This is a genomic window from Methylothermus subterraneus (assembly GCF_054656915.1).
The window spans coordinates 53,902-167,041 of sequence record NZ_BAAHXK010000001.1; the positions used below are offsets into that span (position 1 = coordinate 53,902).

Below are 113,140 nucleotides of genomic sequence, written 5' to 3' on the forward strand. Positions count from 1 at the left end.
GGTCTTGAGGTTGCGCAGAAAACTGCGGATGGCGCTGCGGGCCTTGGCGGTGACCACGTAGTTGAGCCAGGAAGGATCGGGTCTGGCCCAACTTTCAGTGATCGCCTCCACGGTTTGGCCGTTGTCGAGCACGGTATGCAGCGGCACCAATTGCCCATTGATGCGGCCTCCGACGCAATGATCGCCGATTTCGGTGTGCACCGCATAAGCGAAATCCAAAGCCGTGGCGCCTTGGGGAAGCTTGACGATGTCGCCCTGCGGCGTGAATACGTAAATCTCGGAAGGAAAAAGATCCACTTTGAGGTTATCGAGGAATTCCAGCGATCCGCCCGCGTTGCGCTGATGCTCGAGGAATTCGTTGATCCAGGCGTAGGCTCTGGCTCGGGCGGCATCGCCTTGGCCGATCTCTTTCTTGTACAGCCAGTGGGAAGCGATCCCATGCTCGGCGATCCGATGCATATCGTGGGTGCGAATCTGGACCTCCACCGGTACCCCGTAAGGCCCTACGACCACCGTGTGAAGGGATTGATAGCCGTTGTCCTTAGGCAAGGCGATGTAATCTTTGAAGCGCCCTGGGACCGGCTTGTATAAGCCGTGCACTAGGCCCAACACCCGGTAGCACTCATCCACGTTTTGGGTCAGGATACGCACCGCGTGGACGTCATAGACCTGGTGGAAAGCCAACCCCTTGGCGCGCATCTTCTTGTAGATGCTGTAGATGTGCTTCTCGCGGCTAGATACGGTGCAATGCAGGCCCGCTTGCTGCAAGCGTTGGGAAATCGCCTGTTCGACGGCGGTGACGACCTCCTTGCGGTTGCCCCGAGCGCGCTTGATCGCTTTCTTGAGCACCCGGTAACGGAGAGGATACATGGCCCGCATGGCCAGTTCTTCCAGCTCCAGGCGCATCCGGTGCATCCCTAATCGCTCGGCCAGCGGCACGTAGATTTCTAGGGTTTCGCGGGCGAAGCGGCGGCGCCGCTCGGGCGCCATCGGCCCCAAGGTGCGCATGTTGTGGAGGCGGTCGGCCAGCTTGACCAGAACCACGCGCAGATCTTTGGCCATCGCCAGGATCATCTTACGCAGCGATTCGGCCTGAACCTCCTGTTTGGACTTGCAGTCCAGCTGGGTGAGCTTGGTGACCCCATCGACCAAATCGCTCACCTCCTGGCCAAAAGCCTCGGCAAGCTGCGCTTTAGTGACCTGCGTGTCCTCGATCACGTCATGGAGGATGGCGGCGGCGATTCCGGCTGCGTCCATGCGCATTTCCTGAGCTAGGATCAACGCCACTTCCAGGGGATGGCAAACAAACGGCTCGCCGCTCAAACGGAATTGCTCGGCGTGCGCGGTGTCGGCAAATCGATACGCCCGTTCGACCGTCTCTATCTGGGCCGGATCGAGATAACCCGACACCGCCTCGATCAAGGTCCTCGCCAGGACGTCCTGAGGCCGCTCGGATTTCCAAGCAGGCGCCGCCGTCATCGTTTTCACCTAAAACGTCGATGCTTCCGGCACGACCTCTTTGAGCTTAGCAACGCCACCGTCCATGTCCAGCTCCCGCAGCTTGTCGAGATTCAGCTTTCCCGAAGCGATCTCGCGCAATGCCACCACCGTGGCCTTATCGTTGCCCCAGTCTACCAGAGGCTCGGCGCCGGCCAGCAGTTGGCGTGCGCGTTTGGCTGCAAGGAGCACCAGCTCGAAGCGATTGTCGACGTGCTTTAAACAATCTTCCACGGTAATGCGTGCCATTTCACCTCCTGCCAAGCTGTTCTTAAGCGGTCAAACCAGTTAACCATCGCGCTGCTCCAAAATCTCCAGCGCCGGCAGCTTCTTGCCCTCAAGGAATTCGAGAAAAGCGCCTCCCGCCGTAGATTGATAATCGATCCCCGCGCCCACCCCAAACTTTTCGATCGCCGCCAGCGTATCTCCTCCGCCGGCGATGGTGAAGGCAGAACTTTGGGCGATCGCTTCGGCGATCTTGCGGGTGCCTTCGCCAAACGGATCAACCTCGAATACCCCCACCGGCCCATTCCAGACGATCGTCGCGGCGCTTTGAATCCGCTTTAGGTAAAGCTCTGCCGTCTGCGGGCCGATGTCGAAAATTCGATCGTCATCGGCGAGGCGATCGACCGGCTTGACCTGCGCTTCCGCCTGCGGCGCCAGTTCCTTGGCGACGACCACGTCCACAGGCAAGGGAATCTCCGCGCCGCGCGCTTTGGCCTGCTCCAAGATGCGCTTGGCCGCAAGCATTAGCTCCGGTTCATAGAGGGAGTTGCCCACGTTGAAGCCTTGCGCAGCGAGGAAGGTATTGGCGATGCCGCCGCCCACGATCAATTGATCCACCTTTTGCACTAAAGTTTCCAACACCGTCAGCTTGGTGGAGACTTTGGACCCGCCGATGATCGCCAGCAGCGGGCGCTTGGGCTGCTCTAGCGCCTGAGTCAAAGCGTTGAGCTCTTGCAGCAACAACACCCCCGCGCACACTTCCGGCGCAAACTTGGCCACCGCGTGGGTGGAAGCCTCGGCGCGGTGGGCGGTGGCGAACGCGTCCATGACGAACACATCGCACAAGGCCGCCATCTTCTTGCCCAGTTCCGGATCGTCGGCCTTTTCCCCGGGCAAGAAACGGACGTTTTCGAGCAGCACGACTTCGCCCGGGGCCTGCGAAAAATCGCCATCGATCCAGTCGCGGACCAGCCTCACCGGCTGCCCCAAGAGTTCTCCCAGACGCTTGGCCACCGGCGCCAGCGAAAACTGCTCGTCAAAGACGCCCTCCTTGGGACGGCCCAAGTGGGACATAACCATCACCCTCGCCGCGCCTTGGGCAAGTGCCTGGCGGATGGTCGGGAGACTGGCGCGAATGCGGGCATCGGAAGTGATCTTGCCCTGTTCGATCGGGACGTTCAAATCGGCCCGGATCAGCACGCGCTTGCCGCGCAAATCCAAATCGCTCAACGACTTGATGGTCATGCACCCTCCTTAATAAAAATTTAGCTTGTCGGCGTCGATTCCGCTTGCGTGGTTTCCTCAGGTTCAGGTCGCCACTTGATCGAACAACCCACGCTGGGGATCTGCTCTCTTGGGCCGTTGCCGGTAATGGCGATCCTTTTCATCGCCTCGAACAGCTCGCGGCGCGCGTTTGGCGCCGGCTCCTTTTTGCTCTCGTCCAGTCGCCCCCGATACTGCAGCTCGAGATGGGCGTTGTAGCCGAAGAAGTCGGGGGTGCACACCGCCCCAAACGCCTTGGCCACTTCTTGGGTCTCATCGAACAGATACGGAAAAGGAAACTTCTTCTCTTGCGCGAGTTTTTTCATGTTCTCAAACGAGTCTTCGGGGTATTGATTCGGATCGTTGGCATTGATCGCCACGCATCCGATCCCGTATTTTTTAAGCTCGGTCGCATCGCGAATGATGCGGTCCAAAACCGCCCTGACGTAGGGGCAATGGTTGCAGATGAACATCACCAAAAGGCCGTTGGGTCCCCGGCATTGGTCGCGCGTCCACACTTTGCCGTCCACACCCGGCAGGGCAAAATCGGGGCAGGGTTGGCCAAATTCGCACACTGGGGTTTGGGTTGCTGCCATCGCGGATCCTCCTCTTGCTAAAGGCCGTAAGTTAGGTTTTTACTTCGCAATCGCTTTTTTAAGGTATCTGGGCGAGCGCGTCTTGCTTTGAGTCAGAACCTAAAAAAATCATACCAAATCGCACCCGCGCCTGTCTTTTTTCCCGCGTTTTTATGCGCGCGCCGGTTTTAATCAGCGCGATTTTAGGGATGGCTTGCGTTGCCGGGCTCGCGTGGCTGGTCGGCTCCTCGCTCCCCCAATACCGCGGGGAAATCCGGCTGCCTGCGCTTGAGGCGCCGGTAACCGTCGCCTTCGACCGCCTCGCCCTCCCGACCATTGACGCGCAAAACCGCCAGGATGCCTTGCGCGCGCTGGGATTTTTGCACGCTCAAGAACGCCTCCTGCAGATGGAGCTGACCCGGCGCAAGATGGCCGGCACGCTCGCCGAAGTGTTCGGCGAGGCGGCGTTCGCATCGGACCTTAGCCAACGCACCTTGGGCTTTTCCCGCCTCGCTCAAGACATAGCGGCGCGCCTGCCCGAGGCGCAGCGGTCCGCGTGCGAGGCGTATGCGCAAGGGGTCAACGCCTATCTCGACTTTAACTTACCGCTTTTCGCTCGGCTGCTCGGGATGAACTTTGAACCGTGGCGCTGCCGCGACACGATGTTGGTCGTGCTGTCCATGTTTCAGGAACTGGACGAAGCAGGCGATCGGGAACGGATGCTGACGGTGATGGCCCAGGCCTTGCCGGAGGAAGTGGTGGCTTTTCTCACCCCCGATCAAGACCCCCTCGATCTGCCTTTGCTCGGTCAAAAGTGCAGCCGCCGTCCAATCCGGCCGGTGCCGGTCGCCGCCATCGCCGAACTCCTAAGCCGGTCTTCTGCCGCCGCCGCGGTCGAGGTGACTCCTGCCTGGGGTTCCAACCAGTGGGCCATCGCCTCTCCCCAAGGGGCGCTTGTGGCCAACGACATGCACCTTGCGCTGACCGTCCCCAACCTCTGGTACCGCGCCCGGCTCCGCTACCCGGGGGTCACCCTGGACGGCATCACCCTGCCGGGCGTACCCGGGATCGTGGCCGGCAGCAACGGCCACATCGCCTGGGGCTTCACCAACGCCATGGCCGACGTGCGCGACTTTGTGGTGCTCGAAACCGACCCCGCCGATCCCAAACGTTACCGCACCCCAGAAGGCTGGGAGAACTTAACCCTCCGCATCGAAACCGTCGCCGTCAAGGGCCAGGGCGCACGGCAAATTTCCGTGTCGCTGAGCCGCTGGGGGCCGGTCGTCGCTTACGACGAGCAGCGGCGCCCGCTGGCGCTGCACTGGAGCGCGCTCGATCCGAGCGCGGTCGATCTCGCCTTGTTGGAACTGGATCGAGCCCGCACGGTTCAAGAGGCCCTTGCCATCTTCAACCGCGCCGGAATGCCAGTGCAGAACGCTCTGGTCGGCGACGCCCAAGGCCACATCGGCTGGACCTTGAGCGGTCGGTTGCCGCGCCGCGATGGCTTGGACGGCACCCTCAGCCTCAGCTGGGCCGACGGCAAAGGCTGGCGCGGGTATTACACCCCTTATGAGCTGCCGCGCCGGATCGATCCGCCGACCGGCGTTCTCGCCACCGCCAACCACCGCACCCTAGGCTGCGATCGGATCCCTATCGGCCACCACTTCGCCCTAAGCTTTAGAATCCACCGGATTGATCAACAGCTTGCGGCCAACCCCAACCCGGACCCCTACGCAAGCTTGGCCCTACAACTGGACACCGACGCGCGTTTTTACCGCTTCTATCAGAAACTGGCGGCCCGCGTGCTGCAGAACGAAACCTCGCCGCTGGCCGGCCGGATTCGCGCCGCCCTTACCGCCTGGAACGGGCGCGCCGATCCGCAAAGCCAAGGGATCGCCTTGCTCGACCGCTGGCGCTTGGAGCTTGCTCAGAAAGTGTTCGGGCCATTATTGGCCAAATGCCTGGAACTCGACCCGAACTTCCGCTACCTGTGGCTGAAAAGCGAGGTTCCCTTGCGCCAGCTTCTGCGCTTGCGCCATCCCGCCACCTTGCCCGATCGGCGTTTTCCCGACTGGCAAAGCTTTTTGCGCGCCAGCTTGCTGGAAACCGCCAAAGCGCTGGAAGAGACCTATCGCAAGCCGATCGACCGGCTCACCTGGGGCGAGGTCAATCGAGCGCAGATTCGCCACCCCTTGGCCCACGGGCGAGCCTGGCTCGGCCGCTGGCTGAACCTTCCCGAGGATCCTCTGGCCGGCTGTGCGGAATGCGTGCGCGTCGCCCGCCCAAGCCATGGGGCCAGCATGCGCCTCACCGCGGTGGCCGGGCGTCCCGGCGCCGGACTCCTGCAGATGCCAGGCGGGCAGTCGGGCCATCCCTTGTCGCCGCATTACGCCGATCAACACGCCTTTTGGCTCACGGGCAAACCGCTGCCCTTAGCCCCTGGCCGCGCGCTTTCGACCCTGCGCCTGCGGCCTGGTCGAAGTTGACTTAAGGTCCGGCGCCGCCAGGCATTTGTCCGGGTATTCGCACAAATCCACGATGGGGCACTTATAGCATTTAGGGCGGCGCGCGGTGCAGATATAGCGGCCGAGCAAGATCAACAGATGATGCGCGACCTGCTTGAATTCGTCGGGAGTGAGGCGGTTGAGCTTTTCCTCCACCTCGCGCACGGTTCTCCCCGGCGCAAGCCCTGTGCGGTTGCAGACGCGGAAAACGTGGGTGTCGACGGCGATGGTCGGCTCGCCGAACAGGGTGTTCAAAATTACGTTGGCGGTCTTGCGTCCCACCCCAGGCAAGGCTTCCAGCTCCTTGCGCGTGCGCGGCACCTGCCCGCCGTGGCGTTCTAAAAGCTGTTCGGCCAGAGCGATGAGGTTTTTGGCCTTGGTGCGGTACAGGCCGATGCGGTGGATGGAGCGCCTCAATCCCTCTTCACCCAAGGCCAAGAGTTTTTCTGGGGTGTTTGCCACTTGAAACAGCTCGCGCGTGGCCTGATTGACGCTTTTGTCGGTGGCTTGCGCCGACAGCACCACCGCGACCAAGAGTTCAAACGGGGTGCGATAGTGGAGCTCGGTGGTGGGGTTGGGAATGGCCTGCGCGAGGCGCTCGAAAATCTGCCGGCGTTGATTCCGATTCATCGGCAAATGGCCTTTTTAGCCTCGAGTCTCGCCCGCCGCGCTTGTGCCTCTTGCGCCAGCCGCCGGCGTTTGGCCTGGACCCAGCGCCGGATTTGCGCAATGCGCGCGCTTTTTGCCTCCGGGGTTTGGGGCTGGAGTTCTTCCGGCGCCGGCCGCATCGCTATGCAATCGACCGGGCACGGGTCCAGGCATAGCCTGCAGCCTATGCACCGGGCAGCGATCACCGTGTGGGTGAAGTTGCGCGCGCCCACGATCGCATCCGTCGGGCAGGCCGCCAGACAGCGGGCGCAACCCACGCAGCGGCTCTCGTCGATGAAGGCGATGGCTAACCCCTTCATTTGACCGGCATCCCCGGCCGGGCTCCGGGATCGGGCGCGATCAAAAACAGCTCTTCCCCCCCCGAACCTGCGGCCAGCACCATGCCCTCGGAGACGCCAAAGCGCATCTTGCGCGGCTTGAGGTTGGCGACCACGACCACCAGCCGGCCAAGCAGCGCTTCAGGCGCATAGGCCGGTTTGATTCCGGCAAACACCGTGCGCCTCTCCCCGCCTAAATCCAAAGTCAGCTTGAGCAGCTTGTCTGAACCTTCCACTCCCTCGGCCTGTTCGATTCTCGCCACGCGCAGATCGAGCTTGGCAAAATCGGCATAATCGACTTCCGCCGCCCGAGAAGCTTCTGTCTTCAAGCTCTCCTGGGAAGCTTTTAGCATCGCCGCGATCTGCTCGGGCGCCGCGCGCTGGATGAGCGGCCGGAACGCGCCGATTCGGTGCCCGAGCAAGGGTCGGGTGGCCGAGTCCGGCCAGCGCTGGTCGGGCAGGCGCAAAAACGCCTCCGAGTCTTTCGCCAGGCGCGGTAACACCGGCTTGAGATAGGCGATGAGTAGCCGGTAGAGGTTCAGGCCTTGGGTGCACACGGCTTGCAGTTCGGCCTCCTTGCCCGGCTGTTTGGCCAACACCCAGGGCTTTTGCGCATCGACGTATTGATTGGCCAGGTCGGCCAAGCTCATGATCTCGCGCATCGCCTTGCCGAACTCGCGCGCCTCATACAGCTTGGCGATCGCCTCGCCCGCCGCCAGAAAGCGTTGGAACAAAGCCAAGTCCGGCAAAGCTTCGGCCAGACTGCCGGCAAAGCGCTTCAGGATGAAGGGGGCTAGGCGGCTGGCGAGGTTGACCACTTTGCCGACCAGATCGGCGTTGACGCGCAGGATAAAATCGTCGAGGTTCAGATCGATGTCTTCTACTCCCGGCCCCAATTTGGCGGCAAAGTAATAGCGCAGGTACTGAGCATCGAGATGGTCCAAATAGGTACGCGCCTTGATAAACGTCCCGCGCGATTTGGACATCTTCTCGCCGTTTATGGTCAAAAACCCGTGGGCGAACACCGCCGTCGGGGTGCGAAGCCCGGCCCCGTGCAGCATCGCCGGCCAGAATAAAACGTGGAAGTAGACGATGTCCTTGCCGATGAAGTGGTAAAGCTCAGCCTCCGCCTGCGGCCCGAAATAATCCTCAAAATTTAAGCCGCGCTCTTGACACAGGCGCTTGAAGCTGGCCATGTACCCTATGGGGGCGTCGAGCCAGACGTAAAAATACTTGCCCGGAGCGTCTGGGATCTCAAACCCAAAATACGGCGCATCGCGGGTGATGTCCCAGTCTTTGAGCCCGGCCTGCAGCCATTCGTCCACCTTGTGCGCTACCTCCGGCTGCAGCCGACCGCCGTGGACCCATTCTTTGAGAAACCCTTGAAACTTGGAAAGGGTAAAGAAATAGTGTTCGGTCTCCTTTTCTATGGGCCGCGCCCCAGAGAGCGCCGAGACGGGATTGATAAGCTCGCTCGGGGAATAGGTCGCCCCGCACGCCTCGCAGTTGTCGCCGTATTGGTCCTTTGCCCCGCAGCGCGGGCACTGGCCGCGGATGAAGCGGTCGGGAAGAAACATTGCCTTGACCGGATCGTAGAGCTGGGTGATGGTGCGCTTTTCGATATAGCCCGCTTGCTTAAGCTTATGGTATATCCACGCGGAGAGCTCCCGGTTTTCCGGCGAATGCGTGGAATAATAGCAATCAAAGCCAATGTCGAAGGCGGCAAAATCGGCCCGGTGTTCCTTCCCTACCCGCTCGATCAACTCCTCCGGGGTGATTTCTTCCTGCTGGGCGCGGAGCATGATCGGGGTGCCGTGGGTGTCGTCGGCGCACACGTACCAGCACTCGTGACCCTTGAGCTTGTGGAAGCGCACCCAGATGTCGGTCTGGATATACTCCACCAGATGCCCTAGGTGAATGGGGCCGTTGGCGTAGGGAAGGGCGCTGGTGACCAACAGTTTGCGATGTGGGGCTTGCATGAACGCTCCGATCCTGTAACTTTAACAGTTTATTTTACGGCCTAGAGCGAGCAAGATGGAAACGGCCTTGACGATCAGCCGCGGCTATCCTTTGCCTTTGGGCGTGCGTACCGAAGGCAGCTACGTCAACTTTGCGGTGTTTAGCCGCCATGCCTGCCGCGTCTGGTTGTTGCTGTTCGACGATGCGGAAGCGCTGGATCCTAAATGGTGCATCGAGCTGGATCCCGTTCATCACCGCACCGGCGACATCTGGCACGTGGGCGTGCAGGGAGCCCCGCCGGGGCTTTGTTACGTCTATCAGGCCGACGGGCCGTTCGCGCCGGAGTTGGGCTTGCGCTTCAATCCCCATCGCGCTCTGCTCGATCCTTACGCGGTCGCCTTGGTGGGCGTAGAGCGCTGGGATTTTTCTATCCGCTGCGATCGCTGGCTGAGTCAGCACCCAAGACAACCCATCCCCAAAGACCAATACCGCGTCAAGTGCTTGGTTCCCAGCGAGGAGGAATTCGACTGGGGCGACGATCGGCCGCCCCAAATCCCCTGGTCCGAAACCGTGATCTACGAGACTCACGTGCGCGGCCTGACCATTCATCCCTCCTCGGGTGTTTTAAGGCCCGGCACGTTCTTGGGCGTGATCGAGAAAATCCCTTACTTCAAGCAATTGGGCATTACTGCCTTAGAACTGATGCCGGTGCACCAGTTTAATCCCCACGAGTTGGACCGCAAAAATCCACTGACCAATGAACCTTTGGTCAATTACTGGGGCTACAGCACCGTGGCGTTTTTTGCTCCCCACGCCCAATACAGCGCTTGCCGCCAACCGGGCACGCAGTTGAGCGAGTTCAAGGCCATGGTCAAAGCCTTGCACGAGGCAAGGATAGAGGTGTTGCTGGATGTGGTGTTCAACCACACCGCCGAAGGCAACGAATTGGGCCCGACCTTGAACTTCAAAGGGCTGGACAACTGCGTCTATTACCTTTTGGACGAAAAAGACCCAAGCCGCTACCTCAATTACTCCGGCTGCGGCAACACCCTAAACTGCAACCATCCGGTAGTCAGGAATTACATTTTAGAGTGCCTGCGCTACTGGGTGACCGAGATGCACGTCGACGGCTTCCGCTTCGACCTGGCCTCGATCTTGGGGCGTGACCGCCAAGGCAAGCTCATCCCCAACCCACCGCTGTTGGAAGCCATCGCCGAGGACCCAATCCTACGCGGAGTCAAGCTCATCGCCGAGGCCTGGGACGCCGGGGGGGCGTATCAGGTCGGCCTGTTTCCCGGCGCGCGCTGGTCGGAATGGAACGGCCGCTACCGCGATGAGGTGCGCAGGTTCTGGCGCGGCGACCGCGGCCTGCTGGGGCTGTTCGCCACCCGCTTGTGCGGCAGCTCCGATCTTTACCAGCACAGCGGCAAGCTGCCGATCAACAGCATCAACTTCATCACCTGCCACGACGGCTTTACTTTAAACGATCTGGTCAGTTACAAACACAAGCACAACGAGGCCAACGGCGAGAACAACCAAGACGGCAGCAATGAAAATTACAGCTGCAACTACGGCGTCGAAGGCCCGACCGACGACCCACGCATCGAAGCGGTAAGGCTGCGCCAGATCAAAAACTTCTTGACCACCTTGTTCGTCTCCCGCGGCATCCCCATGCTTTTAGGCGGGGACGAATTCCGTCGCACTCAGCGCGGCAACAACAACGCCTACTGCCAGGACAACGAAATCTCTTGGTACGATTGGCGGCTGGCGGAAAAAAACGCGCATCTGGTCCGCTTCGTCCGCGAGCTGATCCGCTTTCGCCGCGCCCATCCGGTGCTCAGCCGCGAGGCTTTTTACCAGCCGCACGAGATCGAATGGTTCGGCCCGCAGCGTTCGCCGCCAGACTGGCACGAGGGACATGCCTTGGGCGCCCGCATCCACCCTGACTCCCCGCAAGGGCGCGAACTCTGCCTGTTATTCAACGCGGCGTGCGAGCCGGTCGAGTTCGACCTACCCCCTCTGCCGGCCAGACAACGCTGGCACCTGGCCATAGACACCGCCGCCGCCTCGCCCTTCGACATCTACGAAACAGGCGCCGAAGTCTTGCTCGACCGCAGCCGGTTGCGGCTGATCGAACGCAGCTTGGTCGTCTTGGTGGGGAAAGAGGCATGAACGAACCGTCTGACCTTCGCCGCTGCCCCGATCGGCGCCGCCTGAGTTGGCGGACTTTTTGGTACCTGCTCGGCGGAGGCCGGCGCCGCGGCCCTCGCCGGGCCGCAGAACGCCAAGCGCCTTATTACCTGGACGTCTACGAAGACCCAAAGCTTCTGCTCTGGTCGGTGGGAATCGCCGGCGGCTGCGCGCTCGATGCCTTCTTGACCTTAATGATCCTAGATCGCGGCGGCGTTGAACTCAATCCTCTGATGGCGCGCTTGTTAGAAACCGACGCTTGGGTTTTTTTCTGGATAAAATACGCGCTCACCGCGATCGCCGTCGTGGCTATTCTCCTGCACGCTCATTTCAAGCTTTGGAAAATTCCGCTGCGTGCCGTCCTCTTTGGGCTGTTTGGCCTGTATGCAGGACTGATCGGCTACGAATGCTGGCTGCTATCGGGTTGAACCGAAGTCGGGAACGCCTTCTCTACCAGCGCCGCCCCAACGCAATCTCCCCAGACGTTGACGGCGGTACGGAAACGATCCAGCAGCCAGTCCACCGGCAGCAAAATACCGAGATAGTCCACCGGCAGGCCGACCGCGCCTAGCACCATCACCAAGGTCACCAATCCGGCCTCCGGAATTCCCGCCGCGCCGATAGCCGCCAAGGTGGCCGTGAGCGCAACGGTCATCTGCTGCAAAAAGCTCAATTCGAGCTCAAGCTGGGCGATGAAAATTGCTGCCACCGCCTCGTACAGAGCCGTCCCGTCCATATTGACGGTCGCTCCTAAAGGAATCACCAATTCCGCCGACTGCCGCGCTACTCGAGCGCGATCCACCGCCGACTCCAGCGTTACCGGCAAAGTGGCTGCCGAGCTGGCGGTAGAAAACGCGGTCAACAAGGCCGGCGCCATCTGCCCCATGAAATGGTACGGGTGACGGCCGGTGAACCCCCACAGGAGCGCCGCCAATACCCCAAACGCGTGCGCCGCCAGCCCCACCAAAACGGTCAGCACGTACCAGCCGGTCTGCGCGAGGACTTGACCGAAGTTACCCTGGAGTTGCGCCTCGCCGAAGCGGGCTGCGACCAGGCAGAACACCCCTAAAGGCGCCACCTTCATGATCATCAGCACGAAGGCCAGCATCGCTTCGTTGAGCTGCACGATCCCTATTTTGAGCCCGTGGACCTTATCGCCAAGGACCGTCAACACGCAGGCAAACAGGATCGAAAACGCGATCAGGGGGAGCAGATCGGCTTTAGCCATGGCGGCGACCAGGTTGTCGGTAACCAGCATCAACGCCAACTGCTTAAAGACCGTGCCGAGGTCTGTTGCCGCCGGGGCGGCGAACTCCTTGGCTTGGAGAGCGTCCTGCGGCATCCCACCGCGCCCCGGGGCGATCCAGTCGACGCAAAGGATTCCCATGCCGACTGCGAGCAAGGTCGTGGCAAGGTAATACCCTACCGCCAGCGTGCCGGGACGGCGCAGCTTGCGCACGTCCTGAAGGCTTAAGATGCCGCTCATGACGCTGCTCATCACCAGAGGGACGACCAGCAGCTTCAACAGCCGGAGGAAGATTTCCCCACCTACATCCAACGTTTGAGCCAAGCGTGGCGCTCCAAGACCTAACCCCACCGCTCCGGCGATCGCGGCACCCATCACCCAAGGCAAACGCTTAGCCTGCAACATACCTCGTCTTCTGCGAATTCAAGTACAATAACGAACCGATTTCCGCTTCACCGAATCGCCGAGCGTTTGGCTTGCTCGCGTCTATAGCGCTAAAACGATGCCCACTTTTCTAGATCGTGTGGCCTTACCTCCTGCTTGGCAGCGGTTCTGGCATTGGTGGCAGGACCAGCTGTCCCAAGCGATCCCTCAACAGCTGCGCAGCTGGTTCAGCCATCGCCAGCCCATCTTAATCGCCTTGCCGAGCGAGGAAGAGCTGCAAGCCTGGCAATGGGAAGGACGCGGGCAAGCCGTGCCTTTGCGCCCTCTAGCCCAGCCCAGCGGGCTGGAGGCGATGCTTTCCTCGCTGCGCGCGCGCGAGTCCGCCGAGGAAGTTTCTTTCACCCTCGTGCTCCTGCCTGGCCAATATCTGCGCAAGACGATCCTCTTGCCCTCCGCGGTGGAGGAAAACTTGCGCCAGGTCATCGCGTTTGAATTGGATCGCCAAACCCCTTTTAGCGCTGACCAGGTGTATTTTACCAGCCGCATTGTGGAACGCCTGCCTGCAAGCCGCCAGCTTAAAGTCGAGATCGTCCTGACGCCGCGCGCGTTTCTCGACGCTCAGCTTACCCGCCTGCATCAAGCCAACTTAAAACCCCATCGCGTAGACGCGGCCCTTCTTGAGGGACAAACCCCGGTTCCGTTGGGTCTTGACCTGCTTCCTTCGCGCTGGCGCCCGCGCGAAACCCGGTGGCAAAAGCGCTTGGATTGGAGCTTGGCCGGGGTTTTGGCGGCGCTTTTGGGCCTGGCCCTGGCCCTGCCGCTCGTGATGCAGCACCGCATTTTAAGCGCCCTCGAAGCGCAAGTTGCGCAACTCCGAAAAGCGGCGCAGGCAAGCTCGGCCCTGCAACAACAGGTTACCGCCCTCGAGCAGGCGGCCCGCTTCGGCATCACGCGCAAGCAAGCCACCCCTCCCATGATCGTGGCGATAGAGGAGCTTGCCCAGAGGTTGCCGCAGGACACGTGGCTGACCGGGTTCAGCTACCGCAACGGGGAGCTGCGCATCGACGGTTCTTCCCCAAACGCGTCAAAATTGATCGAGATCCTGGAAAGCTCGCCGATTTTCCAAAACACCCATTTTGTCTCGCCCGTCACCCAGGACCGCAACACCGGTCTAGAACGCTTCCAAATCAGCATGACCTTAGGTTACGAGCGCGATGCCCCTAAGTGACGGTACGCAGCGCTTGCTGGCGCTGGCTTTATTGCTTCTGCCTGCCCTGCTCGTGTATTTGGCGGTGGTCGCGCCTTATCTTAGCTGGCTGCGCTCTAACCAAGAGCGCATCGCCGATCTCAAGTTTCAACTGGGGCGCTTGTCCCGCATCGCCGCCGAAGAACCCAGCTTGCGGGCTCGACTCGAAGCGGCGCGGTCGCACCAAAGCGCTGACCGGTATTATCTGAGCGGGGAAACGCCGGCGCTGGCTTCGGCCGAGTTGCAAAAGCACTTGTCGGCCATCATCCGCACCGCCGGCGGCGAGCTGACCAGCACTCAGGTCCTCCCTCACCGCCAGGAGGAACGTTTCACGCGGATCGCGGTGCTGGTGCGCTTTACCGCGGGCACCCCAAGCCTACGCGAGGTCTTATATCAGATCGAATCCAGCCGCCCTTTGCTTAAGATCGAAAGCCTGACCATCCGCGCCCTCCCTGGCCGCCTCGATCCCAAGACCCGCTCTCTTGTGCCGACCGATCGCCTGAACGTGGACATGGAAGTGGAAGGCTACCTGGTCCCGCCGGCATGAATTGGCTCAAGCGCCGCCCCTTTACCGTCTTATTGGGTATCGCCTGCCTGGTGGCCGCCTTTGGCCTTGGCCTGGAGTATCGCCTGCTGCAGCGCTTTCTTGCCGACGCATTAAAGCCACCGCCTGCGGCCCAGGACGCTCCCCGAACTCCTCAACCTCCCCCAGCGCCGGCAGAACTCCCCCCTATGGAGACGTTTTCGGCCTTCGTTGACCGCCCTTTATTCGTCGAAGGCCGAAAACCCTTGCCCGAGGAGGCCGAAACCGCCGCCGACGCCAGAGCGGAGCAAGAACCGCCCAAGTTCCGTCTGACCGGCATTATCGTCACCCCGGAGACAGGACAAATCCTTTTGCTCCAGGACCCAAGCAACAACAAAACCTTGCGTTTTAAACCGGAAGAGCTCATCGACGGCTGGCGTGTGGCCGAGCTCAAAGACGACCAAGTGGTTCTGCAGCGGGGCGGTCAAACCCAGATCCTAAAACTCATCAAGCCCCGCCCCTTACCGCCTCCTGCAGCGCGTCCGCACCCGCCCCAGGGTCAGGCGATAAATCCGTTTGCCCAGGCCGCCAACCAAAAACCGCAACAATAAGGAGTTTGAAGTTGAAGCGGACAATCTTAGGAATTTCGCTCACCTTGTTGACCGCCTGCGAATACTTAGGACCCAACCTGCGGGAAAAACTTCCGCTCACCAGCGTCGTGGCGCCCACCCCCCCACCGCCCGAAGAACCCGCCGCGGCCTTGCCCGAGGAAAAGCCTAAATCGGCCCTAGAAAAACCGGAGATCTACCGGGGCAGCCGTGCTTTTATCCGCCCGACCGCCGCAAGGCGAGCTTCGGATCAGCCCGGAAAATACACCCTAAATTTCGACGACGCCGATTTGGGCGAAGTGACCAAGGTCATCTTGGGCGACATCCTCAAAGTCAACTATACCTTAAGCCCCAAGGCCGCAGGCAAAATCACCCTCAAGACCACCCGCCCCCTGCGCCAGGACGAGGTCTTGCCGGCGCTGGAAATGGTGCTCAAGATGAACGGCCTCGCGTTGACGCGCAAGGGCGGCTTTTACTGGGTCGGGCCGGTGGAGGAAGCCGCCACCTCCGCTCCCCTCGGGCTCTCTAGCCAAATCCTGCCCGAGGGGTTTCAGATCCGCATCTTCCCCTTGCGCTACGTAGGCGTAGAATCCATGCAAAAGGTCTTAGAACCTCTGCTTCCTCCCAAGGCGATCCTCTACACCGACCCGACGCGGAACCTGTTGGTGGTAGCCGGCACCGCCGCCGAACTTACCCCCGTCGAAGAGGCCGTGCGGGCTTTCGACGTGAATTTTCTGCAAGGCATGTCGGTGGGACTGTTTCCGCTCCACAACGTGGATCCGGAAACCTTGGTACAGGAACTGGAGAGCTTGCTGGACGAGAAAGCTTCAGGCAAAGCCGTGGCCCCGGTCAAGGTCTTGCCGATCCAGCGCCTCAATGCGCTGATGGTGATTAGCGCTCAGCCGGACTATCTGGAGATGGCCCAAACCTGGATCGCCCGGCTGGACCGTTCGGCTCCCGAGGCCGGGGCCGGCAACTTCCACGTCTATCGGGCCCAGAACGTGGATGCGGCGAAACTGGCCGACACCTTAAACCAAATCTTCACCGGCGCCGCCCCTACCCCGCGCGCCGCGATCGCCCCGGGGCTCAAGTCCACATCCCTCACCGGCGCGGCCTTGAGCGCGAGCACGAGCCTAGGTCAAAGCGCTCCAACCGGCCAAAACAACCCAACCCCTTCCCCGACCACGCCAAGGCGTTCGCCTTCGGCCTCCGGCAGCGACCAGATCCGGATCATCGCCGACGACACCAACAACGCCCTGATCATCTACGCCGATCAGGAAAACTACCGCGCCATCGAGCGGGTGATCAAGCAGCTCGACGTCTTGCCGCTGCAGGTGCTGATCGAGGCCTCGATCCTCGAGGTTAGCCTAGAAGACAAGCTCGAATACGGCCTAGAGTGGTTCATCCGTAACAAGCTTCCCCAGGAGAATAGCCAGTTAGGATTGAAATCCCAAGGTATTGATTTGGCAGGGTTGGCCAAAAATCTATTCTTGAACAACCTGCCGGCCGGATTTACTTACTCTTTTTTGAGCCACAGTCAAAACATCCAAATTCTGCTCAAAGCCCTAGCGACGGATAAAAAAATCAACGTTCTATCTTCCCCCTCGCTCATGGTGCTCAACAATCATGAGGCGACCATCTTGGTGGGCGATCAGATTTCCCTACGTACCGGCTCGTTTGTCAACACGGCAACCCAGTCCAGCGTGCAAGAGACTTTCCAGCAGCGCGATACCGGCGTGCAGTTGGTTTTAAAACCCAGGGTCAACACCGGCGGTCTGGTGATCATGGAATTGGAGCAGCGCGTTGACGATGTGGACCAGACCACGGTGATCAATCAGAACCCTGTCATCCGTCAACGGCAGATTAAAAGCACGGTGGCGGTCAAAGACGGAGACACCCTGGTGTTGGGCGGACTGATTAAGGACAACCGGGACCGCTCGCGATCAGGCCTGCCTTTGCTCTCCCGTATCCCGATTCTTGGAGCCTTGTTCACCAGCAGCGCGCAGAAAGCCCTAACCCGCACCGAACTTGTGGTCCTGATCACCCCGCGGGTGGTCGCAAACCGCCAAGACGCTTACCAAATCACCCACGAATACAAACAGAGGCTTAGAGAAATTTACGAGCTGCCAAAAGTCGACGGCCAACCCAAAGCAGAAATCCGCCGGCAAGAGCCAGCAAGATCCGCTTTTAACCGCTGACACCCCGAAGCGAACGGCCGTTCGCCCCTACTTGGGTCAAAACCTCAAGATAATCCACCTTGCCGCTCCCTAACAGCGGCAAGGCGGCCACCGCGACTACGCGCTCTGGCAGCCACAATTCCGGCACTCCCGCGCTGCGCGCGGCGTAGCGCAAATCCTCAAGCTCAGCCCCAGGGCATTCGGAGACCAACACCACCGCCTCCCCCTTGCGCGCGTCGGGCAAGGCGACGGCGGCGTGGCGGTAACCCGGCCAGACCTGCGCGGCCAGCTTCTCGATCCCATCGAGCGGCACCATCTCGCCGGCGACTTTGGCAAAGCGCTTCACGCGGCCTACGATGGTCACGAATCCTTCCGCGTCCACGGCGACCACGTCGCCGGTGTCGTACCAGCCTTCGCCAAAACAGGAGGCAGGCGGCACCAACTCGCCCGGACGCTCCGGCAAATAATAGCCGAGCATGACGTTGGGCCCTTTGACGTGCAGACGACCGCCGGCGGCAAGGCCCGGAACCGGCTCCAGCCGCCACTCAATCCCGGGCAGAAACCTGCCCACGGTGCCGACCCGGCAATGCATGGGGGTGTTGACCGCCAGCACCGGGCTGGTCTCGGTGGCGCCGTAACCTTCCAGGATCCGGATCCCAAACCGCTCCATCCACAGCCGGCGCACGTCGTCTTGCAGCTTTTCCGCCCCGGCGAAGACGTAGCGCACGCTGTAAAAATCGTACGGATGCGCGGCTCGACCGTAGCCGGCCAGAAAGGTGTTGGTGCCGAACAGCACCGTGGCGTTGAGTTCGTAAGCCAGCTCCGGCACGACCTTGTAATGCAAGGGATTGGGGTAAAGGAAGGTGTACATGCCGGAGATCAAAGGCAAGATCAGACCGGCGCTCAAGCCGAACACGTGAAACAGCGGCAAGACGTTGAGGATCACGTCGCGCGCGCAAAAATCCACCACCGCCCCGAGCTGGGCGCAGTTGCTTAAGAGGTTGCGGTGGGACAAAAGCACCGCCTTGGGTGACCCTTCCGAGCCGGAGGTAAACAGCATCAGCGCCGGCGCCTGGCTGGCGCCAGGATCGGGCCGATACCACCAGGAAGCGGTCAGCGCGCCCAGCCAGGCTTTAAGCTTGGCAAAACCGCCGAGCCGTGCGGCCCAGTCTTCCAGATAATGCACGCGGACCCCTTGCTCGGCCAACGCGGCAAGAGCCGCCTCCAGCTTGGCCGCGGCGATGAATTTGCGCGAGGTGATTAAGGTTTGAACTCTTCCGCTCGCGCACGCTCCCAAAAGCCCCTTGACCCCGCTGGTGTAATTGAGCATCGCCGGCAGTCTCCCGGCTATTTGCGCGCCAAGCAGCAAGGCGACGGTGCTCGCCGCGCTGGGTAGAAGCAGCCCCACCGCCGCCCCCGGGGCGGTATAGGCGTTTATTTTTTCCGCCAAGAGCAGGGCGCGCGTGAGCAACCCAAGATAAGTCCAAGGCCGCCGCTCAAGATCCTCCAAAATCCGCTTGTTCCGTCCGTGGAGGCGGCTGGCGTCGAGCACGGCGGCAAACAAAGTCTTGTCGACCGAGGTTGTGGCAAGCAGCATCTCGGCCATCAAATCCGCCAGCTTCGCGCCGGCCTGTTTGCGCCGCTCGGCCCCTGTCACCTCGGGCGGTGGGCAAATATCGCGAGGCGGCAGCACATACAGGGAAATTTTTGGGAACAGGCGCCTGCGGACGCGCCCTTTCAGGCGCGAGAACGGCGTAAATTGCGCCCCGTCGATGCGCACCGGCAGCACTTTCGCCCCGGCCCGGTCGGCGACCATGCCGGTGCCATCGTAGATCTTCATCAACGTCCCGGTGACGGTGATCCGGCCTTCGGGGAAGATAACGGTAGGATGACCTGCGCGCAGATGCTGCACGATCTCCTTCAAGGCTCCCGATTGCTGAGGGTCCAGTGGGAAAACCCGCGCGCATTTGAGGAACGGACGCACCCACGCGCGCCTGGCGATGTGGGTATTGATGGCGAAGGTCAAAGGACCGGGCAGGAACGCCCACAACAGCACCGGATCGAGGAAGGATAAGTGATTGGCGACGATCAACAGACGGCCCGTGGCCGGATAATGCTCCAGACCATGGACCTTAACCCGATACAACAGGCGCAACAGCCCGCGCACAAGGCGTTTGAGCATGGCGATCAGGCAAGCCATATCGTCAGTCGATTCTGGCCGTTGTGGAGATTGGCCTTAAGCTTCGCGCCCTCCACCGCCGCCCCCCCGAGCCGGTAAGGGTTAGGGCAGCGATTAAAGGGCAGATCGCTCCCATTGAGGCAAATCGCACGCGGGCCAAACCCAAGCTTGTCCCTATGATAGACGACTTCCACCGGATACCCAAAAAGCTCTAGCTCGATGCGCATTCCGTCTAAGACCTTAGGCAAAACCGGATCGATTACAAGCTGCGATCGTTCTATCTTGAGTCCCAAAAGGTGCCAGATCACCAAGCGCAAAAACACCCCCGGGCCGCTCGAGTAGACGCGCCAGCCGCCCTCTAAGGGCACCTTTCCGGCTTTGAGGCAGGCGTATTCGGCTTCGGCCTGATAGCGGTCGGCAAAGGCGGCGTCGGAGCTGGTGAAATAACAGTTGGCCTGGCGCGGGGCGGCCTGCGGCACGCGCGCACGAAGCCCTATGGGATTGGCCTGAGCTAGCGCCTGCCAGAACTCTTCGGCCTCGCCCAGCAAGGCGAGCGCCTCGGCGTAGCGCAAGTGGGCGTGGGTGTACATCAGGCCGATCTCGCGCCCGAAGAAGGCGCAGGTCTCAGCGCGCTCGAACAGCCGCTTTGTCCCGCCGCGGTAGGAAAGCGGCTTGTCGGCCAGGCGCGCCCCGTCCGGTCCCAAAAGGTGGCGGCGGATGAGGGCTAAGTGATGACTGGCCTGGGCGGGGGTAAAAAGCCCTGCCAGGATCGCCTGGACCATAGACACCAAGCGGAACGCGACGCCGGTGGCGCGGTCGCGCGGGTGCATCAGGTACTCAAGGTCTTGCCCTCGAAACCGCACCAGACCCGCCAACACCCCGTCGGCGATCAGGTACTTTTGAAAATCGGCCCCTACCTGGGCCGCCTGGGCTTGGAGCGGCTCGGCCCGATCGCTCTGGCCCAGACGATGCAGCCCTTCCGCCAGAACGGTCAGGCTTTGATAATGCAAGGCCGCGGTGAAGCTGCTGACCAGTTCGTCGGCCAGATCAGGATGGGCCGGCTCCAGCGAATCGTCCCAGTCGCCCAGACCGTAACGAGTCAGGTGCGTGCCCGCAACGGTCTGGGACTGGATCCACGCCAAGGCGCGTTCGACGTGGCGCCAAAGCGGGGCAGATTCAGCCTGGGCTGGATCTGGATGGTAAAACGGCACAGGCTCTTCCAAGAAAGCGGCGTCCTCGGCGGCTAAGAAATAGCGCCCCAGCGCCAACAGCGGCCAGAATACGATGTCGCCGTGGGCATCGAGGGCGCGGAGGTTGCGGTCGCGAGGGAAAAAGGAAAACCACTGCGGCCAGCTGCCGTCCGGGTTCTGGTTAGCAAACACCACGCGCAAAATTTCCCGCACCGGCGCCAAGCACCCCAGAGCGAGCAGCCATTCCACCGGTCCTTGGGTCACGTCGCGTGTTCCCCAACCGCCGCCGGTGTATTGCTCCAGCCCCCGCGGGCTCAAGTAATGGATGCGGGCGTTGTGCGCAAACCAAGGCAGGATCTCCAGCAGCGCCGCCAGGGGTTCGGGTTTAGGCCAAGCCGGCCGCAGGCAAAGCCAAGCTTTTTCAACGCGTGGGGGCGCAGGCGGCACCAGCCGACCGGAAATCTTCAGTTCCAGCGAGGCGCTGCGGGCGAGCAGGCACAGATACGGCAAACCGCGCGAGCGGCCGTCGGCAAACAACAACTCATCGCCGCCGATGCGTTCAAACTGCGTGCCCGGCGCAAAGTCGAGCGCAAAGCCGCCGTGCGGAAACCGCTGCGCGAGTTCGGACCCGGGCGGCGGTTTGAGCCAGAGCCCAGTCGGCGTTCGGGCAAAACAAACCGGGCTTGGAGTATCCCCGTCGTCGCCGCCCAGGGCCAGGTGCAATACGATCAAAACTCGGCAGGGTGGGCCTGCAAGAAATTTGAGCGCAAACGTCAACGCCTCTTCGCGCGCCGCGCTTACGATTTCGATCAGACCGAAGGCGTGGCGGTAAAGCCAGACGGCCCGCTGCGGGCGCACCGCCCAAGCCGAAGGCACCTCGAGCAACCGCCACCCCCGGCTTTGCTCGACGAACACCCGCATCCCGCGGGCGCGGAGAAAACCCAAAAGCCCGCGCGCGGTGGAAAGGAGCAGGTTGCGCGCCACGTACCCTTGGCTGAGCTGGGAATGGAAAATCCCTGCCATCCACACCGTGGAAGTCAGCGCCGCCTCGTCCGGCAGCCAAGCGCTGCCGCTGCGCAAAAGATGGCCGTGAGGGCGAAGCACGTCAAGCTCCTTGGCCTTGAGGACCACGTGGCTGTCCTGCCCGGTAAAAAAGGACCAAAGCCGCCCTTGCTTCTCGCGTTCGAGCTGGCGCCAGGGAGGCGCAAACTTGGCTGCCAGCTCGGCCTCGCCAAGGTTTAAGCTTGCTAGCGCCGGCGCGACGGCAAACAAGCTGCAAGCCAGCTCTTCCTCGCCTGCCGCCTCGATCGGCGAGGGCCTCAAGGCCAGGGTGCGGTCGGCAAACTCCAGATCGGCCAAGGAGGAGGCTTGCGGATGATCGGGCTGAAACCCGCCGAAAAATCCCAGTACCCCCTTCTCTCCCGGCGCCAGGGTGAGCGGCGCGCTTTGCAGCGCCACCACGCTGTGCTCGTGTTGCCGGCGCGTGCCGGAGAGCCCGCGCGCTATCCCGACCGGCGGCTGGCCCGCCCGTAGCGATAAACCGAAAACCTCCAGCGCATCGGTGGCAAAGCTTACCGCTTGGGTGAGCGAGCCGATCAGACACCAAGGATGACGCCCGTCCTGAAGAAGATTCTGGCGCGTGGCGATCGCCCAACCCAGGCGCGGATGCCATAAGGGGGTATGATCCAGATAATGGCTTAGGAAATACTCGTTAATACGTACCAACTCGTAGCGCGCCAGCCCCAGATCCTGAACGTAGATGAGATCCAGAGTGCACGGGGCCGCTTCCTGGTTTTCCAGCACGAGCTGCCAGAACCACACCGGATCCGACTCTGCCAGAACCAAACTCAAGCAGAAACGGACCCTAAGCCCCTCGCCCGCCCACCACACCGCGCGCCCGTCGCCGCCTAGCCGAACCGTGCGGTGGTTCGGGGCCAAAAGCGGCAGCCAGCGGATCTTTTCCCCGTGGCGGCGCAGATAAAGATTCGTCGTCCCTGCCTCGACCGCGCTTCCCAGCCACAGGTTGACGAGCAGATCGCCAAATTTCAAACAGCGCAAAGCGCCCGAAGGGCACACTTCCACGCTCAAGCCGCTTGGACTGTGCAGCCGTTTCATATCCTTAGCCGAATCGTTTGCGGCACGCGCTTTAAGCGAACGGTGCGACCGGCGGCGGTCCAGCCCTCTCCGGCCGCCTCCTGCACCCGCCGCGGCAGCTCGACCACCACTCCCGCCGGCGGGAGGTCGATCTCTCCTCCCACGCGCAGACGCAACGTCTTACCCTCCCGCTCCAAGGCAAAACAGAGTTTGCCGTAGCGGGTAGGCAAGCCCTTCACGCCCACTTCCCCCTGGCGCAGCCACTCCCAGGGAATGCCGGCCGCCAGGACCAGGGTATCTTCCCGCTCGTAGGCAAACAAGCTCAAGACCGCCAAGATATATTCGGCGCCCACCCAAGAATGCGGCAAATCGCCCAGGAAGCACGGCGCTTCCCGGTCGCGCCAGGCGATCTCCGGCCACTGGTTCCAAGCCCAAGGGCGGCGGTCGGCCAAAAGCGCTTTTAGCCTGGCCTGCGCCTCCTCGCGCCGGCCTAAACGCACCAAGGCCTGCACGATGCGGACTTCGTACGGGCTGTAATTGAGGCGCTGACCGTTCAATCCTTGAAGATAGCGCGCGAAAGTGCGCTTTAGCCTTAAACGGGGCAGGCAATCCTCCACCCCTAAGGCGCAGGCGATAGCGATGGCGCTCGGGTCGAAATCGCCCAATTCCACCGAGCCTGGGACGTACTCCAGCCCCAAGCGGGAACAGACCGCCTCGACCGCGTCCCGGATGTTCTGCTTAAATTCCACGGCCTGCGCCTCTAGGCGGGCGGCCTGCGCCGGATCGCCCAAAGCTTGGGCCAGCCAGGCCGCATCGCGCAAGCCCCTAAGCGCCCATAAGTCATCCCAAAAGGCGTGTACCGGCTGGGCCATGTAGCCCTCGTGGCTCATCGATTCAGGCAAAAGGCCAAAATAGGCGCGCAGGTCGGGCCTTCGGTATTCCGCGGTCAGCCGTTGGGCGCGCAAATTTTCAAGACACGCCAGGGTCTTTTCCACCCTGGGCCACTGCCCCCGCACCCAATCGGCATCGCCCGTCAAGCGCCAATATTCGGCCACCCCGTGGAGGAACTGGCCGTAAGCGTCAAACTCGGGCAGCCATTCGGGGCCGTCCTCGTCCACGCAGTCGGGAAGGGAGCCGTCTTCGGCCTGAAAGCCGCCGTACCAAGTCAGAAAATCGCGCAGTGGCTGCGGCATCCCAAGCCGGGCCAAGGCGATCCCCATGCCTACCCCATCGCGGATCCAGGCGCGTCGATAGCGGCGCGGACCGGGGCGAAGGGCGACTCCTGCGCGGTTGACGAAAATATGGGCGGCGCAGGTCTTAAGGCAAGAGAGCATCTCTTGCGCTGCCTGAGGGAGTTCAAATTCCGGCAGCGCAAGGGCGGTTTGCCAGGCTTGAACCGCCGCCGGATAATCCGGCGCAGGAAACGTCGCCATCCTTCCCGCCGCCAGCCAAATCTCCTTAGGGCTTGCCGGATCCAGATTGAGATCGAAGCGCAAGGCGCCCGAGGCCAAGCCGGACGGATCGTCCACGCTCTCGGCCAAAGGCAGCTCCCCCGCGCTTAAGTACTGCGCGATCGGTCCTTGGGAAAAAGCCGCCGCGCCAAATCCAGAAGCCGGCGTCAGCGCAAGCACCCGACGCGTGCCGTTGATCAAGACCTGCCCCAAGCTCCATTTCAGGCTGTAAATCGCAAAGACCCCGGAACCCGCCACCTTCTGCCAGTAAGGAACGACCTGAAACGGCAAGATGGCGACGAACAAGCGGGCCAAAAGCGGTTTGGCGCTGCTTAGGACAAAGCGAAGATACACGCCCGCCCCGGCAGGGTCTAAAAACGCCGTGATGGTCAGAACCAAGCCCGCAAGCTCCCACTTCACCCACGGCAAAGGTAGGCCGCCTTGTTCCAGGCCCTGGGTCAGGACCGCCTCGCGCCAGGTGCACAAGCGCCCGTCGAGGTACAAAAACGGCTGCAGGGAAAAACCTCCCTCCCCGACCTCGACCAGGCCCTCCTCGTTGAGCAACGCGACCGGACCGCTGTGCGGTGTGCCGGTCGGCGTCCAATAGCTCTGCCGGCCCAGCCAGTACTTGGGGTACCAGCCAACCGGAGACTCCTTGGCGACGGCGGCGACAAAGCTCTCGAGCGAGCGGGAAAACTCGGGCGGTTTGACCTCCATCCAACGGATGCCAAACCCTTGGCCTGTGCCGGCAAGCAAGCGCAGCTTAAGATAGCGGGCGCGGGCTTGAAGAGAGACGTAACTGCGCCGAGCGCCTCCTTGGCGCGTGGCATAGGCGCATTCCCACGCCTTGCCATCCAAAGAGAGCTGCACTTCAAAAGCCAGGGCCTCCCTCCCCGGCTCCCAGGCAATCGCCAGCCCCCCTAAGGTGCGGCTTTGGCCAAAATCGATTAGCAGCCACTGCGGTTCGCCAAGGCCGCTGCGCCAGCCTGGCGTGTTGGCCGCCAAAACCTGAGAAGCTTCGTATCCAGCCAAGGCGCTGGAGGCCGAAACTTTAGGAACGCCGCGATAGGTCTCATCGCGCAGGCGCAAACCCAAAATTTCCATCCAGCCCTTGCCGGGAGCCGTGGGAGTCAAGGCGAACTCCAAGGCGCTTATCCGCTGCGGGGTGCCTTCGCCTTGCGGGCCCCAGGCAAATTCGAGCTGCCTGCTTTCGACCTTAAGCTCCTGAAAATCCTCAGGAAAAGCGAACTCCTCAAGGCAATAGCGCCAGACGTTCTGATCGCTTGCATCGACCAGTTTAAATTCCAAGCCGCAAGGCTTTCCCCAACCGCGAACTAGGAAGCTGAACGCATAGCTCGGCGGAAGCGCAAGCGCCGTCCTTTGGCGGGCGACGACAAAGCCGTAGCGGCGGTGAAATTCAAATTCGAGGCGCAACGCGCGGCCGCGCGGGGTATCTTGAGCCTTTAAGGCGACGTGAGCGCGGACCGAAGAGTGCGCGCTCCAGGCGTAAAGGTCTTTAAAGTCGTCTAAAAGTTCAGCTTCCACTTCGACCGACCTCGTGTCTTGAGCGTTCGCCCGCAGTCACCTGCCACGTGCCGTCGGCTTTGAGCACGAGTACCCGATCATAATCCTTGAGATCCATGGCCGTCTTCTCCTCGAACACGACGTAGGAAACCGCACGCTCGCAAAAGAGCGCAAGGAGGCATTTCACCTTGTTGGGGTCCAAGGCGCTGCTCGGGCGGTCGAGAAAAATAAACCGCGGCGCGCCAAGCAGCGCCCGAGCCACGGCCAACAATTGCTGCTCGGCCAATCCAAGAACACTCCAGTCCTGCTCGGCGTCCAGACCAAAGCGTTGGAGCACGTGCTCAATCTCAAGGCGTTTGGCCAGATCCAAGATTTGCACGTCAGAAAGCTGCGTTCCGGGGCAGCCGCACAGCAACGCCTGGCGCAGCGTTCCTGGCGGCAGATACGGACGCTCGGGGAGAAACGCTAAGTGCTTGAGATTTGGCCTGAGAATGCGCCCTTCTCCTGCCTCCCACACCCCGGCGGTCGCTCTCAGCAAAGCCGCGCGCGCGCTCGGATCCCCGGTCACCAGCAAGGTCTGGCCGTAAGGCAGATTAAGGTCCAAAGCCGCAATCAGCGTGCGCCCGCTGCGCGGCGAACGCAGGGTCAGACGCTCGTAAGCGAGCCGGGTTGGATCTTCCACCCCCTGGATTGACGGCGCTTTGGCTCGTTCTTCGGCAGCCACCAAAGCGTCGGCCAGGGCGTCGAGGCGCGCGATCACCGCCGCGAACGAGGAGATCGACTGAAACTGGGTGACGATCAGCGAGAACGCGCCCATTAAGGTCATAAACGCCATCGCCGCCTGAGTGACCACGCCAAACTCCGCTTCGCCGCGAAAGTACAAAGGCGCCACGACCAGGATCGGCAGAATCTGGATCAGCCAGTTATAGCCGGTGGTGAAGAAGTTCAGCCTAAGGTTGACCTGGATGATCTTGTGGAAATTCTTGACCACTTCGGCGAGGCGCTCGAACAGCCTGTCTCTGAGCGGGCATTCCTGCCCGAGCAGCGCGATCGGCTCGGCATTTTCTCTAAGGTGGATGAGGGTAGCGCGGAAATCGGCTTCCTTGTCGAGCTGGTCGTAGTTCAATCGAATCAGCGGCCGTCCAAGGTAAATCGTCAGATACGAGCCTAAAGCGGCATAGAGCACAGCCACCCCGAACAACCAAGGGCTGATCTCCAACAGCACCCCTGAGAAAGCCAGGACGGTAAAGCCGCTGTTGATGAGGATGAGCACAAACGACAGCGTGGTGACGGTAAAAGTCTTGATGTCGTCGGCGATCCGCTGATCGGGATTAGGCACCTCACCGCTCATCGCCAGGCGGTAAAAACTCCGGTGGGCGAGATAGCGATCCAGGCTCAGCTGCGTAAGCCACTGCCGCCACAACAGCCCCAGGGTTTCCTCCAGGTAACGCGCGACCACCGCGACCACGGTGAGCGCCGCAAACACCAAAAGATACAGCCCGGTCTGAACCAGCATCCGGTCAAGGTCGCGGCCGGCCACCGCGGTCATAAAATCGCGGCCGACGTAGCTGCCCACCACGTTCAGGGCGTTGAAGCTCAAAATCAAAACCACCAGCCACCCAAATCGCCACAACGCCGTCTGCCCCACCTTAGGATCGCTCGTAAACATACGCACGATCCGCACGAAGCGGTCTAAAACTTGGCGATCAAAAGCAATGCGTTGTTGTTCTGGTTTCATCGCCTATTACTCTATAAGCAACCCAAGAAGCTAATTTTACTTGTTAGCAAGGATGAACATCTCTCCAAATGCTGCTTTTGATTTGCAGGACAGCAGCCAGTGCGGATAAGAGCCGGATACCGCTTTGAACTATAATTCAACGACGGGTAAACCGTAGGATATTAAGGATGCTCGACCCTTCAAGCCAGGCCCAACTGAGGGAGGCCATCGCGGACTGCATCGGCACCGATCAAGGGGTGCTGAACGCGCTGCGGGAAGAGATTCGCCCGTTGAAAAGCGCCACGCACCGCATCCAGCCACGGACCACGACGTCGATCTCGCTGGTCGGCACCGATGGCGGCAACAACCAGCTTCAGTTTGATCCCTTCCTGATCCAGCTGGTCCGGGTGGTGGACAGCAGTAACAACGAGTACTGCCTGGAAGTCATCTCACCCACGACCCCGGTCCAGAAGCTCAATGAACGTCAGTTCACGTCGGACGGCTCGCCGCGCACAGCCTTGGGCGAGATGATGGCCTTTCTGGGTGTCGACAACCTGCCGACGCTCTCTCACATGATTCGGCCAACCGACAAGGGGAAGCCTGTTTCGCCGAGCTGGGTGCAGGTCTACCGGGAGCTGGTCGAGTGGGCCATCCTGTTCAAAATACTCGGAAAAGACTACGGTACCGACACACTCATCATTTGCGACGGCCTGCTGCGCAGCAAGGTCTTCGCCAAGGACCTGTTCCAGCGACTGCTCCAGGGCATGAAGGCCCGAATCGAAGCACAGTGGAGCAAGAGCCGTCGCCGGGTGTATCTGGCTGGCGTGGCCAAGCACAGCAAGGTGCTTTCGCGGTATCGGCTCGCCATGGCCTTGGAAGGCGTCCTGCAAACCGACTATCCGGCCTACGTGGAAGTGCCCCGCGAGGTGGAGGAAAAAGCCTACGTGTGGTCGGAATTCGCGCGCGGCGATGACCGCGCTGTGGAGGGAGGAGAGATCAACAAATTCGTCGGCGGCAAGATGTTCCTAGTGAAGTTCGGGTCCCACCGCCGCGACCCCGTGTGGCCGGTGGACATCTTCGAGCCGCAGGTCAAAGAGGCTCAAACCATCCTCGGCTCGATGCTCGCCGACGCGATCAACGGCTTTCCAGTGCCTCATTACCCACGTTGTCTGCAAAAGGCGCACGAGAACGCGGCCCTGGTCGATTTCGATTTCGACATCCTGCAGGACTTCATCTATGAGGCAGTGCGATCGAGCCTTGGTGCTGACGCGGGGACTTTGGACGCGTTTCAATTGCAGGATGCCGACCCCGCGCAGCGCCGGTACGGATAAGGGAGCACAACATGGCAGAAATCCAACTTTTTCCCAGGGAAAAGGTTGTCGGCATTTTTCGAGGCTTCCAGCAAGGTGGTTTGGAGTTCCACGCTGACTTGGTGTTGCCGTACCGGAATGAGTTCCAGAACATCCCGATGCACGGACAGTTTCTTCTCGTCCAGCTGGAGACGCCCGATGAAGCCGTGCTAGGCCGCATCGCCTCCTTCTCCTCGGAAGGCAAACTGTCGTATGGTTCCGGCGAGGAGTTCAACCTCCGCGCAGTCCGCGAGGACCGGCCGATTCCCGAAGACCTGCGCGAGCAGTACCTGAAATATCGGGTCAACATTCGTGTGTTGGGCGTGCTGCGCAAGAATGCAAAGGGATTGACCTTCGTTCCCTCGCATCGCCGACTTCCCCACGTCGGTAGCAAGGTCGCATTTCCAAACGACGAGGTGCTGCGCGAGATCGCCGGTCACAACATCGATGGGGCACCCATCGGCCATCTAGCCTTCGGCGAGTACATTTACGCCGCCGGCGACACGTCTTTCCAGTCGCAGGAATGGATGCAGGTAGTCGACCCGGAGGTATTGGTCCGCTTCCCCATCGAGTCCCTCGTATCTCGCCGTAGCTTTATCTTTGCCCGCGCGGGCTTTGGCAAATCCAATCTCAACAAGCTGCTCTTTTCGAAGCTCTACGAAACCACGCCCTTGGTCACCAAGCGCGCCGGAAAACAAGTCCCCGTGGGCACGGTGATCTTCGACCCGGATGGCGAGTATTTCTGGCCCGACGACAAAGGCCGTCCAGGCCTCTGCGACGTTCCGGCGCTGGAGGACAAGCTCGTCGTCTTCACCGAAAGAAAGAATCCAAGTCCTTTCTACCAGTCGTTCGTGGCTGGCGGCATCAAGCTCGATATTCGCCGTCTGCGTCCAACGGATGTGATTTCGATTGCGCTCGGACCAGAACGCCAGGAGCAGCAGAACGTTCGCAAGCTGCGCGGGCTTCCGCAAGACCGATGGGAGTCGTTGGTCAATCTGATCGACGCCAACGGCAACGCCGCGCCGCTTGACGAAATTTGTCGGCTGCTCGACCTCGATCCCCAGCGCCAAGAGGCTGAGGCTATAGCCGCCAGAAGCAACATGACTGCGATCGTAAAGATGCTGCATGACAAAAGCAGCCAGCTCATGGACATGCTGGTGCACGCGCTCTCCGAGGGAAAGCTGTGCGTCATCGACGTTTCCCAGATGCGCGGCGGCCAGGCGCTGGTGCTCTCAGGGCTGATCCTGCGCCGCATTTTCGACCGCAACCAGCAGGAATTTACTGCAGCGGAACCAAAGACCATCCCGACCATCGCAGTGATCGAAGAGGCCCAATCGGTGCTGAATGAAAACGCACCGGCTTCCGAACCCTATATCGCCTGGGTGAAGGAAGGTCGCAAGTACGATCTGGGCGCGCTGCTGATCACCCAGCAGCCGGGCAGTATTCCCGTCGAGATTCTAAGCCAAGGCGACAACTGGTTCATCTTCCACCTGTTGTCGGCGGCGGATCTGATGGCTTTGAAACGCGCCAACGCCCATTTCAGTGATGACTTGCTGAGCTCGCTGCTCAACGAGCCCATCCCAGGGCAGGGTGTGTTTTGGAGTTCGGTGGAAGGCAAACCCTATCCGGTCAGCTTTCGCGCCCTATCGTTCGAGCAAATGTTCCCGATGCGTGACCCCCACTACAACCACCCTGCGGGCAATACCTACGCACAAGTTCTGCACAGGATCTTTTTCAAAATGAGGCAGGCAGCAGCAACGGCTCACATCCCGGATCCCGGCGCAACCTCGTATGAAGAAGCCGAGCCGGTGGACGTCATGGCAAACATCGAGCAACAGGCGATTGAGGCTTTACAAAAAGATGACGATCTTCGCCGGAAACTTGAATCCCAAAATGGCACACCGTGGTATAAGGTACAGCAGTTCCTGATCGATCACTTGCCGGAACAACTGGAAGATCGCCGCCAGTTTGCGTACAACTTGGTCCCCAAAGCAATGAACACTCTGTATGGACCGCAACCCGAGAAATGGGAAACCTTCAAGAACCCAGATACCGGCAAGACGTGGATAAGAGCCAAAAAGTGACCCTACTGAACGGAATTTGCCCCTACTTCACGATGTTCCCGCTCGACTTCCCGCTCGGCGTTCTAAAGACCTACGCCAAGGCGGGGGACGTCGTACTGGATCCGTTTTGCGGCCGGGGGACCACCAACTTCGCGGCCCGGCTGCTTGGCCTCCGTTCTCTTGGGGTGGACTCCAGCCCCGTCGCCACCGCCATCACCGCGGCCAAGCTGGTCGATGCAAGCGTCGAGGAGATTCTGGGCGAAGCGCGCCGGATTTTGGCCAAACGCGAAGCGTCCCACGTCCCGACCGGCGAGTTTTGGCGGGGGTGCTTCCACCCGAGCGTTTTGAGCGCGCTGTGCCGGTTTCGGGAGGCTTTCTTGGAGGATTGCGCCACAGACGCCCGCATCGCGCTCCGCGGCCTCATCCTGGGGGCGCTGCATGGCCCAAAGCAAAAAACCTTTCCAAGCTACTTCTCCAACCAATGCCCCCGCACCTACGCCCCCAAGCCGGCCTACTCGGTGCGCTTCTGGGAAGCGAAAGGTCTTCATCCCGAACCCGTGGATGTCCTAGGGCTAATCGAGCGGCGCGCCAGACGCTACTACGGCGCAAGGCTGCCGAAGGCCCAAAGCGAGGTACGGCGCGCAGACAGCCGCCTTGCGTCCGCGCTCGAGGCAGACGTTCCGTTTAAGTGGGTCGTTACCTCGCCGCCCTACTACGGCCTGCGCACCTACCTTCCCGACCAATGGCTGCGCTACTGGTTCGTCGGCGGCCCGGACACGGTGGATTACCGCGCTCAAGCTCAGCTCGACCATTCCGATCCAGAGGCCTTTGCCGCCGATCTGCGCCAGGTATGGCGCAACGTGTGGGGGGTGTGTGCCAAAGACGCCCTCTTGGTCATCCGTTTCGGGGGGATCCCCAGCCGCCGGGTAGACCCCTTGGCGATACTTAAAGACTCGTTGCGGGAAAGCGGATGGCGAATCCAGGCGGTTCAGGAAATCCGGCCGCCTTCGACCGGAAGACGGCTTTGTTGCACCTTCTTGCGCTCTACACAAAAGCCAATGCCCGAATATACGATTTGGGCGGTGCGTCTATGAAGAAAAAGGCTCCTCTTACGGTGGCCATCGTTCCCGCCGGCCGCGAAGACGCCTTCAAGATCGCGGCGATGGGGAAAGACATCTGGCAGCGGTGCTATTTTCCTGAAGTTTTAAGCCTGGACGCCGTTCATTACCTCTGGCGGCGCAGTTGTAGCCCCCAGGCGATCCGGGAGGAAATGGCCCAGGGCGTGGTCTACGAATGGATTCGGCTCGCCCAGGCGCGGATCGGCTTTCTGGCCTGGCATCACCTGAGCGAGCAACGCCGAATGCGGCTCAACAAGCTGTATCTTTTGCCTGAATACCACCACCAAGGAATCGGCGCCTTGGCTTTGACCCACGTCAAAGCGGTGGCCGCCCGGCTGGGAGTTTCGGAAATCTATCTTTACGTGTTCAAAAAGAACCGCAAGGCCATTCGCGCCTATCTCAAGGCCGGCTTTGTGATCGCCGGGGAAGAAATCAGCGATGCCGGCCAAGGCTATTGCTACGACGATTACGTGATGCGCTGTTGCCTTTGAGTTCCAACCCTTCAACGCGGACGCCGCTGCCCCTATAATGGAAGCCGTCTTGAACCTTGTCCTGAACCTCTATGGTGCCACGCTTCGCTTTTGTCTTATTCTGCATGGTTCTTGCCGGTTGCGCTAAGCCGGGCACGCAAACTCGATCCTGGCAGCCCAGCGCCTTGTCGGAAAAGACGATCGCCCAGGCCATCCAGGCCAGCCAGGCGTACTTTGCCTGCGTCCAGGAGGAACTTGGCCGTTACCGCTACCAAGGCGGCGACTCCCGGTACGAGACCCAATCCTTGCTCAAGCGCTGCGAAAGCCGCTTGCAGCCGATCCGGTCGGCGTTTGCCGCCGAAGGCGTCGATCCCCGCATTACCGAACGCTATCTCAAACGCAAGCGCACCCAGGCGGCGCGCTACGCGCTTGAGGCGATCCTGGAGCTGGAGGCGCGGCAGCGGGCTGCCCAGGCAGGTGGATGATATAATTTGATTTTTTAGGAAAAAACCATGCCCATCGATTTCTCTAAGTTTCCCGAAACGCTCGATGCCCTGCATTGGATGCTGGGCGTTGCCGTGGTCGTCCTCTTGTTTTTGCAGGTATTGGTCTTGACCTTGGCGGTCATCGTGCTGCTGCGCCGCAGCGCGGCTCTACCCGCTCCGGAACGCGCCAGGGAGGAACCGGCAACCCAATCTGCCGTGACGCCGCCCGCCAAAGTCGAAGTTGCCCCGCCCCCTAAACCGATCATCCTGCGCGAGCCTACGCCGGAGGCGGCATTGCAACTTTTGGGCCTGTTTCAGGCGGAGGCGCGCCTGATCGACTTTCTGGAGGAGGACATCGGCGCCTACACGGACGCCGAAGTGGGCGCGGCGGCGCGGATCGTCCACGAAGGTTGCCGCAAAGTGCTCAAGCATCACTTCACGATCGCGCCGGTGCGCAGCGAAGCCGAGGGCACTCGGATCACCGTCCCCAAAGGCTTCGATCCGAGCGAAATCCGCCTGACCGGCAACATCGTCGGCGCGCCGCCGTTCTCAGGGATTCTGGTCCACCGCGGCTGGCGCGCGACCGAAGTCAAGCTGCCCCAGTTGACAGAGGGTCATAAAGCGGACATCCTGGCCCCGGCGGAGGTGGAGCTATGAGCGAAGACAAACGCTACTGCGTAGGCATCGATCTGGGCACGACCAACAGCGTGGTCGCCTGGGTCGATTTGAGCCGATGCGAGCGCGACAAAGCGCCGGTGGAAGTTTTGGGCATCCCCCAACTGATCGCCCCCGGGGCGGTGGAGGAGCGGGTCCAGCTGCCTTCCTTTCTTTATCTCCCTCACCCCGAGGAGCTGCCACCCCAGGATTTAACCCTTCCCTGGCGCGCCGACGTACCCTACGTCGTCGGCTACTTGGCCCGCGAGCTCGGCAGCAAGACCCCGATCCGCCTGGTCTCGAGCGCCAAGAGCTGGCTTTGCCACGCCGGAGTCAATCCCAAAACCCCGTTTCTCCCGCTCGAGGCTCCCAAGGAAGTGCCGCGGGTCTCCCCCTATCAGGCCACCCTCGAATACCTAAAGCATCTGCGCGACGCCTGGAACTTCCGCCACCCGGAGGCGCCCTTGGCCGAACAGCCTCTGGTCATCACCGTGCCGGCTTCCTTCGACCCGGCCGCGCGCGAGCTGACCGTCGAGGCGGCGCGCGAGGCGGGGCTAACCCAGGCGATCCTGCTCGAGGAGCCCCAGGCGGCCCTGTACAGCTGGATCCAGCAGAGCGCAGGAAGCTGGCGCGAGCAAGTCAAGGTGGGCGAGGTGATCTTGGTGGTGGACGTAGGCGGCGGCACCACCGACTTGTCCTTGATCGCCGTCAGCGAGGAGGAAGGCAATCTCCAGCTCAAGCGGGTGGCGGTCGGGGAGCATATTCTGTTGGGCGGCGACAACATGGACCTGGCCCTGGCCTATCTGGTCAGAACCAAGCTGGAACAGGAAGGCAAGCGCCTCGATCCCTGGCAGATCCACGCCTTAACCCACAGTTGCCGGGAAGCGAAGGAACAACTGCTAACCGACCCAGATTTGCCGAGCGTGCCGGTGGTCGTCCCCAGCCGCGGCTCCAAGCTGATCGGCGGCACGCTGCGCGCCGAGCTGACCCGTGAGGAGGTGCGCCGCACTCTGATCGAAGGCTTCTTCCCGCACGTGGACATCGCCGAAAAACCCCTCTCGCGCCCGCGCACCGGCTTGACCACGCTTGGACTTCCTTACGCTCAGGACGCGCGCATCACCGTGCACCTGGCCCATTTCTTGAGCCGCCAGCTCGGCGCGGTCGAGGGACTGCCGGAAGCGGCACAGCCGGGACGCTTCATCCATCCGACCGCGGTGGTGCTCAACGGCGGCGTGTTCAAAGGACGCCCTTTCAGCGAGCGCTTGCTGGAGGTGATCAACCGCTGGCTGGCCGAAGACCAAGCTCCCCCCGCCCGCCTGCTGGAAGGGGCCGATCTCGACCTGGCGGTGGCTAAAGGGGCGGCCTACTACGGCTACGTGCGCCTCGGGGGAGGCGTCCGAATCCGCGCCGGCACCGCCGCGGCGTATTACGTCGGGGTCGAGAGCGCCATGCCGGCGGTGCCCGGGTTCCCGCCGCCGCTGCGCTTGCTCTGCGTTGCTCCCTTCGGCATGGAAGAAGGCACCGAGGCGCCGCTGCCGCCCTACGAGTTTGGCGTCGTGGTCGGAGAACCGGTGCAATTCCGCTTCTTTGCCTCCACCGTGCGGCGCGACGATCCGGTGGGCGCCTTGCTCGATGCCTGGGATACGGACGAAATTCAGGAGCTTACCGAAATCGAGGTAACCTTGCCGCCGGAGCGCCACCAGCCGGGTGAGGTGGTGCCGGTGCAACTGGCGGCAAGCTACACCGAAGTGGGCACGCTCAGGCTAGAAGCGGTGGCCAAAGACACCGGCGAGCGCTGGAAAATCGAATTCGAGGTGCGCGCTAAAGAGCAAGCCGCGCCTGCTCCCTCCTCCGCTACCCCAACGGCAGAGGAGCAGCCGCACCCTGCATCCGCTGAGGAGACCCCGACGCCAACCGAAACAGAGCGCAAGACCGGCTTCTGGCGCTTTAAAAAGTAAACCATGGCGCGTTACCTGGTCGGCATCGACTTGGGGACCACCCACACGGCCGTCGCCTACGCCGACCTCGAAGCGGGACAGGAAGCGCCGATCCGCAGGTTCCCGATCCCGCAGCTCATCGCTCCGGGGGAAATCGCCGCCCTGCCTTTGCTGCCTTCGGTCCGCTATCACCCGGCCGCAGGAGAGCTGCCCCCGGAATCCCTCAAACTGCCTTGGCCTAAGCCCGACCTCGGCGATCCGGTGCAAGATCCGGTGATCGGCGAACTGGCCCGAAAGTTGGGCGCCAAATCCCACGGCCGCTTGGTCACAAGCGCCAAAAGCTGGCTGTGCCATCCCGGCGTGGACCGCACTGCCGACATCCTCCCCTGGGGGGCCGCCAGCGGAATCCCCAAAGTCTCCCCCTTGATCGCCTGCGCCAGCTACTTGGCGCACGTGCGCGGGGCGTGGAACTTCAGCTTCCCTGCGCACCCGTTGGAGCAGCAGGAAGTGGTCCTCACCATTCCGGCTTCGTTCGACGAGGACGCCCGCGCCCTGAGCTTGGAAGCCGCCAGGATCGCCGGACTCAAAGTGCGCCTTCTGGAAGAGCCGCAGGCGGCGTGCTACGACTGGCTCCACCGCCACCGCGCCGATCCTTCGCCCATCGCCAACGCGCGCTTGCTGCTGGTGGTGGACGTAGGCGGCGGCACCACCGACCTGACCTTGATCCGCATCGAGCCCGGATGCCGGCTGACCCGGATTGGGGTCGGCGACCACCTGCTCTTGGGTGGGGACAACATCGATCTGGCGCTTGCCCACCTCGTCGAAGAGCGGCTGCTGGATAAAAAGCTTAAGCTTAGCACCGCCGAGTTCGCGCAACTGCTCCAAGAGTGCCGCCGCGCCAAGGAGCGGCTGCTCGCCGAAGGCGCTCCCGAGAGCGCCACCGTGAGCTTGCTCGGGGAGGGATCGCGGCTGATCGGCGGCGCGCGGACGGCGACTTTGACCCGCGATGAGGTCCGCGCCCTGGTGCTGGATGGATTTTTCCCGCAGGTTGCCCTCTCCGACCGCCCACACGGGCGCTACGGCCTGATCGAGTTCGGCCTGCCTTACGCGGCCGACCCGGCGATCACCCGCCATCTGGCGGCGTTCCTCGCGGCGCACGCGCGCCTCGCCCGCGAAGCTTTAGGGGACGCTCAAGCCCCGCCGGTGCCGGACGCCGTGCTGCTCAACGGGGGGGTGTTTTTGAGCCCGGCGATTGCGCGCCGAGTGCTGGAAGTGCTGGGCCGCTGGCGCGCCCATCCCGTCCTGGTCTTGGACAATCCGCACCCGGAATTTGCCGTAGCCGCGGGGGCGGTGGCCTACGCTCAAGCTAAGCGCGGCTTTTGTCCCAAAATCGGAGGCGGGGCAGCGCGCAGTTATTTTCTTTTGGTAGAAGGCGAGAGCGGCAAACCTCAAGGCGTGTGCCTGTTGCCGCGGGGAACCGAGGCCGAGCAGGAAATCCTGCTCGAGAATCGCGTTTTTGCCTTGCGCCTGGGCCAGCCGGTGCGCTTTCATTTGCTCTCTTCCAGCGAAGACACCCCCTACCAAGTAGGCGAGGTCGTGCCGCAACCTGAGCGCTTTACTCCTCTGCCGCCCTTGGCGACGGTGGTGGCGGCTGAGGACCAGGGCGAAGCCAAAGTGCGCCTGGCCGCCCGCCTGACGGAGATCGGCACCCTAGAGCTGGAATGCGTGCCCTTGGAGGGCCTGCGCCGCCTCAAGCTCGCCTTCGAGCTGCGCCGTCCCAGTTCAAGAAGGCTCATCCAAGACGCCTCGCATCCTCATTTGGACCCGGCGCGGGCGCAGATCGCGGCGGTGTTTGGCAAAAAATCCAAGGAGGTTTCGCCTACCCTGGTCAAACAGTTGCGCAACGAACTGGAGAAGCGTTTGGGGAGCCGCCATCAATGGGATGGAGCGCTGCTGCGCGAGCTGGCCGACGCTCTGCTCGAAGGCCGCCAGCGTCGCCGCCGCAGCCCGGAACACGAGCGCACTTGGTTCAGCTTGAGCGGATTTTGCCTGCGGCCCGGCTTTGGCTATCCCTTGGACGAATGGCGCATCGACCAAGTCTGGCCGCTTTACCGTCAGGGGCTGCAATTCGTCAACGTGATCCAGAACTGGGCCGAGTGGTGGACCTTCTGGCGCCGCATCGCCGGAGGATTGGATTCGGCCAGGCAAGAGGCGATCCTGCTCGATCTTCGCCCCTACCTGGATCCTTCCCGCGGGCAAAAGCCCGAAGTCCTAAGACAACGCAGCTACGAAAACATCGTGCGCTTGGCCGCCGCCTTGGAGCACATCGCGGTGGCGGAAAAAATCCAGCTGGGCCAGTGGCTGCTGGCGCGCCTGCCCCATCCCAAAGAGCCGCAAGACGCGCTTGCCTGGGCCTTGGGCCGCTTGGGCAGCCGGGTGCCAGGCTACGGCAGCGTTCACAACACCGTGCCCAAAGCGGTGGTCGAAGACTGGCTGCAGAGCTTGCTGGCGCTGGATTTCAAAGCCAAGCCGGCCGCTGCCTTTGCCGCCGCCCTTCTGGCCAGGAGGAGCGGGGACCGGGAGCGGGACGTGCGTGAAGAGCTGCGCGAGGCGGTGATCGCAAAGCTCAAGCAAGCCAAAGCGCCCGCCTCTTGGAGCCAAATGGTCAGCGAGGTCACGGAGCTCTCGGAGGCCGATCAGGAGCGGATGTTCGGCGAGGCGCTGCCGCCGGGCCTTAAGCTTTTGGCATAAATCAATCGCGGTGCCGCACCGCTTCGAAACCTGAGACGACCTCCAAAAGCTCGGCGGTGATCTGTTCCTGGCGCAATTGGTGGTGGGCTCGGGTCAGCTCTTCCAAGCGCTCGCTCAAATTCTTTTCCGCCAGTTGCATGCTCACCAGGCGCTGGCTGTGTTCGGCCGCCTGGGCCTCGGCGCACGCTCGATACAAGGAGATGAACAGATACTGGCGCACAAGCTGGGCCAACAGCGCGCCCGCCTCCAGGCGAAACGCGGGCAGCGAACGCCCCGGCCAGGGGCGGCGCTTAAGGCGGTAAAAGCGCTCGAGCGGAACCGGCAGCAAGCGCTGGGCGACCGGGCCGCCGCAGCAAAGATAAAACAGGTCCACGGTCTCCACCCCTTCCCTCTGCCAGCTCTCGATCTTCGCCAACATTTCCCGGACGGTGACCGTGATCCCAGCCACCGAGCCGGGAACGAAAAAACACTCCTCCACGCGCAAGCCGTGCGCCTGCAGCGCCGGATCGATCCGCGCCCCGACCGCGAGCAGCCGAGTCGCGCCATGGCCTTTGAGGCGTTGGGCGGCAAACTCCGCCACCGTTTCGTTGAAGCGTCCGCACAGACCGTGGTCGGAGCCAAAGACGATCGCCGCCCGCCCTTCCCCCTTGGGAGAGGGGCGAGATAGCTCGGCGTGCCGCAGCACCGCGATCAGCCCCAGCTCGACCGTGCGGCCGTAATCGGCCACCGCCGCCACCGCCTGTTCATACTGGCGAATGCTGGCCGCCGCCAGCACCTTCATGGTCCGGACCACGGCCTTGAGCTTGTGACTTAAGGCGATGGCGCGTTCTAAGGCTTCTAAGGTGGACACGCTTACCGTCCGGCGAGCGCTGCAGACGCCAAAGCCAAAATCCGCCGCCTCTCTTCCTCGCTCAGCGGCTCGCGCGCCGCCACCTGTCGTTGCCAGGCGGCTTCCTGTCTGAGCGCCTCGCGCAGGCGGCGTTCCGCCGGGGGCACCTGTTCCAGCGCCAAAGCGTCGAACAGCCCGGCGTTGAGCGCCAGCAGCACCCCGATCTGCTCGGCCGGGGTAAATCGGTCGCCCTCTTCCTGCTTGAGGAGCTCGCGTACCCTGCGGCCGCGTTCGATCGCTTGGCGGGTGCGCTCGTCCAAGCGGGTGCCAAAGCGCGCGAAAATCTCCAGCTCCTCGTACTGGGCGTAAGCCAGCTTCAACGGGCCGACGATCTCCCGATACGCCGGAAGCTGGGCCTTGCCTCCCACCCGCGAAACCGATTTGCCCACGTCCACCGCCGGCAGCTCGCCGCGTTGGAACAAGATCGGCGACAGATAGATCTGGCCGTCGGTGATCGAGATCAGATTGGTGGGAATATAGGCGGCTAGGTTCTGCGCCTGGGTCTGGGCGATGGGCAGGGCGGTGAGGCTGCCGCCTTTTTTAAGGCGGCAGGCGCGCTCCAACAGGCGCGAATGAATATAGAACACGTCGCCCGGATAGGCCTCTCGCCCGGGAGGCCGGCGCAGCAGCAAGGAAAGCTCGCGGTAGGCATCGGCGTGATGCGAAAGATCGTCGTACACCACCAGCACGTCGCGCCCCTGCGCGCAGAAGTACTCGCCGACGGTGGTAGCGGCATAAGGGGCGATGAACTGCAAGCCCGCCGGGCAATCGCCGGTGGCGCTCACCACCACCGTGTAGGCCAACGCCCCCTGCGCGGCCAATCGGGCGATCACCCGCGCCACCGCCTGGGCGCGCTGGCCGATCGCGCAATAGACGCAAATCACCCCCTGGTCGCGTTGATTGAGGATGGTATCGACGGCCAAGGTGGTCTTGCCGGTCTGGCGGTCGCCCAAGATCAACTCGCGCTGGCCGCGCCCGATAGGAACGAGCGCATCGACCACCTTGATCCCGGTCTGCAGCGGCACTTCCACCGGCGCCCGCTCCAGAATCGCTGGCGCCTCCCGCTCCACCGGCCAGCGTTGGGCGGCGCGCACGGGGCCGTTGCCGTCCAGAGGGCGACCCAAGGGATCGATCACCCGCCCCAGCAGCCCTTCCCCCACCGGCGTATCCACCACCCGCCCGGTACGCCGCACCCAGCCGTCGGAGGGAAGATTCTGCACCGGATCCAAGAGGACCGCGCCTATCCCCTCGGGCAGCAGGTCGGTGGCCACCGCGGCCACTCCGCCGCCAAAGTCGAGCACCTCCAGCGCCTGGACCCCAGGCAATCCCTCAAGGCGCACCACCCCGCGCTCGATCCGCACGATCCTGCCGACCTCCAAAGGCGCCAGCTCGAAGCGATAGGCAGCTAAGGTCTGGCGCAGCAAGGCAGCCGCTTCTTCCGCAATCTGCATCATAGCGCCTGCCGCAGCTTGGTTTCTAACTCGTCCAGGTACGCGGCCAGATTCCAGCGCCAAACCTGACCGTCGGCCTCCAGGGCGAGGCCGCACAAAAGCTCATCGCGCTGCTCGAACCGGGCGCGCACGCCGGGTTTGAGGTGCTCGAGCGCCTCGCGCAAACGCAGAACTGTGGGCGGATCGAGCGGGAAGCCGGTCGCCACCACCCATTCGCCGGAGCTTTGCGCAAGGCGCCGGCGCTGCGCGTCGGGAAGCGCCGAGAGCTGCCGCAGAAAGGATTCGATCACCCGCGTCTCAAGGTCCTGTTCCGCCAGATCGCGTAGGGCCTTCCTGGCCACGGCCACGGCCTGTTCGGCTACGACCGATTTGAGCGCGCGTATCTGCGCCTCCTGTTCCTGCGCCAACGCCTCTTGCCACTTCCGGCGCTGCGCCTCGACTTCCTTGAGCGCCTGGGCCAGCAGCGCTTCGCGTTGCTCCTGCGCTGCACGGCGCGCCTCGGCGAGCAACTTGGCGCGCTCTTCCTCGAGGGCAGTGAGTTTTTCCCGGTAGCTGGCGATGAGGCGTTCGGCCTCGGCCTTAATCTGCCCGGCTTCGCTTAGGCGCTGTTCGATGTACTGCCGGCGCGCCTCCATGTTCGAGACGATGGGGCGATACAGAAAGCGGTTCAAGAGCGCCAGCAGGATAAAAAAATTGACGATCTGGGCCGCGACCGTCAGCCAGTCTATCGGCATCCTCAGCCCCCAACGGCGCGGAAGTGATCCCAGTAAGGATTGGCGAACAACAAAATCATGCTCACCACAAAGCAATAGATGGCGGTGGACTCCACCATCGCCAAGCCCACAAACAGCGTGCGGGTAATGGTGCGGGCCTCGTCCGGCTGCTGGGCGATGGCCGCTAGCGCCTGCGCCACCGCCCGTCCTTCCCCTAAAGCCGGGCCGATAGAGCCGATGGCGATCGTGATCCCGGCGGTAAAAATGGAGATCGCAGCGATCAGCGCGTCTTGGGTCATGCGGGGTCCTCCTGGTCAGCGACTTGTTTGAGCTTCTCCTCTTGGACGGCGCTGGCGGAAGCGATATACACCAGCGCCAGCACGGCGAAGATATAGGCCTGGATGAAGCCGGTCAACAACCCCAAAACTTGCATCAGCACCGGGAAGAAGAACGGCGCCAGCGCCAGCAGCACCGCGCCGATCACCGCCCCGCTCAGCAGATTGCCGTACAGGCGCACCGCCAACGCCAAGGTGCGGGAAAATTCCCCGATGACGTTGAACGGCAACATCCACGGTGTAGGCTTCAAATATTGGCGAAGATAAGCCTTCACCCCCACCGCCCGGATCCCGTACCAGGGCACGGCAAAGAACACACAGACGGCCAAGGCGGTGGTGGTGGACAAGGAGGCAGTCGGCGGCTCAAAACCCGGCACCACCGCCAGCAGGTTCGAGGTGGCGATAAACAGGAATAAGGTGCCGACGAAGGGCAGATGCTTGGCAGGGTCTTGATGGGTCACCTCTTGGATTTGGCCGGCGATCACTTCGATCAAGGCTTCCAGAAAATTCTGCCAAGGCCCCGGCCGCACCTCAGGTTTCAAGCGGCGCGTGGCCAGATAAGCGCCAAGCGCCAAAAGCAGCATCACCCCGAAGGTGAACACCAAGGTGGCGCTGAGTTTGAAATGTCCATACTGCCAATAAACGATCTGGTCAGGGTTGAAGCGCACGTCCCCTCCGAACCCCGTAGACCCACCCCAGCCGCGCCAGCAGGATTCCCATGAGCGCCAGCCCCAACCGCTTAAGATCCCCGGCCATGAGAAAATACAGCCCCGCCAAGGTTGTCCCAGCGCGCAATCCAAAGCTTGCGAGCATCCAGACCGCCGGATGGCGAGAAGCAGGCAGGCGCTTGACCGTCCACCACAGCCCGCCGTAGAACCACGTCCCCAGCCCCAACCCCCCGGCGAACGCCCACAGGAAATTAAGTCCCGCTTCGGTCATTGCGGCTCTCCCGCTGGATCCACTGCCAGGCGTAATAACAGCCCAAGCCCAAGCCTAAGAACAAAAACGTCAAGGTCCACGACGGCGGTCCTGGAAACTTGCGGTCCAACCACCCGCCGACGGCGATGCCGATCAGGGTCGGCACCGCCACCGCCCACCCCACTAGGCCCAACATCCCCAGGCCAAACCAAAGGCTGCGGCGGGCTTCGCGGTGTGCCTTGAGGCGGCGTTGGGCTTTTTTGTCCACCGCCTCGATCCATCTTTGCTTAGGAGGGGGATCGTTGGCGCCTGCGCTCATTTGAACACCTCGCGCAACTCGCCGTAGCGGCGTAAAATTCCGGCCTCCAACCGCGCCAGCGCGCTGCGGGTGGCGCGTTCGGTCTCGTTGAGCTTTAAGATTTCGGTCTGGACCTTCTCCCGCAAGCCGGCGATATCTTCTGCCAGCACCGCCTTATAGGTGGAGACCAAAACCTCGTCTTGGCGCTTGACCAAAATCCCCTCGTCCAAGGCCAGATACCAAGTCTTGCCGCTTTTTTCCACATAGCTTAGGATGCCCGGCACCAGCGCAGCGACGAAATCCACGTGACGCGGCTTTAAGCAAAAATGCCCTTCGCCGCCTTCGGCGATCAGCTTGACGATCTCCGCCTCGAGCAGCACCCGCTCAGGCAGCAGCACTTTCAAGCGCACGGTAAGCCTCGTCGACGGCGCCGATCAGGTACAGCGCCTGCTCGGGGACGTCTTTAAACTCGTCGTTCAAGATCCGCTCGCAACCCGCCAAGGTCTCCTCGAGCCCCACCGCGACCCCCGGGGTGCCGGTGAAGTGCTCGGTAGTGAAAAACGGTTGGGTGAGGAAACGCTCCAGCCGGCGCGCCCGGTTCACGGTCAGGCGGTCGGCCGGGGACAGCTCCTCCAGCCCCAGCATGGCGATGAGGTCCTTGAGTTCTTCGTATTCGGCCAGCACCCGCCGCACCTCGCGCGCGATCCGGTAGTGTCTGTGGCCGACCACCTGGGGATGGAGCAGTTTGGAGCTGGAAGCGAGCGGATCGACTGCCGGATATAGGCCCTGGGCGGCGCGCTGGCGCGACAGCACCACCGCGGCGGACAGATGAGCGAAGGTGGCGGCGGCCGCCGGATCGGTAAAATCGTCGGCAGGCACGTACACCGCCTGGATCGAGGTCATGCGGCCGTAGACGGTGGTGCAGATGCGCTCTTCGAGCTCTGCCAACTCCGTAGCCAAAGTCGGCTGATACCCTACCCGGGAAGGGATCCTGCCCATCAGGGCGGAGACTTCGGTCCCCGCCTGGATGAAGCGAAAAACGTTGTCGATCAAGAGCAAAACGTCCTTGCGGCAGTCGTCGCGGAAATACTCGGCGATCGTCAGCGCGCTGTGGCCGACCCGAAACCGCACCCCGGGCGACTCGTTCATCTGCCCAAACACCAATACCGCGTTTTCCAGCACCCCGCTCTCGGCCATGCTCCGGTACAATTCCTCGGCCTCGCGGCAGCGCTCGCCGATGCCGCAAAACACGCTCACCCCGCGATACTGGCGGAGCATGTTGTGGATCAGCTCGGTGACGATCACGGTCTTGCCCACCCCAGCGCCGCCGAACAGCCCCGCGGTGCCCCCGCGCTCCAAAGGGGCCAAAAGATCGATGACCTTGATCCCGGTGACGAACACTTCCGGCGTCGCCCGCCGCTGAGCCAGCGGCACCGCGGGCCGATGCACTGCCCGCCATCCGGCCGCCTCGATGTCTCCTAAGCCGTCTATGGGCTGGCCGAAGGCGTTTACCATTCGCCCGAGCAACTTCGATCCCACCGGCACTTGGATCGGCCCGCCGGTGTCGATCACCGGATCGCCGCGCTTTAGCCCTTGGGTATTGCCGAAGGCGATGCAACGGCAGATCGTACGGTCGAGGTGGGCGGCGACTTCCAAGGCGATTTCCCCAACCTTGAGGAGCTGACCCAGCGGCGGGGCGTTTTGCTCAAAGCGCACATCGACCACGCTGCCGCGCACTGCCGCCACGACCCCCGCTCTGGCTTCGGCTTTCTCGTGCGCTACAATAGGCACGTTGCAACCCATACCAAAAATGGCCTACGAGGAGGAATCATGTCCAGCGATCGTCTCATCCTGGCCGCAGGGGCCGCTTTCGCCCACGCCCTCTTGAGCCGGTTTTTCATTTCTTTCCTCAGCGAGATCACCTCCCGGCCGGAGATCGGCACCGCCTTGACCGCCGCCTTGCTCGCGCTCGTCAACTTCGCCCTGTTCGCTTTCGTGTTTATCATCTTAAAGCGCTTGCTCAACGAACGCTACCACCTCCGCGAGGCGGATTTGCCGATTTTGGCTCTGATCGGCCTCAACGGCCTGGCGGTGGGGCTGGCGCTGCTGCCTCTTTTGGGCTTCGGGCCGACTTTTGTCGGCCGGGCGTTCGCCGGGGCCGGGGTCGCCGTCGGCCTGGCCTGGTTGGCGCTGGCCTTCCAGCTCTTTAGGTTGCCTGCCGGCACGCTCGCCTTCCAAAGGCCTTACGCCTTGCTCATCGCCGCCGCCGGCATCGGCTTTGTTTCCGTTCGCTTGCTCACGCTCGGGGTGATCTTAGGAGCGGTCGCCGATCTGCTTCTGGGTACGATCCTGTTCAAGGAGAGCGGCAAACCGGCAGGCTTTTAGATCAAGCTCTGGGCAAGCCGCCAAAGCGCGCGCCAATCGACGCTCAATAGCGAACCCCCCGCGAGCAGCAAAAACAGCCCGCCGCTGATGCGGTGAAGAAAGCGGATCGGCAGGCGCTTGAGCAGCGTCCGCCCAAGGAGGACACCCAGCGCCGAAACCCCGCCCAGTCCCAAAGTCGCGCCGGTCCATACCACGGCGGGGGCAAACGCGGTGCTCAAGCCGGCCACCGCGATCTGCGTCTTGTCGCCGAATTCGGCCAGAAAAATCAGGGTGAAGGCGGTGAAAAACAGGCCGTGAGCGGTCCGCTCCACCGCCACCGGCTCTTCCTTCCACCCGGCGCGCAGGGCGTGGACGCCAAACCCCAAAAACAAGCCGGCCACCGCCAGCGCGACCAGGTCTTTAGGCAACCAAGCCGCGACCGCCGCGCCAAAGGCCACCGCCAGCCCGTTGAGCAAGGCAAACGCGAGCCAAACCCCCCAGAGCACCGGCCACGGGCGGTGGCGCGCCGCCAAGGTCATGCACACCAGCTGGGTCTTATCCCCCAGTTCGGCTGCCGCGATCACCGCCAGGCTGGTCGCCATCCCCAGCCAGGAACTTTGCCCCAAACTCCCGCTTTGCAGCGCCTCGAGCATCGCTTCAACCCAGGCTGGTCTCGAGCACCACCATCACCGCAAACCCGAGCAACACGCCAAACACCGCCACCCGCGAGCGCTCTTTGGCGTGAAACTCGGGAATGATCTCGTAGGCGATCACATACAGCATGGCGCCCGCCGCAAACCCCATCGCCAGCGGCAGCAGCGTTTCAAACACGGTGACCATGGTGACCCCAAGCAGCCCGCCGATCGGCTCCACCCCCCCCGAAAGCAAGGCGATCGCGACCGCCTTCCAAGGCTTGTAGCCGATCCCGACCAAAGGCAGCGCCACCGCCAGCCCTTCGGGAACGTTCTGCGCGCCGATGGCGATCGCCAGCAAGGTGCCGTTGGCAAAATCCCCACCGCCGAAACTCACCCCCACCGACAACCCTTCGGGGAAATTGTGCAGCGTGATCGCCGCGACGAACAGCCAGACCTTGCGCAGCGAAGCAGCCGCGTCCAGCTCGTCGGCGAACAGCTCGTGCGGAACGGCGCGCTCGGCCCAGTCCAAAAACCAGGCGCCCACTAGGATCCCGGCGACCACCACGTACACTCCAAAGCCCGGCCACAAGGCGTTGCCGTATTCCACCCCCGGCTCCACCAGCGAATAGGCGGTCGCCGCCAGCATGATCCCAGCCGCCATCCCCATCATGAAATTGACCGCGCGGAAGGAGATCTCGCGCAACAGCACCGCCGGCAGCGCGCCGAGCACCGTCGCCAGCCCCGCCAGCACGCTGGCCAAAAAGCCCACCACCACGGTCAGGCCAAAGATCCAGTACAGCCCGCCGAACACGAGGACTTGGGAGCCTAAAAACGCAAGCGCCGCGATACCGATCCGCTGCGCTCTAGGCAAGGCCCAGAAACGCCGATACCAAGTGCAGGCGTGCAGGCGCGCGCGCCAATCGAGCAGCCGCCGGTGAATATGGGTTTTGATCGCCGATCCGTTCATCCGCTCTTTCTCCCTCAATCGTAACGCAGCCGGATCCGCTCGGGACCCAGGTGCGCGGCCAAATTGTTGAGCAACTCGTCTTCCGGGCGGACGCGCCACGCCTCCCCGAGCCGGATCTGGGCGCAGGCCCTTTCTCCTCGATAGTCGATGTAGACCGGACACCGCCCGCCCCGATGCCGGCCCAGCAATTTATGCAAGACCGCAACCCCATTGGATCCCGCCGGCCATTGGATCCACAGCCCTTTGGCGAACTGCTCGCGCGCCTGCGCCACCGTGAACAGCTTTTCCGCCACCAGCCGCAAGCCGCCGCTGTATTCGTCGCGGACCAGACTACCCTCCACCACCCAGACCTGGTCCTTGGTCAAAGGGACCTGCGCTTTCTCTAAAACCTCTGGGAAGGCCGCGACTTCCAAGCGGCCGGCGCCGTCGTCCAAAAGCGCAAACGCCATTTTTTTGCCTTGCTTGCTCCGTCGGGTGCGCAGCTCCATCACCCAACCGCTTACGACGATCGCGGAAGACTTTTCTAAACGCTCGAGCGCGTTGAGCGGGGCCGTGGTAAAGCGCCCAACCTCCTCCCGCACGGCGTCGAACGGATGCCCGCTCAAGTACAGCCCCAGCACCGCCCGCTCCTCCTCCAAGAGCTGCGGCAAGGGCCAAGGTTCGGCTTCCACCGGATCCTCGTCGGCTGCATCAACGCGGCTTTCCGGCGCTTGGGCAAACAAATCGTTCTGGTTCCGGGAGCTGCGGAACTGTTCGGCAGCCTGCAAGGCTTTAGGCAAACACGCCAGGAGTTTTGCGCGGTGCTCCCCCAAGCCGTCCATCGCCCCGGCGCGGATCAGCGCTTCGATGGCGCGGCGGTTCACCCGCTCGCGATCGATCCGGCGGCAGAAATCGAACAGATCAAGAAACGGGCCGTGCCGTTCCCTCGCTTCGAGGATGGCCTCGATCGCGCTCTGTCCCACGCCTTTGACGGCGCCTAGGCCATACAAGATTTGCCGTTCATCAAGCGCAGTAAACCGAAACCCCGAACGCTGCACGTCGGGAGGCAGCAATTTAAGGCCCAGCGCTCGGCACTCGTCCACCAAACCCACGAGCTTGTCGGTGTGATCCATATCGGCCGACAGCACCGCCGCCATGAAAGCTGCCGGATAATGGGCTTTGAGCCAAGCGGTTTGATAGGCCACCCAGGCGTAGGCGGCGCTGTGCGATTTGTTGAAACCGTAGCCGGCAAACTTCTCCATCAGGTCGAAGATGTGCTGCGCCGTCGCTTCAGGAACGCCACGTTCCACCGCTCCCTGGACGAAGACCGCGCGTTGTTTGGCCATCTCCTCGGGCTTCTTTTTCCCCATCGCCCGCCGCAGCAGATCGGCGCGGCCCAAGGTGTAACCGGCCAGATCGCGGGCGATTTGCATCACCTGCTCCTGGTACAGGATCACCCCGTTGGTAGGAGCGAGAATCGGTTCGAGCAAGGGATGCGGGAAGCTTGCCTTGGTGCGGCCGTGCTTGACGTTGATGTAATCGTCCACCATCCCCGACTGCAAAGGGCCAGGGCGAAACAGCGCCACCAATGCGACGATGTCGTCAAAGCAATCGGGCTTGAGGCGCCGGATCAAGTCCTTCATGCCGCGCGATTCCAATTGAAACACCGCCGTGGTTTGGCAGCTTTGGAGCAACTTAAAAGTCGCCGGGTCGTCGCGTGGGATGCGGGCGATGTCGATGGGCGGAAGGCCTTCGGCGGCTAAGGAGCGGTTGATCGTCTCCACCGCCCAGTCGATGATGGTCAGAGTGCGCAGCCCTAAAAAATCGAACTTGACCAGCCCGACCGCTTCCACATCGTCCTTGTCGAACTGGGTGACCACGCCCTCTTCGCCCGGCTCGCAATACAGCGGGGTAAAATCGACCAGGGCGGACGGCGCGATCACTAGGCCGCCGGCGTGCTTGCCGGCGTTGCGCGCTATTCCTTCCAGCGAACGCGCCAGATCGATGAGAACCTGGACCTCTTCGTCCTGCTCGTAAAGGGCCTTAAGCTCTTCGCTCTGGGCGAGCGCCTTATCCAAGGTCATGCCCAGCTCGAAGGGAATCAGCTTGGCGAGCTTGTCGACAAAGCCGTAAGGATAGCCTAGCACCCTGCCTACGTCGCGCACCACCGCCTTGGCCGCCATGGTGCCGAAGGTGATGATCTGGGCGACTTTGTCGTGACCGTATTTGCGGGCCACGTATTCGATCACCTCGTCGCGCCGTTCCATGCAGAAATCCACATCGAAGTCGGGCATAGACACGCGTTCCGGATTCAGGAAGCGCTCGAACAGCAGATCGAAGGCGATGGGATCTAAGTCGGTGATCCCCAGCGCGTAGGCGACCAAAGAACCTGCCCCCGAACCGCGCCCCGGCCCCACCGGGATGCGGTTGGCCTTCGCCCATTGGATAAAGTCGGCCACGATCAGAAAATAGCCGCAAAACCCCATCCTGGCGATCACCTCAAGCTCCATTTCCAAGCGCTCGACGTACTTGGCCTCTTTCTCCCGCGGAATATCGCCGGCCTCGATCCGAGCGGCAAGGCCTTGTCTTGCCGTCTGGACAAGATACTGCTCTAAGGTCAACCCTTCGGGCACCGGAAATACCGGCAGATGCGGCTTGCCCAGTTCCAACGCCAAATTGCAGCGCTTGGCGATTTCCACCGTGTTGAGGAGCGCCTCCGGCAAATCGGCAAACAGCGCCCGCATTTCTTCCGGGCTTTTTAGGTATTGCTGGTCGCTGTAACGGCGCGGACGTTTGGGATCGTCTAAGGTCCACCCCTCGTGAATGCACACCCTAGCCTCATGGGCCTCGAAATCCTCGCGCTTCAAAAATCGCACATCGTTGGTCGCCACCACCGGCACGCCCAACTCCGCCGCCAAATCCAGCGCTCCCTCCAAGTATTCCTCCTCGTGCGCCCGACCGGTGCGCTGGAGCTCTAGGAAAAACCGGTTTTCCGGGAACCGCCTCAGCCAGCGCTCAAGCGCCGCCCGGGCGCTCGAGCGCTGATCGGCCAGAAGAAGCCTGCCGATTTCTCCCTCGCGCGCTCCCGACAAAGCGATCAACCCCGAAGAAGCCGCGCCGATCCACTCGGCCGTAACGCAAGGCCGGCCAAAGCGCTGGCCTTCCACATAAGCGCGCGAGAGCAGCGCGGTCAAATTGCGATAACCGCTTAAGTTTTGGACGAGTACGGTAAGGCGGTCGGGAAGTTTGGGATTTTCCGGGTTGACCACCCACAGGTCGGCGCCGGCGATAGGCTTGATGCCGCGCTGCAGCGCGGCTTTATAAAACTTGATCAGAGCGAAAAGATTGGCCTGGTCGGTCAAGGCCACCGCCGGCATTTTCAGCTCCCGGCAGCGCGCGAGCAAAGGCCCGATCTGGATCAGCCCGTCGCTCAAAGAATACTCGCTGTGGACGCGCAGGTGGACAAATCCAAAATCCATGGCTAAAGCCGTCGCGATACCGCCTGCACCGGCCGGAAGGAAAACCGATGCCAAGGAGAAGGCCCTAGAAGCTCAAGGCGGTTTAGATGCACCAAAGTAGGATAACCCTTGTGGCAGGCAATCTCGTACCCAGGGCTGAAAGCTTCCAGAACCGCCATTTCTTGATCCCTTACCACCTTGGCGAGGATAGAAGCGGCTGCGATCTCAGGACGGCTCCCATCGCCGCCGACGATCGCCTCCGTAGGCCAGGGCAGGTTTGGGGCGTGGGGGCCGTCCACCCGTACCCGGCTTGGCTGGATAGGAAGACCGAACACCGCCCGCCGCATTGCCAACAGCGAGGCCTGGAGGATATTGAGCCGGTCGATCTCAGACGGCTCAGCCCGCCCTAGGGAAAAGGCTTTGGCCTTGAGTCGAATCTCCCCCGCCAAGCGCCGCCGCTCTTTAGGTCCAAGGCGCTTGGAATCAGTAAGACCCTCGATTGGCCGCTCGGGATCTAAGATCACTGCGGCTGCGATGACCGCCCCGACCAGACAACCGCGCCCGACCTCGTCCACCCCGGCGATCCATTCAGGCATCGGCCTCCCGTGCAGCGCACATGATCTCGGCGCCGGCGACGAATTCTCCATCCACTAGAGCCTCGCCGGTAAACGCCCAAATGTTGCGCTTGTGGCGCAAATACTGGACCTCAAGGCGCAGCTGGTCGCCGGGCACGACCGGCCGTTTGAAGCGGACCTTATCGAGACCCACCAGGTAGTAGATAAAGTCCTTTGCCAGGATTTCTTGGGGCGCGCTCTCGGAGGCCAAAAGCCCGGTCGCCTGCGCCAAAGCCTCGATGATCAACACGCCGGGCATAATCGGCTGGCCCGGGAAATGGCCCTGGAAAAAAGGCTCGTTGTAGGAGACGTTTTTGATCGCCACCAAGCGCTTTCCAGGTTCGCATTCGATGACCTTGTCCACCAGCAAGAAAGGGTAGCGGTGGGGCAGGTAATGCATGATTTTGCGAATGTTCAAACGCTTTTCCTTATGTTGGTTTCAACCCCTAAGGCGCGCGATCACTTCGACGAAGCCTGCAAACGTTGCTTGACCTTTTCGGTCACATCGACCCGGTCGCTGGCGTAAACCACACCATCGGTCAACAGCAGATCATACTCCTCGTCTTTGGCCAAGGCCTTGATCGCCTCGAAGATGTCGCGCTGGAGCTTGCCCAGCTCCTCGTTGCGGCGGATGTTGAAATCTTCCCTAAACTCGTCCTGAGCTCGCTTCAACTCGCGCTGTTTATTTAATATCTCGCGTTCCAACTTGTTCCGCTCCGCGTCGCTCATGACCGCCGCGTCGCGGTTGAGCTTTTCCTGGAGCTTTTCCAATTCCTTTTGTTGATTGACGAGCCGCTTATCGCGCGGGGCAAATTCTTGTTCCAGCCGCTTTCTTGCAGCCTCCGCCTGGGGCGATTCCTGCAACACTTGCGCGACGTTGACAAACCCGATTTTGATTTCCTTGGCCAAGGCCACGCTTGCGCTCAGAAGCAAACTCAGGACGGCCCAAAGTAAAAGTTTTCGGTTCATTCGGAACATTCTCCTTAAAGTTACTTATATCAAAACCCCGCACCAAAAGAAAACTGGAATACCTGCTCGTCGTCCCGGCTTTTGGCGTTCAACGCTTTGGCCAAGCTCACCTCCAACGGACCAAAGGGAGAAAGCCACTGGGCGGAAACTCCGGTGGAATAGCGCAGATCCCCAAGCTGCAGCCGATCTTCAAAGACGTTGCCGGCATCGAAAAACACCCCCAGGCGAAAGGCGGATTTGAGCTCCTCGTCCAGGAAAGGCACGGGAAAGAACAGATCGGCTCCTCCCACCAACTTGACCGCCCCGCCAAAAGGATTGTTGCGCGAGTCGCGCGGACCTAGAGTATTTTGCCTGAATCCTCGCACCGACTGAACCCCTCCGGCAAAGAAGTGCTCGAAAAACGGCAACTTCTTGGTATCGCCGTAGCCGTCGCCATAGGCGAAATTCCCCCGCAAGCCAAAGACCAAATCCCTGGCCCAAGGGAAAAAATACTGCCCTTGGTATTGGACCTTGTAGTACTGCAGTTTGCCGAAGGGCATCGAGCTTAGAAGCGACACCGACTGGCGACCGCCACGCGAGGGAAACACCGCCCGGTCGCGGGTGTCTCGGATCCAACTGAAAGACACCGTCACCACGCTGTAGTCTTTACCGTGATCTTTGATGAAATCGAAAATTTCCTGCGCGGTCCTGCCGGTGGTCTTGAGGGTGGTCTGGTTGAAATCGAGGTTGGCCGACAACCGGTCAAATTCACCGATTGGAATCCCCCCGCTCAAACCGGCAGCCAAGGTGTTGGTGGTGTAGCTCGTGATGTTGGCGGCGGCAGCGTCGGTGCTGCGATAGCTGGCGTCGAACCCGGCGCTGATCCCATCCAGGGTAAAATAAGGGTTCAGGTAAGCCAACCGGTACACGGTGAACACCTGGCTGTTGTTGAACTCAAACGTGACTTGTTTTCCGGTTCCCAAGAAATTGGTCTGGGACACGCTGGCGTTGAAGATCAGTCCCTGAACCTGGGAGAATCCGATCCCGGCGCTCAAGTTTCCGGAAGGGCGCTCGGTGACGGTATAGTTGAGGTCGATCTGATCGAGGGTGCCGGGCACGGTGGGCGTCTCGACGTTGACCTCCTTGAAATACCCCAACCGTTCCAAGCGGTTCTTGGACTGTTCAATCTTGGAAGTGGCCGCACGCGCCGCCTCCATCTGGCGCAGCTCGCGCCGGATTACTTGGTCTTGGGTGCGGGAATTGCCTTTGACGTTGATGCGGCGGACGTACACCGATTTGCCTGGATCGACGAAGAAGGTCAGTTTAACGGTTTTTTGCGCGTCGTCGATTTCGGGCACCATGTTGACGTTGGCGAAAATATAGCCTTCATCTCCTAAGCGGGTGCTGATCGCGTTCATCGACTCGGTAGCGCGCTTGCCCGAAAACACCTCCCCTGGACCAAGCTGGACCAATGGCACCAGTTCCTCGGGCGGGACGATCAACTTGCCGGTCAGCTTGACTTCCTCCACGCGATAGACCTCGCCTTCCTTGACGTTCACCGTGATGTAAATGTCTTTTTTGTCGGGCGTGATGGCCACCTGGGTGGATTCGATCTCAAACCGCAGGTACCCGCGATCCAGGTAGAACGACTTGAGCCGCTCCAAGTCGGCGGTGAGCTTTTGTTTTGTGTACTGATCGTTTTTGGTATAGAACGACAACCAAGTAGTCGTCCCCAATTCGAAGACTTTAAGCAAAGTCTTGTCGTCGAAGGCGCGGTTGCCGACGATGTTGATCTGTTTGATCTTGGCGACCTTGCCTTCGGCGATCTCGATCAAGATCGCGACCTGATTGCCGCGGATCGGCGTCGCCTCGGTCTTGACTTCGACCCCGTACTTGCCGCGGCTGTAATATTGACGCTTGAGCTCGCTCTCGACCTTTTCCAGCATCCTGCGGTTAAAAAGCTGGCCTTCGGCCAAACCTACGCTTTTTAAGCCTTTAAGCAGATCTTCGGTCTTGATGTCGCGGTTGCCCTGAATCCTGATCGCCGCGATCGCCGGCCTTTCCACGACCTCGACGACCAACACCCTGCCCTCGCGATACAGGCGCGCGTCTTGGAAAAATCCGGTCTTGAACAAAGCCCTTAGCGCTTCGGCGGCAAGGCGCTCATCGATGCGGTCGCCGGGTTTGATGGGGAAATAGTTGAACACCGTGCCCACCGTTACGCGCTCCAAACCGCGCACTTGGACGTCTTCGACCACAAACGGCTCCCACGCCCAAGCCGTGCCCATCCAAAACAAAGCCAAAAAGATAAGGGCTTTTATCCAACCCCGCCCGGCGAGTGGATCGGCCAACGCAACCGAATTCACTGGAATGGCTTACTCTTTGACTCGCTTTTCCAGCTGCTCGAGGCTGATGTGGCGCACATCCTTGCCTTTGACGTAGAAGATGAGGTATTCGCAGATGTTGCAACTGCGATCTCCGATGCGCTCGAGCGAACGCGCCGACCACATCACGTCCAAGGCGATCGGGATATTGCGCGGGTCTTCCATCATGTAGGTGATCTGCTGGCGGACGATGCTCTCGTATTCACGGTCGACCGACTTGTCTTCTTCGACGATCTTGATGGCCAAGTCCACGTCCATCCGCGCAAACGCGTCCAAAGCCTCATGGAGCATCAATTTGGCCTGAGCCGCCAGCTGGTCCAGCTCGCTCAACTGGTTTTTGCGCGGATAACGCGTCGTAAGATCGATCGCCAAACGCGCGATCCGGCGCGCTTCGTCGCCGATCCGCTCCAGATCGGCGATCATTTTGATGACCGCCAGCACCAACCGCAGATCGCGCGCCGCCGGCTGGCGCCGGGCGAGGATCTGGGTGCATTTTTCGTCGATCTCCACTTCCATGGAGTTGACTTTGTAGTCGTTGGCGATCACCTCCTCTGCCAAGCTCACGTCGTTTTCGAGCAAGGATTTGACCGCATCGGCCACCTGCGCCTCCACCACCCCCCCCATCACCAACACCCGGTGGCGAATGTCTTCCAGCTCCTGCTCGTACTGCTTGGAGATGTGATGATGCACGACTTCTTCCGGCATAAACGCCCCCCTTTAGGGCCTTAAGGTTTTGCCCATTGTATGCGGTTTGCCACCAATACTCAATCAGAGGGAATCGAGCAGCGCCTTGGCGCGCTCTCGTTCGGCAAACTGAGGATGTTCTTTGAGCAAGCGCTGCAAGGTTTGTCTTGCTTCGTCGCGATTGCCCGATTGCACCAACGCCTCGGCCAAATGCAGGCGAATGGCCGGCAAATGAGGCGCCCGCACCGACGCCTCGCGCAGCAAAGTCACCCCCTCTTTGAGCTTGCCGTGCTGGCTGAAGATCCAGCCGACCGTATCCAGCATCTCCGGATGCTCCTTGGCCTTTTCCAGCAACTGCTCGGCCAGCGCCAAAGCCTTAGGATCGCCGCGCTCCTGGTACAGCCAGGCCAGATTGTTGAGGACCAAGAGATTGCTCGGTTCTAGGGCTTGAGCTTTCTCGTAGGCGGTGATCGCACGCTCGCGTGCGCCGTCGGCCTGATACCCCATGGCCAGTAGCAACCACCCGGCCGCGTCCTGCGGCGAGCGGTTGAGCCAGCTCTCTAAGACTTCATTCGCTTTGGCGCTCTCCCCGAGCTGGCGGTACAGTTGATACAGGCGCTGTGCGGTCAGCGAAGATCCTGCAAGATCGTGGGCGGCGCGATAGGCGGCCAGAGCCGGCTCGTATTGCCGCTGCTGCAAATAAGCCTCCCCTTCCCAAACGTAGCCGGCCGGCTCTTTGGGAAGGAGCTCTTTGAGCTTGCGAGCGGCGGCCAACGCCTCTTCATAGCGTTTTTGCCGCAGCAGCAGGCGGATCCGTTCGCTCGCCGCAGGCAAGAAATCCGGCTTGGAGGCCAAAGCGGCGTCAAAGGCCTTGAGCGCAGCCTCCTCGTTGCCGCTCGATGCGTGCGCCAGACCCAACAGATAACGGCCGGTCGGATCCTCCGGCGCGCGATCGACCCCTTTTTGCAAGGTGGCCACCGCGCTGGCCGCTTCGCCGGCGGCGAGCTGCGCTTGCCCTAAAATCTGCAACACGCGCCCATCGTCCGGGTATTGCTCCGCCACCGCGCGCATCGTTTCCAACGCCTTGAGCGCCTCTCCCTGAGCTAGGCGGTAGCGGGCGAGCATCAGCGCCGGCTCCAGCGCCTCGGGATGATGGCGGCGCGCTTCCTCCAAATGGCGCGCCATTGCCTCGTAGTCTTTACGCGCCTCGGCGAGCTGCGCCAGGCCGATCCAAGCCGCGGTATGTCCGGGATTTATCTTCAGCACCGTTTGATAATAGCGCTCGGCCTGCGCCGGCTCGCCTTGGCGAAATTTGAGCTTGGCCAGGTTCAAAGCCGCGGTGACGTAATCGGGGTGTTTTTGCAAGGTCTCCTGCCACTTCGCTTCGGCCTTTGCCGTCTCGCCTTTGGCCAGATAAACGGCAGCGATCAGGTTGCTGGGCATGGGATTGTCCGGCATTTTTTGCGCGAGCTTAAAGGCGACTTTCAGCGCCTGGTCGTACTCTTTGCGCTCGAGGTGGGTGAGCACCAACAAAACGTCCGCCTGGACCAGCTTGGGGTCTTGGGCAACTGCTTGCTCCAACTGAGCGACGGCGGCTCCCAAATCGCCCCCAGCGATCTGGCCCAGCGCCAACTGGGCACGAATCGCCGCCACCTCAGGGGCCAGGCGCGTCGCCTCGGTCAACAGCTCGGTGCCCTGATCGAACTGGCGGTTCTGCAGATACGCGCTGCCCAAAAGCGCTAGAAACTGCGGGTCTTGCGCGAGCTTTTCCCGATACGGCGCAAGCAGCTCGATCGCCTTCTGGGGCTGGCCCTGCTTGAGCTTGACCGCCGCCATAAGCTTTACCAAAGGCGGGTGGTCAGGCATCTGCCGATGCACCGCGGCAAGATACTCTTCCGCAAGCCCCAGCTCGTTCTTGCGATAGGCGATCACCCCCAAGAGCAGGCGGCTGGGCAGGTGGCCTGGAGCGGCGCCGACCACTTTTAACAAAGCCTCCTCGGCGGCCTCGAGCTTATTTTCCTGAAACTCCAACAACCCTTTGAGATAAAGCACCAGCGGCAAATCGCCGGCCAGCTTTTGCGCTTGCTCGAGGTCCTGGCGCGCCGCCTCCCTCTGGTTCTGGGCGAGCCGGACCGCGGCCCGCCCGGTCAACGCGCGGACGTCTTTGGGGTTGCGCTTTAAGACCTCAGAAAAAGCTTCCTGCGCCCCGGCGAAATCGCCTTGGAGGCGACGCGCCTCGGCCGCCACCAGCCAAGCCTCAAGATGGTCGGGGTTGCTTTTAAGGACGCGTTCGGCTTCTTGCGCCGCCGCCTGCGGCTGTTTTTCCAAAAGCGCCAGGCGCGCAAGGCCAAGATGCCCCTCGGCGTGGTCGGGAGCCAGCCGGAGCGCCTCCTCAAACGCCTGACGGGCGGCTTCGCGCTCACCCAACCCAAGTTGCGCCGTGCCCCGCAAGGCGGTGATCTCCGCTTGCAGCTCTGGCGCCCAGGACGGTTGCACTTGAACCTCGGCGAGCAGTTTCTTGGCCTGGCCGGTAAGCAGATACGCTCTCGCCAGCGGCGCCGCCAAACGCTCCAGCGCTATGCCTAGCTCCTTGGCCTTCTCCAACTCCTTGACCGCGCCGGCCCCTTCTCCCAAGCGCAGATAGGCCTCTCCCAACAGCCGCCGGCCTTCGGCGTGGTTTGGGTTCTCCTTGAGTAGGTTCTTCAACTCGATCGCCGCCGCTTTGACCTCGCCCTGCGCCAGATACCGCTTGGCCTCCTCAAGATAACGCTCCGAGCCAAAGCCCCCCCCACTGCTCAAAACCAGCAAAATCGGCAAGATTTGCTTAAAGCGCATAAACTCAAGCTCCTAAACTTTCAAATCGAATTTGGCCAACAAAGCGTATAGCGTGGGACGGGTGACGTCGAGGATTTCCGCCGCTTTGGAAATGCTGCCTCCGGCCTCGCTCAAAGCCCGGCACAAGGCTTCCCGCTCGGCCAGCTCGCGGGCTTCGCGCAAAGTCAAGATACGCCGTTCTTGCCCGGCCTCCGGCAGCTTGAGGTCGACAACGTCGATCTTAGGCCCGCGCGCCAAGGCAACGGCGGTCTTGACCCGCCCTTGCAGCTCGCGCACGTTGCCCGGCCAAGGGTAAGCCTCCATGGCGGCCAGCGCCGCCTCGGTGAAATCGAGCAGGTTGCGCTTCATCTCTAAGGTGTAGCGGTGCAAGAAGGCGCGCGCGAGGACCGGGATGTCCTCCTTGCGCTCGCGCAACGGCGGCAGCTCGATGCTCGCCTCGTTGAGGCGAAAGTAAAGGTCCTGGCGGAAGCGGCCCTCGGCGATCAGCCGCTCGAGGTTTTGATGGGTGGCGCAGACCACCCGCACGTCCACCGGGATTTCCCGGCGCCCGCCGACGCGCTCGATTACCCGCTCCTGCAGGAAACGCAACAGTTTAGGCTGAAGCGCGAGGGGCATGTCGCCGATTTCGTCTAAGAACAAGGTGCCGCCTTGGGCCAGTTCAATCTTGCCCTTGGTCTGCTTGACGGCGTCGGTAAACGCCCCCTTCTCGTAGCCGAACAGCTCCGCCTCCAAAAGATTGTCCGGGATCGCGGCGGCATTGATCGCCACGAACGGCCCCTGTCCCCGAGGACTTAGCCGGTGCAGAGCGCGCGCCATGACTTCCTTGCCGGTACCGCTCTCGCCCAAGAACAGAACGCTCAAATTGGTAGGAGCGAGTTGCTCGACCAGCCGGCAGATCCTGTGCATCTCCGCGCTGGCGGCGATCACCCCGTCCAATGGGAAATGAACGTTAAGGCGCGCCAGCTTGCGGTTTTCCTCCTCTAGGGCAAATAGGCGAAAGGCGCGCTCCACGATCAAGCCGAGTAGGTCGGCCTCGATCGGCTTGGAGTAAAAGTCGTAGGCCCCTGCGCCGATGGCGCGCACGGCGTTGGCGCGGTCGTCGTTGCCGGTGATGACGATCACCTTGGTGGCAGGCGCCAGCTTTAAAATCGCCTCTAGGGCCGCAAAGCCTTCCGATACCCCGCCCGGATCGGGCGGCAGACCCAAATCCAAGGTCACCACACCAGGGGCGGCCTTTTTGACGATCGCGAGCGCCGCTTCGCGATCCTCGGCGGTGGCAACCGCATAGCGATCGGCAAAGTGCCACTTGAGCTGATTCCTAAGACCCGGATCGTCCTCGACGATCAACAAGGTCTTGACTGCGTTAGGCTCTCCCGTCAAACCGCCACCTCCGCACTCACTTGATCCACAGCCAAAGGAAGGATGAAACAAAATCGGCTCCCTTTCCCCGGCGCGCTCTGGACCAACAAATCCCCGCCCAGGGCGCGCACGTATTCTCGGCTTTCGTAAGCGCCTATCCCGATGCCGCTCAAACCTTTGGTGGTCTCAAACGGCTTGAACAGGCGCTTGTGGATGAATTCGGCGTCCATTCCCGGACCGTTGTCTTCCACTTCAACTATAGCCTGCCGCTCCCTCAAGTCCAAGGTTACTTTTACCCAACCGTGCCGGCCGGCGGCCTCTTGCGCGTTCTGGACAATGTGCTCGAGCGCCGAAGCCAAACGCGAGGCTTCCGCCAACACCGGAACTTCCGCCGTCACCCGGCATTCCAGCCTAGGTCTTGGCAGCTGGCCGGCGCGGGCGGCGATTACTTCTTGCAGTAAGGCGCGCAGATCGATTCGGGTCGCGTGCTGCTGCGCCCCCAAGTTCTTGAGCTGAGTGAGCAGGCGGTTCATCTTACCGACCGCGTGCTCGACGGTGGCCATCGCATCGCGCACGAATTCAGGATTGGCGGCGTGTTTGTCGGCGTTGCGCACCACCAAGGAAAGCTGCGCGACCAGGTTCTTGAGGTCGTGGACCACGAACGCCGCCAAGCGGTTGAAGCCCTCGAACTGGCGCGCCTCCAGCAGGCGATTGGCGGTTTCTTCCACCACCAGGAAACTCGCCGCCTGCCGGCCGGCGGTCTTGAGCACGTCGAGCACCTCCCAATTGCACTCGATGTTCGCCCGCGGGCGGGTCAACAGCACCACCCCCCATAGAGTCTCCCCATAAAGCAGCGGCACCAAGAGCCACGCTTCGCGATAGTCCTGCAACCAGCAGGGCCAGTCAAGACCGTCGTACACCTCGGGCAAGCGGCTCAGTTCCTTGAGGTTGACCACCCATCTGCGGCGCTGCATCAATTCGATCACCGGCTCGTCCGCCTCGAGCGCCTCCTGCCTAAACTTGGGTTCTCCCCATTCCGCCGCGTGCAAAAAGCGCCCCGAGGGGGAGCGCACCCAGAGTATCCCGGAAGGGCTCTCCACCAGCCCGGCCAAGGCCCGGATCACGCGCTCCCCTAAGGGTGATCCGTCCTCGGCCTGGGATAAGATCTGGGTGATTCTGAGCCACTCTTTGCGGTAATCGTAGCGGTAGTTGAAAAAATGTTTGTTCAGAAACACCCTAAGGCGCGCCCGCACGGAGCCGGAAAACAACAGAACCAAAAGCAAGACCCCGGCCCCGACCAGGAAAGCGATCTGAAAGACCTCGCCCCACTGGCCGCCGTACAGCCGGATGTAGTAACCCGCCCCGGCCATGACCAGAAGATACAGCCCCGCTCCCAACACCGCCGCCGAATGGAACACGACCTCCCGGGAGACGAACACCCCTACCGACCAGTCCGGATTGCGCGCCGCCGTCACCGCCAAAAGCGGCACCCAAAGGCTCGCCACCAATCCCCTGGCCGCCCACAGGCTAGGGTCGATGCGCTTGAACAACAAAGCCTCGGAATAGAGGTAAAACGCATACGCGTACATTCCGCCAAGCGCCAGGCACAGAAACTTAAGATACCAGCGCCGGTCGGGCCGCGTATTCCGATACACCTGCTCCACCAGGACCAGGCCGGCCAGGGCAAGCGTAAGCTGGCCAAGAAGCGGCGCTTCGGTGAGCTGCCACCTCGCGGCCAGCCAGGGGGTCAGCCACGGCTGCACCAGCAGCCCACCCCAAAGCCCCAGGCCACCGTATTGGGCCAAACGCGAAGGCCGTCTGGCGCGCCACTCCGCCGGCAACAGCCGCCACAAAAACAGCAGCCAGCTCCCGGCGTACAGGGTTTCCAGCGACCAAACCGTCGCCGCCGGCAAAGCCCTAAAGGCCAACTGCCAAGCATTGACCCCCGCCCACAGCGCGGTCAAGCCGGCCGCCAAAAGCAACAATCCCCCCTGCACGCGGCCCCGCCAGCAGGTGGCTAAGATAAGGGTTAAAAACGCATAGGCGGCAGCGGCAATCGCATAGCTGACCGCGCCGATGAAATCGTTCATGTCAGCGCGCCCCCTTGCCCCACAACACCACTTCCACGGTCTGGAGCAAAATCAAAAAATCCAAAAACAGGCTGTAGTTTTTGACGTAATACAAATCGTATTGCAGCTTTTCGAGCGTGTCCTGTTCGCTCTCGGCGTATTGGTAGCGCACCTGGGCCCAGCCGGTGATCCCGGGTTTGACCCGGTGGCGCTCGGCGTAATAGGGGATGGTTTCAGCGAACTTTTCGACGAACTCGGGCCGTTCCGGACGCGGGCCGACGAAGCTCATATCGCCTTTCAATACATTCCACAGCTGCGGCAGCTCGTCGATCCTCGTCTTGCGGATGAATCTCCCTACCCGGGTCACCCGCTCGTCGTTGGGCCTGGCCATCAACGCCCCGCCTTTTTCCGCATCCGGGCGCATGCTGCGGAACTTAACCACTTGGAATAGTTGCCAATCGGCCCCTACCCGCGTCTGCCGGTAAAAAATCGGCCATTTTCCTCGGCTCTCGATCCAGAGCGCCAAAGCGGTCGCCAGCATCACCGGCCAGGTCACGGCCAGTAAGCCAAGGCTTGCAGCGATGTCAAACAAGCGCTTTAGAACCAAGCTGCTATGCATTTTGAAGCCGTCGGAAAACACCAGCCAGCTTGGATGCAAACAATCGATTTTGACGATCCCAAGCTCGCGCTCGAAGAAAGTCAACAGGTCCACCACCTCGATCCCCTGCATCTTGCAGTCCAAAATTTCATCCACCGGCAATCCCCCGCGGCGGTCGTCGGGGGCGACCACGATTTCGTCGATATCCTCACGCTCGGCCAATTCCCGCAAGGGGACGTTCATTTCGATCAGCCGCTCGCCGTCGATCTGACACGCCTCGCCGCCCATGCGCACAAACCCCACCAAATTCAGATTCGCAGGCAGCCTCTGGCTACAATCTAAGATGCGGCGGGCAAGCTCTCCGGCCCCGAGCACCAAGACCCGGCGCTTGAGGCGGGCGCTGTCTACGAACCGGCAAAACAGCAGGCGCACGCCCAAGAGCGCAAGCAGCGAGAACAAGACGGCAAATCCGAAGATCCCACGGCCTACGAACAAATCCGGGAACGCATAGAAGATCAAGCTCATTCCCACCGTGGCGAATATAAAGCTTAAGCTCAGGCGCAGCACCAGCTCAGCCATCCCCCAGCGGTGGGCCGCGCGCTGGTACAACCCCAAAGCGGCGTTTAAGATCACCCCCGTGAAAGCAAACAGCAAAGCAGTGATCCACCAATCGGACTCTGCCTGCCAACCGTCGGCGCGCAAAAAACGCAGGTGCGCGCCGATGAAGATCGCCGCCGAAAGCACAACCATCTCTACGGCCATCAGCCCCAGATACACAGTGGACACGTAGTGGCGGAAAATCCGGATCACGGCCTAACCTCTTCTCGTTAAGAAAGCTGCCCTTGAGCTTTTCATGCTAGCAAAAAAGCTCAGGGTAAAAAGCGCTAAGCGAATTTAAATTTAGCCGCAAATTGAGCTATGCTGAGCTAAATTCAACTTTTTAAGGAGCAGGGCATGCTATCGTTGGACGAGGTCAAAATCGGCATCGTCGGCCTAGGTTATGTGGGTCTGCCGCTGGCGGTGGAGTTCGGGCGCCGCTTTGACACCCTCGGTTTAGACATCAACCCCAAACGAATCGAGGAACTAAAACGCGGCTTTGACCGCTCGCGGGAGGTAGAGGCCGAAGAGCTCAAGCGCGCCGAGCGGCTTCAGCTCACCACGGAGCCTAAAGACTTAAGCCAGTGCAACGTGTTCGTGATCACCGTCCCTACCCCCATCGACCAACACAAGCGCCCAGACTTAAAACCTTTGACCTCCGCCAGCCGCACGGTGGGCAGGCTGCTCAAACCGGGCGATGTGGTGGTCTACGAATCCACCGTCTATCCCGGCGCCACCGAGGAAGTGTGCGTGCCGATCCTAGAGCAGGAATCGGGGTTAAAATTCAACCGCGACTTTTTTGCCGGCTACAGTCCCGAGCGCATCAACCCCGGCGACAAAATGCACCGGCTCACCACCGTCGTCAAAGTCACCTCGGGTTCGACCCCGGAAGTGGCCGAGTTCATCGATCGGCTCTACCGCAGCATCATCCCCGCCGGCACCCACCTGGCCCCCAGCATCAAGGTCGCCGAAGCCGCCAAGGTGATCGAGAACACCCAGCGCGACGTCAACATTGCGCTGATCAACGAACTGGCGGTGCTGTTTCACAAGCTCGGTTTGGATACCCTTGAAGTGCTGGCGGCCGCCGGCAGCAAGTGGAATTTTTTGCCGTTTCGGCCGGGTCTGGTGGGTGGCCACTGCATCGGCGTCGACCCTTACTATCTGACCCACAAGGCCCAAGAGATCGGCCACCACCCCGAGATCATCCTGGCCGGAAGGCGAATCAACGACGCCATGGGCGAATACGTGGTCGCGCGGGTGGTCAAGCTAATGAACCAGCGGCGCATCCACGTGTGTCAGGCCAAAGTCTTGATCTTAGGGATCACGTTCAAGGAAAACTGCCCCGACATACGCAACAGCCGGGTGACCGACATGATCCGCGAACTGGAAACTTATTCGGCCCAGGTCGAAGTGTACGACCCTTTGGCCTACCCCGACGAAGTCCAGGAGGAGCTTGGAATCGAGCTGCTCAAGGAACTTAGGCCGGGGCGCTACGATGCGATCATCGTCGCCACCGCCCACGACCTATTCCGGGAAATGGGGGCCGAGAAGATCCGGGCCTTGGGCAAACCCAACGCGGTTTTGTTCGACGTCAAAGGGATTTTGCCTAAAGATCAGGTAGACGGGCGCCTATGAAAATCCTGGTAACCGGCGCCGCCGGCTTCATCGGTTCGTTTCTGGCCCACAGATTACTCGACCGCGGCGACGAGGTGATTGGGCTCGACAACCTTAACCCCTACTACGACGTGCGCCTCAAACAAGCGCGCCTAGATCGGCTCAAAGCGCGCCCTGGATTTACCGAGATCCGCGCCAACCTCGAAGACCGCGAGACCGTCTTTGCAGCTTTTCGCACGTTTCGCCCGGCTCGCGTGGTGCATCTGGCCGCCCAGGCCGGGGTGCGCTACTCGCTGGAAAATCCGTTCAGCTACATCGACGCCAACCTCGTCGGGTTTGGCAATATCCTGGAAGCGTGCCGCCGCTTCGAGGTGGAACATCTGGTCTATGCCTCCTCCAGCTCGGTTTACGGGGCCAATACCCAAATGCCGTTCTCGGTCCACCACAACGTCGACCACCCTTTGAGCCTGTACGCGGCCACCAAAAAGGCCAACGAACTTTTGGCCCACACGTACAGCTATCTTTACCGTCTTCCCACCACCGGCCTTAGGTTTTTTACCGTCTACGGCCCCTGGGGGCGCCCGGATATGGCGCTGTTCAAGTTCACCCGCAACATCTTGGAAGGCAAGCCCATAGACGTTTACAACTTCGGCCGGCACAAGCGCGACTTCACCTACATCGACGACATCGTCGAAGGGGTGGTGCGGATTCTGGACCGACTTCCCGAACCCAACCCGAATTGGTCCGGAGATCATCCCGATCCCGGTAGCAGCCTAGCCCCCTACCGGATTTACAACATCGGCAGCCACCGTCCGGTGGAACTGCTGCGTTTCATCGAAGTCTTAGAAGACGCCTTGGGAATCCAGGCGCAAAAAAACTTCCTGCCCATGCAGCCGGGCGATGTTCCTGAAACCTTTGCCGACGTGAGCGACCTCGTCCAAGCGGTGGGCTACGCGCCCCGCACCCCCATCGAAGACGGCATTTCTCGCTTCGTGGCCTGGTACAAGGACTACTATGGCTACCGTTGACCCCCCCCCTTTGCTCGGCTTGGCCGCTTTCAGCGGGACCGGCAAAACCACCCTACTGGTCCAACTGATCCCTCTCCTCAGTCGGGAAGGGCTAAAAGTCGGGGTGATCAAACACGCCCACCACCGCTTTGACCTCGATCAGCCCGGCAAGGACAGCTACAGGTTGCGTCAGGCCGGCGCCAGTCCAGTGATGGTGGTGTCGAGTCGAAGGCGGGCGATTGTTTACGAATACCCCGAGCAAGCCGAGCTTCGCCTCGCCGAGCAACTGAGTTTCCTAGATACCCGCCACCTAGACCTCATCTTGGTGGAAGGCTTCAAACGCGAACCTATCCCCAAGATCGAACTTTACCGCCCGGCTTTGGGCAAACCCTTGCTCTTTCCCGAAGACCCCCACATCATCGCCGTGGCGAGCGATGTGAAACTTAGCTGTCCGCTGCCTTGGCTGGATCTTAACCAACCGCAGGCGATCTGCGATTTTATCGTGCATGACTTCCTCGCCCGTTGACCCTTGCCAGAGCGGTTTACTGAGCCTGGAAACGGCGCTCAGCCAGATCTTGGCGGCGATCTCCCCGCTTGCTTTCTGGGAGCAAGTCCCTCTCCAAGCCGCTTTAGGCCGCATTCTTGCTGAAACGGTCCAAGCCCCCAAAGCGCTGCCTACCTTTGCCAACGCGGCGGTGGACGGCTACGCGCTAAACGTGAGCGAGCCGCTGCCAGAATTCCTTCCCGTGGTCGGGGAAAGTTCCGCGGGCAAACCTTACCCAAGCCGCCTTAAGCCGGCTCAAGCCGTGCGCATCTTCACCGGCGCCGCGATCCCGGAAGGGACCACCGCCGTGATCATGCAGGAAGAGGTGGTGCGGGAGGCGCAAGCCATCCGCCTCAAACGCCTACCCCAACCCGGGGAAAACATCCGCGCGGCCGGGAGCGACGTGCGCTGCGGCGAGGTTTTGTTTGGCCGCGGCCATCGCCTCAGGGCGCAAGATCTAGGCTTGCTAGCGGCGCTTGGGATCTCGAGGGTGCGCGTGTTCCAGAAACCGCGCGTGGCCTATTTCTCCACCGGCGATGAACTGCGCGGTCTGGACGAGCCTTTGGGTTTGGGCCAGATCTACGACAGCAACCGCTACAGCCTGCACGGGCTGCTGGCGGAGTTCCCGGTCCTGGCCTGCGACCTCGGCGCCGTACCGGACGACCTGGCGGCGCTGACCGGCCTGCTCAAAGAGGCCGGGCAATACTGCGACCTCATTTTGAGTTCCGGCGGGGCCTCGGTGGGCGATAAGGACCTGCTGCGTCAGGCACTGGCCCAAGTCGGGCAGCTCCATTTATGGCGACTTGCGATCAAACCGGGCAAACCCTTGATCTTCGGCCGCGTGGGCCGGGCTTGGTATTTTGGCTTGCCAGGCAACCCCGTCTCGGTCCACGTGGGCTTTAGCCAAATCGTTCGCCCGGCGCTGTGGAAATTGGCCGGCGCCCCCGGCTTCAAGCCGCTTAGGTTGCAAGCGCTTTGCCAAAACGATCTGCCCAAGACCCCGGGGCGGCTGGAATTCATGCGCGGCCGGCTCGACCTGGAGCGCTCGGGGTCAGCGATCGTCACCGGCCTGGCAGGACAGGAAGCCCACCAACTGGCCACCCTCAGCCGGGCTAACTGCTTTATCGTGCTGCCTGCGCAAAGCACCGGGGTACGGGCCGGCGAATGGGTGGAGGTAGAGCCTTTCGCGGTGGATATTTTCCGTGACTGAGCGCGGTTTGTTTATTACCGGCACCGACACAGGGGTAGGTAAAACCTATATCGGCGCCGCTCTGGCGCGAGCGCTTCGGGCAAGTTCGGTCAAAGTATGGGTGCGCAAACCGGTGGAAACCGGCTGCACGCGCACAGCCTATGGCCTTCTGCCTCACGATGCTCAGTTCTTAAGCCGCGCCGCCGGCGACTTGGAGCCTCTAGAGACGGTCTGCCCCTACCGCTTCGAGGCCGCCGTCTCGCCAGAGCGCGCTTCCCGCCTCGCTGGCCAACCGCTCACTTTAGAGCAGCTAATCCACGCCTGCCAGCCGCCCGGGGAGGGCGTGATGCTGGTAGAGGGCGCCGGCGGATTCTATTCCCCGATCGCTCAGGCGGCTTTAAACGCCGATCTGGCCCAGGCGCTTGGGTTTCCGGTGCTGGTCGTGGCCGCCGACCGCTTGGGCGCCATCCATCAGGTGTTGACGACGTTGGAGGCGGTAACAAACCGTGGCCTAGACCCCGTTGGCGTGGTCCTCAACCCAATTGGCCGTTCTAGCTTGGCCCTAAACAACGCCGAGGATTTAAATCGCTTCACCCAGGTGCCGATCTATCCCGTTCCCTACCTGTCTGGGGAAGAAAAGCGGGTGCAGGCCCTGCAGCCTTTGCTAAAACGCCTCGGGTTTGCGCTCCCTAAGCAGTAGCTTGCGTACCGCTTCCTGCGGCGCGGCTTCCTCGTAGAGCAAAGCGTAAACTTGCTCGACGATGGGCATCTCGACCCCGAGCTTAGCGGCCAGTTGCCAAACCAACCGCGCGGTCAAAATGCCTTCGATCTCCTGGCCGATCTCGGCCTTAAGCTCCACCACCGTCCGTCCCTTGCCTAACCCCAACCCCAGCCGGCGGTTTCTGGATTGATCGTCGGTGGCGGTCAGGATCAGATCGCCGACCCCGGCCAAGCCCATGAACGTCTCGCGCCTTGCGCCCAGCGCTTCCCCCAACCGGATCATCTCCGCCAGGCCGCGGGTGATCAAAGCGGCGCGGGCGTTGGCGCCAAACCCCATGCCGTCGGAGACCCCGGCCGCGATGGCCAATACGTTTTTGACCGCTCCCCCAAGCTGCACTCCGACCAGATCGCTCGAGGTGTAAGCGCGGAAAAACTCGTTGTGCAGAAGCTCGGCTATCGCCGTGGCGAATTCGGCTTCGTGCGAGGCCACCGTGATCGCCGAAGGCAAGCCGAGCATGACCTCGCGCGCAAAGGTCGGTCCCGACAAAGCCGCCAGATGACAATTTGGCCCCAACACCTCAAGCGCTACCTCGTGCAACAGGCACCCGCCGTCTGGGTCCAGTCCCTTGGTGCCCCAGGCGATTTTGGGCCAAGGCGGCAGAAAAGGACGAAGGTTTCTCAAGCAGGCGGCGAAAGCGTGGCTGGGCACGGCAAGCAGGATTAGGTCCTTGCCGCTTATCGCCTGTCTGAGATCGTCTGCAAACTGGATGCGGGGAGAAAGCAAAAGCCCAGGCAGGTAACGCTCGTTGGTGCGCGTCTTGCGTAGCGCCCAAATCCGCTCGGGATCGATGTCCCACAGACTGACGTCAAAACCATTGCCGGCGATCAGATGAGCGAGCGCAGTCCCCCACGAACCTGCCCCCAACACGCTTACACCGGCAAAATCCATGTTCAGTTCGGTCGACTTTGGGTTTCCCCCGCCCGCTGCTGCAGCTTTTGGGCGTAGAGGGCTTCAAAATTGACCGGCGGCAGCAGCATGGGCATGAACCCCCCTTTGAGGGAGAGGTCCGAGACCACTTCGCGGACGTAAGGGAACAAGATGCTTGGGCAATAGATCCCAAGCAACGGCTCCAGTTCCTCCTGGCTGAATCCTTGAATGGCAAAAATTCCGGCTTGGGCGGCCTCGACCAGATACGCGGTCATCTCCTTGATCTTGACCGTGATCGTCACGGTCAGGACCACCTCATACAAGTGCTCTTGCAAGTTCTGGACTTGGCTGGCTAAGTTGAACTCGACCTGAGGTTCCCAGCGTTGGGTAAAAATATTGGGCGAATTGGGCGTCTCGAAAGACACGTCCTTCACGTAAAGCTTTTGGATCGCAAACTGCTTTTCCGCTTGGTCAGCCATATTAAGGTTCCTTTAAAGGTTTAAGTGGATTTGGATTTCGTGACCGGCAGGTTGGCTTCCTCCCACGCCGTCATGCCGTTCTTGAGCAAATAAACCTTTTCAAAACCCGCTTGAATCAGCCTCTTGCACGCCGCAGGCGCGCGGATCCCCGATTGGCAGGTCACGATAATTGGTTTAGATTTTAAATCCTCCAGTTCGCTCAAGCGTTTTTCTAACTCTTCCAGCGCAATCAATTTAGCGCCCACGATATGCCCCTTCGCCCACTCGTTCGGCTGGCGCACGTCCACCACCACCGCATCGTCTTGGTTGATTAGCATCACCGCCTCCATCGGGGTGATGACCTGGTACTTGCGCAGCAGGCCCTCTATCAGGTCGCGCAGCAACAACACGACCACGGCGGCAAACGCGAGAACCAAGTACAAATGGTTGCCTATAAATTCCAGCAAACGCTCCATAAGCCAAAAATCCTTATATGTTAGAGGTTAGTGGATGTCGTGATCGCAAAACACCGAGCGGATCATCTCGATCAAGTGTAAGGTGCGCTCGTCGTCGATACGGTAATAGACGCGATTGGCCCGCTTGTTGAAGGTCAAAATCCCTTTTGTGCGTAAGATCGCTAAGTGCTGGGAAACATTGCTCTGCGTCGTACCGACTTGGGCTAGGATTTCCTGCACGCTCGCCGGCCCCTTGCCCAAAACGCACAAAATCTTCAGCCGCAATGGATGCGACATCGCCTTCAAGCACCTAGCCGCATGGATGACGTCTGCGTCGTCGACGATCAACTGCCGTGCCATAGGTTTTTGCCGATTACCTTATAACTCGGGATAGCTATCCCGCCGCCTTTTAAGAGGCGTTATTATAATGCCTTTTTCCTGCGTTTGCCCTGCCTAACCTCCGCCTTAAGTCTACACGCAGGGAGGGGATTTCAAGGCGGGAAAATGATGTCATACTTATTGACGATTTGATCCTTCAAGGAAGCATCGATGCGTACCAGAAACTTGTTGCTGCTTGTCCTGGGCACTTTACTTGGGATTCTGATCGGTACCTGCGGGAGCGTCCTCGCAGAGCGCTCGGCATCAAAAACCGAGACGATCCCGTTTACCGAGCTGCGTTCGTTCACTGAGGTCTTCGAGCGCATTCAGGAAGACTACGTGGAGCCGGTTTCGGACAAATCGCTGCTGGAAAACGCCATCCGCGGTATGCTGTCTGGACTCGACCCCCATTCGGCCTACTTGACCGCGGATGAGCTCAAGGAATTACGCATCGGTACGACCGGCCAATTCGGCGGCTTAGGGATCGAGGTCGGGATGGAAAACGGCTTCATCAAGGTCATCGCCCCCATCGACGATACTCCCGCTCAGAAAGCCGGCATCAAACCCGGCGATTTGATCATCCGCCTGGACGAGAAGCCGGTCAAAGGGATGTCCTTAGAGGAAGCGGTCAAGATCATGCGCGGCCAGCCCGGCACGCAGATCACGCTCACCGTCGTCCGCGAAGGCCTCGATAAACCGCTCAAGATCACCCTTACCCGGGCCGTGATCAAAGTCAAAAGCGTCAAGCACCAAGTGCTCGAACCGGGCTATGGGTATCTGCGCATTACCAGCTTCCAGTCAGGCACCGGCGAGCAGCTGACCAAGGCGGTGGCCAAACTCAAGGAAGAAGGGCCGCTCAAAGGCGTCGTCTTAGACCTACGCAACAACCCCGGCGGGGTCTTAAACGCGGCCGTGGCGGTCAGCGACGCCTTCTTGGATCGCGGCCTGATCGTCTATACCGACGGTCGCATCGAGGAGTCGAAAATGAAGTTTGAAGCCACCCCCGGCGATATCTTGGAAGGCGTGCCGATGGCGGTACTGATCAACGCCGGTTCGGCCTCGGCCGCGGAGATCGTCGCCGGGGCATTGCAGGACCACAAACGCGCCATCCTCTTGGGGCAAAAAACCTTCGGCAAAGGCTCGGTTCAGACCATCCTTCCTTTGAGCAACGGCGGCGGCGTTAAGATAACCACGGCCCGTTACTATACCCCTTCTGGGCGCTCGATTCAGGCGGAAGGGATCGTTCCCGACATCACTTTAGGGACGGTGCGTCTGGAGAAGATCCGCGAAGCCGATGAGTTCAAGCCTTTGACCGAGGCGGATTTGTCCAGGCATCTGGAAAACGGCCAGAAAAAAACGCAGCCGGACAAGACCAAGGAAGAAGAAGCAGAGGGCCTATTGCAAGATTACTATCTGCACGAAGCCTTAAACGTGCTCAAGGCGATCAACATCGTCAAAGGCGCTTCGCTTTGACGAGCTTTTCAAGCGGCGCCAATCCATCGGGTTGGCGTCCGTCTTTGGCACCAAAAATTACGCTTTAGGCGGTTAAATTGCCTATCATATAAAGCCGTCAGTTTCTTCAACTATCGGGATTTTAAGGGAGGTCCTCTTGTTTAGGCTTATATTCGCTTTGCTGGTTTTATTGGGATTGCCGTCCATTGCTGCTGCCTCCGAAGGGGAAGTCCTAGGATTGGTGGCGACCGAACGGGGGGTTTACTGCCTTTTGATCTTCCTCATCGCCTACATCCTGGTGATGACCGAAGAATTCATCGAGCTGAAAAAATCCAAACCGGTCATCATTGCCGCCGTCATTATTTGGGCGGAAGTGGCCTATCTGGCCAGCACCAAGGGGGTTTCGGCGGAAGAGCTGCAGCAAGTGATCGCCGGCAACGTCAACGAGTACGGGCAGTTGATGCTGTTCTTGCTCGTCGCCATGACTTACATCAACGCCATGGCCGACCGCAACGTGTTCGAACGCCTACGCTCTTGGCTGATCAGCCGCAACTTCGGCTATCGCAAGCTGTTCTGGATCACCGGCATCATCGCCTTCTTCCTGTCGGCGGTCGCCGATAACCTGACCACCGCGCTCTTGATGGGCACCGTGGTCCTGGCGGTGGGCAAAGACAATCCGCGCTTTATCACCTTGGGACTCATCAACCTAGTGGTCGCGGCCAACGCCGGAGGGGCCTTTAGCCCATTCGGCGACATCACCACGCTGATGGTCTGGCAAGCGGAAAAAGCCAGTTTCTTTGAGTTTTTCGAGCTGTTCATTCCCTCGGTAGTCAATTTCTTGGTGCCGGCGGTGGCGATGCACTTTGCCATCCCCGACGAGCAGCCAGACCAAAGCGAAGACGGCTTGGTGCCGCTGAAAATCGGCGCTTATACCATCTGCGCCTTGTTCGCTTTGACCATCGCCCTGGCGGTGGGCTTAAAGCAATTCTTAAACCTGCCGCCGTTCATGGGCATGATGCTGGGCTGGGGAATCCTGGCGATTTATGGCTTCTGGCTCAAACACCAAGAACACGATCTTCCCCGCGACAAGCGATTCGACATCTTCGAGATGGTGCGCGACGCCGAATGGGACACCTTGATGTTTTTCTTCGGCGTGATCTTCTGCGTCGCAGGGCTGGCCTACATCGGCTATCTTAAAGTGACGGCCGAATGGCTGTACGGGGACGTGGGCGCTACTCTCGCCAACGTCCTAATCGGGATTTTGTCGGCGGTGGTCGACAATATCCCGGTGATGTTCGCGGTCATCGAGATGGATCCGAACATGCCGCTGTATCAATGGCTGCTGGTAACCTTGACCACCGGCGTGGGAGGGTCGATGCTGTCTATAGGCTCAGCGGCGGGCGTGGCGTTGATGGGCGTGTCCAAGGGCAAGTACACTTTCTTTTCCCACCTGCGCTGGACGCCGGCTATCGTCGCTGGGTATTTCTTGAGCATCCTCGTCCACATCTGGCTGAACGCCTAAAGACCTCACCCCTTGCCCGGCGGGCAAGGGGTCTAACCACCGCCGCAAGCGAATCAGCAACAGCAAGCCAGGCAAGGCCGCGGCGGCGCACAGCAGGAAAAATCCTACCCACCCCAGCTGCTGCGCCATCCATCCTGTGGGGGCGGCGACGATCACGCGTGGCACTCCCATCAGGCTGGAAAGCAAGGCGTATTGGCTGGCGGTAAAGCGCCTATCGGTCTGCGTGGCCATAAACGCGACAAACGCCGCCGTTCCCATCCCCGCCGCCAGGTTCTCGAAGCTGATCACCGCTGTCAGCCCCAAAAGATTTGGGCCAAGCCAAGCCAACCACGCAAATCCGGCAGTGGAGGCCGCTTGCAGGATTCCAAACAGCCACAGTGCGGCATAAATCCTCAAGCGCAGGATCAATACCCCGCCCACCAACCCGCCGGCTACCGTAGCCCAAAATCCGAACAGCTTGACCACCGCGCCGATTTCGGTCTTGCTAAAGCCCAGATCCAGATAAAACGGCGTGGTCATGTGGCTGGCCATGGTGTCGCCGAGCTTGTACAAAAGGATGAATGCAAGGATCAACACGGCGTCCTGGCGCCGGAAGAATTCCCACAACGGCGCCACCAGCGAAGACGAAGATAGGCTTTGACTCTCGCTTTCCTCAGCCCATAAGGTGACCAGAATCCCCGAAGCCATCAGCGCGCCGCTCAGCCAATAAACCATCGGGAAGCCGAGGAAATCGGCCAGGATCAACCCGCCTCCCGAGGTCAAGAGCATCCCTAGCCGATAGCCGTTGACGTAGAGGGAAGCGCCCAGCCCTTGCTCTAAATCCAAGAGGGATTCGCGCCGGTAGGCATCGATCAAAATGTCTTGGCTGGCAGACAAAAAGCTGACCCAGAGCGCGATCGGCGCCATCCAGACAGGATCTGTAGGCCGGGCAAAACCGAGGCCGACCAACCCAAGCGCCAGCATGAGCTGCACCCACAGCAGCCATCCCCGGCGCCGCCCCCCGGGCAAGGCAAAGCGATCAAATACTGGAGCCCAGAGGAATTTCCCGGTGTACGGCAGCCCCACCAAGGCAAACCAGCCGATGGTCGCCAAATCCACGCCTTCTTCGCGCATCCAGGCCTGCAGCACCGATCCGGTGAGCAAAAGCGGCAAACCGCTGTAAAAACCCATGGCAAACGCCACCGCCATGCGTCGGCTGATCAGCACCCGCCACCAGGAACGCTCAGAACGGATAGTCATAATCGATGATCAAAGGCGCGTGGTCGGAAAAACGCTGCGCGCGGTAAATTTCCACCCGCCTCACGCGATCTCGCAAAGAGGGCGAGAGGATCTGATAATCGATCCGCCAACCGACGTTTTTTTCCCACGCCCGCCCGCGGTTGGACCACCAGGTGTATTGGTCCGGCTCTTGATTGAGGACGCGAAACGCGTCCACCCACCCCTCTTGCCCCAGGAGCTTATCCATCCAGGCACGCTCTTCCGGTAAAAATCCGGAATGATTTTGATTAGCGCGCCAGTTTTTAAGGTCGATCGTTTTATGGGCGATGTTGAAGTCGCCGCAAAAGATATAATCCCGTCCGATTTGGCGGCAACGGCGCAGAAACGCAAAAAAATGCGCCAAGAATTCGAATTTGAAATTTTGCCGCTCTTCCCCCGAGGTTCCCGAAGGCACGTACACCGAAGCCACGCTCAAATTGGCAAATCGCCCCTCTAAATAGCGTCCTTCGCGGTCGGCCTCCGGCCAGCCAAAACCTTCGATCACTTCATCCGGCCGCTTGCGGGCATAAAGGGCCACGCCGCCGTAACCTTTTTTCTGCGCGTGGGCGTAATAACAATGATAGCCCTCGGGCCAGAACACGCCATCGCGCAAGTGCTCTGCCTGTGCCCTGATTTCTTGGAGGCAGACAAGATCGGCGTTCTGTGTGCTAAGCCAAGCAAAAAACCCCTTGCGCGCCGCCGACCGGATACCGTTTACGTTGAGCGTGATCACCCGCACGCGTTTTCCCGCCTGGTGGACAAAACCACTCCATCAACTATATTTAACACATATCGTACATCGGCATCGCACCCGATTCATGGCGACCGTAAGCGCAAACATCCCAAAGCTCAGCGGCCTGGCGCGCTGCCTGGTCGATGCCGGTCTGTTGACCGAACCGGAGGCGCTGCGCTATCAGGAACAGGCACACCAACAGCAAGTTTCCCTAACAACCTGGCTGACCGCCAACAAAATCCTCCCTAGCCTCACCATCGCCGCCGCCGCTTCGCGCCAGTTCGGCGTCCCTCTGTTCGACCTCGATGCCATGGATACGGCGCAGATGCCCGTCAAACTGGTGAGCGAGAAACTCATCCAAAAACACCGGATTCTGCCGCTGTATCAACGCGGCAATCGCCTGTTTTTGGCGGTCTCCGACCCCACCCACTTACAGGCCTTAGACGAAATCAAATTCCACACCGGCCTTGCGACAGAGATCATCCTGGTCGAGGAAAACAAGCTCGCCAAAGCCATCGACGCCGCCCTGGAAGCCGCCGACAGCAGCCTAAAAGAGCTTTTGGATGAGAACCTGGAGAACCTCAAACTGGAAAGCACCGAGGAGCAAGGCCTAGAAGTTACCGAATCGGAGGTGGAAGACGCCCCGATCGTGCGCTTCGTCAACAAGATTTTACTGGATTCGATCAAAAAAGGCGCTTCCGACATTCACTTCGAGCCTTACGAAGGCAGCTTTCGCATTCGGTTTCGGATCGATGGCCTCTTGCACGAGGTAACTTCCCCCCCTCCCAGCCTGGCCACGCGGATCATCTCCAGGATCAAAGTCATGTCCAAGATGGACATCGCCGAACGCCGCGTGCCCCAGGACGGCCGCATCAAGATGCGGCTGTCGCACAACAAGACCATCGATTTCCGCGTCAGCACCTGCCCCACGCTGTTTGGAGAAAAAGCGGTGCTGCGCCTGCTCGATCCGACCAGCGCCCAGATCGGCATCGACAAACTGGGATTTGAGCCGATCCAGAAAGAACGTTTTTTGACCGCGATCCACAAGCCTTACGGCATGATTTTGGTCACGGGGCCCACCGGCAGCGGCAAAACCGTCACCTTGTACACCGCGCTAAACCTCCTCAACACCCCGGACAAGAACATCTCCACCGCCGAGGACCCGGTCGAAATCACCGTTCCCGGCATCAACCAAGTCAACGTCAACCCCAAAGCCGGCCTGACCTTCGCCAGCGCTTTGCGCGCGTTCTTGCGCCAGGACCCCGACATCATCATGGTGGGGGAAATCCGCGATTTGGAGACCGCCGAGATCGCCGTCAAGGCCGCCCAAACCGGCCACCTGGTGCTTTCGACCCTGCACACCAACGACGCCCCGCAGACCCTGAATCGGCTCGCGCAGATGGGTATTGCCCCGTTCAACATCGCCTCGTCGGTGTTGTTGATCCTGGCCCAGCGCCTGGCGCGGCGCCTGTGCGAATACTGCAAGCGCCCCGCCCATTATCCCCCTGAGGTGCTGCTGAAAGCCGGTTTCCGCAGCGACGAACTCGCCGATTTGGAGCTTTTTACCGCCAATCCCGAAGGCTGCGAGCATTGCACCAAAGGCTACCGGGGCCGGGTGGGTATCTACCAAGTGATGCCCATCTCCGAGGCCATCAACCGGCTCATCCTCGAGGGAGGGTCGGCCGTGGCGATCGCCCAGCAGGCCAAGGCAGAAGGCGTCAGCGACCTGAGGGAATCGGGGCTGAACAAGGTCCGGCAGGGAATCACCAGCATCGAGGAAATCGACCGAGTCACGCAGGAATAAGCTATGGCAGTCAAAGCGAAAGAAAGCGAAGCGATCCTGTTTGTGTGGGAAGGCATAGACAAAAGCGGCAAGCGCGTCAAGGGCGAACAACCAGGACGCAGCGAGGCCCTGATCAAAGCGCAGCTGCGCCAGCAGGGGATCAAGCCGATCAAGGTCAGGAAAAAACCCAAACCCCTGTTTGGGGCGCGCGCCAAGAAAATCACCCCCAAAGACATCGCGGTGTTCAGCCGCCAGCTGGCCACCATGCTGACCGCCGGGGTGCCGCTGGTGCAGGCCTTCGAGATCGTCGGCCACGGCCACGAAAATCCCAGCATGCAGAAGCTGATCCTTGAAATCAAGGCAGACATCGAAGCCGGCGGCACCTTGACCGAAGCCCTGCGCAAGCATCCCTTGTACTTCGACGAGCTGTTCTGCAACCTGGTCCACGCCGGCGAACAGGCGGGGGTCCTGGAAACCCTGCTCGATAAGATCGCCACCTACAAGGAAAAAACCGAATCCCTCAAAGGCAAGGTAAAAAAGGCGCTGTTTTATCCCACCGCCGTAATCGTCGTGGCGTGCATCGTCACCGCCATCCTGTTGATCTTCGTGATCCCTCAGTTTGAAGAGCTGTTCAAAGGATTCGGCGCCGATCTGCCCGCTTTCACCCAACTGGTGATCGAACTGTCGCGCTTTATGCAGGCAAGCTGGTATTATCTGTTAGGCGCCCTGCTCGCTTTGGGTTATGTTTTCTTTTACTTCAAAAAGCGTTCTAAGGCTTTTAACCATTTCCTCGACCGGGTGTTCTTGAAGATTCCCATCCTCGGCCCGCAGATCCTGCACAAATCCGCGATCGCTCGTTTCGCTCGGACTTTGTCCACCATGTCCGCCGCCGGCGTTCCTCTGGTGGAAGCATTAAGCTCGGTCGCCGGGGCTTCCGGCAACGCGGTTTACGCCGAGGCCATCCTGGAAATGCGCGAGCAAGTCGCGACCGGCCAGCAGCTGCAACTGGCCATGCGCCAGACCGGGCTGTTCCCCCACATGGTGGTGCAGATGGTCGCCATCGGCGAGGAATCCGGCGCCATCGACAGCATGCTGGCTAAGGTGGCCGATTTTTACGAAGAAGAAGTGGACAACGCGGTGGACGCTTTGAGCAGCTTGATGGAGCCGATGATCATGGCGTTCCTCGGGGTCGTGGTCGGGGGCTTGGTGATCGCCATGTATCTGCCGATCTTCAAACTGGGGTCGGTGGTCTGATGGCGCCTTGGGAAAAGCTATTCCCAAACCCGGCGGTTTTTCTAAGCGCCGCTTTTATTCTCGGCCTGCTGGTGGGAAGCTTTCTCAACGTAGTTCTCTACCGCCTGCCGAAGATGCTGGAGCGAAGGTGGCGACGCGAGTGTCTGGAAATTTTGGGCCAGCCCCCGGAGCCGGAAAGGGAGCGCTTCGACCTCATCTATCCCCCTTCCACCTGCCCGCGCTGCGGCCGCCGCATCCGCGCCGTGGAGAACATCCCGATCCTCAGTTACCTGTGGCTTAAGGGGCGCTGTGCGGGCTGCAGCGCCCGCATCCCCGTACGCTATCCGCTGGTCGAGGGACTCACGGCGATTTTGTCGGCGCTTGTAGCCTTTAAGTTCGGCTTCTGCCTCAAGACCTTGTGGGCGCTCATTTTTACCTGGAATCTGATCGCTTTGAGCGGCATCGATTTGGACCACCAGCTTCTCCCCGACGCGCTTACCTTGCCCTTGCTTTGGCTGGGGCTGCTTTCAAGCCTGGCGGGGGGATTCACCGACCCGGCCTCGGCCATCCTAGGGGCGGCCTTGGGCTATGGCATCCTGTGGAGCGTGTATCAGCTGTTTCGGCTCCTTACCGGCAAAGAAGGCATGGGGTATGGGGATTTTAAGCTTTTGGCCGCCGCCGGCGCCTGGCTGGGATGGCAGATGCTGCCCTTGATCCTCCTCCTCGCCTCCCTTTTAGGGGCAACGATTGGGCTAAGTTTGACCCTGGTTCTAGGCCGCGACAAAAACACCCCGCTCCCCTTCGGCCCTTACCTTGCCCTGGCGGCTTGGATCGCTCTGCTGTGGGGCCAGGACTTAAACCGAATGTATTGGCAGCTGAGCGGAATTTAATGCGATGTTGAAAATCGGCCTGACCGGCGGGATCGGCAGCGGCAAAAGCACCGTCGCGCAGCTGTTCGAGCGTTTGGGAGTGCCGGTGATCGACGCCGACCGCATCGCACGAGAGCTGGTCGAGCCGGGCCGGCCGGCGCTTAAAGCGATCCAAGCCGCTTTTGGCAGCGAAGTCATAACCCCTGACGGCCGGTTGGACCGAGCCAAACTGCGCGCCAACGTCTTTGCCGACGCTTCCGCGAGAAAAACCCTGGAAGCCATTCTCCACCCGCCGATCTTCGCGGAAATGGAACGCCGAAGCCGCCGATGCGCTGCCCCTTACGGCCTTCTCGTCATCCCCTTGCTCATCGAAACGAAAGCCCAAGATCGGGTCGACCGGGTGCTGGTAGTGGATTGCCCAGAGGCGCTGCAGATCGAGCGGATCCGGCGCCGCGACCGTTTGCCTGAGGAGCTGATTTTGAACATTCTAGCCAGCCAGGCCTCGCGCGCGGAGCGCCTTGAAGCGGCCGACGAGGTGATCTGCAACACCGGGAATTTACGCGATCTGGAACGGCAAGTGGAGGAACTTCACCGTTTTTACTTGCGTCTTAGCGGGCATGCCCAACCTGATCCGACCGCCCCTTAGCCTCTACATCCACCTGCCCTGGTGCGTGCGCAAGTGCCCTTACTGCGACTTTAACTCGCACGCGCTGTCAGGAACGCTGCCCGAGCGCGAATACGTCGACGCTTTGCTTGCGGACCTGGCCCAAGACGTAAACGAGCTGAAAATAGAAAGCAAACTCCACAGCGTCTTCATCGGCGGCGGCACCCCGAGTCTGTTCTCCCCGGCGAGCCTAGAGCGGCTTTTGATCGGTATTCGCCGGCTTCTCCCTTGGGAGGAAGACGCCGAGATCACCTTGGAAGCCAATCCCGGCGCCGTAGAGAGCGGCAAGTTGCAAGAATTTCGCGCCTTAGGGATCAATCGCCTGTCGCTCGGAATCCAGTCGTTTCAGGACGCCAAGCTCAACGCCTTAGGGCGCATCCACACGGCCCGCGAGGCCCTAACCGCCATTGAGACCGCCAAGGCGGCGGGATTTTCTAATCTCAATCTGGATCTGATGTTCGGCCTGCCGCAGCAAACCCTAGCCGATGCGCTGGCAGACATACGTTCTGCCCTGGCGGCCGATCCCACCCACCTGTCCTGGTATCAGCTGACCCTGGAACCTGGCACTTGGTTTGCTAAGTACCCTCCGCCCCTGCCCGACGAAGACTCGATCTGGGCCATGGCGCGAGCAGGCCAGGAAGAACTGGCTAAGGCAGGGTTTAGCCGCTACGAAATCTCCGCCTACGCCAAGGCAGGATTTGCGTGCCGGCACAACCTCAATTATTGGCGGTTTGGCGATTACCTAGGGATCGGCGCCGGCGCTCACGGCAAATGGACCGACCCGGGCACAAATACGATTTGGCGCACGTGGAAAATTCGCCATCCTTACCATTACCTAGAAAAAGCCGCCACCCCGCTCCGTCTTGGCGGCAAAACCAAAGTACAAAACGCCGACAAGCCCTTAGAATTCTTGATGAACGCCCTGCGCCTCAAAGAAGGGTTTAGCCCAAGCCAATTCGAATCGCGCACGGGTTTGCCGTTTTCTACGCTTGCGCCGGTTCTAGACGAATGGATGGAAGAAGAATTTCTCGCCCAAAACCAAGATAGGATCGCGTGCACCCCTTTAGGCTGGGACTTCCTCGACACCTTACTCGAGCGCCTCGTCAGCGCAACCACCGAAACGGCTTTTTGATATCCTATAGCCACCCACGCGATCGAAGTCACCCCATGCACGCTTATCAACGCGAGTTCATCGAGTTTGCCATTGCCGCAGGCGCCTTGAATTTCGGGAGTTTCATCCTCAAATCCGGGCGCCCAAGCCCTTACTTTTTCAACGCCGGACGGTTCGACAGCGGCGCCAAACTGCTCAAGTTAGGGCAGTTCTACGCCGCCGCCTTGGAGCAAAGCGGGCTCGATTACGACTTGCTCTTTGGGCCAGCCTACAAAGGGATCCCCTTGGCCTGCGCCACCGCCATCGCCTTGGCTCGCGGCGGCAAGGACGTAGGCTATGCTTTCAACCGCAAAGAAGCCAAAGATCACGGCGAAGGCGGGCATCTTGTCGGCGCCCCGCTGCAAGGCCGGGTGGTGATCGTCGACGACGTGATCACCGCCGGCACCTCGATCCGCGAGGCGATGGACACCATTACCCAAGCCGGGGCCACACCTTGCGCGGTTCTGCTCGCCTTCGACCGCCAGGAGATCGGCCGCGACGGGCGCGCGGCGGTCTGGGAGATCCAACAGCGATACGCCGTTCCGGTTTTGGCCATCGTCACCTTGGCCGAAGTGCTCGCCTACCTTGAAGAAAGCGGCCGGTTTCGCGCCGAGCTTGACGCCATCTACCGCCATCGCGCCCAGTTTGGCGCTTGATTCCAGCCCCCCAAGAGCTATGCTCAAAAGGAGATGAAACGGCTGCCGATCCCGCTTCTGACCGGTCTCATTTTGGCCTCGCCTTCGCCCTGGGCAGGCGAGGGTTCCGCCAAGCTGTACCGGTGGGTAGATGAGCAAGGCAAGGTGCATTATTCCGATACCGTTCCAGCGGAAGCGGCCAAACACGAACGGGTGATCTACGACAAATCGCGGGCGCGCAAACTGGAAGTCGTGGCAAAACCCAAAACTCCCGAAGAGCTCGCGCGCGAAGCGCAGTTGGCCGAACTGCGCGAGGCGGAGAAGCGCCTGCTGGAGGAGCAGCTGGCCCGCGACCAGGCGCTGCTCCGCACTTACCGCAACGAAGAAGAACTGCAGCTGGCCTTCAACGGCCAGCTCGACACCATAACCACCCGAATCAAGGTGCTCACCGCCAACCTCAAGCGCCTGCAGGCGCAGTTGGATCGCAAGATCCAAGAGGCGGCGGCCAGCGAACGCCGGCAGGGCAAGGTTCCCCAAGCCTTGCCCGAAGCGATCGCCGCCATCCGCCAGCAGATCCAGCAGCTGCAGGCGAAAATCGACCGGGAGCTTAACGCCCAAGAGGAGCTCAAGCGCAAGTTCGCGCAGGATCTGGCGCGGTTTCGGAACCTCAAGGCCCGCCTTCAGGAAGGGGGGCAACAAACCGCCACCACCCGCCCCGACTCCCAAGCGGCGCGCGAGCAGGAGATCGTCCTAAGCGTGTTTCAGTGCCGGCGCAACGTCGATTGCGAGCAAGCCTGGCAATTGGCCAAGATGTACCTCCAGGCGCACGCCACCACCCCTTTGCTCATCGCCAGCGAGACCCTCCTCCACACCGACGATCCCCATCAAGACCAAGACATCGCGCTCACGGTGGCCCGGATTCAAGGCAAAGAGCAAGACACCCTGTTTCTCGACGTGCGCTGCAAGCTCTCAGGAATCGGTCAAGCACTGTGCCAAGGCGAGCGCGTGCGGGAGATCCGCGCCGGATTTGCCAACTTCATCCAGACCGGGCTAGCCCGCGCCCAGCAAGGTGCCGATGCCTTGGTCGGTGAATAACTCGAGCAGCACCGCGTGCTCGATGCGCCCGTCGATGATGTGGGCGCTTTTAACCCCCCCTTGGAGCGCATCCACCGCACAGCGCACCTTGGGGATCATCCCCCCGGAGATGGTCCCATCCGCGATCAGTCCCTCCACTTCCTGCAGCGACAGGCCGGTCAAAAGCTTGCCGTGGCGATCCAACACGCCCAAGGTATTGGTGAGCAAGATCAGTTTCTCCGCCTTGAGCACCTGCGCCAGCTTGCCGGCTACCAAATCGGCGTTGATGTTATAGGAAGCGCCGTCTTCTCCGACGCCGATGGGGGCGATGACCGGAATAAAATTCCCTTGGACCAGCATCTCGATCACGCCGGGGTCGATCCACTCCACCTCCCCCACGTGCCCTAGGTCGATGATCTCCGGCGCCTGGGCTTCCGGGGCGGCTTTGGTCAAAACGATCTTGCGCGCGCGGATCAAGCCGCCGTCCTTACCGGTAAGGCCGACCGCCCGGCCGCCGTGCTGGTTGAGAAGGCCGACGATCTCCTTGTTGACCAGCCCCCCGAGCACCATTTCCACCACGTCCATGGTCTCGCTGTCGGTCACCCGCATCCCGTCCACGAACCGGCTCGATTTCCCCAACCGCCCCAAGAGGCTTGAGATCTTCGGCCCACCGCCGTGAACCACCACCGGGTTGATCCCCACCAGTTTGAGCAAGACCACGTCGCGCGCGAAGCTGTGCTTTAAGGCCTCGTCCACCATCGCGTTGCCGCCGTATTTGATGACCAAAGTCTTGCCCTGAAAGCGGCGGATATAAGGCAGCGCCTCGATCAAGACGTGGGCGATACGCCCGGCGAAATCGTTCAGTTTCTCCATTTTTTATTCTCCAACAGCAAACGGTAGTTCTTGGGGCAGCTCCAAAACCTCAAACCACTCTCTAAACCGCGCCTGAATCCGGGCCAGCGCCGCAGGGGAATCGGCCTCGAAGCGAAACACCAGCGCCGAGACCGTATGGGAGGGACGCACCAGCCCCCAGCCCTCGGCGAAATCCACCCGCACCCCATCGAGCGTTTGGACCTTGGCGTCGTGGAAAAACTTATCCGCCGAGGCGGCAAGCAGATGCGCGATCTGCTCGGCTTGGTCTTCGGGCAAAGCAAGCCGCAGCTGCGGGGTCGAGAGCACCTTTGGCAAACCAGAAAATATCTCCGCAGACGCGATGGGTTCCAACGCCAACACCTCCAGCAACCGGGCCGCGCCGTAAATCGCATCGGCCACCCCCAACCAGCGTTCCTGAAACAGCAGCTGGCCACCGCCTCCGCCTCCCAGCACCGCCCCGACTTCGGCCATTTTGGCCCAGAGGGAGCGGTCGCCGGAAGGCGCCAGCACCGGCCTGCCCCCATGCTGAATGATGTAGCCAGCCAGTTGGCGACCGCATTCGACGTCGAACACGATGTCCCCGCCCGGCTGCCGGGACAACACGTCGGCCGCGAGCAGCATCAACACCTGGTCAGGCGGGACCCAATTCCCCGCCGAATCGACCACCGCCAGGCGAGCGCCGTCGCCATCGAAGGCTAGGCCAAGCTCCGCTTCCGGATCCTTTTGCACCTTGGCGCGCAGGCGCTCGAGGGCGCCGGGGGCCAAGGGGTCCAGCACGCCGCGGGTGTGGGATTCCTCCACCGTGCACCCCAAAGCGCGCAGCAGCGCCGGCGCCACCTGCCCCGCCACCCCGCCGCCGCAGTCCACGATCACCTTCAGAGGGCGCGCGAGCTGCACGTCGTCGAGCACGGCGGCGATGTAATCGGCCACCAAATCCCAACTCTCCAGCATCCCCAAGCCGGCGGCGAGGTCGCCCGCCTCAAGGCGCTGCCGCAGGCGCTTTAATTCTTCCCCTCCCCAAGGTCGCTGGGCCAGCACGACTTTCAGCCCGGTGTATGGCGGCGGATGGTGGCTTCCGCTCACCATGACCCCGCTGCGCACTGGCAGGCAATGCACGGCAAAATCCACAAGAGGGGCTGGCACTTTGCCCAGGTCGATGACGTCGCGCCCGCTGGCGCGCAACCCTTCAATCAAAGCGCGGGCGACTTCCCCGCTCGCGGGGCGCGCGTCGCACCCGACCGCCACGCGTTGCTCCCCCAACGCGCCCGCTTCGCTGCCGAGCGCCCGCCCCAACTCGTACGCAACGGCCGGAGTCAAAGACTCGGCCAGGCCAAAGATCGCCTCGCTTCGAAAGAGCGAGGCCGGCACCGCAACTGCAGTCCTTCCCTGATCCTGCGAGCGCCCCTTTTGCTCAGAAGGCAAAGCCTCCGGCGGTTTAGGAGCGATTTCTTGCGGCGGCGGAGTTTGCCTAGTTCTGGCGGCGCGTTGCGCCTCGAGCAGGCGCTCGAGCAAAGGTTTTAGCTCGTGCAAGCTCAAGGCGTAATTTCCGCGCACGGTGCCGGCGAGCAGATCGTTGACCAACCCGCCCAAAGCGGCGCAGTCCTGCGCGATCGCCTGCGCGCACTTGCGCCAGATGAGCCCAAGCAGCCCGAAAGTTCCCAAAAGTGCCATTCCCAAAAGCGCCAGGTTGCCCCCCAGCACCGTCCAATCCGGGGGCGAGGTCCAAAATTTAAGCTGCCAGAGTGTGTTTGGAATCGGAACGATACCGCTGGGGGGCTGGCTTTGGAACTTAGGATCCCCCCGATAGGCCAGTTGCAAATTGCCCTGCCACAACGCGACCGCACCGCGAGAAGGCGTAGGCACGAGCGCCTGCAGCCAATCCACGCGAATCCCGACCAAGATCACCCCAAGCACGCGATTTTCCTGCCGAATCGCCCGCGCCACCGCCAGGTGCGCCTCAGGCGAGCCAAAACCGTGCACCGCCGGGGGCGGGTCGCCGCTTTCGGCCTGACGCACCAGGTCCAAGTCGGCAAATCCCAGCTCGGGTCGATCCGCCGCCTTCGGCAAAAGATGGACCTTGACCGCTGCGGGCACGATCTCGGCCAAGCGCTGCGCTTCCCGATCCGCTTCCCCCTGGCTTAGCGCCGCCCAAAGGCGGGGGTCTTTGCCCAAGCCCTCGACCCAAACCGTCAAATCCCTAACCCGGCCTTGAATCTGTCCGGCGCTGGCCTGCACCCAATCGGCCAAGGCTTGGGTTTGCATCGCCCGCGCCTGCCGCCAAGCCAAAAAACCACCGCCCGCGACCACGAAAACCAGCGTCGCCGCCATTCCCGCTCCTAAGAGCATCAACCACCGCTTTAGGCTCATTGGCTTTCAGTCCAAACCGGTATGGCCAAACCCGCCTGCCCCGCGCGCGCTCGGTTCAAATTCGGCGACCAGTTCGAATTCGGCCCGGACCACCGGCACCAGCACCAGCTGCGCGATCCGCTCACCGACGCCGATCGTGAACGGCTCGCGGCCGCGGTTCCAGCACGAGACCAGGATCTCTCCCTGATAGTCGGAATCGATTAATCCTACCAGATTGCCGAGCACGATCCCGTGTTTGTGCCCAAGCCCCGAGCGCGGCAGCACCACCGCCGCCAGGCTGGGATCTTGGATGTGGATGGCGATCCCGGTGGGAATCAGGGCAGTTTCCCCCGGCGGCAAGGTCAAGGGCGCCATCAAACACGCGCGCAAGTCCAAACCCGCCGCCCCTTGGGTGGCGTAGCCAGGCAGAGGGATTTCCTTGCCCAAGCGCTCATCGAGAATCTTTAGCTGAATTTTTTGCCGCATACCGCTCCGCGATCAAAGCCACCAATTGCCTTGCCAGCGTCAGCTTGGAAGCCAGAGGCAGGCGGCGCGCGCCCCCCGGCCACAGCACCCACAGGCAGTTTTCATCGACCTCAAACCCAACGCCTTTGCCTACCTTGTTGGCAGCGATCATGTCCAGCCCTTTGCGTTCCAACTTCGCCCGCGCGTGTTCCTCAAGCCGCTCGGTTTCGGCGGCAAATCCCACCGTAAACGGACGCTTTGGGCGCCTTGCCACCTCCGCCAGGATGTCCTGGGTTTTGACCAACTCCAGATGCAGCCACTCGGTCTCCTTTTTGATCTTATGCGGCTGAACGACGGCTGGGGTGTAATCGGCCACCGCCGCCGCGGCGATGAAAATCGCTGTGTTTTCTACCCTAGCCATCACCGCCTCGTACATCTCCTTGGCGCTTTCCACCCGCACCAGTTCGGCCACCGGCGGCGGCGCCAACGCCGTCGGGCCGCTCACCAGCACCACCTGTGCCCCTGCCTCCGCCGCCGCCTGGGCGAGAGCATAGCCCATCTTGCCGGAGCTGCGGTTGCTTAAGAATCGCACCGGGTCGATCGCCTCGCGCGTCGGACCGGCGGTGATCAGCACCCTCTTGCCGTTCAGCGGTCCAGGACGCAGCCACGCGCGGATGCGCTCGCAAAGTTCGGCCGCCTCCAGCATCCGACCCGGACCGGTCTCGCCGCAAGCCTGCGCGCCTGTCGCCGGCCCCCAGACCTGAACCCCGCGTTTCTTAAGCACGGCGAGGTTCTCTTGGGTCGCCGGATGCCGCCACATGCGCCGGTTCATCGCCGGCGCCACCGCAATCGGCGCCTCGGTGGCCAGACACAGCGTCGAAAGCAGGTCGTCGGCCAACCCTGCCCTAAGTTTAGCCAGAAAGTCGGCGCTCGCCGGGGCGATCACCACCCGCTCGGCCCAGCGCGCCAGCTCGATGTGTCCCATGGCAGCTTCCGCGGTCTGGTCCCACAGCCGCGTCCGCACCGGCCTTCCCGACAAGGCTTGCAGCGTCCAAGGGGTAACAAAGCGGGTCGCCGCTTTTGTCATCACCACCTGCACCTCGGCGCCCATAGCCCGCAGCCGGCGGACCAATTCGGCCGCCTTGTAGGCAGCGATGCCGCCGGTGACGCCCAACAAAATCCGCGGTCGCGCCGGATGGACTTGCATATAGACTATAGTTAAACCTAAGCTGTGGTAGGGAAAACTATGGCAATCCGCGACTGGCCTGCATCCGAACGCCCCCGCGAAAAGCTCCTGGCGCAAGGCCCAAAGGCGCTGTCGGATGCCGAACTTTTGGCTATTTTCCTGCGCACCGGGGTAAAAGGCAAAACCGCGGTCGATCTGGCCCGCGATTTGCTCGCCCATTTCGGCTCGCTGCGCGCCTTGCTCGAGGCCGGCCCGGACCGCTTTACCCAATGCAAAGGCTTAGGCAGCGCCAAGTACGTCCAGCTCCAGGCCGCCTTGGAAATGGCCCGACGCCACCTGCGCGAGACCCTAGAGCGTGGCGACGCCCTCACCTCGCCGGCTCTGACGCGGGATTTTCTCTTGCACCACCTGCGCGATTATCCGCACGAGGTGTTCGCCGCCTTGTTCCTGGACACCCGCCACCGCGTCATCCGCTACGAAGAGCTGTTTCGCGGCACCGTGGATGGGGCCAGCGTTTACCCTCGCGAGGTGGCCAAAAGGGCTTTGGACCTGAACGCGGCGGCGGTGATCTTCGCCCACAACCATCCTTCCGGGATGGCCGAACCCTCGGCCTGCGACCAAGCCATTACGCAACGCCTGCGCGACGCGCTGGCGCTGCTCGATATCCGAGTGCTGGATCATGTCATCGTCGGCGATGGCAAAACGTATTCTTTCGCCGAGCACGGCCTGCTGTAGCTACTCCCCGAGCAGCCGCCGCTCGGCTTCCCGGTACCTGGCTGCGGTTTGAGCGATGACCTCCGCAGGCAAGCGCGGCGCGGGCGGTCGTTTGTTCCAGCCTATGGCTTCCACGAAGTCGCGCACGTATTGCTTGTCAAAACTGGGCGGGTTGATCCCAGGCCGATACCGGTCGGCCGGCCAGAACCTAGAAGAATCCGGGGTCAAGAGTTCGTCGATCAAATACAACCGCCCTGCCCGATCCAGACCGAACTCGAACTTGGTATCGGCGATGAGGATGCCACGCGCGCGCGCGTACTCGGCCGCCTTGGCGTAGATGGCAAGGCTGGCCGACCGTACCTGTTCGGCCAGGTCCCGACCGAGCAGTTCGACCACGCGGGCAAAATCGATGTTTTCATCGTGCCTGCCCTGCGCCGCTTTAGTAGACGGCGTGAAGATCGGTTCAGGGAGTTTGTCCGCAAGCTCAAGGCCCGCAGGGAGCGCGATCCCGCAGACCTTGCCGGTGCGCTGATAGTCCCGCCAGCCGGAGCCGATCAAATAGCCGCGCACGATCGCTTCCACCGGCAGCGGCGTAAGGCGCCTGACCACCACCGCCCGGGTTTCAACCTGCTCGCGCTCGGTCGGATCGGGCAATACCTCGGCCAAAGGCAGGGCCACAAGATGGTTGGGAAGAAGGTCCGCCATTTGCGCGAACCAAAAGTTGGAAAGCCGGGTCAATATTTGACCTTTGCCGGGGATGGGGTCGGGGAAAACCACATCAAACGCCGACAGGCGGTCGGTGGTGACGATCAACAGCCGCTCGGCGTCGATCTCGTAGAGGTCACGCACCTTGCCGCGGTTAAGGAGCTTCAAACTGGTCAGATGGGATTTAAACAAGGTTTTAGGTGGCATTCGATTTTTTCGCAGGCTTGAAAGTGCAATAATGAGTTTTTTTCCCCAATTTGACAAGCTCAAACGCACGGCATGGCTTGGTTAGGCAAGGTTTTCGGCGGCGCTTTCGGCTTTATGGTAGGCGGGCCGGTGGGGGCGCTTTTGGGAGCCGCCCTCGGCCATCAATTCGACCGCGGGATGGAAAACGTTGCCTTCTTCCCCCGTCTTACTCCCGGCCGCCAGCAACGCGTCCAGATGGCGTTTTTCACCGCCGTTTTCTCGGTCATGGGACACCTGGCCAAAGCCGACGGCCGAGTCAGCGAGGCGGAAATCGACCTCGCCCGTCAGATCATGGATCGCATGGACCTGTCCCCAGATCTGCGCGAGCTTGCGATCCGCTTGTTCCGCGAGGGCAAATCCCCAAGCTTCTCCCTGGAGGCCGCTTTAGATGAGTTCTGCCGTGAAGTGGGGCGCCACTCTCCCCTGCTGCGGCTGTTTTTGGAAATTTTACTGCAAGCGGCTTACGCCGACGGCAGCCTGCACCCCGCCGAAGAGGCATTGCTCCTGCGCATTTGCCAACGGCTTGCAATCTCCCGTCTGGAGTTTCAAGCGCTCAAGGCCTTTACGGAGGCGCAGCTGCGCTTCTCCCGCGCCGGGTCGCAATATCGTTCCGGCTCGAGTCACCGCCAGGCGCCCTCCCCTCGCCCCACCCCGTCGCTGGCCGACGCTTACGCCGTCTTAGGCGTCTCCCCGCAGGCATCGGATGCGGAAGTCACCAGAGCGTACCGCCGCTTGATCAGCCAACACCATCCGGACAAGCTGGTGGCCAAAGGGGTGCCCGAGGAGATGGTCAAAATCGCCACCGAAAAGACCCAACGGATCCGCAAAGCCTACGAAATCATCCAAGCCCATCGTCAACGGCGTAAGGCTTGAGTAAAATAACCGCCACAACTATCTACCCGGAGAACGACTCATGAGCGATTTGGATCCGATCGAGGGCAACTGGTACCTGGACCTAGACACGGGGCAGAAATTTGAAGTCCTGGTCGTCGACGACGAGGCGGGAATCGTCGAAGTCCAATATTTCGACGGCAGCGTGGACCAGATCGATCTAGACGCCTGGCAAGAGATGAATTTGGAGGCCATTGAAGAACCCGAGGACTGGACGGGACCGTTGGACGACGTCGAGCCGGAAGACATCGAATATTCCGAAATGGGCCTGGAAGAAGGCGAGGAAGAATGGAGCGAGGACAGCTTCCCCGCCGAGGGCGATGAAGACACCTTCCACGAGGAAGAAGAATAGCGCATGCCGTCGTTTGACGTCGTCTCCGAAGTCAACCGCCACGAGGTCGCTAACGCTGTGGACCAGGCCAACCGGGAGGTCGCTGCCCGCTTCGACTTCAAAGGCTCGGGGGCACGCTTTGTCTGGGCCGAAGACAAAATCACCCTCAACGCTCAGACCGACTTCCAGCTCAAGCAGATGCTCGACATCCTGCAGCTCAAGTTGGCCAAGCGCGGCGTGGACCTTGCGTGTTTGGCGATCGGCGCGCCCAGAATCAGCGGCCAGGCGGCGCAGCAAGAGATCATCGTGCGCCAGGGCATAGACCACGAGCACGCCAAACAGATCATCAAGCTCATCAAAGACACCCAGCTTAAAGTCCAAGCCAGCGTCCAAGGCGATCAAATCCGGGTGTCGGGCAAAAAGCGCGACGATCTGCAAGCGGTGATTCGCGCGCTCAAAGAGGCTAAGCTGGATTTGCCCTTGCAGTTTACCAACTTTCGCGACTAAAAACCTGCATTCGCTTTAGCCAGCCCCTTACCTTAGGCAGCCACCGGTAAAGCTCATTGACCGCTTGGGCGATTTCGTGAGCGCTGTCTGGATATTCATGGGCGATGGCGTTGCGTAGCCCGCGAAGCTGCATCCAATCTTCCTCGGTTAAATCGAACCCCCGCGCGGTCGGATCGGTACGGCTGCCGAACAGATACCCCCTTGCCCTTTCGCCGAAAGTCTCGGCCACCGCCTGACGGATACAACGGACTTGCTCCGCTTGCAGCCGGATCGGGGTCTTCTCTTCAAAACGCCCCATGTCTGCCTCCTTACTGTTTGGCCCCAAACGGGGGCAACTCGGCCACCCGCTGCGTGATCGTCTTCAGCTCCACCAACGGCTCAGCATCCCCCTGGCGCAGTTCCTGAAACTTGCGCGCGGTGGGCAAAAGCCGCGTTTCTAGGCTGCGGGTCGCCTGGTTATAGCTCTCTACCGCTTTCTCAAGATGTTTGCCCGTCTCTTGCCAATATTCGGCCACTTTGGCGATGCGCTGGTAAAGCTCCTTGCCTAAGCGGGCAATCTGCTCGGCGTTTTGCGCCACTTTTTCCTGCTGCCAGCCGTAGGCCACCGCCTTGAGCAAGGCGATCAAAGTGGTGGGGCTGGCGAGAATGACTTTTTTTTCTACCCCGTGCTCGATCAGGTTCGGATCGGCGTGGAGGGCAGCGGAGAAAAAAGCCTCCCCGGGAATAAACAAAACCACAAACTCCGGCGCCCGCGAGAACTGGTCGAAGTAGCTTTTGTGCGCAAGCTGATCGATATGGCGCTTGAGCTGCCTGGCGTGCTCAGTAAGATGACGCCGGCTTTCCTCGCCGTCCTCGGCCTCTACGGCCTTGAGATAAGCCTCCAGCGGCGCTTTGGCGTCCACCACCACCGACCGCTTGCCCGGCAAATGCACGATCAGATCGGGCCGCAGGCGTCCTTCCCCGGGGGCAAGCTGTTCCTGAAAGTCGCAATAGGCCACCATTCCGGCCATCTCCACCACCCGCCTAAGCTGCACCTCCCCCCAGCGGCCCCGGGCAGCCGGCTGGCGCAGCGCGCGGACCAGACTCTGGGTTTCCTTGTGCAAGCTGGGCAGATGGGTTCTGAGCAGTTCGTCGAGCTGTTGCTTGAGCGCCTCGTACGCGCCGATCCTAGCTTTTTCCACCTCGCTAATAGCCGCCTCTACTTTGCCTAAAGATTCGCCTATCGGTTTGACTAAATCCTCCACCGCCCCTTGCGTCTTTTCCAACTCGTGGCGGGCGCTTTCCTGAAAGCGCAAAAACGTCTGCTCCGCCTGCTCGAGAAACAAGCGGTTATTTTGCTCGAGCACGTCTTTGGACAGGGCTTTGAAGGTGTCGGCCAGGCGCGCTTCGGCGCGCTCGAGCAAGGCCTGGGTTTCCTGCACTCGGCGGGTTTCTTGGGCGAGCTTTTCCTCGAGCACCGCCGCTTGGGTCCTGAACTGCTCCCGCTCGGCTTGCACTTGGCCAAGCCGCTGAAGCTCCAGGCGCGCCTGCTCCAACTCAAACTGCAAGCGATCGCGCTCGCGTCTTAGCGTCTGGCGACTGAAGACAGCCAGCGGCAACGCCGTCAGCCACCCAAACAGCACCCCTCCTATCCCCCACCAGAGCCAAATTTCCCCCACCTTGCTCCTCCTTTATCTTTCGGCCACTTTGGCCAGGTGACCTTCCCCTTCCAGCTTAGGCCGCAAAAATCTGCCGGTATGCGAGCTGGCGCACTGCGCCACTTCCCAGGGCGTCCCTTGGGCGACGACTTGGCCGCCGCCCTGGCCGCCCTCTGGGCCAAGGTCGATGATCCAATCGGCGGTCTTGATCACGTCCAAGTTGTGCTCGATCACGATCACCGTGTTGCCGCGATCGCGCAGGCGGTGCAGCACGCCAAGCAGTTGTTTGATGTCGTGAAAGTGCAGGCCGGTGGTCGGTTCGTCGAGGATGTACAAAGTCCGTCCGGTATCGCGGCGCGACAGCTCGCGCGCGAGTTTCACCCTTTGTGCCTCGCCGCCGGACAGGGTCACGGCGTTCTGGCCCAAAGTAATATAGCCCAGGCCCACGTCCATCAAGGTCTTGAGCTTGTCGGCCACCGCCGGGACCGCCTCGAAGAAGGCCAGCGCCTCCTCGACCGTCATTTCCAGCACTTCGTGGATGGTCTTGCCCTTGTAGCGAATCTCTAAAGTCTCGCGGTTGTAGCGCTTGCCCTTGCACACGTCGCAGCGGACGTAGACGTCAGGCAGAAAGTGCATCTCCACTTTGATCACTCCGTCGCCTTTGCACGCCTCGCAGCGTCCGCCCCGGACGTTAAAGCTAAAGCGTCCCGGGGGATAGCCGCGGGCGCGCGCCTCGGGGGTGGCGGCGAAGCGCTCGCGGATCGGGGTAAACAGGCCGATGTATGTGGCCGGATTGGAGCGCGGGGTGCGGCCGATGGGGCTCTGGTCGATGTCCACGACCTTGTCCAGGTGCTCCAAGCCTTCGATCCCATCGCAAGGAGCAGGATCGGTGGCCGCGCCGTTTAACGCCCGCGCCGCAAACCGATACAAGGTATCGTTGACCAGGGTGGACTTGCCCGAACCGGAAACTCCGGTCACGCAGGTAAATAACCCCAGCGGAAAAGCCACATCGATGGCTTTCAAGTTGTTGCCGCGCGCCCCGCGGATCACCAGTTGGCGCGCAGGATCGGGCGCCTTGCGCACCGCCGGCACCTCGATGCGCTCAAGGCCTGCCAAATAGCGGCCAGTGAGCGAAGCCGGGCTCGCCATAATCTGCCCTGGCGTTCCCTGCGCCACCACCCGGCCGCCGTGGATGCCGGCGCCGGGGCCGATGTCCACCACTTGATCGGCGCTCAAGATCGCTTCCTCGTCGTGCTCGACCACGATCACCGTGTTGCCTAAATCGCGCAGGCGCAAGAGGGCGTCGAGTAGCCGCCGGTTGTCGCGCGGGTGGAGGCCGATGGAGGGTTCATCCAAAACGTACATCACTCCCACCAGCCCGGCGCCGATCTGGCTCGCCAGGCGGATGCGCTGGGCCTCGCCGCCGGAGAGAGTGTCGGCGCTGCGGTCCAGACTCAGGTAATCGAGGCCGACGTTGACCAAAAACTTAAGCCGCGCCTGAATTTCCTGGACGATCTTCGCGGCGATCTGACCCCGCCAGCCAGGCAGCGTCAAACGCTCGAAAAATTCAAGGCACTCCCGGACCGGCAGGCGGGTAAGTTCCGGCAAGCTCTTGTCGGCCACAAATACGTGGCGCGCGGCGCGATTCAGCCGGGCTCCGCCGCATTCGGGACAAGGTTTGGCCGAAAGGTATTTGGCCAACTCCTCGCGCACCGTGCTCGATTCGGCCTCGCGGTAGCGCCGCTCCAAGTTTGGCAGGACGCCCTCGAAAGGCTGGCGCCTTAGCCCGCCGCCGAAGTAACGCAAAGCGATGGCCTCTGAGCCGCTGCCATACAGGATGACTTCCTGGATCCTGGGGGGCAATTCCGCAAACGGCGCCTCTGGATCAAAGCCGTAGTGGTCGGCCAAGGAACGAATCAAGGCGTAGTAGTAAGCGTTGCGCCGGTCCCAGCCGCGGATCGCGCCGTCGGCCAAACTCAAATGGGGATGCTGGACCACCTTGGCCGGATCAAAATAGTGTTTGACCCCGAGCCCATCGCAACCCGGGCAAGCGCCTTTGGGGTTATTGAAGGAAAACAGGCGAGGTTCCAGTTCCTCCAAAGCGTACCCGCACTCCGGGCAGGCGTATTGATCGGAAAACGTTAAAGTTTTGCCTGGATCGTCGATAGCGACCGCCGTGACTATCCCACCGGCCAACTTGAGTGCCGTTTCTAAGGATTCGGCCAGGCGCTGGGCCAAATCCGGGCGGACGCGAAAGCGATCTACCACGACTTCGATCGTATGTTTTTTGCGCAGATCCAACTTCGGGGGATCGTCCAATTCATACACTTCCCCGTCGATGCGGGCGCGGATGAAGCCCTGCCCTTTGAGCTCGGCAAGGAGCTTGGCGTGTTCCCCTTTGCGCCCGCGCACCACCGGAGCGAGCAACATCCAGCGGCTGTCTGACTCCTGCGCTAAGATCGCATCGACCATTTGGCTGACGGTCTGAGCCTCCAGCGACAAACCGTGATCGGGGCAGCGCGGCGTTCCTGCCCGGGCGTAGAGCAAGCGCAGGTAATCGTAGATTTCGGTGATGGTGCCGACGGTGGAGCGCGGGTTGTGGGAAGTCGATTTTTGCTCGATCGAGATCGCCGGCGACAGACCCTCGATGTGGTCCACGTCGGGCTTTTCCATTACCGAAAGGAACTGGCGGGCATAGGCCGACAGCGACTCGACGTAGCGCCGCTGGCCTTCGGCATAGAGGGTGTCGAACGCCAACGAAGACTTGCCCGAACCCGACAGGCCGGTGATGACGATGAGCTTGTTCCGCGGCAGGTCCAGATCGATGTTCTTGAGGTTATGGGTGCGGGCGCCGCGAATGCGGATAGCGTCCATAAGATTTCAGGATGTCAAGCCTCCGAAGAACTTGATACTATAGATGGATTCAAACTTAAGGCAAAGGGGGAAGCGTTGCCACCAATCTTAGAATCCGGGCCGATGAGCCCTACCGAAAAACGCGCCGTCCTTGGGCTGGCGTTGATTTTCGCCTTTAGGATGCTGGGGCTGTTTCTCATTTTGCCGGTGTTTTCCGTACTCGCCGGCGGTCTTGAAGGCGCCAAGCCGGAATTGATCGGACTGGCGATTGGCGCCTACGGTTTCACTCAAGCGTTGCTGCAGATCCCCTTGGGTCTTTGGTCCGACCGAATCGGGCGCAAAACCGTGATCGCCGTGGGGTTGTGCTTATTTGCCGCGGGCAGCGTCGTGGCCGCCAGCGCCGCTTCCATCTATCAGGTGATCGTCGGCCGCGTCCTGCAAGGCTCGGGTGCGATCGCTGCGGCGGTGATGGCGCTGGTGGCGGACCTGACCCGCGAGGAGCACCGCACCAAGGCGATGGCCGCGATCGGCGTCAGCATCGGGCTTTCCTTTGGCGTCTCCATGATCGCCGGGCCGATGCTCGGGCATTGGTTGGGTCTTGCCGGTCTGTTTTGGACCACGGCGGGGCTTGCGCTGCTTGGGCTGGTCCTCCTGGCTGCGCTGGTCCCCAATCCCATCCAAACGCGTTTTCACCGCGATGCGGAGGTGCAACCGACGCGTTTTGGCAAGGTGCTGACCGATCCGCAGCTGCTGCGCTTGGATTTTGGCATCTTAAGTCTTCACGCCATCCTCACCGCCACTTTCGTGGCTCTGCCGATGGCGCTGCGCGCGCATCTGCCCACCTTCCAGCACAGCTATTTTTACTTGCCGGCCATGGCGGCGGCGGTCGTCCTCATGGTGCCCCTGGTGATCGCAGCGGAAAAGCGCCAAAAGATGAAAGCCGTCTTCCTTCTCGGCATAGCCCTCATTATCTTGGCCGAAGTAGGTTTGGCGCACTTTTATGAAGAACTCTACGGCATCGCGTTAAGCCTCGTGGTTTTTTTTACCGGCTTTAATTTATTGGAAGCGCTGTTACCCTCGCTGATCTCCAAACTCGCGCCGGTGGACCTTAAAGGTACGGCTTTAGGCGTGTACTCGACGTGCCAATTCTTTGGCGCTTTTTTGGGCGGGGCTCTAGGCGGCGTGCTTTCCGGCCGCTTCGGTTTGGAGGCGGTGTTCTGGTTTGCGGCTGGCGCCGCTTGCCTGTGGCTGCTGCTCGCCTTGGGAATGACCCCACCGCGTCCGGTCAAAAGCCTGCTCATCCCCGTCGCTCTGGCCGACCCCCAACGCGCCGCCTCCTTAGCCTACTCCTTACGCAGATTGCCTGGGGTGATCGAGGTGGTGGTGGTTCCGGACGAACGCTTAGCCTACTTGAAAGTCGAAGAAAAGCACTTGGACCTTGGGCGCTTGGAAGCGCTTTTGCGCCGTTTTACCGAAGAACCTGAAACAACACTCGCGGAGAATTGAAAATGGCAACACGCGGCATCAACAAAGTCATCCTCGTCGGCCATCTAGGCGCCGATCCGGACGTTCGCTACCTGCCTTCGGGCGAAGCGGTGGCCGTCTTGAGCGTGGCCACCAACGAAACCTGGAAGGACAAGCAGACCGGCGAGATGCAGGAGCGCACCGAATGGCACCGGGTGGTGCTGTTTGGGCGCTTGGCGGAGATCGCCGGCGAGTATCTGAAAAAAGGCCGGCAGGTCTATATCGAGGGTTCCATCCGCACGCGCAAGTGGCAGGGCCAGGACGGGCAGGAACGCTACACCACCGAGATCGTCGGGCGGGAAATGCAGCTTCTAGGCAGTCGCGGCGAAGCGGGCGCCTCCGCCCCGGTGGCCGAGGAAGCTTATCGGAAGCCCGAACCGTCCCCTAAAGCTTCGGCCAAACCTGCCCCCCAAACCCTGGACGACTTCGAGGACGACGACATCCCGTTCTAGCTTTGCAAATCCACCCGATTCCCGGCTTTGCTCAGCCGGTCAGCTCCCTCACCCATTTGCTCGGCGCGGTGGTTTTCGCCGGATTGGCGCCGGTTTTGGGGTGGCGATGGCGAAACTCTAAGCACCGGTGGACGACGTGGTGCTTTTCTTTCACCGCGGTCTTTCTTCTCTCCATGAGCGGGGTCTATCATCTGCTGGCGCAAACAGGAATCGCCCACCGGGTGCTGCAGCGCTTAGACCACGCGGCGGTCTTTATCCTCATCGCCGGCAGCTTCACCCCTTTGCAACCGGCGTTCTTCAGCACTTGGCTGGGGCGTTGGGGAACGCTGCTGCTCGTCTGGGCCTTGGCCTTGGCCGGCGTCGTCCTCAAGGCGGTGTTTTTCGACGACATTCCCGAAGGTTTAGGGCTTGCCCTGTACCTTAGCTTGGGATGGTTAGGGCTAGGATCGATCGTCGCTTTGGGAAGACGCCACGGCGTAGGTTTCATCGTCCCCCTGGTCTGGAGCGGGATGGCCTATACCGTCGGCGCCGTCGCCGATTTCGCCCGCTGGCCGGAGGTGATCGCCGGCGTGGTCGGTCCCCACGAACTGATGCATCTCGCCGTGCTGGCAGGCGTCTTCGGGTTCTGGTGGTTCTTTTTTACCCGCCGGCCAGTTGTCTCTTAACCGTTATTCTCCAAGCTGCAGCAAAAGGTTGCGCTGCCTGGCCAAGCGAAACGCCCACGCCCAAACCCCTACCCCAAAAAGCAGATACAGCCCGTTGAGGCCGACCGCCCAAAAGAAATGATCCCAGAGAAAGCCTTTGCCGAGCAGCACCGCCCGCATCCCCTCGAACACCCAGGTGGCGGGGAGCGAAAGCGCCAGCGGCTGCAACCAAGACGGCAACACCGAAACCGGATAGTAAATGCCGCTGATCGGGGCGATGGCAAAGATCAAGGCCCACGCCAGCCCCTCGGCTCCTAAACCGTAGCGCAGGATCAAAGCGATCACCACCAAGCCGATGGCCCAGCCCATAATCAAAAGATTCGCAAAAAACGCCAGCAGCGGCAACCCCATGGCGAAGATCGAATAGCGGTACAGCACGATCGCCAATCCCGCCGCCGCCCCCACGCCGATCAGGGTGCGAAGTAAGCTGATCGCCATCAAGGCCGCGATCCACTCCCACGGCCGTAGCGGAGACACGAACAACTGGCCTAAATTACGCGACCACATCTCTTCCAGAAACACCACCGAGATCCCAAGCTGGGCGCGAAACAGCACGTCCCACAACAGCACCGCGGCGATGAACAGCCCAGCCGCCTGCGCCACCCAAGCGCTTTGCGTAGCCAAAAACTGATTGATCAGCCCCCACAAAATCATTTGCACCGTGGGCCAATACGCCAGTTCCAACACCCGAGGCCAAGATCCTTTAAGCAGATACAAATAGCGCACGAGCAAAGCCGCGATCCGTTTCATGCTGGCCAAGACCGAATTCACCCTCGGCTCCGCGCGATCTCGATAAACACTTCTTCCAAATTGCGCCGGCCGTAGCGCTCGATCAACGCCTTGGGCGTCCCTGCAGCGGCAATCCGCCCCCGGCGCAGAATGTAGACAAAGTCGCACAGGCGCTCGACTTCGAGCATGTTGTGGGAGGCGATGAGCAAAGTGGCGCCGCTTTGGCGCCGGTAATCTAGAAGATAGCCGCGGATGCGCTCGGCCGAATCCGGGTCCAAAGACGCGGTCGGCTCGTCCATGAGCAAGACTTCCGGGCGGTTGAGCAGCGATTTGGCCAGCGCCACCCGCGTCTTCTGGCCGGCGGAGAGCGATCCATACGGCCGCTTAAGCAGCTCGGTCAGCTCCAAAACCTCGGCGAGCTCCAAAATCCTCGCCCGGCGCTTTACCATCCCATACAGCCGCCCATAAATGTCTAAGTTCTGCCAGACCGTCAGGCGATGCGGCAAATCCACGTAGGGCGAGGTGAAATTCATCCGCGGCAAGGAGCGATAGCGGTGGCGGACCATGTCCACGCCCAACACCCTCACCTGCCCAGAGGTGGGCAATAGCAAACCGAGCAGAATCGCCAAGGTGGTCGTCTTGCCGGCGCCGTTGCCGCCAAGTAGAGCACAGGTCTGCCCGCGGGCGACGGTAAACGACACGCCATCCAAAGCGACAACCTGCCCATAGCGTTTGCTTAAATCTCGAACCTCGATGACCGCTTCGCTCACCTGTACTTGCTTTATGCGGAAAGTACGCTCTAAATTTAAAAAAATGTACGAAGCGTTTTTGCTCAAAAACCCGTCCGAAATCGCCCGTATTTTACGGGCGCTGCTTGAGCAGCGCGCGCTCATCAGCGCCCAGATTGAAAGCGAGCACGCCAGTTTCATCACCGCCTTGCTGCTCGTGGACCTGGAACGCCAGCGGATCGCCCTGGACTATGGCCCCGATCCGCGCCTCAACGGGCGCGCGCTCGCCGCGAAAAAGGTGTTTTGCCAGACCAAACTGGACCGGCTCGAGGTCAAATTCACCGCCTCCCATCTCACAGAAGCCAAGTTGCAAGGCCAGCCGGTGTTTTGCGCCCGCTTCCCTGAAACGCTTTATTATCCCCAAAAGCGCAGGTTCTATCGCCTCATCTTGCCCAAAACCTCGCCCCTAAGCTGCACGGTCGGCCTGCCCGACGGCACGACGTTGGCTCTCGAAGTGATCGATCTCGGCGTCGGCGGACTAGGGCTCTTTGATCGCGAAGGCCACGCCCCTCTGAGCGTGGGCGGCATCTGCCCAAACTGCCGCCTGCACTTGCCCGGCTTGGGCGAGGTGGTTTTCGACCTGGAGGTCCGCTCGGTCCTCGAGCTCAACCCAGGCAAACGCATCGGCGGCGCGTTCTTGAACCTCAAGCCGGCCTATGCGGCGTGGATCCAGCGCTATCTCAACCAAGAACAGATCAAACTCCGGCAGAGGACGCCAGAGCGGCCTTGAGCGCCGCGCCCAACTCGGTAGGCAGGTCCACCACCTCCACCCCGGCCCAGCGCAAAGCCGCCACTTTGGCCTCGGCCGTACCCCGGCCGCCGCTCACGACCGCCCCCGCGTGCCCCATCCTCCGCCCCGGCGGGGCGGTGCGCCCGGCGATATACGCCACCACCGGCTTGGAGACGTGATGGCGGATGTATTCGGCCGCCTCTTCCTCTTCTTGCCCGCCGATCTCCCCTACGAGGATGATGCCTTGGGTCTCGGGGTCCTGTTCGAACAAGGCCAGTGCATCGATGAACCCCATCCCGTGGATGGGATCGCCGCCGATCCCGATGCAGGTGCTCTGACCCAGCCCCGCGCGGGTCGTTTGCCAGACCGCCTCATAAGTCAGCGTCCCGGAACGCGAGACGATGCCCACGCATCCGCGCCGGTGGATGGAACCCGGCATGATGCCGATCTTGCATTCTTCTGGGGTGATGACCCCGGGGCAGTTGGGGCCGATCAGAACGCAATCGAAGTCCTTGAGCGCCGCCTTGACGCGCAGCATGTGCAAGATCGGGATGCCTTCGGTGATGCAAACGATGAGCTGGATACCGGCGTCAGCCGCTTCCAAGATCGCATCGGCGGCAAACGGCGCAGGCACATAGATCACGCTCGCGGTAGCCAGAGTGGCTTGCACCGCCTCGCGCACCGTATCGAATACCGGCAGCCCTAAGTGGGTCTGGCCGCCGCGCCCCGGCGTCACCCCGCCCATTAACTGGGTGCCGTATTCCAACATCTGCTGGCAATGGAACGTCGCCTGCTTGCCGGTAAAGCCCTGGCAAATCACCCGCGTCGCGCGATCGACCAAAACGCTCATACTTCCCCCCGCGCCGCCGCCACCGCCCTGCGCGCCGCCTCCAACAGGTCGGCGGCAGGGATGATCGCCAGTCCAGACCGTTCCAGAATCTCCCGCCCGACCTCCGCTGCGGTCCCCTCCAGACGCACCACCACCGGCACCTTAACCTGCATCTGGCGCACTGCGGCCAAAATCCCCTGAGCGATCAGATCGCAGCGGACGATCCCGCCAAAGATGTTGACCAAGATCGCCTTGACCTTGGGGTCGGCGAGGAGGATCTTGAATGCCTCCGTCACCCGCTCGGCCGAAGCGCCTCCGCCCACGTCCAAAAAATTGGCGGGCTCCCCGCCGCATTGCTTGATCAGGTCCATGGTCGCCATCGCCAGGCCCGCGCCGTTGACCATGCAGCCGATCTCCCCGTCCAGGGCAACATAGCTCAAACCGTGCTCGCGCGCCCGCCGTTCCTTCTCGTCCTCTTGGCTAGGATCGGCCAAGGAAGCGATCTCGGGGTGGGCGTAGAGGGCGTTGTCGTCGAAATTGAGCTTAGCGTCCAGCGCCAGCAATTGCCCCTCGGCAGTCACTGCCAGCGGGTTGAGCTCGATTTGACTTGCGTCCTTATCCACAAACAGACGGTACAGCCGCTCCAGCAAGGCCACAAAAGCGCCTGTCTGCTCGCCGTACAGCCCAAGGCCAAACGCCAGCTCCCGTCCTTGATACGGCATGGGACCGGTGGCCGGATGAATGGCAAAACTCAAGATTTGCTCCGGCTGGCTACGCGCGATCTGCTCGATGTCCATCCCGCCTGCGGCGGAAGCGACCACCAAGACCCGCGCGCGCGTGCGGTCGATTAACAAGCTCAAGTACAGCTCGCGCGCTACTTCCGTCGCCCGCTCTACGAGCACCGCGCCGACGGGAAGCCCTTGGGAGCCGGTCTGTTGGGTGACCAGCCGCTTCCCTAGAAGCTTGCCTGCGATCTCCGCCACTTCCTCTGGAGTCTCGGCCAGCACCACGCCTCCCGCCTTGCCGCGCCCGCCGGCGTGGATTTGCGCTTTTACTAAGAAAGGTCCACCGCCGAGCGCCCACGCCGCCGCCCGAGCTTCGTCTGCAGTCCTTGCGACCTGGCCTAAAGGCACCGGGACGCGATACTCATAAAGCAGCGCTTTGGCTTGGTATTCGTGGATATTCACCGCCTCGACCTGCCCTTTCGGAAATGCCGCTATACTTCTTTTGTAACTTCTAGGACTATTCTATGCCAAGTCGGGGCATTTCGGCGAGTCCATGTCCGAGACCAGCTTAAGACCCTGCCCGTTTTCCAACCACCGCATCCAGGCCGACCAAGCCTGGCGCTTGCTTGCGGTGTTTGCCGTCTATCAAACGGCGTTGGGCGCGTTGTTTTGGGGCTTGTTTCAGCTGCGCTTGGGGCCAAGCCAGCTCGGCCAACTGCATCCGCAATTGTTTTTCTCAAGCGCTGGCGCTTACGCCTTGACCGCCTTCGCCAGTTTGCCCTGCCTCAAATGGCGCCTTGCCTACGCTTGGCAGGCGGCCGGGCACGTATTTTTGGATTTGGCCTTGCTTCCGTTCCTCATTTACGCGAGCGGTGGGCTAGAGAGCGGATTCGCTGTGCTGCTTGCCGTTTCGGTGGTGGCTGCCGGGCTGCTCGTCGGCGGACGTTGCGCCCTCGGCTTTGCCGCCTTGGCCAGCCTAGACGTGCTCGCCCTAGAAAGCATCGGCAACTTACAAGGCGTTTTTGCGACCAGTCATTACACTTACGCCGCCGTGCTCGGGGTCGCGTACTTTACCATCGCCTGGCTGGCCGTCGTGCTGGCCGGGCGGGCGGAACAAAGCCAGCTGCTTGCCGACCGGCGTAAAGTGGCTCTGGCCAATCTCGAGCAACTGAACGAGTTCATCGTCCAGCACCTGCAATCGGGGATCCTCGTGCTCGATTCTACCCTCACCGTGCGCCTGTGCAACGATTCCGCCCTACGCCTTCTTAAGCTGCCGCAAAGACCTAAGGCGCTTGTTGACCTGCCCGAGGCGCTGGTCACTCGCTTAAGAGAATGGCAGGCGCACCCCCAGCCAAGCTCGGCGACTTTGACCACCGCTTCCGGCCCCATCCACGTGCGCTTTAGCCGCCTGCCCATGCAAAGCGAGGTCTTGACCATGATCTTCCTCGAAGACGAGGCCCTGCACCAGCAGCGCGTTCAAGAAAGCAAGCTCGCCTCCTTAGGCCGGCTGACCGCCAGCATCGCCCACGAAATTCGCAATCCCTTAAGCGCCATCAGCCACGCCAGCCAATTGCTGGGCGAGAGCCAAAACCTTACACCCCAGGAGCTGCGCTTGGTAGAAATCGTCCAGAAGCACTGCCGACGGGTCAACGCAATCGTAGGCAACGTCTTGCAGCTGTCGCGCCGCCAGGCCGCCCGCCGGGAGAGGCTGGCTTTAAACCCCTGGCTGGCGCAATTTTGTCTAGAATTTGAGGAGGAAAACCAACGCCCCAAGTTGTTCGATCTTCAGTTGCCCAAGACGACTTTGAACGCTTTCGTAGACTCGAGCCAACTCAAGCAGATCCTCTGCAACCTGTGCGGAAACGCGCTCCAATACGGCACGCCGGCGGGCGAGCCAATCACCCTCCGGCTCCGCCGCCACGAGCCGACCCAAAAACCTTGCATCGAGGTCATCGACCGCGGCCCCGGCATTCCCCCCGAACAAGTGCAAAACGTATTCGAACCTTTCTTTACTACCTCTCCGACCGGCACCGGCCTTGGCCTGTACATCGCGCGTGAACTCGCGCAGTTGAACCAAGCCAACCTAGAGTACGAATTCGGGAGGGACGGCAGTTGTTTTCGCCTCATCCTCGCCAACGCCGATCAAGTTTGGGTGGAACTATGAGCTGTCCTACTGCCTTGATCGTTGATGACGAAGCCGACATCCTCGAGCTGATGGAGCTGACTCTGACGCGGATGGACGTGCAAGCCCGCACCGCAACCACCTTGGCGGAAGCCAAACGCTGGTTAAGCCGCGAGGCCTTCCAGCTGTGCCTGACCGACATGCGCTTGCCGGACGGGGACGGTCTGGACTTGGTGGCTCATATCCAGGAACATTTTCCCAATCTCCCCGTGGCCGTCATCACCGCCCACGGCAACATGGAAGCGGCGGTCAAAGCGCTCAAAATGGGGGCTTACGATTTTGTCTCCAAACCCGTGGACCTCCGGCTCTTGCGCAAGCTCGTCGCTACCGCCCTGCAGCTGGCCAAACCCGGGCCGGCCGATCGACGCTCGCGCGACGTGTTGCTCGGGGAGTCTGCGGCTATGCGTGAGATCCGCGCCAAGATCGTAAAATTGGCGCGCACCCAGGCGCCGGTCTTCATCCACGGCGAATCCGGCACCGGCAAAGAGCTGGTCGCCCGTCTCATCCACGCCAAAAGTCCTCGCGCCGACAAGCCCTTCGTCGCCGTCAACTGCGGCGCAATTCCTGCCGAACTGATGGAAAGCGAGTTCTTCGGCCACCGCAAGGGCAGCTTCTCCGGCGCGGTCGCCGACCATATCGGTTTGTTTCAGGCGGCAGACGGCGGCACCTTGTTCTTGGACGAAGTGGCCGACCTTCCGCTGGGGTTGCAGGTCAAACTCTTGCGGGCGATCCAGGAAAAAACCATCCGCCCTATCGGCGCCGAGCGGGAAATCTCAGTGGACGTGCGTATCTTAAGCGCCACCCACAAAGATCTGAAACAGCTCGTAGCCGAAGGCAAATTTCGCCAGGATTTGTTCTACCGCATCAACGTCATCGAGCTGAAGGTGCCCCCTTTGCGCCAGCGCCGCGAAGACATCCCGCTGCTGGTCGAGCGGATCTTGGCGCGCCTAGCCCGGGAAAACGGGCTAGAACGCCTAACCTTGAGCCGCCGCGCGTGGGAGGCCTTGAATCGGTATGAATTTCCAGGCAACGTGCGCGAACTCGAAAACATTCTCGAGCGCGCGGCCGTCCTATGCGATGGGCAAGAAATCGAGGTGGAAGACCTAAATCTTCCCGCCGCGGCTCCTGCCCTGCCTCCGCACGAAGCCGTCCCGAACGGGAAATTCTCTTTAGAAGAATATCTGACTCAAATCGAGCGGCGCGCCATCTTGGCAGCCTTAGAGCAGACGCGCTGGAATCGCACCGCCGCGGCGCAAAAACTCGGACTCACCTTTCGCTCGATGCGCTATCGGCTAAAAAAATTGGGGATCGACTAGGCCCAGTATTTTTTCAGCCCCTTAAACCGCTCGAAGGCTTCTTTGACTTTTTGCTCGACGGCTTCGTCCTGAAGCTCCGCGTTTTTGTACACCCGGTCGAGCAAGCCTTCCCGGACCATGGCTTCCTTGATCCAGCGCTTGGCGAAGCGGTAGTTGGTCGGGATGGCTGCCGTCTCACCGCTGATCGGATCGCGCAGCTGCTTGACTTGGGCAAGTTCCTCTGCCGGCGCTTCGGCTTCCGCTTGCAATTGAGCGGGGACCGCCTCGACCGGCGCCTCCATCACCTTGGCGTAAAATTCCTTAGCGCCCTCACCCAAAAAAGCCGTGATCAAAATATAAACGATATAAACGATCAGCAGGATCGAAATACCAGCCAGAAAAGTGGTCATCACGCATCCTCCCCCTTGGCGTCGAAGTTTATCGTTATAAAGGGTTTAAAGCCTAGCCGATCTGTCAGGTTGCAGACAAGGGCCTTTTATACCGCGCGGATGAGAATCTCCCCTCGGCCAACAGTAGCCAAGTCGCCGCCGTAGCGATGAACCCGGGCAAAAGGCGCATCCAAAGCCGCAAAGCGGCTGTCCAAAGATTTCAAAGCCGCAAACCACAAAGGCAGAAAGCTTAAGCTATGCACCCCGCAATCGCCAAAAGTCGGCAAGATCGCCGCCGGCTTGTGCCAAAGCAACACCGTCCCACGCCTTAAGCCGTATCCCGGAAAACGTCCCACTTGACCCATCACCGCCACGGTGCCGGCGATCATCCGTGAAGCTAAGTAGTCGCCTGCGTTTCCTTCCACCAATACGATCCCGCCGCGCATTTGATCGGCCAGGCGATCACCCGCGTCCCCCTTCACGAGCACGATTCCGCCGCGCATCCCCCGTTTGTCGCCCGGCAACGCCGCCCCCAAAAAATCCCCCGCGTTGCCGTCGATCTGAATCAACCCCCCGCGCATCTCGCACGCAGCCAAGGGGCCGACGTTGCCGGTCACACGGATGCGCCCAGACCTCAACCCCATCCCTAAGTAAGCGCCGGCATCGCCTTCCACGAGGATCTCAAGTTCGGCAGCGTCCTTGCCTATGTAGTCGAGCTTGGCGCTTGCTTGGCGAACGACGAGCTTGGAGGCGTCCTCCCCTTCGATTGTGAACAGCTCATCGACCCGATAGGTCCTCTTGCCACACCAAAGCCTAAGCGCGGCGATTTCGTCACGGCGCAACTTGGCCGCTCCGCTCAAAGGCGACATATCCACCCGCTGCTTGGGTTCGGCTTTCAAGGTCAAAATCAGCATAAGGTCAAGCCACGATCTGGTGCAGATGAAAATGAAACGGTCCCAGTTTTCCTCCGTAGTTGCCGGCACTGATGCGCAAGACGCCGGATTCTACCCCAAGCGCGCAGACGGCCTCGATCCCGACCCGCATCGCCCGTTCGATGTCTTGCCGGCTTAAGCCGTCGATGACGATCTCCAGCACCGACCCCACCTCGGGCGAAAGCTGAGTTCGCGTCACTCCTTTAAGGGTAGGACAGAAGGCGTCGTTGGTAGAGGCGTTAAGGCCTTTGTACTTAGAGCCCACTTTAGAGCCCGAGCGCACTACGCCCCCGGGGAACGGCAAGATCACGTTGGGAAGCTTGGTGATCGCCGCCACCGCAGCCTCACACGCCGCCAACGCCTGAGGCTGGGAGGCAGCGAGGATAAGGAAGTTACCCCCGCCTATGGCATCGACGATATAGCCCGTCTCCTCGACCAGAAATTCGCCGTCCATCACCGGAATCCGCCAAAATCGCCGCCCGCCTATGCGCTTTGAAATCTGAAACCCATCGCCGAAATAGCGCATATACTTTCCCAAAGGCAAAGGAGTCCCCTCGTGGATTCCGGCGAACAAAGCCGTAGAAGGCGCAGTCAACACGCATTGGCCGGCGCGGACTTCTACCTGTTTGCTCAAGCTTTTTGCTCCCATGGCGAAAAGCAAGACCGAAACGCCAGGCCGCCCATCCGGCGTCTCCTCAGGCGACAGCTCGCGCTCTATCCCCGCTTCGCAGCCGCAGCCGATCACCGAGGTGGCAAAACCGGTCATCGCCCGGGCGCTGTGGTAAGCCCATTTTAAGTCGTGGGCGGTGACGATCAGCCGCGTCGCCTTCATGGGGAAGGCCTCGGCGAAGGTGTCGTCGATCGCAACGCCGTTAACGATCATCGATTTCCCCCCACAGGATGCACGGTAATGCTGCCGCGCCCATCTTCTACCAGTTCTTCGTCGCGGATGACGAAATTGTCGAGCTTCATGGTGAGATAGCGATCGAAATAGTCGGCAAGCGGCTTTTCGATGCGGGAATCGTAAGCCGGCTTGACGGTATGAGTGGTGCCCCAGGTGACTTCCACTACCTGCCCGTCCTTGACCACCAATTTCCCGTCCTTGAACACGTAGTCGGGCTTGGCGAACATCTCTTCCTTGTTTTCTTTAGGCGTGTACACCGTGATGTCGGCCACCGCCCCGGCCCCAAGATGTCCGCGGTCGGACAGCCCAAGCAGTTTGGCTGGGCCCGCCCGAGTCATAATCGCGATCTCGTACAGCGAATATTGGCGTTCGATGCTCGCCAAAGTAGTCATTTTCTGAGCCTCAGGATGCAACCTGGAAAGCTGCTCGTTGCGGAACGCGCGATCCATCAACAAGCGAATCAAGCGAGGATAGCTGGTGAACGGGGCGCCGTTGGGGTGATCGGTGGTCAGAAACACCTTCCAAGGGTTGTCGATCAGCAAGAAGATCTCCAAACCTATGGCCCACTGCAGGGCGTTGACGAAATTCCGATCGCGGTATTTGAACGGCACCACCCCGCAACCGGCATCGCATTCGATGTCCATGCACACCCATTTTTTAGGATGCGCGTGGCGGGCGTTGGCGTGCTGGCGCATGCTGTCGCCGGAGGCGGTTACGGTCTGGCCGAACAGGATTTGGCCTACGTCCACGGTGATGTTGGGGCTGGCGTTGACCGCCTCGGCGAGGCGTGCGGCCCCGGAGGAAAACTTGAAGTCTCCTTCGGTGCCGTAGCTGTGGAACTGGACGTGGGTCAAATGCATGGGCAGACCCTCCGCCCCAGCGATGGTCTTCAAAGTAGTCTCGATGTTGCCCGGCACCCCCAGATTGCAGCCGTGGACGTGGAGCGGGTGCGGTATGCCCAATTCGTAGACCGCGCGCGCCAGCGCCTTGAGCACCTGGCGCGGGGTCACGCCGTAAAACGCGTGCTTTTCGTCCAAGTCCAGCGCCCGTTGGTTGAACTTGAACGCGCTGATGCCGCCCGGATTGACCACCTTGACGCCTATGCACTGAGTAGCGTTTAAGACCCAGGCCACATAATCGTTGATCTGCGACTGCTCGGCGCCATCGCGCAGGAGGCGCAAGAAAAAGTCGTCGTTGCCGAGCAGGACGTAGCCGCCTTTGTCTAGGATCGGGATGTCGGCCATCTCCATGTGGGCCTGACGCGCGTTGATCGGCAATATCGCCGGTTCGAAAGCAGCGGTAAAGCCCATCTCGGCGTAGCGGTAGCCGGTGGTCAACGTGCTTGGAACCGCCCGCCCGCAACCGGAGCGCAAAAGCTTTGTGCGCGCTACCGGATCGGCGCGGTGGTCTTCGGGCAACAGCACGCGCGCCAAGTTGACTTTGCCCCCGCCGATGTGGGTATGCATGTCGATGGCCCCGGCCATCACCACTTTGCCGCGCAGGTCGTATTCCTGATCGACCTTGGCTCCAGGAGGGGGGTCGACGATGCGCCCATCCTGGACATACAGATCGAGGACGCGGCCGTTGACGCGGCGGGGGGGATCGTACACGGTGCCGCCGGCAAGTTTGATCAGCATAAACGCTTTACTCCAGAAGCTGGTAAATAATCGCAAGCACTTGGGCGACGCTCAAAAGCCCCACCTCGCGCAGCTTGGGCAGGCGAATCGCGACCACATTGTCCATGCGGTAAGTGTGGCCTGCATGGTCGATGCCCGGAACCCCGACCGGGATATACACCTCAGGTGCCTTGGCAAAGCGCATACCGCACCGGCCTAAAACGATCGTGGGAACCTGGCTGGGCGGCGGAAGGCGGTCGCAGTTGTAGGCCGAGATCCAAAGCAAGGCATCGACTTCACCGCGCGCTAGCAGTCTTTCGGTTGCGTAAAGATAGGGATCGTATTCGGGAAACCCGCGGCTGAACCGCACCCGCGTGGGAAAACCGGTCAACCAAGCGCACACCTGGGTTGCAGTCTGATCGCCCTCTTTGCCCCCGAGCGGCAAACCCACGCAGCGCGTGCTGCGATTTAGGTCCTTGATCAACTCGCAGGTCATCTGCACGGTCAGTTCCGCGTGCGGCCAATTCAAAGCCGAAGCGGCCCAGGCGATCACGCCATAACGAGCCTTTTGTAGCTTCTCCGCCAAGGCCGAAAGCTCGGCGATGGCGACTCCCCCGATCGCGTTAAGCGCCAGCGGCTGGCCATTGACCAAGGCTCTAAGCCCTGCCACCACTTCCGGCAGATCTTGCTCCGCACATTCGATCACCTGCAGCTTACCGGTTTTGAGCCCAGACCCCGAAGGCGGTTTACCCAGATAGACCACTTCCCGGCTGGCAGCGTCTGCGAACATCCCATCGGCTTCTAAGTGGCGCTCGCTAAACCGCGGCGACCAAGCCTCAAGGTCCACCCCCAAGGCGACAAACAGATCGGCCCGATTGCGGACTTCGCTTAGCGTGGCGGTCATCCAACCGCTGTCTTGGAACGCCAGCAGATTGCGCAGCGCCGCCTCGCTTCCCATCCCGTCTACCACCGCCCCCAGGCGTTCGGCCAACTGCAACGCCGCGCGCATTCCCGCCACGTCGGTGGCCAAGCCGGCAACCAGCGGCAGCTCGGCGCGCTTTAAGATTTCCGCCGCGTGCGCAGCGGCTTCTTGGAGGGAGCACGGCTGGCCTCGAAGCTGCGGCCGAAGATCGCCCAAGGGTTGTTCAAAGCCGGCTTTGGTGACCGCATCGCCGTTTTCCAGAACCTCGACGCGCTCGCCTTGGACCCGGATCGTTAAATCGTCAGACCCGATGCCGCAAAAAGGACTTGGGACGTGCTCCCAAACCCCCGGTTCAATCATTCTGGCCATATGAATTGGATTTTGCGGTTTTTTTATCGCGCCGTTGTGTGTTTTCCCTGCTTTTTAACCAAAAGCTAAGTTTTTTGCAACTTAAAAGCTTGCCGGTGGTTGATCCCTGATCTTTTCGAGGGCGAACGACGCCTTGAACTTAAAAAACCTTCTCGGTCATCTTCACTCAGGTTAAAAGGAAAGCTCACTACGCGAGGGCAGAAAAACCTCAGACGCCTTAAATCAAGGCATGAACTGGCGCAAGCGTCAATGAAAAGCTAAAATTTACTGTAGCCCCGGTAGCTCAGCAGGACAGAGCGTCCCCCTCCTAAGGGGAAGGTCACACGTTCAAGTCGTGTCCGGGGCGCCACGTCGATCCGTTCCTTGGCTTTTATCGCCCAAAGCGACCACGACCCGATTGCGTCCTCCGCGCTTGGCCTGATACAGCGCCTCATCGGCGCGTCGGAGCAACTCTTCTGGCGTTTCCTCCTGCAACAGGGCCAAGGCCGCTACCCCGATGCTCGCGGTGATTTTTAGATCGGGCGCAATATCTGCGCAGTCGATAGCGTTGATCGCCAAGCGCAACCTTTGCGCCAGCAACTCTGCCCCATCAAGGCAGGTGTTGCTGAGCAGGATCACGAATTCTTCCCCGCCGTAGCGGAAGATCATATCGCTCGCGCGCACGGTCTTGCGCAGACAGCCGGCCACTCGGATTAGCACCTGATCGCCTGCGGCGTGGCCGTAGGTATCGTTGATCCGTTTAAAGTAATCCAGATCGAGGACCAAAATCGCCAGCGGCGTGCCCTGCCGCCTGGCCAGCTTCCACTCGCGCACGCACGCCTGCTGCCAAGCGGCGCGGTTGTACAGCCCGGTCAAGGGGTCGGTGTAGGTGGATTGAAGCGCTTGGCGATACAACAAGGCGTTGCGCAAGGGATAAATCAAACAGCAAAGCAAAGACTCAAAGCTTGCAAGCTCTGGTTCGCAAAAGCGCCTGCGGCGCAGCAGGCTCAATTCGCCCAAGTCCTTGCCCTCCAAGGTCAGGCGGTAAGCGCAGCGGTGCGGTCCTTTTCGCCCGAGTTCAATCGCAATTCCCGCCTCCTCGTTGCGATAGCATAACCCCTCGTGGGGGATCCAAGGCCGGATTTGCCGCCGGAACAGTTCAAGCAGATTATCCAGCGCCAGCGTGGTCTGGAGCGCTGCGAGCAACTCCAGACGCTGGATTGGTCCCAAAGTCGGACTGTCGTCGATGACCGCTAATTTGGCCTGCTCTTGCCGCATAGCTTCCCCAAACGTGATTTGGTTTTTTACAGGAAGAACAAGCCAAAATCGTGCCTAAATTAATTTTGGAGAAAAAACAACGGATTAGAAAAAACAAGAGAGGGACGAAAAATTGACGTTTTTGCCCGGGCTAAGCGTTAGAGCATTCCCAATTGCAGCTTGGCCGCCTCCGACATCATGTCGCGCGACCACGGAGGATCGAATACCACCTCTACCTTTACCTGCCCTACCCCGGGCAAACTCTTGACCAATCTCTCCACGTCCTGCTGAATGATCGGCCCCATACCGCAACCAGGCGCAGTGAGGGTCATGACGATCTCGACTTGGTTAGCGCCCGTCTCCATCGGAGTGACGCGGACGTGGTAGACCAAGCCTAAATCGACGATGTTGACCGGGATCTCCGGGTCATACACGGTCTTGAGCAACTGCCATACGTTGTGCTTGACCGTCTCGGGGTCCGTCCCCTCCTTAAGATTGGGGATTGCCGGCGGTTCTTTGCCCAAAGCGTCGGCGTCGTTAGCAGAAATCCGCGCCATGAGGCCGTCCTCGGTTAGGACGGTATAGCTTCCTCCGAGCGCTTGGTAGATGATGACCACCTCGTCCTTGCGCAGCTTGACCAAAGCGCCGTCCGGCACGCGCACGGCTTCCACGTCGCGCTGGAGCAGAACGCTTTCACCTTGACCGTAATACATGCCACTCGTCTTGATGAATATAGGTATAGCCGCTTTGGCCGCGACTCGCCGGCCCCAGCAGATAAACATACAGTTTTGCTAAGGATTGTGGCGGAGTCAAGCGCTTTTCCATCTCCCCTGGAAAAGCCCGGCGGCGGATCGGCGTGCGCACAGGCCCTGGCACCAAGACGTGGGCACGCAAAGTGCCCGCCGATTCCCATTCCGCGGCCAAAATTCGGGCTAAAGCTTCCAGCCCTACCTTGGCTACCCCGTAGGCGCCCCAATAAGCGTTCGCTCGGCGCGCGGCCGAATCGGAGGTGAACACCACCGAGGCGTCGCGGCTGGCTTTGAGCAGCGGCAGCAACGCCCAGGTCAGCAAATAAGGGGCGTTGAGATTTACTTGCAGGCTAGCGAACCAACGTTCCGGCGCCAGACAATCCAAAGGCTCCAAAAAATCCAGACGCGCGGCGCTGTGGAGGATGCCGTGCAGGACAGGAGCATAGCGGCCCAGGGTCTCGGCGAGCTGGCGATAATGCTCCGGCGTCGCCCCCGCCAAATCCATGGGGAACAAGGCCAAATCGGCCCCAGGCCATTCCGTCAAAATCTCGTCGCGGAGCGCCTCCAAGCTGGGCACGTCTTTATCCAGCAAGATCACCCGCCCACCCGCGGCAACACAGGCCCTGGCCGCTACCCTGCCCAGCGCGCCTGCCGCCCCGGTGATCAAGAACGCGCGGCCGGCCAAGGTGTCTGCCGCCGGCTCGGGTAAGCTCAGGCGTTCCATGCAGAGACCCGGTCGGGCAAGGTGGCATCGTCCCGTAGCCAACGAACGAGCTGGCTCGGCTCGGCCACAATGGCGTCGGCGCCCCAATCCTCGGGGCGATCGTCCGGCGCCAGATAGCCGTAGCCTGCTGCCAGGGTCCGCATCCCGGCGCGGCGGCCGGCTTCGATGTCGGTTTTAGCATCGCCGATATAAGCACACGCGCCAGGCTCCACGGAGGCGATCTGACAGGCCAGCCAGAGGGGTTCAGGATGCGGCTTACCCTGGCGGGTATCGTCGCCGCACACGACGCACGCCGCCCGCTGCCAGAGCCCAAGCCGTTCGAGCAGCGGCAAGGTCAGAAAACGGCGCTTGTTGGTCACCACGCCCCACTTCTTCCCCTGCGCTTCGATCCTCTCGAGCACCTCATCCATGCCTGCAAACAAACGGGTACGATCGGCCAAATGCTGCCGATACACGGCGAGC

Annotated in this window: 100 protein-coding genes, 1 tRNA gene and 1 pseudogene (2 of these 102 running past the window's edge); 41 read left to right on the forward strand and 61 right to left on the reverse strand. The window is 61.2% G+C overall.

The features are described 5' to 3' along the window. The 4 genes in view from ACYQ3M_RS00310 to ACYQ3M_RS00325 are tightly spaced (at most 39 nt apart) and all read right to left on the reverse strand, a layout consistent with a single transcriptional unit that may run on beyond the window. On the reverse strand, positions 1-1,479 hold the 5' portion of the coding sequence (locus ACYQ3M_RS00310; RefSeq protein WP_460034048.1) for a RelA/SpoT family protein. Its footprint begins 675 nt before the window's first position; 1,479 of the gene's 2,154 nt are visible here — the first part of the coding sequence; the start codon lies at positions 1,477-1,479; the stop codon falls past the left edge of the window. Between the two features lie 9 nt (positions 1,480-1,488). Continuing rightward, positions 1,489-1,746: a DNA-directed RNA polymerase subunit omega gene (rpoZ, locus tag ACYQ3M_RS00315; protein ID WP_460034049.1), complete on the reverse strand. Its 258-nt coding sequence runs from the start codon at positions 1,744-1,746 to the stop codon at positions 1,489-1,491. 39 nt (positions 1,747-1,785) lie between these two features. Further along, positions 1,786-2,967, reverse strand: a complete 1,182-nt coding sequence (locus ACYQ3M_RS00320; protein WP_460034050.1) for a phosphoglycerate kinase — start codon at positions 2,965-2,967, stop codon at positions 1,786-1,788. Between the two features lie 20 nt (positions 2,968-2,987). Next, entirely contained in the window at positions 2,988-3,581 is a 594-nt protein-coding gene (locus tag ACYQ3M_RS00325) for a thioredoxin family protein (RefSeq protein ID WP_460034051.1), read from the reverse strand. 152 nt (positions 3,582-3,733) lie between these two features. Here ACYQ3M_RS00325 and ACYQ3M_RS00330 point away from each other — a divergent pair, with 152 nt between their 5' ends. Beyond that, a complete protein-coding gene (locus ACYQ3M_RS00330) occupies positions 3,734-6,046 on the forward strand; it encodes a penicillin acylase family protein (RefSeq protein ID WP_460034052.1) in 2,313 nt (770 codons plus the stop codon). On the opposite strand, the gene nth is transcribed toward ACYQ3M_RS00330, so the two are convergent. Genes nth through metG form a run of 3 tightly spaced genes read right to left on the reverse strand, consistent with a single transcriptional unit; the run spans position 5,993 to position 9,029 of the window. After that, a complete protein-coding gene (nth, locus tag ACYQ3M_RS00335) occupies positions 5,993-6,694 on the reverse strand; it encodes an endonuclease III (protein ID WP_460034053.1) in 702 nt (233 codons plus the stop codon). The two genes, ACYQ3M_RS00330 and nth, sit on opposite strands and share 54 nt — an antisense overlap. Then, complete coding sequence (locus tag ACYQ3M_RS00340; protein ID WP_460034054.1) at positions 6,691-7,032, reverse strand: RnfABCDGE type electron transport complex subunit B; 342 nt, start codon at positions 7,030-7,032, stop codon at positions 6,691-6,693. Before ACYQ3M_RS00340 ends, nth begins: the two co-directional genes overlap by 4 nt. Further along, positions 7,029-9,029: a methionine--tRNA ligase gene (metG, locus tag ACYQ3M_RS00345; RefSeq protein ID WP_460034055.1), complete on the reverse strand. Its 2,001-nt coding sequence runs from the start codon at positions 9,027-9,029 to the stop codon at positions 7,029-7,031. Before metG ends, ACYQ3M_RS00340 begins: the two co-directional genes overlap by 4 nt. 55 nt (positions 9,030-9,084) lie before the next feature. Between metG and glgX the strand changes: the two genes are divergently transcribed. Continuing rightward, complete coding sequence (glgX, locus tag ACYQ3M_RS00350) at positions 9,085-11,181, forward strand: glycogen debranching protein GlgX (protein WP_460034056.1); 2,097 nt, start codon at positions 9,085-9,087, stop codon at positions 11,179-11,181. After that, complete coding sequence (locus ACYQ3M_RS00355; protein WP_460034057.1) at positions 11,178-11,627, forward strand: DUF5658 family protein; 450 nt, start codon at positions 11,178-11,180, stop codon at positions 11,625-11,627. Before glgX ends, ACYQ3M_RS00355 begins: the two co-directional genes overlap by 4 nt. Here ACYQ3M_RS00355 and ACYQ3M_RS00360 read toward each other — a convergent pair. Continuing rightward, positions 11,600-12,850: a dicarboxylate/amino acid:cation symporter gene (locus tag ACYQ3M_RS00360; protein ID WP_460034058.1), complete on the reverse strand. Its 1,251-nt coding sequence runs from the start codon at positions 12,848-12,850 to the stop codon at positions 11,600-11,602. The two genes, ACYQ3M_RS00355 and ACYQ3M_RS00360, sit on opposite strands and share 28 nt — an antisense overlap. Before the next feature lie 118 nt (positions 12,851-12,968). Between ACYQ3M_RS00360 and ACYQ3M_RS00365 the strand changes: the two genes are divergently transcribed. Genes ACYQ3M_RS00365 through gspD form a run of 4 tightly spaced genes read left to right on the forward strand, consistent with a single transcriptional unit; the run spans position 12,969 to position 17,404 of the window. Beyond that, positions 12,969-14,057 (forward strand): PilN domain-containing protein, encoded by a 1,089-nt coding sequence (locus tag ACYQ3M_RS00365; RefSeq protein ID WP_460034059.1) that lies wholly within the window; start codon positions 12,969-12,971, stop codon positions 14,055-14,057. Continuing rightward, positions 14,044-14,622 (forward strand): type II secretion system protein GspM, encoded by a 579-nt coding sequence (gene gspM / locus ACYQ3M_RS00370; RefSeq protein WP_460034060.1) that lies wholly within the window; start codon positions 14,044-14,046, stop codon positions 14,620-14,622. The genes ACYQ3M_RS00365 and gspM overlap by 14 nt, the downstream gene beginning before the upstream one ends. After that, positions 14,619-15,209, forward strand: coding sequence for a hypothetical protein (locus ACYQ3M_RS00375; protein ID WP_460034061.1), 591 nt, complete (start codon positions 14,619-14,621; stop codon positions 15,207-15,209). The genes gspM and ACYQ3M_RS00375 overlap by 4 nt, the downstream gene beginning before the upstream one ends. Before the next feature lie 11 nt (positions 15,210-15,220). Next, positions 15,221-17,404, forward strand: a complete 2,184-nt coding sequence (gene gspD, locus ACYQ3M_RS00380; RefSeq protein ID WP_460034062.1) for a type II secretion system secretin GspD — start codon at positions 15,221-15,223, stop codon at positions 17,402-17,404. Here the strand turns inward: gspD and ACYQ3M_RS00385 are convergent. Genes ACYQ3M_RS00385 through ACYQ3M_RS00400 form a run of 4 tightly spaced genes read right to left on the reverse strand, consistent with a single transcriptional unit; the run spans position 17,394 to position 27,559 of the window. Further along, complete coding sequence (locus tag ACYQ3M_RS00385; protein WP_460034063.1) at positions 17,394-19,583, reverse strand: AMP-binding protein; 2,190 nt, start codon at positions 19,581-19,583, stop codon at positions 17,394-17,396. The two genes, gspD and ACYQ3M_RS00385, sit on opposite strands and share 11 nt — an antisense overlap. Further along, the gene (locus ACYQ3M_RS00390) at positions 19,571-22,867 is read right to left on the reverse strand and encodes a GH36-type glycosyl hydrolase domain-containing protein (RefSeq protein WP_460034064.1); all 3,297 of its coding nucleotides are present in this window, start codon (positions 22,865-22,867) and stop codon (positions 19,571-19,573) included. The genes ACYQ3M_RS00385 and ACYQ3M_RS00390 overlap by 13 nt, the downstream gene beginning before the upstream one ends. Further along, the gene (locus ACYQ3M_RS00395) at positions 22,864-25,842 is read right to left on the reverse strand and encodes a discoidin domain-containing protein (RefSeq protein WP_460034065.1); all 2,979 of its coding nucleotides are present in this window, start codon (positions 25,840-25,842) and stop codon (positions 22,864-22,866) included. The genes ACYQ3M_RS00390 and ACYQ3M_RS00395 overlap by 4 nt, the downstream gene beginning before the upstream one ends. Then, entirely contained in the window at positions 25,832-27,559 is a 1,728-nt protein-coding gene (locus tag ACYQ3M_RS00400; RefSeq protein WP_460034066.1) for an ABC transporter ATP-binding protein/permease, read from the reverse strand. The genes ACYQ3M_RS00395 and ACYQ3M_RS00400 overlap by 11 nt, the downstream gene beginning before the upstream one ends. 167 nt (positions 27,560-27,726) lie before the next feature. Between ACYQ3M_RS00400 and ACYQ3M_RS00405 the strand changes: the two genes are divergently transcribed. The 8 genes from ACYQ3M_RS00405 (at position 27,727) to ACYQ3M_RS00440 (ending at position 38,365) form a co-directional block, all read left to right on the forward strand. Beyond that, a complete protein-coding gene (locus tag ACYQ3M_RS00405; protein ID WP_460034067.1) occupies positions 27,727-28,869 on the forward strand; it encodes a hypothetical protein in 1,143 nt (380 codons plus the stop codon). An 11-nt stretch (positions 28,870-28,880) separates the two neighbouring features. Then, positions 28,881-30,971 carry an ATP-binding protein gene (locus tag ACYQ3M_RS00410; RefSeq protein ID WP_460034068.1) on the forward strand — a complete coding sequence of 697 codons (2,091 nt, stop codon included), beginning with the start codon at positions 28,881-28,883 and terminating at the stop codon, positions 30,969-30,971. Beyond that, positions 30,968-32,044: a DNA methyltransferase gene (locus tag ACYQ3M_RS00415; RefSeq protein WP_460034069.1), complete on the forward strand. Its 1,077-nt coding sequence runs from the start codon at positions 30,968-30,970 to the stop codon at positions 32,042-32,044. The genes ACYQ3M_RS00410 and ACYQ3M_RS00415 overlap by 4 nt, the downstream gene beginning before the upstream one ends. Further along, entirely contained in the window at positions 32,041-32,559 is a 519-nt protein-coding gene (locus ACYQ3M_RS00420; protein ID WP_460034070.1) for a GNAT family N-acetyltransferase, read from the forward strand. Before ACYQ3M_RS00415 ends, ACYQ3M_RS00420 begins: the two co-directional genes overlap by 4 nt. A 164-nt stretch (positions 32,560-32,723) precedes the next feature. Then, complete coding sequence (locus tag ACYQ3M_RS00425; RefSeq protein WP_460034071.1) at positions 32,724-33,023, forward strand: hypothetical protein; 300 nt, start codon at positions 32,724-32,726, stop codon at positions 33,021-33,023. Positions 33,024-33,050: 27 nt separating this feature from the next. Continuing rightward, entirely contained in the window at positions 33,051-33,680 is a 630-nt protein-coding gene (locus tag ACYQ3M_RS00430) for a DUF2760 domain-containing protein (protein WP_460034072.1), read from the forward strand. Continuing rightward, positions 33,677-35,635 (forward strand): Hsp70 family protein, encoded by a 1,959-nt coding sequence (locus ACYQ3M_RS00435; protein ID WP_460034073.1) that lies wholly within the window; start codon positions 33,677-33,679, stop codon positions 35,633-35,635. The genes ACYQ3M_RS00430 and ACYQ3M_RS00435 overlap by 4 nt, the downstream gene beginning before the upstream one ends. Before the next feature lie 3 nt (positions 35,636-35,638). Continuing rightward, a complete protein-coding gene (locus ACYQ3M_RS00440) occupies positions 35,639-38,365 on the forward strand; it encodes an Hsp70 family protein (protein WP_460034074.1) in 2,727 nt (908 codons plus the stop codon). A gap of 1 nt (position 38,366) precedes the next feature. Here the strand turns inward: ACYQ3M_RS00440 and ACYQ3M_RS00445 are convergent, their stop codons facing one another. The 9 genes from ACYQ3M_RS00445 to atpD are packed head-to-tail and all read right to left on the reverse strand — an operon-like array spanning position 38,367 to position 44,760. Beyond that, positions 38,367-39,215, reverse strand: a complete 849-nt coding sequence (locus ACYQ3M_RS00445) for a F0F1 ATP synthase subunit gamma (protein WP_460034075.1) — start codon at positions 39,213-39,215, stop codon at positions 38,367-38,369. A 2-nt stretch (positions 39,216-39,217) separates the two neighbouring features. Further along, on the reverse strand, positions 39,218-40,708 hold the full coding sequence (locus ACYQ3M_RS00450) for a F0F1 ATP synthase subunit alpha (RefSeq protein ID WP_460034076.1): 1,491 nt from the start codon (positions 40,706-40,708) through the stop codon (positions 39,218-39,220). Then, the gene (locus tag ACYQ3M_RS00455) at positions 40,705-41,439 is read right to left on the reverse strand and encodes a F0F1 ATP synthase subunit B family protein (RefSeq protein WP_460034077.1); all 735 of its coding nucleotides are present in this window, start codon (positions 41,437-41,439) and stop codon (positions 40,705-40,707) included. The genes ACYQ3M_RS00450 and ACYQ3M_RS00455 overlap by 4 nt, the downstream gene beginning before the upstream one ends. 2 nt (positions 41,440-41,441) lie before the next feature. Next, positions 41,442-41,717 carry a F0F1 ATP synthase subunit C gene (locus tag ACYQ3M_RS00460; RefSeq protein ID WP_460034078.1) on the reverse strand — a complete coding sequence of 92 codons (276 nt, stop codon included), beginning with the start codon at positions 41,715-41,717 and terminating at the stop codon, positions 41,442-41,444. Further along, positions 41,714-42,421, reverse strand: a complete 708-nt coding sequence (locus ACYQ3M_RS00465; RefSeq protein ID WP_460034079.1) for a F0F1 ATP synthase subunit A — start codon at positions 42,419-42,421, stop codon at positions 41,714-41,716. The genes ACYQ3M_RS00460 and ACYQ3M_RS00465 overlap by 4 nt, the downstream gene beginning before the upstream one ends. Continuing rightward, on the reverse strand, positions 42,405-42,692 hold the full coding sequence (locus tag ACYQ3M_RS00470; protein WP_460034080.1) for an N-ATPase subunit AtpR: 288 nt from the start codon (positions 42,690-42,692) through the stop codon (positions 42,405-42,407). Before ACYQ3M_RS00470 ends, ACYQ3M_RS00465 begins: the two co-directional genes overlap by 17 nt. Beyond that, positions 42,673-42,990 (reverse strand): AtpZ/AtpI family protein, encoded by a 318-nt coding sequence (locus ACYQ3M_RS00475; RefSeq protein ID WP_460034081.1) that lies wholly within the window; start codon positions 42,988-42,990, stop codon positions 42,673-42,675. The genes ACYQ3M_RS00470 and ACYQ3M_RS00475 overlap by 20 nt, the downstream gene beginning before the upstream one ends. Further along, positions 42,987-43,379, reverse strand: a complete 393-nt coding sequence (locus ACYQ3M_RS00480) for a F0F1 ATP synthase subunit epsilon (RefSeq protein ID WP_460034082.1) — start codon at positions 43,377-43,379, stop codon at positions 42,987-42,989. The genes ACYQ3M_RS00475 and ACYQ3M_RS00480 overlap by 4 nt, the downstream gene beginning before the upstream one ends. Next, complete coding sequence (gene atpD, locus ACYQ3M_RS00485) at positions 43,354-44,760, reverse strand: F0F1 ATP synthase subunit beta (RefSeq protein ID WP_460034083.1); 1,407 nt, start codon at positions 44,758-44,760, stop codon at positions 43,354-43,356. Before atpD ends, ACYQ3M_RS00480 begins: the two co-directional genes overlap by 26 nt. Before the next feature lie 39 nt (positions 44,761-44,799). On the opposite strand from atpD, the gene ACYQ3M_RS00490 reads away from it, so the two are divergent. After that, entirely contained in the window at positions 44,800-45,354 is a 555-nt protein-coding gene (locus ACYQ3M_RS00490) for a hypothetical protein (protein WP_460034084.1), read from the forward strand. Here ACYQ3M_RS00490 and ACYQ3M_RS00495 read toward each other — a convergent pair. The 12 genes from ACYQ3M_RS00495 to ACYQ3M_RS00550 all read right to left on the reverse strand — a co-directional run bounded on the left by ACYQ3M_RS00495 (position 45,351) and on the right by ACYQ3M_RS00550 (position 62,673). Then, positions 45,351-45,986 carry a TMEM165/GDT1 family protein gene (locus ACYQ3M_RS00495; protein WP_460034085.1) on the reverse strand — a complete coding sequence of 212 codons (636 nt, stop codon included), beginning with the start codon at positions 45,984-45,986 and terminating at the stop codon, positions 45,351-45,353. The genes ACYQ3M_RS00490 and ACYQ3M_RS00495 overlap by 4 nt on opposite strands. Before the next feature lie 4 nt (positions 45,987-45,990). After that, a complete protein-coding gene (locus ACYQ3M_RS00500; RefSeq protein WP_460034086.1) occupies positions 45,991-46,935 on the reverse strand; it encodes a ZIP family metal transporter in 945 nt (314 codons plus the stop codon). A gap of 14 nt (positions 46,936-46,949) precedes the next feature. Beyond that, complete coding sequence (gene dnaE / locus ACYQ3M_RS00505; protein WP_460034087.1) at positions 46,950-50,393, reverse strand: DNA polymerase III subunit alpha; 3,444 nt, start codon at positions 50,391-50,393, stop codon at positions 46,950-46,952. A gap of 2 nt (positions 50,394-50,395) precedes the next feature. Then, positions 50,396-50,968 carry a ribonuclease HII gene (rnhB, locus tag ACYQ3M_RS00510; RefSeq protein WP_460034088.1) on the reverse strand — a complete coding sequence of 191 codons (573 nt, stop codon included), beginning with the start codon at positions 50,966-50,968 and terminating at the stop codon, positions 50,396-50,398. Beyond that, positions 50,961-51,404: a 3-hydroxyacyl-ACP dehydratase FabZ gene (fabZ, locus tag ACYQ3M_RS00515; protein WP_460034089.1), complete on the reverse strand. Its 444-nt coding sequence runs from the start codon at positions 51,402-51,404 to the stop codon at positions 50,961-50,963. The genes rnhB and fabZ overlap by 8 nt, the downstream gene beginning before the upstream one ends. A 41-nt stretch (positions 51,405-51,445) precedes the next feature. Further along, on the reverse strand, positions 51,446-51,955 hold the full coding sequence (locus ACYQ3M_RS00520; protein WP_460034090.1) for an OmpH/Skp family outer membrane protein: 510 nt from the start codon (positions 51,953-51,955) through the stop codon (positions 51,446-51,448). Positions 51,956-51,984: 29 nt separating this feature from the next. Then, the gene (bamA, locus tag ACYQ3M_RS00525; protein WP_460034339.1) at positions 51,985-54,222 is read right to left on the reverse strand and encodes an outer membrane protein assembly factor BamA; all 2,238 of its coding nucleotides are present in this window, start codon (positions 54,220-54,222) and stop codon (positions 51,985-51,987) included. Positions 54,223-54,309: 87 nt separating this feature from the next. Then, positions 54,310-55,023: a phosphate signaling complex protein PhoU gene (gene phoU, locus ACYQ3M_RS00530; protein WP_460034091.1), complete on the reverse strand. Its 714-nt coding sequence runs from the start codon at positions 55,021-55,023 to the stop codon at positions 54,310-54,312. A gap of 63 nt (positions 55,024-55,086) precedes the next feature. Next, positions 55,087-57,837 carry an XrtA/PEP-CTERM system TPR-repeat protein PrsT gene (gene prsT / locus ACYQ3M_RS00535; RefSeq protein ID WP_460034092.1) on the reverse strand — a complete coding sequence of 917 codons (2,751 nt, stop codon included), beginning with the start codon at positions 57,835-57,837 and terminating at the stop codon, positions 55,087-55,089. A gap of 12 nt (positions 57,838-57,849) precedes the next feature. Then, positions 57,850-59,217: a PEP-CTERM-box response regulator transcription factor gene (gene prsR / locus ACYQ3M_RS00540; protein ID WP_460034093.1), complete on the reverse strand. Its 1,368-nt coding sequence runs from the start codon at positions 59,215-59,217 to the stop codon at positions 57,850-57,852. Then, a complete protein-coding gene (gene prsK, locus ACYQ3M_RS00545; RefSeq protein WP_460034094.1) occupies positions 59,214-61,286 on the reverse strand; it encodes an XrtA/PEP-CTERM system histidine kinase PrsK in 2,073 nt (690 codons plus the stop codon). The genes prsR and prsK overlap by 4 nt, the downstream gene beginning before the upstream one ends. A 1-nt stretch (position 61,287) precedes the next feature. Beyond that, the gene (locus ACYQ3M_RS00550; RefSeq protein WP_460034095.1) at positions 61,288-62,673 is read right to left on the reverse strand and encodes a TIGR03013 family XrtA/PEP-CTERM system glycosyltransferase; all 1,386 of its coding nucleotides are present in this window, start codon (positions 62,671-62,673) and stop codon (positions 61,288-61,290) included. A 144-nt stretch (positions 62,674-62,817) separates the two neighbouring features. On the opposite strand from ACYQ3M_RS00550, the gene tviB reads away from it, so the two are divergent. The 5 genes from tviB to bioD are packed head-to-tail and all read left to right on the forward strand — an operon-like array spanning position 62,818 to position 67,514. Beyond that, a complete protein-coding gene (tviB, locus tag ACYQ3M_RS00555) occupies positions 62,818-64,095 on the forward strand; it encodes a Vi polysaccharide biosynthesis UDP-N-acetylglucosamine C-6 dehydrogenase TviB (protein WP_460034096.1) in 1,278 nt (425 codons plus the stop codon). Then, entirely contained in the window at positions 64,092-65,102 is a 1,011-nt protein-coding gene (locus ACYQ3M_RS00560) for an NAD-dependent epimerase (protein WP_460034097.1), read from the forward strand. The genes tviB and ACYQ3M_RS00560 overlap by 4 nt, the downstream gene beginning before the upstream one ends. Then, positions 65,089-65,607: a molybdopterin-guanine dinucleotide biosynthesis protein B gene (mobB, locus tag ACYQ3M_RS00565; protein WP_460034098.1), complete on the forward strand. Its 519-nt coding sequence runs from the start codon at positions 65,089-65,091 to the stop codon at positions 65,605-65,607. Before ACYQ3M_RS00560 ends, mobB begins: the two co-directional genes overlap by 14 nt. Further along, positions 65,588-66,835 (forward strand): molybdopterin molybdotransferase MoeA, encoded by a 1,248-nt coding sequence (gene moeA, locus ACYQ3M_RS00570; RefSeq protein WP_460034099.1) that lies wholly within the window; start codon positions 65,588-65,590, stop codon positions 66,833-66,835. Before mobB ends, moeA begins: the two co-directional genes overlap by 20 nt. Beyond that, complete coding sequence (gene bioD, locus ACYQ3M_RS00575) at positions 66,828-67,514, forward strand: dethiobiotin synthase (RefSeq protein WP_460034100.1); 687 nt, start codon at positions 66,828-66,830, stop codon at positions 67,512-67,514. Before moeA ends, bioD begins: the two co-directional genes overlap by 8 nt. Here the strand turns inward: bioD and ACYQ3M_RS00580 are convergent. Genes ACYQ3M_RS00580 through ACYQ3M_RS00595 form a run of 4 tightly spaced genes read right to left on the reverse strand, consistent with a single transcriptional unit; the run spans position 67,479 to position 69,735 of the window. Continuing rightward, complete coding sequence (locus tag ACYQ3M_RS00580) at positions 67,479-68,483, reverse strand: NAD(P)H-dependent glycerol-3-phosphate dehydrogenase (RefSeq protein ID WP_460034101.1); 1,005 nt, start codon at positions 68,481-68,483, stop codon at positions 67,479-67,481. The two genes, bioD and ACYQ3M_RS00580, sit on opposite strands and share 36 nt — an antisense overlap. A gap of 2 nt (positions 68,484-68,485) precedes the next feature. Then, positions 68,486-68,941 carry a protein-export chaperone SecB gene (gene secB, locus ACYQ3M_RS00585; protein ID WP_460034102.1) on the reverse strand — a complete coding sequence of 152 codons (456 nt, stop codon included), beginning with the start codon at positions 68,939-68,941 and terminating at the stop codon, positions 68,486-68,488. 20 nt (positions 68,942-68,961) lie between these two features. Beyond that, on the reverse strand, positions 68,962-69,396 hold the full coding sequence (locus ACYQ3M_RS00590; RefSeq protein ID WP_460034103.1) for a rhodanese-like domain-containing protein: 435 nt from the start codon (positions 69,394-69,396) through the stop codon (positions 68,962-68,964). Between the two features lie 27 nt (positions 69,397-69,423). Then, positions 69,424-69,735 (reverse strand): ArsR/SmtB family transcription factor, encoded by a 312-nt coding sequence (locus tag ACYQ3M_RS00595; RefSeq protein WP_460034104.1) that lies wholly within the window; start codon positions 69,733-69,735, stop codon positions 69,424-69,426. A gap of 189 nt (positions 69,736-69,924) precedes the next feature. Between ACYQ3M_RS00595 and ACYQ3M_RS00600 the strand changes: the two genes are divergently transcribed. Together ACYQ3M_RS00600 and nhaD are read left to right on the forward strand one after the other, a co-directional pair. After that, positions 69,925-71,226 carry a S41 family peptidase gene (locus tag ACYQ3M_RS00600; RefSeq protein WP_460034105.1) on the forward strand — a complete coding sequence of 434 codons (1,302 nt, stop codon included), beginning with the start codon at positions 69,925-69,927 and terminating at the stop codon, positions 71,224-71,226. Positions 71,227-71,362: 136 nt separating this feature from the next. Beyond that, on the forward strand, positions 71,363-72,727 hold the full coding sequence (gene nhaD / locus ACYQ3M_RS00605; protein ID WP_460034106.1) for a sodium:proton antiporter NhaD: 1,365 nt from the start codon (positions 71,363-71,365) through the stop codon (positions 72,725-72,727). Positions 72,728-72,790: 63 nt separating this feature from the next. Here the strand turns inward: nhaD and ACYQ3M_RS00610 are convergent. Both ACYQ3M_RS00610 and ACYQ3M_RS00615 read right to left on the reverse strand, forming a co-directional pair. After that, a pseudogene (locus tag ACYQ3M_RS00610) lies at positions 72,791-73,966 on the reverse strand (AmpG family muropeptide MFS transporter); the annotation flags it as partial. Then, on the reverse strand, positions 73,950-74,723 hold the full coding sequence (locus ACYQ3M_RS00615) for an exodeoxyribonuclease III (protein WP_460034107.1): 774 nt from the start codon (positions 74,721-74,723) through the stop codon (positions 73,950-73,952). The gene ACYQ3M_RS00615 and the pseudogene ACYQ3M_RS00610, both read right to left, overlap by 17 nt. Before the next feature lie 79 nt (positions 74,724-74,802). On the opposite strand from ACYQ3M_RS00615, the gene pilB reads away from it, so the two are divergent. The 7 genes from pilB to ACYQ3M_RS00650 are packed head-to-tail and all read left to right on the forward strand — an operon-like array spanning position 74,803 to position 82,146. Then, entirely contained in the window at positions 74,803-76,521 is a 1,719-nt protein-coding gene (gene pilB / locus ACYQ3M_RS00620; protein ID WP_460034108.1) for a type IV-A pilus assembly ATPase PilB, read from the forward strand. Between the two features lie 3 nt (positions 76,522-76,524). Further along, positions 76,525-77,754, forward strand: a complete 1,230-nt coding sequence (locus ACYQ3M_RS00625) for a type II secretion system F family protein (RefSeq protein ID WP_460034109.1) — start codon at positions 76,525-76,527, stop codon at positions 77,752-77,754. Next, positions 77,754-78,623 carry a prepilin peptidase gene (locus ACYQ3M_RS00630; RefSeq protein ID WP_460034110.1) on the forward strand — a complete coding sequence of 290 codons (870 nt, stop codon included), beginning with the start codon at positions 77,754-77,756 and terminating at the stop codon, positions 78,621-78,623. Before ACYQ3M_RS00625 ends, ACYQ3M_RS00630 begins: the two co-directional genes overlap by 1 nt. A gap of 4 nt (positions 78,624-78,627) precedes the next feature. After that, complete coding sequence (gene coaE / locus ACYQ3M_RS00635; RefSeq protein ID WP_460034111.1) at positions 78,628-79,248, forward strand: dephospho-CoA kinase; 621 nt, start codon at positions 78,628-78,630, stop codon at positions 79,246-79,248. Continuing rightward, complete coding sequence (gene hemW / locus ACYQ3M_RS00640) at positions 79,220-80,398, forward strand: radical SAM family heme chaperone HemW (RefSeq protein ID WP_460034112.1); 1,179 nt, start codon at positions 79,220-79,222, stop codon at positions 80,396-80,398. The genes coaE and hemW overlap by 29 nt, the downstream gene beginning before the upstream one ends. 35 nt (positions 80,399-80,433) lie before the next feature. Next, positions 80,434-81,072, forward strand: a complete 639-nt coding sequence (gene pyrE, locus ACYQ3M_RS00645) for an orotate phosphoribosyltransferase (RefSeq protein ID WP_460034113.1) — start codon at positions 80,434-80,436, stop codon at positions 81,070-81,072. Between the two features lie 33 nt (positions 81,073-81,105). Next, on the forward strand, positions 81,106-82,146 hold the full coding sequence (locus ACYQ3M_RS00650) for a DUF4124 domain-containing protein (RefSeq protein WP_460034114.1): 1,041 nt from the start codon (positions 81,106-81,108) through the stop codon (positions 82,144-82,146). On the opposite strand, the gene argB is transcribed toward ACYQ3M_RS00650, so the two are convergent. From argB to coaBC, 4 genes are read right to left on the reverse strand one after another with little or no spacing between them, the layout of a single operon-like run. Continuing rightward, positions 82,102-82,998 (reverse strand): acetylglutamate kinase, encoded by an 897-nt coding sequence (gene argB / locus ACYQ3M_RS00655; RefSeq protein ID WP_460034115.1) that lies wholly within the window; start codon positions 82,996-82,998, stop codon positions 82,102-82,104. The two genes, ACYQ3M_RS00650 and argB, sit on opposite strands and share 45 nt — an antisense overlap. 3 nt (positions 82,999-83,001) lie before the next feature. Continuing rightward, positions 83,002-85,326: a phosphomannomutase/phosphoglucomutase gene (locus tag ACYQ3M_RS00660; protein WP_460034116.1), complete on the reverse strand. Its 2,325-nt coding sequence runs from the start codon at positions 85,324-85,326 to the stop codon at positions 83,002-83,004. A 45-nt stretch (positions 85,327-85,371) separates the two neighbouring features. Further along, on the reverse strand, positions 85,372-85,830 hold the full coding sequence (gene dut, locus ACYQ3M_RS00665; protein ID WP_460034117.1) for a dUTP diphosphatase: 459 nt from the start codon (positions 85,828-85,830) through the stop codon (positions 85,372-85,374). Further along, positions 85,796-87,016, reverse strand: coding sequence for a bifunctional phosphopantothenoylcysteine decarboxylase/phosphopantothenate--cysteine ligase CoaBC (gene coaBC, locus ACYQ3M_RS00670; protein ID WP_460034118.1), 1,221 nt, complete (start codon positions 87,014-87,016; stop codon positions 85,796-85,798). The genes dut and coaBC overlap by 35 nt, the downstream gene beginning before the upstream one ends. A gap of 39 nt (positions 87,017-87,055) precedes the next feature. On the opposite strand from coaBC, the gene radC reads away from it, so the two are divergent. Further along, positions 87,056-87,730: a RadC family protein gene (gene radC / locus ACYQ3M_RS00675; RefSeq protein ID WP_460034119.1), complete on the forward strand. Its 675-nt coding sequence runs from the start codon at positions 87,056-87,058 to the stop codon at positions 87,728-87,730. On the opposite strand, the gene ACYQ3M_RS00680 is transcribed toward radC, so the two are convergent. Then, complete coding sequence (locus ACYQ3M_RS00680; protein ID WP_460034120.1) at positions 87,731-88,621, reverse strand: phosphoribosylaminoimidazolesuccinocarboxamide synthase; 891 nt, start codon at positions 88,619-88,621, stop codon at positions 87,731-87,733. Between the two features lie 72 nt (positions 88,622-88,693). Here ACYQ3M_RS00680 and djlA point away from each other — a divergent pair, with 72 nt between their 5' ends. Genes djlA through ACYQ3M_RS00695 form a run of 3 tightly spaced genes read left to right on the forward strand, consistent with a single transcriptional unit; the run spans position 88,694 to position 90,389 of the window. Next, entirely contained in the window at positions 88,694-89,533 is an 840-nt protein-coding gene (gene djlA, locus ACYQ3M_RS00685; protein WP_460034121.1) for a co-chaperone DjlA, read from the forward strand. 40 nt (positions 89,534-89,573) lie between these two features. After that, complete coding sequence (locus ACYQ3M_RS00690; RefSeq protein ID WP_460034122.1) at positions 89,574-89,903, forward strand: DUF6763 family protein; 330 nt, start codon at positions 89,574-89,576, stop codon at positions 89,901-89,903. 3 nt (positions 89,904-89,906) lie between these two features. After that, the gene (locus ACYQ3M_RS00695; protein WP_460034123.1) at positions 89,907-90,389 is read left to right on the forward strand and encodes a YajQ family cyclic di-GMP-binding protein; all 483 of its coding nucleotides are present in this window, start codon (positions 89,907-89,909) and stop codon (positions 90,387-90,389) included. On the opposite strand, the gene ACYQ3M_RS00700 is transcribed toward ACYQ3M_RS00695, so the two are convergent. From ACYQ3M_RS00700 to uvrA, 3 genes are read right to left on the reverse strand one after another with little or no spacing between them, the layout of a single operon-like run. Beyond that, positions 90,370-90,687, reverse strand: coding sequence for a hypothetical protein (locus tag ACYQ3M_RS00700; protein ID WP_460034124.1), 318 nt, complete (start codon positions 90,685-90,687; stop codon positions 90,370-90,372). The two genes, ACYQ3M_RS00695 and ACYQ3M_RS00700, sit on opposite strands and share 20 nt — an antisense overlap. A gap of 10 nt (positions 90,688-90,697) precedes the next feature. Beyond that, complete coding sequence (locus ACYQ3M_RS00705; RefSeq protein WP_460034125.1) at positions 90,698-92,047, reverse strand: DNA recombination protein RmuC; 1,350 nt, start codon at positions 92,045-92,047, stop codon at positions 90,698-90,700. Positions 92,048-92,059: 12 nt separating this feature from the next. Continuing rightward, positions 92,060-94,900, reverse strand: a complete 2,841-nt coding sequence (gene uvrA, locus ACYQ3M_RS00710) for an excinuclease ABC subunit UvrA (protein ID WP_460034126.1) — start codon at positions 94,898-94,900, stop codon at positions 92,060-92,062. A gap of 102 nt (positions 94,901-95,002) precedes the next feature. Here uvrA and ACYQ3M_RS00715 point away from each other — a divergent pair, with 102 nt between their 5' ends. Both ACYQ3M_RS00715 and ssb read left to right on the forward strand, forming a co-directional pair. After that, positions 95,003-96,385: an MFS transporter gene (locus ACYQ3M_RS00715; protein ID WP_460034127.1), complete on the forward strand. Its 1,383-nt coding sequence runs from the start codon at positions 95,003-95,005 to the stop codon at positions 96,383-96,385. 2 nt (positions 96,386-96,387) lie between these two features. Next, positions 96,388-96,855, forward strand: coding sequence for a single-stranded DNA-binding protein (gene ssb / locus ACYQ3M_RS00720; protein ID WP_460034128.1), 468 nt, complete (start codon positions 96,388-96,390; stop codon positions 96,853-96,855). Positions 96,856-96,886: 31 nt separating this feature from the next. Here ssb and ACYQ3M_RS00725 read toward each other — a convergent pair whose 3' ends face one another. Then, positions 96,887-97,009 carry a hypothetical protein gene (locus ACYQ3M_RS00725; protein ID WP_460034342.1) on the reverse strand — a complete coding sequence of 41 codons (123 nt, stop codon included), beginning with the start codon at positions 97,007-97,009 and terminating at the stop codon, positions 96,887-96,889. Here ACYQ3M_RS00725 and trhA point away from each other — a divergent pair. Then, positions 96,951-97,520 carry a PAQR family membrane homeostasis protein TrhA gene (gene trhA, locus ACYQ3M_RS00730; protein WP_460034340.1) on the forward strand — a complete coding sequence of 190 codons (570 nt, stop codon included), beginning with the start codon at positions 96,951-96,953 and terminating at the stop codon, positions 97,518-97,520. The two genes, ACYQ3M_RS00725 and trhA, sit on opposite strands and share 59 nt — an antisense overlap. A gap of 3 nt (positions 97,521-97,523) precedes the next feature. Here trhA and ACYQ3M_RS00735 read toward each other — a convergent pair whose 3' ends face one another. Both ACYQ3M_RS00735 and ACYQ3M_RS00740 read right to left on the reverse strand, forming a co-directional pair. Beyond that, entirely contained in the window at positions 97,524-98,330 is an 807-nt protein-coding gene (locus tag ACYQ3M_RS00735) for an ABC transporter permease (protein ID WP_460034129.1), read from the reverse strand. After that, positions 98,327-99,058, reverse strand: coding sequence for an ABC transporter ATP-binding protein (locus ACYQ3M_RS00740; protein WP_460034130.1), 732 nt, complete (start codon positions 99,056-99,058; stop codon positions 98,327-98,329). The genes ACYQ3M_RS00735 and ACYQ3M_RS00740 overlap by 4 nt, the downstream gene beginning before the upstream one ends. 43 nt (positions 99,059-99,101) lie before the next feature. Between ACYQ3M_RS00740 and ACYQ3M_RS00745 the strand changes: the two genes are divergently transcribed. Continuing rightward, a complete protein-coding gene (locus ACYQ3M_RS00745; protein WP_460034131.1) occupies positions 99,102-99,806 on the forward strand; it encodes a flagellar brake protein in 705 nt (234 codons plus the stop codon). On the opposite strand, the gene sucD is transcribed toward ACYQ3M_RS00745, so the two are convergent. Further along, on the reverse strand, positions 99,772-100,656 hold the full coding sequence (gene sucD, locus ACYQ3M_RS00750) for a succinate--CoA ligase subunit alpha (RefSeq protein ID WP_460034132.1): 885 nt from the start codon (positions 100,654-100,656) through the stop codon (positions 99,772-99,774). The two genes, ACYQ3M_RS00745 and sucD, sit on opposite strands and share 35 nt — an antisense overlap. Further along, on the reverse strand, positions 100,653-101,822 hold the full coding sequence (sucC, locus tag ACYQ3M_RS00755) for an ADP-forming succinate--CoA ligase subunit beta (RefSeq protein ID WP_460034133.1): 1,170 nt from the start codon (positions 101,820-101,822) through the stop codon (positions 100,653-100,655). The genes sucD and sucC overlap by 4 nt, the downstream gene beginning before the upstream one ends. Before the next feature lie 91 nt (positions 101,823-101,913). On the opposite strand from sucC, the gene ACYQ3M_RS00760 reads away from it, so the two are divergent. Both ACYQ3M_RS00760 and ACYQ3M_RS00765 read left to right on the forward strand, forming a co-directional pair. Beyond that, positions 101,914-103,524 (forward strand): two-component system sensor histidine kinase NtrB, encoded by a 1,611-nt coding sequence (locus ACYQ3M_RS00760; protein ID WP_460034134.1) that lies wholly within the window; start codon positions 101,914-101,916, stop codon positions 103,522-103,524. After that, the gene (locus tag ACYQ3M_RS00765) at positions 103,521-104,858 is read left to right on the forward strand and encodes a sigma-54-dependent transcriptional regulator (RefSeq protein ID WP_460034135.1); all 1,338 of its coding nucleotides are present in this window, start codon (positions 103,521-103,523) and stop codon (positions 104,856-104,858) included. The genes ACYQ3M_RS00760 and ACYQ3M_RS00765 overlap by 4 nt, the downstream gene beginning before the upstream one ends. Here ACYQ3M_RS00765 and ACYQ3M_RS00770 read toward each other — a convergent pair. From ACYQ3M_RS00770 to ACYQ3M_RS00790, 5 genes are all read right to left on the reverse strand, one after another. Then, complete coding sequence (locus ACYQ3M_RS00770; protein WP_460034136.1) at positions 104,855-105,247, reverse strand: hypothetical protein; 393 nt, start codon at positions 105,245-105,247, stop codon at positions 104,855-104,857. The two genes, ACYQ3M_RS00765 and ACYQ3M_RS00770, sit on opposite strands and share 4 nt — an antisense overlap. An 86-nt stretch (positions 105,248-105,333) precedes the next feature. After that, positions 105,334-106,140 carry a formylmethanofuran dehydrogenase subunit C gene (locus ACYQ3M_RS00775; RefSeq protein ID WP_460034137.1) on the reverse strand — a complete coding sequence of 269 codons (807 nt, stop codon included), beginning with the start codon at positions 106,138-106,140 and terminating at the stop codon, positions 105,334-105,336. A 4-nt stretch (positions 106,141-106,144) separates the two neighbouring features. Then, positions 106,145-107,041 carry a formylmethanofuran--tetrahydromethanopterin N-formyltransferase gene (gene fhcD, locus ACYQ3M_RS00780; protein WP_460034138.1) on the reverse strand — a complete coding sequence of 299 codons (897 nt, stop codon included), beginning with the start codon at positions 107,039-107,041 and terminating at the stop codon, positions 106,145-106,147. Next, a complete protein-coding gene (locus tag ACYQ3M_RS00785) occupies positions 107,038-108,699 on the reverse strand; it encodes a formylmethanofuran dehydrogenase subunit A (RefSeq protein WP_460034139.1) in 1,662 nt (553 codons plus the stop codon). Before ACYQ3M_RS00785 ends, fhcD begins: the two co-directional genes overlap by 4 nt. A gap of 7 nt (positions 108,700-108,706) precedes the next feature. Further along, positions 108,707-109,969, reverse strand: coding sequence for a formylmethanofuran dehydrogenase subunit B (locus ACYQ3M_RS00790; protein WP_460034140.1), 1,263 nt, complete (start codon positions 109,967-109,969; stop codon positions 108,707-108,709). 272 nt (positions 109,970-110,241) lie between these two features. On the opposite strand from ACYQ3M_RS00790, the gene ACYQ3M_RS00795 reads away from it, so the two are divergent. Then, positions 110,242-110,318 (forward strand) — tRNA-Arg (locus ACYQ3M_RS00795). Here the strand turns inward: ACYQ3M_RS00795 and ACYQ3M_RS00800 are convergent. The 4 genes from ACYQ3M_RS00800 to ACYQ3M_RS00815 form a co-directional block, all read right to left on the reverse strand. Then, positions 110,297-111,226, reverse strand: a complete 930-nt coding sequence (locus ACYQ3M_RS00800; RefSeq protein WP_460034141.1) for a GGDEF domain-containing protein — start codon at positions 111,224-111,226, stop codon at positions 110,297-110,299. The two genes, ACYQ3M_RS00795 and ACYQ3M_RS00800, sit on opposite strands and share 22 nt — an antisense overlap. A gap of 137 nt (positions 111,227-111,363) precedes the next feature. Next, entirely contained in the window at positions 111,364-111,918 is a 555-nt protein-coding gene (gene sufT / locus ACYQ3M_RS00805; RefSeq protein WP_460034142.1) for a putative Fe-S cluster assembly protein SufT, read from the reverse strand. Further along, the gene (locus ACYQ3M_RS00810) at positions 111,899-112,678 is read right to left on the reverse strand and encodes an SDR family NAD(P)-dependent oxidoreductase (RefSeq protein WP_460034143.1); all 780 of its coding nucleotides are present in this window, start codon (positions 112,676-112,678) and stop codon (positions 111,899-111,901) included. Before ACYQ3M_RS00810 ends, sufT begins: the two co-directional genes overlap by 20 nt. Beyond that, positions 112,666-113,140, reverse strand: partial view of an HAD family hydrolase gene (locus ACYQ3M_RS00815; RefSeq protein ID WP_460034144.1) — the 3' portion only. Its footprint extends 224 nt past the window's final position; only the last 475 of its 699 coding nucleotides appear in the window; its start codon lies beyond the right edge, outside the window; it ends in the stop codon at positions 112,666-112,668. The genes ACYQ3M_RS00810 and ACYQ3M_RS00815 overlap by 13 nt, the downstream gene beginning before the upstream one ends.

Excerpts from the sequence above, each read along its gene's own strand:
- rpoZ (WP_460034049.1), bottom strand. The coding sequence starts at position 1,746 with ATGGCACGCATTACCGTGGAAGATTGTTTAAAGCACGTCGACAATCGC.
- ACYQ3M_RS00320 (WP_460034050.1), bottom strand. The coding sequence starts at position 2,967 with ATGACCATCAAGTCGTTGAGCGATTTGGATTTGCGCGGCAAGCGCGTG.
- ACYQ3M_RS00325 (WP_460034051.1), bottom strand. The coding sequence starts at position 3,581 with ATGGCAGCAACCCAAACCCCAGTGTGCGAATTTGGCCAACCCTGCCCC.
- ACYQ3M_RS00330 (WP_460034052.1), top strand. The coding sequence starts at position 3,734 with ATGCGCGCGCCGGTTTTAATCAGCGCGATTTTAGGGATGGCTTGCGTT.
- nth (WP_460034053.1), bottom strand. The coding sequence starts at position 6,694 with ATGAATCGGAATCAACGCCGGCAGATTTTCGAGCGCCTCGCGCAGGCC.
- ACYQ3M_RS00340 (WP_460034054.1), bottom strand. The coding sequence starts at position 7,032 with ATGAAGGGGTTAGCCATCGCCTTCATCGACGAGAGCCGCTGCGTGGGT.
- metG (WP_460034055.1), bottom strand. The coding sequence starts at position 9,029 with ATGCAAGCCCCACATCGCAAACTGTTGGTCACCAGCGCCCTTCCCTAC.
- glgX (WP_460034056.1), top strand. The coding sequence starts at position 9,085 with ATGGAAACGGCCTTGACGATCAGCCGCGGCTATCCTTTGCCTTTGGGC.
- ACYQ3M_RS00355 (WP_460034057.1), top strand. The coding sequence starts at position 11,178 with ATGAACGAACCGTCTGACCTTCGCCGCTGCCCCGATCGGCGCCGCCTG.
- ACYQ3M_RS00360 (WP_460034058.1), bottom strand. The coding sequence starts at position 12,850 with ATGTTGCAGGCTAAGCGTTTGCCTTGGGTGATGGGTGCCGCGATCGCC.
- gspM (WP_460034060.1), top strand. The coding sequence starts at position 14,044 with ATGCCCCTAAGTGACGGTACGCAGCGCTTGCTGGCGCTGGCTTTATTG.
- ACYQ3M_RS00375 (WP_460034061.1), top strand. The coding sequence starts at position 14,619 with ATGAATTGGCTCAAGCGCCGCCCCTTTACCGTCTTATTGGGTATCGCC.
- ACYQ3M_RS00385 (WP_460034063.1), bottom strand. The coding sequence starts at position 19,583 with ATGGCTTGCCTGATCGCCATGCTCAAACGCCTTGTGCGCGGGCTGTTG.
- ACYQ3M_RS00390 (WP_460034064.1), bottom strand. The coding sequence starts at position 22,867 with ATGAAACGGCTGCACAGTCCAAGCGGCTTGAGCGTGGAAGTGTGCCCT.
- ACYQ3M_RS00400 (WP_460034066.1), bottom strand. The coding sequence starts at position 27,559 with ATGAAACCAGAACAACAACGCATTGCTTTTGATCGCCAAGTTTTAGAC.
- ACYQ3M_RS00405 (WP_460034067.1), top strand. The coding sequence starts at position 27,727 with ATGCTCGACCCTTCAAGCCAGGCCCAACTGAGGGAGGCCATCGCGGAC.
- ACYQ3M_RS00410 (WP_460034068.1), top strand. The coding sequence starts at position 28,881 with ATGGCAGAAATCCAACTTTTTCCCAGGGAAAAGGTTGTCGGCATTTTT.
- ACYQ3M_RS00420 (WP_460034070.1), top strand. The coding sequence starts at position 32,041 with ATGAAGAAAAAGGCTCCTCTTACGGTGGCCATCGTTCCCGCCGGCCGC.
- ACYQ3M_RS00430 (WP_460034072.1), top strand. The coding sequence starts at position 33,051 with ATGCCCATCGATTTCTCTAAGTTTCCCGAAACGCTCGATGCCCTGCAT.
- ACYQ3M_RS00435 (WP_460034073.1), top strand. The coding sequence starts at position 33,677 with ATGAGCGAAGACAAACGCTACTGCGTAGGCATCGATCTGGGCACGACC.
- ACYQ3M_RS00440 (WP_460034074.1), top strand. The coding sequence starts at position 35,639 with ATGGCGCGTTACCTGGTCGGCATCGACTTGGGGACCACCCACACGGCC.
- ACYQ3M_RS00450 (WP_460034076.1), bottom strand. The coding sequence starts at position 40,708 with ATGATGCAGATTGCGGAAGAAGCGGCTGCCTTGCTGCGCCAGACCTTA.
- ACYQ3M_RS00455 (WP_460034077.1), bottom strand. The coding sequence starts at position 41,439 with ATGCCGATAGACTGGCTGACGGTCGCGGCCCAGATCGTCAATTTTTTT.
- ACYQ3M_RS00460 (WP_460034078.1), bottom strand. The coding sequence starts at position 41,717 with ATGACCCAAGACGCGCTGATCGCTGCGATCTCCATTTTTACCGCCGGG.
- ACYQ3M_RS00470 (WP_460034080.1), bottom strand. The coding sequence starts at position 42,692 with ATGACCGAAGCGGGACTTAATTTCCTGTGGGCGTTCGCCGGGGGGTTG.
- ACYQ3M_RS00475 (WP_460034081.1), bottom strand. The coding sequence starts at position 42,990 with ATGAGCGCAGGCGCCAACGATCCCCCTCCTAAGCAAAGATGGATCGAG.
- ACYQ3M_RS00490 (WP_460034084.1), top strand. The coding sequence starts at position 44,800 with ATGTCCAGCGATCGTCTCATCCTGGCCGCAGGGGCCGCTTTCGCCCAC.
- ACYQ3M_RS00495 (WP_460034085.1), bottom strand. The coding sequence starts at position 45,986 with ATGCTCGAGGCGCTGCAAAGCGGGAGTTTGGGGCAAAGTTCCTGGCTG.
- ACYQ3M_RS00500 (WP_460034086.1), bottom strand. The coding sequence starts at position 46,935 with ATGAACGGATCGGCGATCAAAACCCATATTCACCGGCGGCTGCTCGAT.
- dnaE (WP_460034087.1), bottom strand. The coding sequence starts at position 50,393 with ATGGATTTTGGATTTGTCCACCTGCGCGTCCACAGCGAGTATTCTTTG.
- rnhB (WP_460034088.1), bottom strand. The coding sequence starts at position 50,968 with ATGCCTGAATGGATCGCCGGGGTGGACGAGGTCGGGCGCGGTTGTCTG.
- ACYQ3M_RS00520 (WP_460034090.1), bottom strand. The coding sequence starts at position 51,955 with ATGAACCGAAAACTTTTACTTTGGGCCGTCCTGAGTTTGCTTCTGAGC.
- bamA (WP_460034339.1), bottom strand. The coding sequence starts at position 54,222 with ATGGGCACGGCTTGGGCGTGGGAGCCGTTTGTGGTCGAAGACGTCCAA.
- phoU (WP_460034091.1), bottom strand. The coding sequence starts at position 55,023 with ATGCCGGAAGAAGTCGTGCATCATCACATCTCCAAGCAGTACGAGCAG.
- prsT (WP_460034092.1), bottom strand. The coding sequence starts at position 57,837 with ATGCGCTTTAAGCAAATCTTGCCGATTTTGCTGGTTTTGAGCAGTGGG.
- prsK (WP_460034094.1), bottom strand. The coding sequence starts at position 61,286 with ATGAACGATTTCATCGGCGCGGTCAGCTATGCGATTGCCGCTGCCGCC.
- tviB (WP_460034096.1), top strand. The coding sequence starts at position 62,818 with ATGCTATCGTTGGACGAGGTCAAAATCGGCATCGTCGGCCTAGGTTAT.
- ACYQ3M_RS00560 (WP_460034097.1), top strand. The coding sequence starts at position 64,092 with ATGAAAATCCTGGTAACCGGCGCCGCCGGCTTCATCGGTTCGTTTCTG.
- mobB (WP_460034098.1), top strand. The coding sequence starts at position 65,089 with ATGGCTACCGTTGACCCCCCCCCTTTGCTCGGCTTGGCCGCTTTCAGC.
- moeA (WP_460034099.1), top strand. The coding sequence starts at position 65,588 with ATGACTTCCTCGCCCGTTGACCCTTGCCAGAGCGGTTTACTGAGCCTG.
- ACYQ3M_RS00580 (WP_460034101.1), bottom strand. The coding sequence starts at position 68,483 with ATGGATTTTGCCGGTGTAAGCGTGTTGGGGGCAGGTTCGTGGGGGACT.
- secB (WP_460034102.1), bottom strand. The coding sequence starts at position 68,941 with ATGGCTGACCAAGCGGAAAAGCAGTTTGCGATCCAAAAGCTTTACGTG.
- ACYQ3M_RS00590 (WP_460034103.1), bottom strand. The coding sequence starts at position 69,396 with ATGGAGCGTTTGCTGGAATTTATAGGCAACCATTTGTACTTGGTTCTC.
- ACYQ3M_RS00595 (WP_460034104.1), bottom strand. The coding sequence starts at position 69,735 with ATGGCACGGCAGTTGATCGTCGACGACGCAGACGTCATCCATGCGGCT.
- ACYQ3M_RS00600 (WP_460034105.1), top strand. The coding sequence starts at position 69,925 with ATGCGTACCAGAAACTTGTTGCTGCTTGTCCTGGGCACTTTACTTGGG.
- pilB (WP_460034108.1), top strand. The coding sequence starts at position 74,803 with ATGGCGACCGTAAGCGCAAACATCCCAAAGCTCAGCGGCCTGGCGCGC.
- ACYQ3M_RS00625 (WP_460034109.1), top strand. The coding sequence starts at position 76,525 with ATGGCAGTCAAAGCGAAAGAAAGCGAAGCGATCCTGTTTGTGTGGGAA.
- ACYQ3M_RS00630 (WP_460034110.1), top strand. The coding sequence starts at position 77,754 with ATGGCGCCTTGGGAAAAGCTATTCCCAAACCCGGCGGTTTTTCTAAGC.
- coaE (WP_460034111.1), top strand. The coding sequence starts at position 78,628 with ATGTTGAAAATCGGCCTGACCGGCGGGATCGGCAGCGGCAAAAGCACC.
- hemW (WP_460034112.1), top strand. The coding sequence starts at position 79,220 with ATGCCCAACCTGATCCGACCGCCCCTTAGCCTCTACATCCACCTGCCC.
- pyrE (WP_460034113.1), top strand. The coding sequence starts at position 80,434 with ATGCACGCTTATCAACGCGAGTTCATCGAGTTTGCCATTGCCGCAGGC.
- ACYQ3M_RS00650 (WP_460034114.1), top strand. The coding sequence starts at position 81,106 with ATGAAACGGCTGCCGATCCCGCTTCTGACCGGTCTCATTTTGGCCTCG.
- argB (WP_460034115.1), bottom strand. The coding sequence starts at position 82,998 with ATGGAGAAACTGAACGATTTCGCCGGGCGTATCGCCCACGTCTTGATC.
- ACYQ3M_RS00660 (WP_460034116.1), bottom strand. The coding sequence starts at position 85,326 with ATGGCGGCGACGCTGGTTTTCGTGGTCGCGGGCGGTGGTTTTTTGGCT.
- dut (WP_460034117.1), bottom strand. The coding sequence starts at position 85,830 with ATGCGGCAAAAAATTCAGCTAAAGATTCTCGATGAGCGCTTGGGCAAG.
- coaBC (WP_460034118.1), bottom strand. The coding sequence starts at position 87,016 with ATGCAAGTCCATCCGGCGCGACCGCGGATTTTGTTGGGCGTCACCGGC.
- radC (WP_460034119.1), top strand. The coding sequence starts at position 87,056 with ATGGCAATCCGCGACTGGCCTGCATCCGAACGCCCCCGCGAAAAGCTC.
- ACYQ3M_RS00680 (WP_460034120.1), bottom strand. The coding sequence starts at position 88,621 with ATGCCACCTAAAACCTTGTTTAAATCCCATCTGACCAGTTTGAAGCTC.
- djlA (WP_460034121.1), top strand. The coding sequence starts at position 88,694 with ATGGCTTGGTTAGGCAAGGTTTTCGGCGGCGCTTTCGGCTTTATGGTA.
- ACYQ3M_RS00690 (WP_460034122.1), top strand. The coding sequence starts at position 89,574 with ATGAGCGATTTGGATCCGATCGAGGGCAACTGGTACCTGGACCTAGAC.
- ACYQ3M_RS00695 (WP_460034123.1), top strand. The coding sequence starts at position 89,907 with ATGCCGTCGTTTGACGTCGTCTCCGAAGTCAACCGCCACGAGGTCGCT.
- ACYQ3M_RS00700 (WP_460034124.1), bottom strand. The coding sequence starts at position 90,687 with ATGGGGCGTTTTGAAGAGAAGACCCCGATCCGGCTGCAAGCGGAGCAA.
- uvrA (WP_460034126.1), bottom strand. The coding sequence starts at position 94,900 with ATGGACGCTATCCGCATTCGCGGCGCCCGCACCCATAACCTCAAGAAC.
- ACYQ3M_RS00715 (WP_460034127.1), top strand. The coding sequence starts at position 95,003 with ATGAGCCCTACCGAAAAACGCGCCGTCCTTGGGCTGGCGTTGATTTTC.
- ssb (WP_460034128.1), top strand. The coding sequence starts at position 96,388 with ATGGCAACACGCGGCATCAACAAAGTCATCCTCGTCGGCCATCTAGGC.
- ACYQ3M_RS00745 (WP_460034131.1), top strand. The coding sequence starts at position 99,102 with ATGTACGAAGCGTTTTTGCTCAAAAACCCGTCCGAAATCGCCCGTATT.
- sucD (WP_460034132.1), bottom strand. The coding sequence starts at position 100,656 with ATGAGCGTTTTGGTCGATCGCGCGACGCGGGTGATTTGCCAGGGCTTT.
- ACYQ3M_RS00760 (WP_460034134.1), top strand. The coding sequence starts at position 101,914 with ATGTCCGAGACCAGCTTAAGACCCTGCCCGTTTTCCAACCACCGCATC.
- ACYQ3M_RS00765 (WP_460034135.1), top strand. The coding sequence starts at position 103,521 with ATGAGCTGTCCTACTGCCTTGATCGTTGATGACGAAGCCGACATCCTC.
- ACYQ3M_RS00770 (WP_460034136.1), bottom strand. The coding sequence starts at position 105,247 with ATGACCACTTTTCTGGCTGGTATTTCGATCCTGCTGATCGTTTATATC.
- ACYQ3M_RS00775 (WP_460034137.1), bottom strand. The coding sequence starts at position 106,140 with ATGCTGATTTTGACCTTGAAAGCCGAACCCAAGCAGCGGGTGGATATG.
- fhcD (WP_460034138.1), bottom strand. The coding sequence starts at position 107,041 with ATGATCGTTAACGGCGTTGCGATCGACGACACCTTCGCCGAGGCCTTC.
- ACYQ3M_RS00785 (WP_460034139.1), bottom strand. The coding sequence starts at position 108,699 with ATGCTGATCAAACTTGCCGGCGGCACCGTGTACGATCCCCCCCGCCGC.
- ACYQ3M_RS00790 (WP_460034140.1), bottom strand. The coding sequence starts at position 109,969 with ATGGCCAGAATGATTGAACCGGGGGTTTGGGAGCACGTCCCAAGTCCT.
- ACYQ3M_RS00800 (WP_460034141.1), bottom strand. The coding sequence starts at position 111,226 with ATGCGGCAAGAGCAGGCCAAATTAGCGGTCATCGACGACAGTCCGACT.
- sufT (WP_460034142.1), bottom strand. The coding sequence starts at position 111,918 with ATGTATTACGGTCAAGGTGAAAGCGTTCTGCTCCAGCGCGACGTGGAA.
- ACYQ3M_RS00810 (WP_460034143.1), bottom strand. The coding sequence starts at position 112,678 with ATGGAACGCCTGAGCTTACCCGAGCCGGCGGCAGACACCTTGGCCGGC.